109 protein-coding genes and 1 pseudogene (1 of these 110 only partly in view) are annotated in these 112224 nt (G+C 62.3%); 56 read left to right on the top strand and 54 right to left on the bottom strand.

Annotated features, from left to right (window positions below; all coding sequences use genetic code 11):
* Positions 1 to 79: 79 nt before the first annotated feature.
* A complete protein-coding gene (locus ACF8SD_RS00005; RefSeq protein ID WP_392483354.1) occupies positions 80 to 1300 on the bottom strand; it encodes a CaiB/BaiF CoA transferase family protein in 1221 nt (406 codons plus the stop codon).
* A 14-nt stretch (positions 1301 to 1314) separates the two neighbouring features.
* The gene (locus ACF8SD_RS00010) at positions 1315 to 2496 is read right to left on the bottom strand and encodes an acyl-CoA dehydrogenase (protein WP_054904519.1); all 1182 of its coding nucleotides are present in this window, start codon (positions 2494 to 2496) and stop codon (positions 1315 to 1317) included.
* A gap of 163 nt (positions 2497 to 2659) precedes the next feature.
* Between ACF8SD_RS00010 and ACF8SD_RS00015 the strand changes: the two genes are divergently transcribed.
* The 19 genes from ACF8SD_RS00015 to ACF8SD_RS00105 all read left to right on the top strand — a co-directional run bounded on the left by ACF8SD_RS00015 (position 2660) and on the right by ACF8SD_RS00105 (position 23010).
* Positions 2660 to 3574 (top strand): LysR family transcriptional regulator, encoded by a 915-nt coding sequence (locus ACF8SD_RS00015; protein ID WP_054904518.1) that lies wholly within the window; start codon positions 2660 to 2662, stop codon positions 3572 to 3574.
* Positions 3575 to 3982: 408 nt separating this feature from the next.
* Positions 3983 to 5104 carry a Re/Si-specific NAD(P)(+) transhydrogenase subunit alpha gene (locus ACF8SD_RS00020; protein ID WP_173887135.1) on the top strand — a complete coding sequence of 374 codons (1122 nt, stop codon included), beginning with the start codon at positions 3983 to 3985 and terminating at the stop codon, positions 5102 to 5104.
* An 11-nt stretch (positions 5105 to 5115) separates the two neighbouring features.
* Complete coding sequence (locus ACF8SD_RS00025) at positions 5116 to 5430, top strand: NAD(P) transhydrogenase subunit alpha (RefSeq protein WP_003256966.1); 315 nt, start codon at positions 5116 to 5118, stop codon at positions 5428 to 5430.
* A 2-nt stretch (positions 5431 to 5432) separates the two neighbouring features.
* Positions 5433 to 6884, top strand: a complete 1452-nt coding sequence (locus ACF8SD_RS00030; protein WP_173887134.1) for an NAD(P)(+) transhydrogenase (Re/Si-specific) subunit beta — start codon at positions 5433 to 5435, stop codon at positions 6882 to 6884.
* Between the two features lie 184 nt (positions 6885 to 7068).
* Complete coding sequence (locus ACF8SD_RS00035; protein ID WP_029885367.1) at positions 7069 to 8562, top strand: acetyl-CoA hydrolase/transferase family protein; 1494 nt, start codon at positions 7069 to 7071, stop codon at positions 8560 to 8562.
* A 330-nt stretch (positions 8563 to 8892) separates the two neighbouring features.
* On the top strand, positions 8893 to 9108 hold the full coding sequence (locus ACF8SD_RS00040; RefSeq protein ID WP_003256968.1) for a DUF1127 domain-containing protein: 216 nt from the start codon (positions 8893 to 8895) through the stop codon (positions 9106 to 9108).
* Between the two features lie 303 nt (positions 9109 to 9411).
* On the top strand, positions 9412 to 9729 hold the full coding sequence (locus ACF8SD_RS00045; RefSeq protein WP_054913238.1) for a DUF2388 domain-containing protein: 318 nt from the start codon (positions 9412 to 9414) through the stop codon (positions 9727 to 9729).
* 87 nt (positions 9730 to 9816) lie between these two features.
* Positions 9817 to 10110 carry a DUF2388 domain-containing protein gene (locus ACF8SD_RS00050; protein WP_173887132.1) on the top strand — a complete coding sequence of 98 codons (294 nt, stop codon included), beginning with the start codon at positions 9817 to 9819 and terminating at the stop codon, positions 10108 to 10110.
* Between the two features lie 37 nt (positions 10111 to 10147).
* The gene (locus tag ACF8SD_RS00055) at positions 10148 to 10468 is read left to right on the top strand and encodes a DUF2388 domain-containing protein (RefSeq protein ID WP_392483355.1); all 321 of its coding nucleotides are present in this window, start codon (positions 10148 to 10150) and stop codon (positions 10466 to 10468) included.
* Positions 10465 to 12420, top strand: a complete 1956-nt coding sequence (locus tag ACF8SD_RS00060; protein ID WP_392483356.1) for a DUF4105 domain-containing protein — start codon at positions 10465 to 10467, stop codon at positions 12418 to 12420. Before ACF8SD_RS00055 ends, ACF8SD_RS00060 begins: the two co-directional genes overlap by 4 nt.
* Before the next feature lie 354 nt (positions 12421 to 12774).
* The gene (locus ACF8SD_RS00065) at positions 12775 to 14082 is read left to right on the top strand and encodes a CitMHS family transporter (protein WP_392483357.1); all 1308 of its coding nucleotides are present in this window, start codon (positions 12775 to 12777) and stop codon (positions 14080 to 14082) included.
* Between the two features lie 69 nt (positions 14083 to 14151).
* Positions 14152 to 14922 (top strand): TerC family protein, encoded by a 771-nt coding sequence (locus tag ACF8SD_RS00070; RefSeq protein ID WP_029885361.1) that lies wholly within the window; start codon positions 14152 to 14154, stop codon positions 14920 to 14922.
* A gap of 244 nt (positions 14923 to 15166) precedes the next feature.
* The gene (locus ACF8SD_RS00075) at positions 15167 to 16825 is read left to right on the top strand and encodes a Na/Pi cotransporter family protein (RefSeq protein WP_392483358.1); all 1659 of its coding nucleotides are present in this window, start codon (positions 15167 to 15169) and stop codon (positions 16823 to 16825) included.
* A 30-nt stretch (positions 16826 to 16855) separates the two neighbouring features.
* A complete protein-coding gene (locus tag ACF8SD_RS00080; protein WP_173887126.1) occupies positions 16856 to 18262 on the top strand; it encodes a pitrilysin family protein in 1407 nt (468 codons plus the stop codon).
* Between the two features lie 154 nt (positions 18263 to 18416).
* Positions 18417 to 19439, top strand: a complete 1023-nt coding sequence (locus ACF8SD_RS00085; RefSeq protein ID WP_173887124.1) for a DUF5924 family protein — start codon at positions 18417 to 18419, stop codon at positions 19437 to 19439.
* Positions 19440 to 19532: 93 nt separating this feature from the next.
* Positions 19533 to 20666, top strand: coding sequence for an ABC transporter permease (locus ACF8SD_RS00090; RefSeq protein WP_173887123.1), 1134 nt, complete (start codon positions 19533 to 19535; stop codon positions 20664 to 20666).
* Positions 20663 to 21454, top strand: a complete 792-nt coding sequence (locus tag ACF8SD_RS00095; protein ID WP_392483359.1) for an ABC transporter ATP-binding protein — start codon at positions 20663 to 20665, stop codon at positions 21452 to 21454. Before ACF8SD_RS00090 ends, ACF8SD_RS00095 begins: the two co-directional genes overlap by 4 nt.
* Positions 21455 to 21457: 3 nt before the next feature.
* Positions 21458 to 22396, top strand: coding sequence for an MlaD family protein (locus ACF8SD_RS00100; protein ID WP_009683571.1), 939 nt, complete (start codon positions 21458 to 21460; stop codon positions 22394 to 22396).
* Positions 22393 to 23010, top strand: coding sequence for an ABC-type transport auxiliary lipoprotein family protein (locus ACF8SD_RS00105; RefSeq protein WP_392483360.1), 618 nt, complete (start codon positions 22393 to 22395; stop codon positions 23008 to 23010). The genes ACF8SD_RS00100 and ACF8SD_RS00105 overlap by 4 nt, the downstream gene beginning before the upstream one ends.
* A 252-nt stretch (positions 23011 to 23262) precedes the next feature.
* Here the strand turns inward: ACF8SD_RS00105 and ACF8SD_RS00110 are convergent, their stop codons facing one another.
* From ACF8SD_RS00110 to ACF8SD_RS00135, 6 genes and pseudogenes are all read right to left on the bottom strand, one after another.
* Positions 23263 to 24492 carry a nucleoside recognition domain-containing protein gene (locus ACF8SD_RS00110; protein ID WP_173887121.1) on the bottom strand — a complete coding sequence of 410 codons (1230 nt, stop codon included), beginning with the start codon at positions 24490 to 24492 and terminating at the stop codon, positions 23263 to 23265.
* 132 nt (positions 24493 to 24624) lie between these two features.
* The gene (gltP, locus tag ACF8SD_RS00115; protein WP_009683574.1) at positions 24625 to 25953 is read right to left on the bottom strand and encodes a glutamate/aspartate:proton symporter GltP; all 1329 of its coding nucleotides are present in this window, start codon (positions 25951 to 25953) and stop codon (positions 24625 to 24627) included.
* 746 nt (positions 25954 to 26699) lie between these two features.
* Positions 26700 to 27169 (bottom strand): annotated as a pseudogene (locus ACF8SD_RS00120) (inhibitor of vertebrate lysozyme family protein).
* A gap of 2 nt (positions 27170 to 27171) precedes the next feature.
* Positions 27172 to 27333 carry a DUF1328 domain-containing protein gene (locus tag ACF8SD_RS00125; RefSeq protein ID WP_003252966.1) on the bottom strand — a complete coding sequence of 54 codons (162 nt, stop codon included), beginning with the start codon at positions 27331 to 27333 and terminating at the stop codon, positions 27172 to 27174.
* Positions 27334 to 27374: 41 nt separating this feature from the next.
* Complete coding sequence (locus ACF8SD_RS00130; protein ID WP_029885352.1) at positions 27375 to 27665, bottom strand: hypothetical protein; 291 nt, start codon at positions 27663 to 27665, stop codon at positions 27375 to 27377.
* A 174-nt stretch (positions 27666 to 27839) separates the two neighbouring features.
* Positions 27840 to 28661, bottom strand: coding sequence for a BON domain-containing protein (locus ACF8SD_RS00135; RefSeq protein ID WP_173887119.1), 822 nt, complete (start codon positions 28659 to 28661; stop codon positions 27840 to 27842).
* 210 nt (positions 28662 to 28871) lie between these two features.
* On the opposite strand from ACF8SD_RS00135, the gene algB reads away from it, so the two are divergent.
* Positions 28872 to 30218 carry a sigma-54-dependent response regulator transcription factor AlgB gene (gene algB / locus ACF8SD_RS00140; protein ID WP_029885350.1) on the top strand — a complete coding sequence of 449 codons (1347 nt, stop codon included), beginning with the start codon at positions 28872 to 28874 and terminating at the stop codon, positions 30216 to 30218.
* Entirely contained in the window at positions 30215 to 31996 is a 1782-nt protein-coding gene (locus ACF8SD_RS00145; protein ID WP_173887118.1) for a KinB sensor domain-containing domain, read from the top strand. The genes algB and ACF8SD_RS00145 overlap by 4 nt, the downstream gene beginning before the upstream one ends.
* Positions 31997 to 32007: 11 nt before the next feature.
* On the opposite strand, the gene ACF8SD_RS00150 is transcribed toward ACF8SD_RS00145, so the two are convergent.
* The 7 genes from ACF8SD_RS00150 to ACF8SD_RS00180 form a co-directional block, all read right to left on the bottom strand.
* On the bottom strand, positions 32008 to 33615 hold the full coding sequence (locus tag ACF8SD_RS00150; RefSeq protein ID WP_173887117.1) for an EAL domain-containing protein: 1608 nt from the start codon (positions 33613 to 33615) through the stop codon (positions 32008 to 32010).
* Between the two features lie 135 nt (positions 33616 to 33750).
* On the bottom strand, positions 33751 to 34539 hold the full coding sequence (locus tag ACF8SD_RS00155) for an N-acetylmuramoyl-L-alanine amidase (protein ID WP_029886308.1): 789 nt from the start codon (positions 34537 to 34539) through the stop codon (positions 33751 to 33753).
* 80 nt (positions 34540 to 34619) lie between these two features.
* Positions 34620 to 36557, bottom strand: a complete 1938-nt coding sequence (locus tag ACF8SD_RS00160; RefSeq protein ID WP_392483362.1) for a diguanylate cyclase — start codon at positions 36555 to 36557, stop codon at positions 34620 to 34622.
* Between the two features lie 97 nt (positions 36558 to 36654).
* Positions 36655 to 37509: an endonuclease/exonuclease/phosphatase family protein gene (locus tag ACF8SD_RS00165; RefSeq protein WP_392483363.1), complete on the bottom strand. Its 855-nt coding sequence runs from the start codon at positions 37507 to 37509 to the stop codon at positions 36655 to 36657.
* Positions 37510 to 37521: 12 nt separating this feature from the next.
* The gene (gene dsbA, locus ACF8SD_RS00170; RefSeq protein WP_392483364.1) at positions 37522 to 38157 is read right to left on the bottom strand and encodes a thiol:disulfide interchange protein DsbA; all 636 of its coding nucleotides are present in this window, start codon (positions 38155 to 38157) and stop codon (positions 37522 to 37524) included.
* A 204-nt stretch (positions 38158 to 38361) separates the two neighbouring features.
* A complete protein-coding gene (locus ACF8SD_RS00175; RefSeq protein ID WP_009683585.1) occupies positions 38362 to 38979 on the bottom strand; it encodes a cytochrome c in 618 nt (205 codons plus the stop codon).
* Between the two features lie 31 nt (positions 38980 to 39010).
* The gene (locus ACF8SD_RS00180; RefSeq protein WP_029886304.1) at positions 39011 to 39313 is read right to left on the bottom strand and encodes a cytochrome c5 family protein; all 303 of its coding nucleotides are present in this window, start codon (positions 39311 to 39313) and stop codon (positions 39011 to 39013) included.
* A gap of 193 nt (positions 39314 to 39506) precedes the next feature.
* Here ACF8SD_RS00180 and yihA point away from each other — a divergent pair, with 193 nt between their 5' ends.
* The gene (yihA, locus tag ACF8SD_RS00185; RefSeq protein WP_009683587.1) at positions 39507 to 40139 is read left to right on the top strand and encodes a ribosome biogenesis GTP-binding protein YihA/YsxC; all 633 of its coding nucleotides are present in this window, start codon (positions 39507 to 39509) and stop codon (positions 40137 to 40139) included.
* A 335-nt stretch (positions 40140 to 40474) separates the two neighbouring features.
* Here the strand turns inward: yihA and polA are convergent, their stop codons facing one another.
* A complete protein-coding gene (gene polA / locus ACF8SD_RS00190; protein WP_392483366.1) occupies positions 40475 to 43222 on the bottom strand; it encodes a DNA polymerase I in 2748 nt (915 codons plus the stop codon).
* Between the two features lie 75 nt (positions 43223 to 43297).
* Here polA and ACF8SD_RS00195 point away from each other — a divergent pair, with 75 nt between their 5' ends.
* Complete coding sequence (locus ACF8SD_RS00195) at positions 43298 to 43585, top strand: DUF2782 domain-containing protein (RefSeq protein WP_009683589.1); 288 nt, start codon at positions 43298 to 43300, stop codon at positions 43583 to 43585.
* Positions 43586 to 43654: 69 nt separating this feature from the next.
* Positions 43655 to 44605 carry a homoserine kinase gene (locus tag ACF8SD_RS00200; RefSeq protein WP_173887112.1) on the top strand — a complete coding sequence of 317 codons (951 nt, stop codon included), beginning with the start codon at positions 43655 to 43657 and terminating at the stop codon, positions 44603 to 44605.
* Between the two features lie 66 nt (positions 44606 to 44671).
* On the opposite strand, the gene ACF8SD_RS00205 is transcribed toward ACF8SD_RS00200, so the two are convergent.
* Positions 44672 to 45628 (bottom strand): zinc ABC transporter substrate-binding protein, encoded by a 957-nt coding sequence (locus ACF8SD_RS00205; protein WP_173887111.1) that lies wholly within the window; start codon positions 45626 to 45628, stop codon positions 44672 to 44674.
* Positions 45629 to 45646: 18 nt separating this feature from the next.
* On the opposite strand from ACF8SD_RS00205, the gene zur reads away from it, so the two are divergent.
* From zur to ACF8SD_RS00225, 4 genes are all read left to right on the top strand, one after another.
* Positions 45647 to 46132 carry a zinc uptake transcriptional repressor Zur gene (gene zur, locus ACF8SD_RS00210; protein ID WP_173887110.1) on the top strand — a complete coding sequence of 162 codons (486 nt, stop codon included), beginning with the start codon at positions 45647 to 45649 and terminating at the stop codon, positions 46130 to 46132.
* Positions 46129 to 46902, top strand: coding sequence for a zinc ABC transporter ATP-binding protein ZnuC (gene znuC / locus ACF8SD_RS00215; protein WP_173887109.1), 774 nt, complete (start codon positions 46129 to 46131; stop codon positions 46900 to 46902). Before zur ends, znuC begins: the two co-directional genes overlap by 4 nt.
* Entirely contained in the window at positions 46895 to 47677 is a 783-nt protein-coding gene (gene znuB, locus ACF8SD_RS00220; RefSeq protein ID WP_009683594.1) for a zinc ABC transporter permease subunit ZnuB, read from the top strand. The genes znuC and znuB overlap by 8 nt, the downstream gene beginning before the upstream one ends.
* 126 nt (positions 47678 to 47803) lie before the next feature.
* Positions 47804 to 48511: a PA5502 family lipoprotein gene (locus ACF8SD_RS00225; RefSeq protein ID WP_392483368.1), complete on the top strand. Its 708-nt coding sequence runs from the start codon at positions 47804 to 47806 to the stop codon at positions 48509 to 48511.
* Between the two features lie 184 nt (positions 48512 to 48695).
* Here ACF8SD_RS00225 and katE read toward each other — a convergent pair whose 3' ends face one another.
* On the bottom strand, positions 48696 to 50831 hold the full coding sequence (katE, locus tag ACF8SD_RS00230; protein WP_392483370.1) for a catalase HPII: 2136 nt from the start codon (positions 50829 to 50831) through the stop codon (positions 48696 to 48698).
* A 222-nt stretch (positions 50832 to 51053) separates the two neighbouring features.
* Between katE and ACF8SD_RS00235 the strand changes: the two genes are divergently transcribed.
* The 3 genes from ACF8SD_RS00235 to ACF8SD_RS00245 all read left to right on the top strand — a co-directional run bounded on the left by ACF8SD_RS00235 (position 51054) and on the right by ACF8SD_RS00245 (position 53570).
* Positions 51054 to 52061, top strand: a complete 1008-nt coding sequence (locus ACF8SD_RS00235) for a methionine ABC transporter ATP-binding protein (RefSeq protein ID WP_392483372.1) — start codon at positions 51054 to 51056, stop codon at positions 52059 to 52061.
* Positions 52061 to 52732: a methionine ABC transporter permease gene (locus ACF8SD_RS00240; protein ID WP_009683598.1), complete on the top strand. Its 672-nt coding sequence runs from the start codon at positions 52061 to 52063 to the stop codon at positions 52730 to 52732. The genes ACF8SD_RS00235 and ACF8SD_RS00240 overlap by 1 nt, the downstream gene beginning before the upstream one ends.
* Before the next feature lie 64 nt (positions 52733 to 52796).
* The gene (locus ACF8SD_RS00245; protein ID WP_392483373.1) at positions 52797 to 53570 is read left to right on the top strand and encodes a MetQ/NlpA family ABC transporter substrate-binding protein; all 774 of its coding nucleotides are present in this window, start codon (positions 52797 to 52799) and stop codon (positions 53568 to 53570) included.
* A gap of 119 nt (positions 53571 to 53689) precedes the next feature.
* Here the strand turns inward: ACF8SD_RS00245 and ACF8SD_RS00250 are convergent, their stop codons facing one another.
* From ACF8SD_RS00250 to ACF8SD_RS00270, 5 genes are read right to left on the bottom strand one after another with little or no spacing between them, the layout of a single operon-like run.
* Positions 53690 to 54322, bottom strand: a complete 633-nt coding sequence (locus ACF8SD_RS00250) for an SCO family protein (protein WP_392483374.1) — start codon at positions 54320 to 54322, stop codon at positions 53690 to 53692.
* Positions 54319 to 55212 carry a heme o synthase gene (gene cyoE / locus ACF8SD_RS00255; RefSeq protein WP_009683601.1) on the bottom strand — a complete coding sequence of 298 codons (894 nt, stop codon included), beginning with the start codon at positions 55210 to 55212 and terminating at the stop codon, positions 54319 to 54321. Before cyoE ends, ACF8SD_RS00250 begins: the two co-directional genes overlap by 4 nt.
* On the bottom strand, positions 55197 to 56276 hold the full coding sequence (locus tag ACF8SD_RS00260; protein ID WP_009683602.1) for a heme A synthase: 1080 nt from the start codon (positions 56274 to 56276) through the stop codon (positions 55197 to 55199). The genes cyoE and ACF8SD_RS00260 overlap by 16 nt, the downstream gene beginning before the upstream one ends.
* A gap of 9 nt (positions 56277 to 56285) precedes the next feature.
* Complete coding sequence (locus ACF8SD_RS00265) at positions 56286 to 56867, bottom strand: hypothetical protein (protein WP_009683603.1); 582 nt, start codon at positions 56865 to 56867, stop codon at positions 56286 to 56288.
* On the bottom strand, positions 56836 to 57573 hold the full coding sequence (locus ACF8SD_RS00270) for an SURF1 family protein (protein WP_173887101.1): 738 nt from the start codon (positions 57571 to 57573) through the stop codon (positions 56836 to 56838). Before ACF8SD_RS00270 ends, ACF8SD_RS00265 begins: the two co-directional genes overlap by 32 nt.
* 51 nt (positions 57574 to 57624) lie before the next feature.
* Here ACF8SD_RS00270 and ACF8SD_RS00275 point away from each other — a divergent pair, with 51 nt between their 5' ends.
* Positions 57625 to 57828, top strand: coding sequence for a twin transmembrane helix small protein (locus tag ACF8SD_RS00275; RefSeq protein WP_003258925.1), 204 nt, complete (start codon positions 57625 to 57627; stop codon positions 57826 to 57828).
* A gap of 99 nt (positions 57829 to 57927) precedes the next feature.
* Here ACF8SD_RS00275 and ACF8SD_RS00280 read toward each other — a convergent pair whose 3' ends face one another.
* Genes ACF8SD_RS00280 through coxB form a run of 4 tightly spaced genes read right to left on the bottom strand, consistent with a single transcriptional unit; the run spans position 57928 to position 62169 of the window.
* On the bottom strand, positions 57928 to 58815 hold the full coding sequence (locus ACF8SD_RS00280) for a cytochrome c oxidase subunit 3 (RefSeq protein WP_392483376.1): 888 nt from the start codon (positions 58813 to 58815) through the stop codon (positions 57928 to 57930).
* 16 nt (positions 58816 to 58831) lie between these two features.
* Positions 58832 to 59398, bottom strand: coding sequence for a cytochrome c oxidase assembly protein (locus ACF8SD_RS00285; RefSeq protein ID WP_173887099.1), 567 nt, complete (start codon positions 59396 to 59398; stop codon positions 58832 to 58834).
* Positions 59399 to 59408: 10 nt separating this feature from the next.
* On the bottom strand, positions 59409 to 60998 hold the full coding sequence (ctaD, locus tag ACF8SD_RS00290) for a cytochrome c oxidase subunit I (RefSeq protein ID WP_054911456.1): 1590 nt from the start codon (positions 60996 to 60998) through the stop codon (positions 59409 to 59411).
* Positions 60999 to 61041: 43 nt separating this feature from the next.
* Positions 61042 to 62169, bottom strand: a complete 1128-nt coding sequence (coxB, locus tag ACF8SD_RS00295) for a cytochrome c oxidase subunit II (RefSeq protein ID WP_392483377.1) — start codon at positions 62167 to 62169, stop codon at positions 61042 to 61044.
* Between the two features lie 369 nt (positions 62170 to 62538).
* On the opposite strand from coxB, the gene ACF8SD_RS00300 reads away from it, so the two are divergent.
* Positions 62539 to 63180 (top strand): hypothetical protein, encoded by a 642-nt coding sequence (locus tag ACF8SD_RS00300; RefSeq protein WP_392483378.1) that lies wholly within the window; start codon positions 62539 to 62541, stop codon positions 63178 to 63180.
* Between the two features lie 70 nt (positions 63181 to 63250).
* On the opposite strand, the gene ACF8SD_RS00305 is transcribed toward ACF8SD_RS00300, so the two are convergent.
* From ACF8SD_RS00305 to prlC, 6 genes are all read right to left on the bottom strand, one after another.
* Positions 63251 to 64786, bottom strand: coding sequence for a SulP family inorganic anion transporter (locus ACF8SD_RS00305; RefSeq protein ID WP_392483379.1), 1536 nt, complete (start codon positions 64784 to 64786; stop codon positions 63251 to 63253).
* Positions 64787 to 64976: 190 nt separating this feature from the next.
* The gene (locus ACF8SD_RS00310) at positions 64977 to 65696 is read right to left on the bottom strand and encodes a carbonic anhydrase (protein ID WP_009683612.1); all 720 of its coding nucleotides are present in this window, start codon (positions 65694 to 65696) and stop codon (positions 64977 to 64979) included.
* Positions 65697 to 65989: 293 nt separating this feature from the next.
* Positions 65990 to 67039, bottom strand: coding sequence for a PA0069 family radical SAM protein (locus ACF8SD_RS00315; protein WP_173887095.1), 1050 nt, complete (start codon positions 67037 to 67039; stop codon positions 65990 to 65992).
* Between the two features lie 61 nt (positions 67040 to 67100).
* On the bottom strand, positions 67101 to 69113 hold the full coding sequence (locus ACF8SD_RS00320) for a M3 family metallopeptidase (protein WP_392483381.1): 2013 nt from the start codon (positions 69111 to 69113) through the stop codon (positions 67101 to 67103).
* 85 nt (positions 69114 to 69198) lie between these two features.
* Positions 69199 to 69480: a YheV family putative zinc ribbon protein gene (locus tag ACF8SD_RS00325; RefSeq protein ID WP_392483382.1), complete on the bottom strand. Its 282-nt coding sequence runs from the start codon at positions 69478 to 69480 to the stop codon at positions 69199 to 69201.
* The gene (gene prlC, locus ACF8SD_RS00330) at positions 69477 to 71528 is read right to left on the bottom strand and encodes an oligopeptidase A (protein ID WP_392483383.1); all 2052 of its coding nucleotides are present in this window, start codon (positions 71526 to 71528) and stop codon (positions 69477 to 69479) included. Before prlC ends, ACF8SD_RS00325 begins: the two co-directional genes overlap by 4 nt.
* A 102-nt stretch (positions 71529 to 71630) precedes the next feature.
* Between prlC and ACF8SD_RS00335 the strand changes: the two genes are divergently transcribed.
* Both ACF8SD_RS00335 and ACF8SD_RS00340 read left to right on the top strand, forming a co-directional pair.
* Positions 71631 to 72179 carry a gamma carbonic anhydrase family protein gene (locus ACF8SD_RS00335; RefSeq protein ID WP_029886284.1) on the top strand — a complete coding sequence of 183 codons (549 nt, stop codon included), beginning with the start codon at positions 71631 to 71633 and terminating at the stop codon, positions 72177 to 72179.
* 24 nt (positions 72180 to 72203) lie between these two features.
* Positions 72204 to 72854 carry an HAD family hydrolase gene (locus tag ACF8SD_RS00340; protein WP_173887093.1) on the top strand — a complete coding sequence of 217 codons (651 nt, stop codon included), beginning with the start codon at positions 72204 to 72206 and terminating at the stop codon, positions 72852 to 72854.
* A gap of 84 nt (positions 72855 to 72938) precedes the next feature.
* Here the strand turns inward: ACF8SD_RS00340 and ACF8SD_RS00345 are convergent, their stop codons facing one another.
* Positions 72939 to 74012, bottom strand: coding sequence for an aminopeptidase (locus ACF8SD_RS00345; RefSeq protein ID WP_173891630.1), 1074 nt, complete (start codon positions 74010 to 74012; stop codon positions 72939 to 72941).
* 84 nt (positions 74013 to 74096) lie between these two features.
* On the opposite strand from ACF8SD_RS00345, the gene ACF8SD_RS00350 reads away from it, so the two are divergent.
* On the top strand, positions 74097 to 74510 hold the full coding sequence (locus tag ACF8SD_RS00350) for a hypothetical protein (RefSeq protein WP_392483384.1): 414 nt from the start codon (positions 74097 to 74099) through the stop codon (positions 74508 to 74510).
* Between the two features lie 53 nt (positions 74511 to 74563).
* Complete coding sequence (locus tag ACF8SD_RS00355) at positions 74564 to 74977, top strand: hypothetical protein (RefSeq protein ID WP_054906239.1); 414 nt, start codon at positions 74564 to 74566, stop codon at positions 74975 to 74977.
* 158 nt (positions 74978 to 75135) lie between these two features.
* Here the strand turns inward: ACF8SD_RS00355 and ACF8SD_RS00360 are convergent, their stop codons facing one another.
* Positions 75136 to 75369 (bottom strand): DUF1161 domain-containing protein, encoded by a 234-nt coding sequence (locus ACF8SD_RS00360; RefSeq protein ID WP_009682184.1) that lies wholly within the window; start codon positions 75367 to 75369, stop codon positions 75136 to 75138.
* Positions 75370 to 75443: 74 nt separating this feature from the next.
* Entirely contained in the window at positions 75444 to 75869 is a 426-nt protein-coding gene (locus ACF8SD_RS00365) for an OsmC family protein (RefSeq protein ID WP_009682183.1), read from the bottom strand.
* A 151-nt stretch (positions 75870 to 76020) separates the two neighbouring features.
* Here ACF8SD_RS00365 and ACF8SD_RS00370 point away from each other — a divergent pair, with 151 nt between their 5' ends.
* Positions 76021 to 77025 (top strand): LLM class flavin-dependent oxidoreductase, encoded by a 1005-nt coding sequence (locus tag ACF8SD_RS00370; protein ID WP_144187319.1) that lies wholly within the window; start codon positions 76021 to 76023, stop codon positions 77023 to 77025.
* 37 nt (positions 77026 to 77062) lie between these two features.
* Here ACF8SD_RS00370 and ACF8SD_RS00375 read toward each other — a convergent pair whose 3' ends face one another.
* Both ACF8SD_RS00375 and ACF8SD_RS00380 read right to left on the bottom strand, forming a co-directional pair.
* The gene (locus ACF8SD_RS00375) at positions 77063 to 77284 is read right to left on the bottom strand and encodes a DUF1161 domain-containing protein (RefSeq protein WP_054906241.1); all 222 of its coding nucleotides are present in this window, start codon (positions 77282 to 77284) and stop codon (positions 77063 to 77065) included.
* A 101-nt stretch (positions 77285 to 77385) separates the two neighbouring features.
* Positions 77386 to 77601, bottom strand: a complete 216-nt coding sequence (locus tag ACF8SD_RS00380) for a dodecin (RefSeq protein ID WP_029887971.1) — start codon at positions 77599 to 77601, stop codon at positions 77386 to 77388.
* Between the two features lie 150 nt (positions 77602 to 77751).
* On the opposite strand from ACF8SD_RS00380, the gene ACF8SD_RS00385 reads away from it, so the two are divergent.
* The gene (locus ACF8SD_RS00385) at positions 77752 to 78075 is read left to right on the top strand and encodes a YqjD family protein (protein WP_009682179.1); all 324 of its coding nucleotides are present in this window, start codon (positions 77752 to 77754) and stop codon (positions 78073 to 78075) included.
* Here ACF8SD_RS00385 and ACF8SD_RS00390 read toward each other — a convergent pair.
* Positions 78072 to 78968, bottom strand: a complete 897-nt coding sequence (locus ACF8SD_RS00390; protein WP_392483385.1) for a LysR family transcriptional regulator — start codon at positions 78966 to 78968, stop codon at positions 78072 to 78074. The genes ACF8SD_RS00385 and ACF8SD_RS00390 overlap by 4 nt on opposite strands.
* A gap of 110 nt (positions 78969 to 79078) precedes the next feature.
* Between ACF8SD_RS00390 and trpB the strand changes: the two genes are divergently transcribed.
* Together trpB and trpA are read left to right on the top strand one after the other, a co-directional pair.
* Complete coding sequence (gene trpB, locus ACF8SD_RS00395) at positions 79079 to 80296, top strand: tryptophan synthase subunit beta (protein WP_173887089.1); 1218 nt, start codon at positions 79079 to 79081, stop codon at positions 80294 to 80296.
* Positions 80293 to 81102 carry a tryptophan synthase subunit alpha gene (gene trpA / locus ACF8SD_RS00400; protein WP_009682176.1) on the top strand — a complete coding sequence of 270 codons (810 nt, stop codon included), beginning with the start codon at positions 80293 to 80295 and terminating at the stop codon, positions 81100 to 81102. The genes trpB and trpA overlap by 4 nt, the downstream gene beginning before the upstream one ends.
* Before the next feature lie 120 nt (positions 81103 to 81222).
* Here trpA and ACF8SD_RS00405 read toward each other — a convergent pair whose 3' ends face one another.
* Positions 81223 to 81555 (bottom strand): DOPA 4,5-dioxygenase family protein, encoded by a 333-nt coding sequence (locus ACF8SD_RS00405; protein ID WP_009682330.1) that lies wholly within the window; start codon positions 81553 to 81555, stop codon positions 81223 to 81225.
* Positions 81556 to 81603: 48 nt separating this feature from the next.
* Positions 81604 to 82503 (bottom strand): choline sulfate utilization transcriptional regulator, encoded by a 900-nt coding sequence (locus tag ACF8SD_RS00410; protein WP_392483386.1) that lies wholly within the window; start codon positions 82501 to 82503, stop codon positions 81604 to 81606.
* A 108-nt stretch (positions 82504 to 82611) separates the two neighbouring features.
* On the opposite strand from ACF8SD_RS00410, the gene betC reads away from it, so the two are divergent.
* From betC to ACF8SD_RS00425, 3 genes are all read left to right on the top strand, one after another.
* A complete protein-coding gene (gene betC / locus ACF8SD_RS00415) occupies positions 82612 to 84129 on the top strand; it encodes a choline-sulfatase (RefSeq protein WP_392483387.1) in 1518 nt (505 codons plus the stop codon).
* A 12-nt stretch (positions 84130 to 84141) separates the two neighbouring features.
* Positions 84142 to 85071, top strand: a complete 930-nt coding sequence (choX, locus tag ACF8SD_RS00420) for a choline ABC transporter substrate-binding protein (protein WP_392483388.1) — start codon at positions 84142 to 84144, stop codon at positions 85069 to 85071.
* A gap of 144 nt (positions 85072 to 85215) precedes the next feature.
* Positions 85216 to 86781: a SulP family inorganic anion transporter gene (locus ACF8SD_RS00425; protein ID WP_392483390.1), complete on the top strand. Its 1566-nt coding sequence runs from the start codon at positions 85216 to 85218 to the stop codon at positions 86779 to 86781.
* Between the two features lie 99 nt (positions 86782 to 86880).
* Here ACF8SD_RS00425 and aroE read toward each other — a convergent pair whose 3' ends face one another.
* Positions 86881 to 87705: a shikimate dehydrogenase gene (aroE, locus tag ACF8SD_RS00430; protein WP_173887084.1), complete on the bottom strand. Its 825-nt coding sequence runs from the start codon at positions 87703 to 87705 to the stop codon at positions 86881 to 86883.
* 25 nt (positions 87706 to 87730) lie between these two features.
* Positions 87731 to 88642, bottom strand: coding sequence for an oxygen-dependent coproporphyrinogen oxidase (hemF, locus tag ACF8SD_RS00435; RefSeq protein ID WP_173887083.1), 912 nt, complete (start codon positions 88640 to 88642; stop codon positions 87731 to 87733).
* 134 nt (positions 88643 to 88776) lie between these two features.
* On the opposite strand from hemF, the gene ACF8SD_RS00440 reads away from it, so the two are divergent.
* Positions 88777 to 89754 (top strand): NADPH:quinone reductase, encoded by a 978-nt coding sequence (locus ACF8SD_RS00440; RefSeq protein ID WP_392483391.1) that lies wholly within the window; start codon positions 88777 to 88779, stop codon positions 89752 to 89754.
* Between the two features lie 127 nt (positions 89755 to 89881).
* On the opposite strand, the gene ACF8SD_RS00445 is transcribed toward ACF8SD_RS00440, so the two are convergent.
* The 4 genes from ACF8SD_RS00445 to dprA all read right to left on the bottom strand — a co-directional run bounded on the left by ACF8SD_RS00445 (position 89882) and on the right by dprA (position 93095).
* The gene (locus ACF8SD_RS00445) at positions 89882 to 90199 is read right to left on the bottom strand and encodes a hypothetical protein (RefSeq protein WP_054882072.1); all 318 of its coding nucleotides are present in this window, start codon (positions 90197 to 90199) and stop codon (positions 89882 to 89884) included.
* Positions 90200 to 90679: 480 nt separating this feature from the next.
* Positions 90680 to 91123 carry a hypothetical protein gene (locus ACF8SD_RS00450; protein WP_392483392.1) on the bottom strand — a complete coding sequence of 148 codons (444 nt, stop codon included), beginning with the start codon at positions 91121 to 91123 and terminating at the stop codon, positions 90680 to 90682.
* Between the two features lie 275 nt (positions 91124 to 91398).
* Positions 91399 to 91956 carry an L-threonylcarbamoyladenylate synthase gene (locus tag ACF8SD_RS00455; protein ID WP_015268440.1) on the bottom strand — a complete coding sequence of 186 codons (558 nt, stop codon included), beginning with the start codon at positions 91954 to 91956 and terminating at the stop codon, positions 91399 to 91401.
* 41 nt (positions 91957 to 91997) lie between these two features.
* The gene (gene dprA / locus ACF8SD_RS00460; protein WP_173887081.1) at positions 91998 to 93095 is read right to left on the bottom strand and encodes a DNA-processing protein DprA; all 1098 of its coding nucleotides are present in this window, start codon (positions 93093 to 93095) and stop codon (positions 91998 to 92000) included.
* 207 nt (positions 93096 to 93302) lie between these two features.
* Here dprA and def point away from each other — a divergent pair, with 207 nt between their 5' ends.
* From def to ACF8SD_RS00485, 5 genes are read left to right on the top strand one after another with little or no spacing between them, the layout of a single operon-like run.
* Positions 93303 to 93809, top strand: coding sequence for a peptide deformylase (gene def, locus ACF8SD_RS00465; protein ID WP_009682343.1), 507 nt, complete (start codon positions 93303 to 93305; stop codon positions 93807 to 93809).
* Positions 93810 to 93869: 60 nt separating this feature from the next.
* Positions 93870 to 94802, top strand: coding sequence for a methionyl-tRNA formyltransferase (gene fmt, locus ACF8SD_RS00470; RefSeq protein WP_392483393.1), 933 nt, complete (start codon positions 93870 to 93872; stop codon positions 94800 to 94802).
* On the top strand, positions 94799 to 96109 hold the full coding sequence (gene rsmB, locus ACF8SD_RS00475; protein WP_392483394.1) for a 16S rRNA (cytosine(967)-C(5))-methyltransferase RsmB: 1311 nt from the start codon (positions 94799 to 94801) through the stop codon (positions 96107 to 96109). Before fmt ends, rsmB begins: the two co-directional genes overlap by 4 nt.
* A gap of 24 nt (positions 96110 to 96133) precedes the next feature.
* Positions 96134 to 97507: a Trk system potassium transporter TrkA gene (gene trkA / locus ACF8SD_RS00480; protein ID WP_009682347.1), complete on the top strand. Its 1374-nt coding sequence runs from the start codon at positions 96134 to 96136 to the stop codon at positions 97505 to 97507.
* A gap of 12 nt (positions 97508 to 97519) precedes the next feature.
* Positions 97520 to 97828, top strand: coding sequence for a tetratricopeptide repeat protein (locus ACF8SD_RS00485; RefSeq protein WP_029888062.1), 309 nt, complete (start codon positions 97520 to 97522; stop codon positions 97826 to 97828).
* 168 nt (positions 97829 to 97996) lie between these two features.
* Here the strand turns inward: ACF8SD_RS00485 and ACF8SD_RS00490 are convergent, their stop codons facing one another.
* The gene (locus ACF8SD_RS00490; RefSeq protein WP_009684691.1) at positions 97997 to 98884 is read right to left on the bottom strand and encodes a lysophospholipid acyltransferase; all 888 of its coding nucleotides are present in this window, start codon (positions 98882 to 98884) and stop codon (positions 97997 to 97999) included.
* 41 nt (positions 98885 to 98925) lie between these two features.
* The gene (locus ACF8SD_RS00495) at positions 98926 to 99477 is read right to left on the bottom strand and encodes a DNA-3-methyladenine glycosylase I (RefSeq protein WP_009684690.1); all 552 of its coding nucleotides are present in this window, start codon (positions 99475 to 99477) and stop codon (positions 98926 to 98928) included.
* An 83-nt stretch (positions 99478 to 99560) separates the two neighbouring features.
* Between ACF8SD_RS00495 and glyQ the strand changes: the two genes are divergently transcribed.
* The 4 genes from glyQ to ACF8SD_RS00515 are packed head-to-tail and all read left to right on the top strand — an operon-like array spanning position 99561 to position 103919.
* Positions 99561 to 100508 carry a glycine--tRNA ligase subunit alpha gene (glyQ, locus tag ACF8SD_RS00500; RefSeq protein WP_003253126.1) on the top strand — a complete coding sequence of 316 codons (948 nt, stop codon included), beginning with the start codon at positions 99561 to 99563 and terminating at the stop codon, positions 100506 to 100508.
* Complete coding sequence (gene glyS / locus ACF8SD_RS00505) at positions 100505 to 102556, top strand: glycine--tRNA ligase subunit beta (RefSeq protein WP_392483395.1); 2052 nt, start codon at positions 100505 to 100507, stop codon at positions 102554 to 102556. Before glyQ ends, glyS begins: the two co-directional genes overlap by 4 nt.
* A gap of 3 nt (positions 102557 to 102559) precedes the next feature.
* A complete protein-coding gene (gmhB, locus tag ACF8SD_RS00510) occupies positions 102560 to 103087 on the top strand; it encodes a D-glycero-beta-D-manno-heptose 1,7-bisphosphate 7-phosphatase (RefSeq protein WP_392483396.1) in 528 nt (175 codons plus the stop codon).
* Positions 103088 to 103133: 46 nt separating this feature from the next.
* Positions 103134 to 103919: a 1-acyl-sn-glycerol-3-phosphate acyltransferase gene (locus ACF8SD_RS00515; protein WP_173887076.1), complete on the top strand. Its 786-nt coding sequence runs from the start codon at positions 103134 to 103136 to the stop codon at positions 103917 to 103919.
* Between the two features lie 322 nt (positions 103920 to 104241).
* Here ACF8SD_RS00515 and ACF8SD_RS00520 read toward each other — a convergent pair whose 3' ends face one another.
* Complete coding sequence (locus tag ACF8SD_RS00520; RefSeq protein ID WP_173887075.1) at positions 104242 to 105861, bottom strand: MFS transporter; 1620 nt, start codon at positions 105859 to 105861, stop codon at positions 104242 to 104244.
* 96 nt (positions 105862 to 105957) lie between these two features.
* Positions 105958 to 107604, bottom strand: coding sequence for a GMC family oxidoreductase (locus ACF8SD_RS00525; RefSeq protein WP_173887074.1), 1647 nt, complete (start codon positions 107602 to 107604; stop codon positions 105958 to 105960).
* 176 nt (positions 107605 to 107780) lie between these two features.
* Here ACF8SD_RS00525 and ACF8SD_RS00530 point away from each other — a divergent pair, with 176 nt between their 5' ends.
* A complete protein-coding gene (locus ACF8SD_RS00530) occupies positions 107781 to 108668 on the top strand; it encodes a LysR family transcriptional regulator (RefSeq protein WP_029886432.1) in 888 nt (295 codons plus the stop codon).
* Here the strand turns inward: ACF8SD_RS00530 and ACF8SD_RS00535 are convergent.
* Genes ACF8SD_RS00535 through ACF8SD_RS00545 form a run of 3 tightly spaced genes read right to left on the bottom strand, consistent with a single transcriptional unit; the run spans position 108657 to position 111667 of the window.
* Complete coding sequence (locus ACF8SD_RS00535; protein ID WP_392483397.1) at positions 108657 to 109475, bottom strand: sulfite exporter TauE/SafE family protein; 819 nt, start codon at positions 109473 to 109475, stop codon at positions 108657 to 108659. The two genes, ACF8SD_RS00530 and ACF8SD_RS00535, sit on opposite strands and share 12 nt — an antisense overlap.
* Complete coding sequence (locus tag ACF8SD_RS00540; protein WP_173887072.1) at positions 109472 to 110743, bottom strand: FAD/NAD(P)-binding oxidoreductase; 1272 nt, start codon at positions 110741 to 110743, stop codon at positions 109472 to 109474. The genes ACF8SD_RS00535 and ACF8SD_RS00540 overlap by 4 nt, the downstream gene beginning before the upstream one ends.
* A gap of 39 nt (positions 110744 to 110782) precedes the next feature.
* Positions 110783 to 111667, bottom strand: coding sequence for an MBL fold metallo-hydrolase (locus ACF8SD_RS00545; RefSeq protein ID WP_173887071.1), 885 nt, complete (start codon positions 111665 to 111667; stop codon positions 110783 to 110785).
* Positions 111668 to 111888: 221 nt separating this feature from the next.
* On the opposite strand from ACF8SD_RS00545, the gene ACF8SD_RS00550 reads away from it, so the two are divergent.
* Positions 111889 to 112224, top strand: the start of a protein-coding gene (locus ACF8SD_RS00550; protein WP_173887070.1) for a sigma-54-dependent Fis family transcriptional regulator. 957 nt of this gene lie beyond the right edge of the window; the window shows 336 of its 1293 coding nt (coding positions 1-336); the start codon lies at positions 111889 to 111891; the stop codon falls past the right edge of the window.

The following is a 112224-nucleotide window of genomic DNA, read 5'->3' on the forward strand; positions in this document are numbered from 1 at the left end:
AAATAAACTTTCAGGGCGCTTAAAAAGCAAAGCGGGGAGGCCTGGCGGCCTCCCCGCTATATAGCTGGACCAGCATTCCCTACAACACGCCAGCGCTGCGCAGCTGGCGCACTTCTTCCGCTCCTAGCCCTAACACCTCTTCAAGCACGACCTCGGTATGCTCACCCAACATAGGCGGCGCCAGCCGATACTCGACAGGTGTCGCCGACAAACGTATCGGGCTTGCCACCTGCGGCACACTGCCTGCCAACGCATGCGGGATACTGACCGCCAGCCCGCGTGCCACCACCTGGGGGTCACGGAACACCTGGGCAAGATCATTGATTGGCCCACACGGCACACCCGCTGCCTCCAACTGGCTCACCCATTCGGCCGTGGTCTTGAACACGGTGGCCTGGCGAATTAATGGAATCAGCTCAGCCCGGTTGGCAACACGCAGCTTGTTGGTGGCAAAGCGAGGATCAGTCGCCCATTGAGGCTGCCCGGCCACCTCGGCGAATTTGCGGAACTGGCTGTCGTTGCCCACGGTAAGAATGAAATCGCCATCCGCCGTAGGAAAATCCTGATAAGGCACGATGTTGGGGTGGGCATTGCCCAGGCGACGGGGCGCCGTGCCCGTGGTCAGGTAGTTCATTGCCTGGTTCGCCAGGCAAGCCACCTGCACATCCAGCAGCGCCATGTCGACATGCTGGCCGACCCCAGTCTGGTCGCGATGGGCGAGGGCGGCCAGCATAGCCACCGTTGAGTACAGCCCGGTCAGAATGTCGGTAAGGGCAACACCTACCTTGACTGGCCCAGCGCCTTCTTCACCCTCCGGGCGCCCCGTCAGGCTCATCAGCCCACCCAGACCCTGGATCATGAAGTCATAGCCAGCGCGCCGGGCGTAAGGCCCGGTCTGCCCGAAGCCGGTAATGGAGCAATAAATAAGCCGCGGATTGTCGGCCTTGAGGCTTTGGTAATCCAGCCCATAGGCCGCCAGCCCACCTACTTTGAAGTTCTCGATGACGATATCGCACTTCGCCGCCAGCTCACGCACCAGGCGCTGGCCCTCTGGCCGCGTGAAATCGATCGTCACCGACCGCTTGTTGCGGTTGGCCGACAGATAATAAGCCGCCTCGCTCGTGTTCTCGCCATTGGTACCTTTAAGGAAGGGCGGCCCCCAGGCGCGGGTATCGTCCCCGCTGCCCGGCCGCTCGACCTTGATCACGTCAGCCCCCAGGTCAGCGAGGATCTGGCCAGACCAAGGGCCGGCCAACACGCGCGACAGGTCCAGCACCCGCAGATGTGATAACGCACCCATGGACTGGCTCCTTATCAATAGAAAGCCTGAATACCGGTTTGCGCGCGCCCCAGGATCAGCGCATGTACGTCGTGCGTACCTTCATAGGTGTTGACCACCTCCAGGTTGACCAGGTGGCGGGCAACACCGAATTCGTCGGAAATCCCGTTACCACCGAGCATGTCGCGTGCCATGCGTGCGATATCCAGCGCCTTGCCGCAGGAGTTGCGCTTCATGATCGAGGTAATTTCCACCGCCGCGGTGCCCTCGTCCTTCATGCGCCCAAGGCGCAGGCAGCCTTGCAGCGCCAGCGTGATCTCGGTCTGCATGTCCGCCAGCTTTTTCTGGATCAGCTGGTTTGCAGCTAGTGGGCGACCGAACTGCTGACGGTCCAGCGTGTATTGGCGGGCGGTGTGCCAGCAGGCCTCTGCAGCACCCAGCGCCCCCCAGGAAATGCCGTAACGGGCCGAATTCAGGCAAGTGAACGGACCTTTGAGGCCACGTACATCGGGGAAGATGTTCTCTTCCGGCACAAACACGTTATCCATGACGATCTCGCCAGTGATCGACGCGCGCAAACCGACCTTGCCATGAATTGCAGGCGCACTCAGGCCCTGCCAGCCCTTTTCCAGGACGAAGCCACGGATATCACCAGCGTCATCCTTGGCCCAGACCACGAATACGTCAGCGATCGGGCTGTTGGTGATCCACATTTTGCTGCCGCTCAGGCGATAACCGCCCTCGACCTTCTTGGCCCGGGTAATCATCGAGCCCGGGTCAGAGCCATGGTTAGGCTCGGTCAAACCGAAGCAACCGATCCATTCCCCACTCGCCAGCTTGGGCAAGTACTTCTGTTTCTGGGCTTCGGTACCGAATTCGTTGATCGGCACCATCACCAGCGAAGACTGAACGCTCATCATCGAACGATAGCCGGAGTCGATACGCTCCACTTCGCGAGCAATCAGCCCATAGCACACATAGTTCAAGCCGCTGCCGCCGTATTGCTCGGGGATGGTCGCACCCAGCAGGCCCACTTCCCCCATTTCGCGAAAAATCGCCGGGTCGGTCTGCTCATGACGAAACGCCTCGAGTACACGCGGGGCCAGCTTGCCCTGGGCGAACTGATACGCGCTGTCACGCACCATGCGCTCTTCTTCAGTGAGCTGCTGATCCAGCAGCAGTGGATCGATCCAGTTGAAGCTTGCTTTACCAGCCATGAGCGGAATCCTCGAGAAGGGGGCGGAGTTTTTATGTGCCTTTGAGCCTAGGACTGATTGCCCGCTGATACAAACGAGGATTGCGCACCATATAGTGATATTTTGTCACTTCGAAAATCAGAACCCCGCCACATTTGCGGCCTGACGAGTGAGGTTGACGTACATGCGACGCAAGATCCCCAGCACCTCTGCATTGGTTTGCTTCGAGGCCGCTGCGCGTCACCAGAGCTTCACCAAGGCCGCCCAGGAGCTTTCCTTGACCCAGGGCGCCGTCTGCAGACAGATTGCCAGCCTGGAAACGTTCCTTAACGTAGAGTTGTTTCGCCGCTCGCGCCGTGGTGTGAAGCTGACCGAGGCGGGCCTGTCGTACAGCCGCCAGGTTGCCGCGCAACTGGACGCAGTGGAGCGCGACACCTTGTCAGTGATGCGACAGCAGGGCGCCAGCGTGATCGAACTGGCAGTAGTACCGACATTCGGTACCCAATGGCTGCTACCGCGCCTCAAAGACTTCCAGCAGCGCCACCCGGAGGTCACCGTGAACCTCACCAACCGCACCCGGCCATTTCTGTTCGCGGACACAACATTCGATGCCGCCATCTATTTTGGTGATGGCGACTGGTCTGGCACACAGTCGCAGCGGCTGATGGGGGAAAACCCGTTACCCGTATGCAGCCCGGCACTGCTGGGCGGGCAAGGCACGCTCGAAGCACGGCACATCGCTGAGCTGCCACTGTTGCAGCAGAGCACGCGGCCGTACGCGTGGCGGCAATGGTTTGCCAGCGTGGCCATGAATGTGGAACGTGACATGACCGGCCCACGCTATGAGCTATTTTCGATGCTTGCCCAAGCGGCCATGCACGAGATGGGCGTCGCGCTGATACCGCCGTTTCTGATCCAGCGCGAGTTGCAGGAGGGTAGGCTGGTAGTCGCTAACAGACACGTCCTGACTAGCGACAAGGCCTACTATCTGATGATTCCAGAACGCAAGGTGGAGTCCGCATCACTGCGCGCATTCCGTGACTGGCTGGTGAGCCAAGCGCAGGCATATGCCCAGGAACGGGATAACCTGACCCCGTAGTCAATTATTTTTAACACCTACAGATATATGTATTTGTCGCATATTCGTAAACTGTTACGTACGCACAAAAATACCCGCTAACCGTCCTGACTACGCGGCTTTGCGGGTTATTTTGCGACATCGAACAAGCCATCAGCGAACTGGCCAAAATTTTTTTGTTTTTTTCTTCTAATCTGGCAAAAGCCCGTAGTTGATGGGCTGCGATCTTATGCGTGCGACAAGCGGTCACAGGGTGACTTGTAGTTTTAACTTCGTTTCGCTCCAGAACCGGTTGAAGCCCTATGGGTTCGTCTGCAAAATGCTTCGCCCGCCCAGGATCCGGCGGGATGGCGCTCCACAGCCACCCAGCACACCATTCGCAGTGCGCTGGCTTTGACAAAAACAAAGGTCACCGCAGGAGAAATAGTCGTGCACATTGGTGTTCCTCTCGAGACGCAGACCGGTGAGACAAGGGTCGCTGCGACCCCCGAAACCATCAAGAAACTGATTGGCCAGGGCCATCAGGTCACCGTTCAACGGGGGGCAGGGCTCAACGCCGCCATTCCGGACAGTGCCTATGAGGCCGTGGGTGCTTCCCTGGGGACCGCAGCCGATGCATACGGCGCCAAACTGGTCCTGAAGGTGGTCGCGCCCAACGACCAGGAACTGGCCCTGATCAACAGCGGCAGCCTGCTGGTAGGTATGCTCAACCCCTTCAACAGCGAAATGATCGGCAAGATGGCCGAACGCGGGATCACCGCCTTCGCGCTGGAGGCCGCGCCCCGCACGTCAAGGGCGCAGAGCCTGGACGTGCTGTCGTCACAGGCGAACATCGCCGGTTACAAGGCCGTGCTGCTGGCTGCCCATCACTACCCACGCTTCATGCCCATGCTGATGACCGCCGCCGGTACGGTCAAAGCCGCCCGGGTACTGATCCTGGGTGCGGGCGTTGCCGGCCTGCAGGCCATCGCCACGGCCAAGCGCCTGGGCGCAGTGATCGAGGCGTCCGACGTACGCCCGGCGGTGAAGGAGCAGATCGAGTCGCTGGGTGCCAAGTTCATCGACGTCCCCTACGAGACCGACGAAGAACGCGCGTGCGCCGAAGGCGTCGGCGGCTATGCCCGGCCAATGCCAGCCAGCTGGATGCAACGCCAGGCCCAGGCCGTGCACGAGCGCGCCAAGCAGGCGGATATCGTCATCACCACCGCCTTGATCCCAGGCCGCAAGGCGCCAACCCTGCTCAGTGCCGAAACGGTGGCCCAGATGAAGCCTGGCTCGGTCGTCATCGACCTGGCCGCAGCCCAAGGCGGCAACTGCCCGCTGACCGTGGCGGACCAGGTCATTCAGGCGCATGGCGTGACCATCGTCGGCCCCACCAACCTGCCGGCCCAGGTCGGCGCCGATGCCTCGGCGCTGTATGCGCGCAACCTGCTGGACTTCATGAAGCTGCTGTTCGACAAGGACGGCGCACTGACCATCAACCTCGAAGACGACATCGTCGCGGCCTGCCTGATGTGCCGCGATGGCCAGGTCGTCCGCAAGAACGGCTAAGGAGCACGACAATGGAAGACATGCTGATTTCCCACGGCATCTACAACCTGATCATCTTCGTGCTGGCCATTTATGTGGGCTACCACGTGGTGTGGAATGTCACCCCGGCGCTGCACACCCCACTCATGGCGGTCACCAATGCCATCTCGGCGATCGTCATCGTCGGTGCCATGCTGGCCGCCGCACTGACCGTCACCCCGGCCGGCAAACTGATGGGCACCCTGGCGGTGGCCTTGGCCGCAGTCAATGTGTTCGGTGGCTTCTTGGTCACCCGCCGCATGCTGGAAATGTTCAAGAAGAAAACCAAGAACGAGGCGCAGAAGTAAGCATGAGCATGAATCTGGTAACGCTCCTCTACCTCGTCGCCTCGGTGTGCTTCATCCAGGCGCTCAAGGGCCTGTCGCACCCGACCACCTCGCGGCGCGGCAACCTGTTCGGCATGATCGGCATGGGCATCGCCATCCTCACTACGGTTGGCCTCATTTATAAGCTCGCGGCGCTCTCCATAGGTAACGGTGGGGCCACGGCCGGCATCGGTTACGTACTGGTCGGTCTGCTGGTGGGTGGTACCGCCGGTTCGATCATGGCCAAGCGGGTCGAGATGACCAAGATGCCCGAACTGGTCGCTTTTATGCACAGCATGATCGGCCTGGCTGCGGTTTTCATCGCTATCGCCGCAGTGCTCGAACCGCAGTCGATGGGCATTGTTGCAGCCATCAGCGACCCGATCCCTACCGGTAACCGCCTGGAACTGTTCCTCGGCGCAGCCATTGGTGCCATTACCTTCTCTGGCTCGGTGATCGCTTTCGGCAAGCTATCGGGCAAATACAAATTCCGCCTGTTCCAGGGCGCACCCGTACAGTTCGCCGGTCAGCACAAGCTCAATCTGATCCTGGGCCTGACCACCATCGCCTTGGGCCTGCTGTTTACGTTCACTGGCCACTACAGTGCCTTCACCCTCATGCTGGCCCTGGCCTTTGTCATGGGTGTGCTGATCATCATTCCGATTGGCGGCGCCGACATGCCGGTGGTTGTTTCAATGCTCAACAGCTACTCGGGTTGGGCGGCAGCGGGTATCGGCTTCTCGCTGAACAACTCGATGCTGATTATCGCTGGCTCGTTGGTGGGCTCTTCTGGCGCCATTCTGTCGTACATCATGTGCAAGGCGATGAACCGCTCGTTCTTCAACGTCATCCTCGGCGGCTTTGGTGGCGATACCGACGCTGGGGCGGCGCAAGGCTCGCAAGAGCAGCGCCCGGTCAAGTCCGGCTCGGCTGACGATGCCACCTTCCTGTTGAGCAACGCCGACAGCGTGATCATCGTTCCGGGCTATGGCCTGGCGGTGGCCCGTGCCCAGCATGCACTCAAGGAACTGACCGAAAAGCTGACCCACAACGGTGTGACCGTGAAGTACGCGATTCACCCAGTGGCGGGGCGTATGCCTGGGCATATGAACGTGCTCCTGGCCGAAGCCGAAGTCCCTTACGACCAGGTCTTTGAAATGGAAGACATCAACGCCGAGTTTGGCCAGGCCGACGTGGTACTGGTGCTTGGCGCGAACGACGTGGTCAACCCGGCGGCGAAAAACGACCCCAAGTCGCCCATTGCCGGCATGCCGATTCTCGAAGCGTTCAAAGCCAAGACCATCATCGTCAACAAGCGCTCGATGGCCAGCGGCTACGCCGGCCTGGATAACGAACTGTTCTACCTGGACAAAACCATGATGGTATTCGGTGACGCCAAGAAGGTTATCGAAGACATGGTCAAGGCTGTAGAATAAAACACCGCAGCAAACCCGCCGATATAAAGGAAGCCCCGGTAAGCATTTACCGGGGCTTTCTTTTTATTGATCCGGATCAACGGCTCTACCGAGAGGCTTCTCATACGACCATGGTCGTGGGACGGCAATGGGCGAAATCTCTAGACTGCGCTGCAGTAGTTTCAGTAGCCCGAGATAACAATCCATGTACCGTGACCGTATCCGCTTGTCCTCTCTGCACAGCAAGGTAATGAGTGCGGCTGATGCCGCTGGTCTGATCGAGGACGGCATGACTGTCGGCATGAGCGGCTTTACCCGCGCCGGTGAGGCCAAGGCCGTCCCGCATGCACTGGCCGAACGTGCCAAACAGTCGCCACTGAAGATCAGCCTGATGACCGGCGCCAGCCTGGGCAACGACCTGGACAAGCAACTGACCGAGGCCGGCGTGTTGGCACGCCGCATGCCTTTCCAGGTAGACAGCACTCTGCGCAAGGCCATCAACGACGGCAAGGTGATGTTCATCGACCAGCACCTGTCGGAAACCGTCGAACAACTGCGCAATCAGCAATTGAAGCTGCCGGACATCGCGGTCATCGAAGCCGTGGCCATCACTGAGCAGGGCCACATCGTACCTACTACATCGGTGGGTAACTCGGCCAGTTTCGCCATCTTCGCCAAGCAGGTGATTGTCGAGATCAACCTCTCGCACAACACCAACCTCGAAGGTTTGCACGATATCTATATCCCGACCTACCGCCCGACCCGCACGCCCATTCCGCTGGTCAAGGTCGACGATCGTATCGGCAGCACCGCCATCCCGATCGACCCGGCCAAGATCGTGGGTATCGTCATCAGCGACCAACCGGACTCCCCATCTACCGTGTTGCCGCCAGATGACGAAACCCAGGGTATCGCCAACCACCTGATCAACTTCCTGAAGAAGGAAGTGGAAGCTGGCCGCATGACCAACAAGCTCGGCCCACTGCAGGCCGGCATCGGCAGTATTGCCAACGCCGTGATGTGCGGCTTGATCGAGTCGCCCTTCGAAGACCTGACCATGTACTCCGAAGTGCTACAGGACTCGACCTTCGACTTGATCGACGCCGGCAAGCTGCGTTTTGCGTCGGGCAGTTCCATCACCCTGTCGACCCGCCGCAATGCCGATGTATTCGGTAACCTCGAGCGCTACAAGGACAAGCTCGTGCTGCGCCCGCAGGAAATCTCCAACCATCCTGAGGTCGTGCGGCGCTTGGGCATCATCGGTATCAACACCGCGCTGGAGTTCGACATCTACGGCAACGTCAATTCCACCCATGTGTGTGGCACCAGGATGATGAACGGCATCGGTGGCTCGGGTGACTTCGCCCGTAACGCCCACCTTGCTGTATTCGTTACCAAGTCGATTGCCAAAGGCGGTGCGATTTCCAGTGTGGTGCCGATGGTCAGCCATGTGGACCATACCGAACACGACGTGGACATCCTGGTTACCGAACAAGGTTTGGCCGACCTGCGTGGCCTGGCCCCGCGCGAGCGGGCACGCGTGATCATCGACAACTGTGTGCACCCAGACTACCGCGCGGCACTGAACGATTACTTCGAGCGCGCTTGCCAACGTGGCGGCCATACGCCACATATCCTGCGCGAAGCGCTGAGTTGGCACGAGAACCTGGAAGAAACCGGCCGCATGCAAGCGAGCTGATCCAGCGGCGGTCTGGAACAGCAGCCCCGCTTCTGCTGTTCCAGCCCATTCGCGTTTCACGTCCAGACACAAGAATATCCAGAACTGTACTACTGTACCTGTCCTAGGCTTCTTTCAAGCCTGCAGAACATCGCCACACACCAAAAATGCACCATAAAGATGCAGACCAGTACAGTTGCGCCTGTTTCGAGTGCAACAGTAGGGTTACACAGTTAACTGAGCCATCGTCTTTCGCATGAACTGTATCTACTGTTCTGGACAAGAGAGGAGGATCATTGGCATCAGTTAAATCACTACCTAAACCCGCCATAAGCGGAAGGATGAAGCATCATGGAACGTACCCTCAGTTCCGGTCTGGTTTTTGAAAGCAACGCCCAGCAATCCAACGCATCGCTGCCGCTGCGCGCACTGTCCACTCTGCTGCTGTGGCAGCGCCGCATGGCAAGCCGCCGTCAACTGGCTCGCCTGGACGCTCGCCTGCTGGCCGACGCTGGCATCAGCGAATCGCAGCGTTATGAAGAGCTGAGCAAGCCTTTCTGGCGCTAAGCACCGGCTTACCGGCTCCGGCCGGCACCGCGAATTCCTGAAACCCGTTGCAGGCAACTGCGACGGGTTTTTTGTTTGTGGCATACAGCGCCTAGCGCCGAGCGCTGGACAGGTACAATTTTTATATATCAAGAATTAACCGATACAGTTCCGCAGGCCGTTCTTCAGTTAACATCTGGAAACACCGGCGCGTGATACGCTTGGCTTGGCAGTCTGGTAGAAACCACTGTCATACGTACCGCGACCAGCAATGCGAGCGTCCGATAAGCAGAACCACCCGACCCGAGTTCAGGAGTCCACGAAATGTCCCGTAAATATCTGATTGGCGCCGCTCTTATGCTGAGCCTGGCTGGCACCGCAAACGCCACCAGTTTCGTCGTCACCACCGACGCTGTAGTAGGGGCGGTAGCTGCGTCCACCGACGCCACCTCGGATGTTTCTTCGTCGTTCCGTGACGATAAAATCGTCCAGGCCGCCCGTGACGACGCTGCCAGTTTCGTAGGCAGCCAAGGCGATATCCGCGGTGCCAAGCTGGAAAGCGCGTTCCTGCACATCCGCGCACAAATGCCGAGCCTGCAGGCCAGCGACGCCGAACTGGCCCAGGCCATCCTGGCAATCTAAGCGCCGACAAGCGCCCAGGCTGTGCCGGGTGCCCCCGTACAGCCGGGCCAGCCCTCGCCACCGTTCATTCCAGTTGTCGTAGAACCCATGCGTTATCTGTTGCCGCTGCTGTTTTCCCTTGCCGGCATGGCCAGCGCCCATGCCATGGACACCACCACCCAAGGCCTGGTGATCTCGGCCTACGCCACCAGCCAGGTCACCACTGCACCCTTTGACCGCAAATTGGTGCGTGAGGCGCGTGACGATGCCGCGGCATTCGTCGCCACCCATGGCCAGATCCGCGGTGCACGGCTGGAAGCTGCCCTGGAATCATTACGCCATAATTGCGTGCGGCAGGGCGTTGGCGATCTGGAACTGGCGCAAGCAATTCTCGTCCAATGACTACTTCTGACTCCCTGTAATTTTTCGGAGATGCTCCATGCGTAAACCGCTGATTGCCGCTACCCTCGGCATGCTCCTGCTGGCTGACCTGGCCCAGGCACAGACCCTGGTGGCCACCAGCAACATCATCGTGCGTGCCTTTGGCCGTTCGATCGACTTCACCTCGGACACCACCACCTCGATCCGCGACTCGAAAGTGGTACGCGAAGCCCACGACGACGCGGCCAGCTTCGTGGCCAGCAACGGAGACATCCGTGGCGCGCAGCTCGAAGCTGCCCTCACCACCCTGCGCGAGCGCGTTCCGGAAGCACGCGGCGCCAGCGACCACGTATTGGCCGAAGCAATCCTCGCACTGTGAAGCGCGTGCGTGCCTGGCTGCTCGGCTGCGCCCTGACGCTGCTCGGCACGCCCGCCTTGGCCAGCCTGCAGCTCGAGCTGCAGTCGTCCGGCCTCGACCCACAGCAAACCCAAGCCAGCCAGGCCCTGCTTGACGAGGCCATGGCCAAGCTGCCCCCGCGCTTCAAACAGCAACTCGACCGCCGCGTGCAGGTCAGCTGGAGCGACAACATGCCAGCCGACGCCTATGGGCAGGCCACACTGGTGTCCACCCTTCAGCTCAACCGTCGCCTGCTGCCCGGGCTCACCGATGGCAGTGCCGCCACTGAGCGCACCAACCGCCCTCATGGCACCGTGCGACAAGAGCTGCTGGCCACTGTGCTACACGAACTCAGCCATATCTACGACCGTGCGCGCCTATGGCCCAGCCGCGAAAAATCGCTGATTGCCCGCTGTAAACGCCAACAGGGCACCGTTGGCAAAATCGGCCTGCCTGAAGAATGCCGCGGCCAGGCTGAGCGCCGCTTCACCCTCAGCGATGACCCGCGCCTGCTTGACCTGGCCGGCTGGCCACAATACGTGGGCCGCCGGGGTGAGCGTGAGCAGCACAACGGCCAGTTCGTACGCAGTCCCGACAGCTATGAACTCAGCAGCCCCAAGGAATACCTCGCGGTGAACATGGAGTACTTCCTCCTGGACCCGAGCTACGGTTGCCGCCGCCCTGCGCTCAACCAGTACCTGCACGAGCATTTCGGCTGGGCACCGCCACAGCACACTTGTGCCAAGGGCTTGCCATTCATCAATGCTGGCAGCGACTTCGCCCGCCAGCCACTGGGCGAAATCGACCCCGAGCGGGTTTATGAAGTGGACTACCTGTTGGCCGAAGCCAACCAGAACCTGGTCAGCCGCTGGGGCCACAGCATGCTGCGCCTGGTCATCTGCAAACCCGGCCGCCCCCGCGGGCCAGACTGCCGCCTCGACCTGGACCAGAGCCTGGTGCTGTCGTACCGCGCGTTCGTCAACGATGTGCAGCTATCGAGCTGGGACGGCCTGGTCGGCGTCTACCCATCGCGTCTGTTCGTGCTGCCGCTGGGCCAAGTCATCGACGAATACACCAAGACAGAGCTGCGCAGCCTAGCCTCGGTGCCCTTGAAGCTGAACCGCGCAGAAGTTGAAAACCTGGTGCGCCAGGCTGCTGAAATGCACTGGAGCTACGACGGCAACTACTGGTTCCTGTCCAACAACTGTGCCGTAGAGTCATTGAAGTTGCTGCGCAGCGGCACCGCAAACCCGCAATTGAATGACCTGGACAGCATCATGCCCAACGGTTTGCTGGCCGTGCTCAAGGGCAGGGGGCTAGCCGACACGAGCGTGCTCGACAACCCCCGCGAGGCACTGCGCCTGGGCTACCGCTTCGACTCTTATCGCGAGCGGTACCAGGCCATGTTCGAGGTGCTGCGCAAGCAATTGCCGATCAAGCAGCAACTGGTGGAGGACTGGCTGGCGTTGAGCGCCGAACAACGTCGCCCCTGGTTCGCCCAGGCCGACCTGCGCACCAGCGCTGCGCTGTTGCTGCTGGAGCAGGCCAGCCTGCGCCGGCAATTGTTGCTGGCCCAGGACGAGGTCAAGCAGCGCTACCTGAATGCCGCAGCGCTGAAAGATGGCAGCGTCAACAAGGCCGATGCCACGCTCAAGCAAATGCTTGCCAACAGCGGCTTCCTCAGCCGCCCGGCAGAATTGCTCGACAGCAAAGGCTATGGACTGCCGCAGCCCGAAGAACGCGAACGCCTGGAGCGGGAGAGCAAGGAACGGCAGGCCCGGTTGCTGCGCCTGAGTACCAACCTGGACAAGCAGGTGAGGGCGCTGCTGGACCCTTCGCGGGCCAGGGAAATTTCTGCGGTAGAGGCCAATGTGAAGCAGATAGGCGAGCATTTGCGGGCACTGCACAAGGCTGCAGGTGGCCTGCAGTTGTAATGGCGCCTATCCCCGGCGAGCCGGCTTCCACCCTATGGAGCTGGCTTGCCCGCAGCAGTGGCAGCCACCCTCGGTCACATGCTGCATCATCTACCTCTCGTCGCCTTTGCATCAGCGAAAGCTGGCTGAAAGCTTGTGCTCATAGGATAGCCCCCACCACCGGCACAAGACCGGTCAGCCAGGGCACCCGGTAACAACCGCGCCCGGCCCAATCAACAACAACAATGGTGATCCTGATGCATTCCTGTGCCCGCCTTCGCGCATTCCCCCTCCGCATGCTCCCCGTGCAGCGCCAAACGCGCTGACCCGCCCGAATCGACGTTCCTTTCGTAGCGCCACGCCTGGAGTATTGCCATGCTGACCTTCCTCGGCTTTGCCATGGTCATCACCTTCATGTACCTGATCATGACCAAGCGCCTGTCGGCCTTGATCGCGCTGATCCTGGTACCGATCCTGTTCGCCCTGTTCGGCGGTTTTTCCGCCAAGATCGGCCCGATGATGCTCGAGGGCATCAGCAAGCTCGCGCCTACCGGCGTGATGCTGATGTTCGCAATCCTGTATTTCGCCCTGATGATCGACTCCGGCCTGTTCGACCCGGCCGTGCGCAAGATCCTCAAACTGGTCAAGGGCGACCCGCTGAAAGTTTCGGTGGGCACCGCCGTGCTGGCCCTGGTGGTTTCGCTCGACGGTGATGGCGCCACCACTTACATGATCTGCTGCGCCGCCATGCTGCCCATGTACAGCCGCCTGGGGATGAGCCCGAGAATCATGGCCGGCCTGACCATCCTCGCCGGCGGCGTGATGAACATGACCCCTTGGGGCGGCCCGACCGCACGTGCCGCCAGCGCCCTGCACGTGGACCCGTCGGATATTTTCGTGCCGATGATCCCGGCCATGTTGTTCGGCGTCCTGGCCATCCTGGCCATTGCCTACCTGTACGGCAAGCGTGAGCGTGCCCGCCTGGGTGAACTGCACCTGCCAACCGATGACATCGACCATAGCGATATCACCGTTTCGCAATTCCCTGAAGCCCGCCGCCCCAAGCTGCTGTACTTCAATGGCGCGCTGACTGCCGCCCTGATGGTCGCGCTGATCGCCGGTATCCTGCCGCTGCCGGTGCTGTTCATGATTGCCTTCAGTATTGCCATGATCGTCAACTACCCCTGCCTGCAACAGCAGAAAGACCGCATCGCCGCCCATGCCGGCAGCGTGCTTGCAGTCACCGGGCTGATCTTCGCCGCGGGCATCTTCACGGGCATTCTGTCGGGCACCGGCATGGTCGACGCCATGTCCAAGAGCCTGCTGGCAGTCATCCCTGAAGCGATGGGCCCCTACATGGCAGTGATCACCGCAATCGTGAGCATGCCGTTCACCTTCTTCATGTCCAACGACGCCTTCTACTACGGGGTTTTGCCGGTGTTGGCCGAGGCCGCCAGCCACTACGGCATCAGCCCGGTTGAAATGGCCCGCGCATCGATCGTCGGCCAGCCGGTACATCTGCTCAGCCCACTGGTACCCTCGACCTACCTGCTGGTAGCCCTGGCCGGTATCGAGTTTGGCGATCACCAGCGCTTCACGCTCAAGTGGGCAGTGCTGGTGTGCCTGTGCATAATGTTCGCCGCGCTGCTGATGGGCATTTTCCCGCTGTTCAGTAGTCTTTAATAAACGCGTATTACCCCACCGCGACGCGCCCTGCAGGGCGCGTCGCCTTTACCGCTCGAAGGAAACAACATGGAATGGCTGACCAGCCCGGAAATCTGGGTTGCCTTTTTTACCCTCACCGCGCTTGAGATCGTCCTCGGGATCGACAACATCATCATGATCTCGATCCTGGTCAGCCGCATGCCCAAGCACATGCAGCCGCGCACCCGGATCTTTGGCCTGGCCCTGGCCATGGTCACCCGCATCATGCTGCTGTTGTCGATCACCTGGGTCATGCGCCTTACCGCCGACCTGTTCGTGGTGCTTGGCCAGGGCATCTCCGGGCGTGACCTGATCCTGTTCTTCGGTGGCCTGTTCCTGCTGTGGAAAAGCTCGCAAGAGATCTACCACGGCCTGGAAGGTGAGGACGAGAACGATGAAGCGCCCAAAGGCGCAGGTGGCAAGTTCTTCTACACCATCATTCAGATTGCCATCATCGACATCGTGTTCTCGCTGGACTCGGTGATCACCGCGGTAGGCATGGTGTCCCACGTGCCAGTGATGATCGCTGCCATCGTCGTCGCCGTGCTGGTGATGATGTTGTGTGCAGGCGCCATCAGCAACTTCATCGACAAGCACCCATCGTTGAAGATGCTCGCACTGTCGTTCCTGATTGTGGTCGGTACCGTACTGATCGCCGAAGCGTTCGACGTGCACGTGCCCAAAGGCTACGTCTACTTCGCCATGGCCTTCTCGCTGGCGGTCGAGGCCATCAACATTCGTATGCGCACTGCCCTGGCCCGCAAGGACGGCAAAGAGCATGACCCAGTGAAACTGCGCAAGGACATCCCGGGTCAGTAAGAGCAGAACGTGCAGGACAGCGGGGGCCCTTCGGGGCCCTTTTTCATTTTTGAATCACTGCTACGCGGCGTCTGCAAGGCCGGCAATGATTCATTTGCGGTATGTTTCAAATTGATGACTACCGTGCGAAGCTGGCAAGCGCTGCGCAAAACAGCTAAAGCTTTGAGTGAGCAATGAAAACCTATTCGAACGCTCACGTTTCTTCCCTTGGCCCCATGGGCCTGTGCTTCAGGGGGCCTTCGCCATGCTGACCCTGCTCAACCTGCTCTCGGCCGTAACGCTACTGGTCTGGGGCACCCATATCGTGCGCACCGGCATCCTTCGGGTATTCGGCTCGAATCTGCGGCGCATCATTGGCCAGAACATGAACAAGCGCCCGCTGGCATTCATTGCCGGCATTCTGGTCACTGCCATGGTGCAAAGCAGTAACGCCACGGCCATGCTGGTCACCTCGTTCGTCGGCCAGGGCCTGATGGCCATGACCCCCGCCTTGGCAATCATGCTCGGCGCCGATGTCGGCACTGCGCTGATGGCCCGGGTACTCACGTTCGACCTATCCTGGCTGTCGCCGCTGTTGATCTTCCTCGGCGTCATCTTCTTCCTTTCGCGCAAACAGACGCGGGCTGGCCAATTGGGCAGGGTGGGTATCGGGCTGGGCCTGATCATCCTGGCGCTGGAGCTGATCGTACAGGCCGCCGCGCCCATCACCCATGCCCAGGGCGTGAAGGTGCTGTTCGCCTCGCTGACGGGCGACATCATGCTCGATGCCCTGGTCGGGGCGATGTTCGCCATGGTCTCTTATTCCAGCCTGGCGGCCGTTCTGCTCACGGCGACCCTGGCCGGTGCCGAGGTCATCAGCCTGCCGGTGGCCATTGGCCTGGTAGTCGGCGCCAACATCGGCAGTGGCCTGCTGGCGTTCATCAGCACCAGCATGCAGAACGCCGCCGGCCGCCGGGTGGCCTTGGGCAGCCTGCTGTACAAGCTGATCGGCCTGGTGTTGATCATTCCCGTACTGCACCCGCTGGTAGGCTGGATGGACTCGCTGAGCTTCAGCCCGCAAGAGCTGGTCATCGGCTTCCACCTGCTCTACAACACCTCCCGTTGCTTGCTGATGCTACCCACGGTCAACCCCATGGGTCGGTTGTGCAATGTGCTGCTGCCCGAGCGGGAACACAGCAACGGCCAGATCCGTGCGCGCCACCTCGACGCGTCCGCACTGGAGACCCCCAGCCTGGCCCTTGCCAATGCCGCACGGGAAACCCTGCGCCTGGGCGACATCGTCGACAGCCTGCTCGAAGCCATGCTGGGGGCCCTGCGGGGCACCCAGACGGCGCTGCCCCAGCAGGTACGCGCCCTGGGCGAAGATGCCGACGCCCTGTACAGCGCGATCAAGCTGTACCTGGCGCAGATGACACGCGAGGACCTCAGCGAGCAAGACAACCGTCGCTGGGCGGAAATCATCGAAGTGGCTATCAACCTCAAGCTGGCCTGCGACCTCATCGAGCGCATGCTGCGCAAGGTCCAGCAGCAGAAGACCAGCCAGCGCCGTGAGTTTTCCCAGGTCGGCCTGGAAGAACTGACCGGCCTGCAGGAACAATTGCTGGCCAACCTGCGCCTGGGCTTGTCGGTGTTCCTCAGCGCCGACCCGGAAAGCGCCCGCTTGCTACTGCGCGAAAAACGTCGGTTCCGGGCCCAGGAGCGGCGCCTGGCCCACGCCCACGTCAGCCGCCTGCAACGCAAAGTCATGCAAAGCCTGGAGACCAGTTCGCTACACTTGGAGCTGATCGCCGACATGAAGCGTTTGAACTCTTTGTTCTGTAGCAGTGCCTATGTGGTACTGGGCGGCTCGGACACCGGCGGGTTGATGCTCGACAGTGTGCCGGATGAAGCCAGCCAGCCTTGATTCTGCCTAGCTGAGGACCCTAGCTCGCCCATGCGTTGCCTGATGTTCGTTTGCCTCCTGATCTGCAGCCTGCCCACTTTCGCCCTCGACCGGTCGCGGGTGGAAGGCTACCTGTTGCCCAACGGCCTGCAGGTGATTCTGAAAAATGGCTACGAGCGTGACCATGTGGCGATACGCCTGGTGGTCGGGGTTGGGCTGGATGATTTCGATTGCGAGCAGAAAGAGCTGCCGCACCTGCTTGAACACCTGTTGTTCAGCGGCATCGATGAAACCGGCGAAGGCGGCCTGGAAGAGCGCCTGCAGGCGCTTGGCGGGGAATGGAACGCCTTTACCAGCAGTGCCGATACCACTTTCGTCATCGAAGCCCCGGCGCGCAACCAGCGCAAGGTACTCGACCTGTTGCTGGCGGTCATCCGCGATACCCACATCGATGCCAAGGCCCTGGCCACCGCCAAACGTATCATCGAACGCGAGGATGGCGGCCACTACGGTCACCTGCAGCGCTGGCTCGACCGCCAGGACATCGGCCACCCCGCCAGCGACCAACTGGCCACCGAGCTGGGCCTGAAGTGCCCAGAGCGCTCCAACGTCGACGACATGACCCTGGAACAGGTCCAGGCCCTGCGCGACCGCTGGTACGCCGCCAACAACATGACCCTGATCATGGTCGGTGGCCTGGACCGCCTGTTGCCGGCCTATCTGGAACGCTCGTTTGGCGAGCTGCCGGCCACCGAGCCGGAAGAGCGCCGCAACCTGGAGAGCATCACCCAGCAGGCCGAACAGCGTCGCGATCTGACCCGTGGCTGGCTCGGTGACGGCGTGAAACTGCACTGGCTCTTCATCGAGCCGGTACTGGACAACGACCACCAGGCCACCCTTGACCTGCTGGCACGCTACCTGGACTGGGCCATCTACGACCAGCTGCGCCTGCGCAATGGCTTGTCGTACGGGCCCTCGGTGCAGCGCGAAAGTTTTGGTGACACCGGCCTGCTGAGCGTCAATGCCGACCTGGAGCGCGATGACATCGACAAAGCCGTAGCGGTCATGCAGCGGTTGTTCAAGCACCTGCGCAAAGAGGGGCTGGACCCGGATACGTTCGCCCGCATCAAGGATGCCAGTGTCGCCAAGGAAAGCTGGAGCACCCAAGGCAACAGTGCCTTGGCCGATTACTACTGGGGAGCGCTGAACGACTACATCGACGGCCGCTTCACCAACCCGGTGCGCAAACTGCGCCAGGTCACCCTGGAGCAAGCCAACCAGGCGTTGCGGGAATTGCTCAAGGAAGACGGCTACGTACGCATTGAAAAGCCGCTGCTGGGTTATGACGAATTCTACGGGCTGGGTGCCCTGCTGGTAGGGCTGCTCCTGGCCGCGGGGCTGATGCGCTGGCGGCGGCATGGCCTGCAGCGGCCGAGCGGTGCTACACGCCGGCGGTGAATCGGCGGTATTCTTTTGCCAGTACCGGCCTCTTCGCGGGTAGCCCGCTCCCACAGGGCCCCCACTGTTGCAGAAGCTGTGGTAATCCTGTGGGAGCGGGTTTACCCGCGAAGCGGCCGGCACAGCCACCCGACTTTCTCCTGTTGTAGAGCCAATGCCCCAGATCCCCCGCATCGTCCAGCGCATCATCGAACTGCTAAAACGCTATCCCGGCATCATCGCGCTTGGGGGTTTTCTTTCCGGCATCGGCAGCTTCATCCTGGTCGACCGCCAGGCCGGCCTGGCCAGTTGGGTTGCCGTGCTGATGCTGGTCAGCTGGGTGTGGCTGATGCTGGAAAACACACTCACCGGCCTGTTCGCGCGCACGTTCAACCGCGAAATCCCGCAGCCACTGCTGCGCTACGCCACGCAGATGATCCACCAGGAAACACTGTTCTTCGTATTGCCCTTCTTCTTCATCACCACGACCTGGAACAGCGGCCAGCTGGTGTTCACCGGCTTGCTCGGCGCTGCCGGCCTGGTTTCGATCATCGACCCGCTGTACTACAAATGGCTCGCTCCGCGGCGCTGGCTGTTCCTGGCGCTGCATACCCTGACCCTGTTCGCTGCGTTGCTCACGGCACTGCCGATCATCGTCCACCTGACCACCGCACAAAGCTTCAAGCTGGCGCTGATCATTGCCATGGCGCTGTCGTTTCCCAGCCTGGCCAGCAGTTTTCCCATCAATAACTGGCGCCGGGCTGTGGCCTTGGTGCTGGTCACGTTGTCGGTGGGTGCTGGCGGCTGGTTGTTGCGCTCCTGGGTACCACCGGCAACCCTGTGGATGACCGAGGTGGCGGTGAGCACCGAAGTGCTGAACCGCCAGCCAGGCGAGTCGCTGCACGAAATTGCCGCCAGCAGCATTCGCAGCAGCGGCTTGTACGCCTACACCGCCATCAACGCACCACGCGGCCTGAATGAGCGGATCTACCACGTGTGGCAGAAGGACGGCCAGGAGGTGGACCGCATTGCCCTGGACATCCACGGTGGGCGCAAGGAAGGCTACCGGGCCTGGACCCACAAGCAGAACTTCCCACCCAACCCGGTGGGCAGGTGGCAGGTGCGGGTTCTGACCGAAGATGGCCAAGTGATTGGCGTACTGCGCTTCAAGGTGGTCGACGATGCGCCAGCCGGGTAATCAACACCTGCTGGCACACAGCACATAATCACCAAACAGCCCCGGCCTGCTGCGCTATGATCAGCCCCTGAGCCTTAGCGCCGAGTCAGTTGCATGGAGCCTATGACCACCCCCAGCCTCACTCTGGATACCAGCAGTCAACCGGCCTGCCTGCGCATTGCCGGTGACTGGACCTTGGCGCACTACGCCAGCCTGAAACGCGACAGCGAGCGGCTGCGTGCGCAATACACCCCCGACACCGTCGCCGACCTCAGCCAGCTGGGGCGCTTGGATACGGCCGGTGCGTCGCTGCTGGCTGAACTGCTCGGCACCGAGCGTCTGTCGCGCTGCACCCACGAGCTGCCGGAAGCCAACCGGGCGCTGCTGAAGAATGTCTACCAATCGGTCCAGGACTATTGCATCCCGGCCAAGGAGCCCGAACGCAACGTGCTGCTGTTGCTGCTGGAGCGTATAGGCTGCGCCGTCGGCACCCTGTGGCAAGACAGCATGCAACTGCTCGGCTTCATCGGCGTCATCCTCGAAACGCTGCTACGCCGTGCCCTTCAGCCACACCGCTGGCGCATCACCCCGGTCGTCGCACACATCGAACAGACGGGGCTGGATGCGGCGCCAATCGTGGCCTTGCTGACCTTTCTGGTGGGTGCCGTGGTGGCCTTCCTCGGCGCCACGGTGCTGGCCGACTTCGGCGCAACGGTGTTCACCGTCGACCTGGTGGCGTTCTCGTTCCTGCGCGAGTTCGCCGTGTTGCTCACCGCCATCCTCATGGCCGGCCGCACCGCCAGCGCATTCACCGCGCAGATCGGCTCGATGAAAGCCAATGAGGAAATAGACGCGATCCGCACCCTGGGTCTCAACCCCATGGAACTGCTGGTGGTACCCCGGGTGCTGGCCCTGCTGATTACCCTGCCGCTGCTCACGTTTGTCGCCATGCTTTGCGGTATCGTCGGCGGGGCCGTGGTGTGCGCCCTGTCGCTGGGCATTTCGCCGGCCATGTTCCTGTCATTGCTGCAAAGCGATATTGGCGTGCAGCACTTTCTGGTCGGCCTGGCCAAGGCGCCGTTCTTTGCCTTTCTGATTGCCGCCATTGGCTGCCTGGAAGGCTTCAAGGTCAGCGGCAGTGCCGAGTCGGTCGGGGCACACACGACTTCGGCCGTGGTGCAGTCGATCTTCGTGGTTATCGTGCTCGACGCGGTGGCCGCGCTGTTCTTCATGGAGATGGGCTGGTGAACCGACGTGAGTGCGTGATCGAGGCCCGCGGCATCTGTAACCGTTTTGGCCGGCAAGTGGTGCATGAAAACCTCGATCTGGACCTGTACCGCGGCGAAATCCTTGCCGTGGTGGGCGGGTCTGGCAGCGGCAAGTCCGTGCTGCTGCGCAGTATCATCGGCCTGCGCCGCCCCAACGAAGGTCAGATCAAGGTGTTCGGCCAAGACCTGGCCGGCCTGCGCGAAACGCAGCGCTCATTGGTCGAACGGCGTTTTGGCGTACTGTTCCAGAAGGGCGCGCTGTTCTCTTCCCTGACAGTGACAGAGAACGTTGCCTTGCCACTGATCGAGCATGCCGGGTTATCCCGCGCAGATGCCGAGCACCTGGCCGGGGTGAAACTGGCGTTGGCCGGGCTGCCCATCTCCGCGGCCGACAAGTACCCTGCCTCGTTGTCGGGGGGCATGATCAAGCGCGCAGCGCTGGCCCGGGCCCTGGCCCTGGACCCGGACATACTGTTCCTCGACGAGCCGACCGCAGGCCTGGACCCGATCGGCGCTGCGGCCTTCGACCAGTTGATCCTCACCCTGCGCGATGCGCTCGGCCTGTCGGTGTTCCTGATCACCCACGACCTTGACACCCTCTACACCATCACCGACCGCATCGCCGTACTGTCGCAGAAAAAGGTGCTGGTGGCCGGCCCATTGGCCGAGGTCGAACAGACCAACGACGCCTGGATCCAAGAATACTTTCACGGCCCACGCGGGCGCGCAGCCGAGCAGGCCGCCACCCGCACTGGCCAGGAGCGCTGAGCAATGGAAACCCGAGCCCATCACGTTCTTATCGGCCTGGTCACCGTCCTGGTGGTAGCCGGTGCCATGCTGTTCGGCCTGTGGCTGACCAAGTCCAGCGTCGACGATGCGTTCAAGGACTACGAAGTCGTGTTCAACGAGGCAGTTTCCGGCCTGTCTCGTGGCAGCCCGGTGCAGTACAACGGGATCAAGGTGGGTGACGTTTCCACCCTGCGCCTGGACCCTAAAGACCCGCGTCGGGTATTGGCACGGGTGCGCCTTAGCGGCGACACCCCAGTCAAAGAAGACACTCAGGCCAAGCTGACCCTGGCCGGGGTGACCGGCAACTCGTTCATCCAGCTCAGCGGCGGTACCCCACAGAGCCCCGAGCTGAAAGGCAAAGACGGCAAGCTGCCGGTGATCATCGCCTCGCCATCGCCCATCTCGCGCCTGCTCAATGACAGCAGCGACCTGGTGACCAACATCAACTTGCTGCTGCACAACGCCAACCAGATGTTCTCCGAGGGCAACATCGACCACCTCAGCAATACCTTGGCCAACCTCGACAAGACCACCGGCGCCTTCGCCGGGGAGCATGGCAGCATCAGCCAGGCTATCGAGCAACTGGTCCAGGTAGGCAAGCAGGCCAGCGCGACCCTGGCCGAAACCCAGGTGCTGATGCGCAATGCCAATGGCTTGCTGGGCACCGAGGGCAAGCAGGCCATCGGCAGCGCCGAGCAAGCCATGCAGTCGTTGGCGCAGAGCACTGCCACAATCAATAGCCTGCTGAAGGACAACAGCGAAGCCATCGGCGACGGCGCCCAGGGCCTGAACCAGCTGACCCCAGCCATTCGCGAATTGCGCGAAACCCTCAACGCACTCAAAGGCATTTCCCGGCAACTGGAAGCCGACCCCAGCGGCTACCTGCTCGGCCGCGACAACAACAAGGAGTTCCAGCCATGAAATCGTCGCTGCGCTTACTGGCCTTGGCGGTCACGATTGGGCTGGCCAGCGCCTGCTCGATCCTGCCCACGAGCGAGCCTGTGGACCTGTATCGCTTGCCCGTCAACCAGGTCAGCCGCAGCGCGCCGCCGCTGGACTGGTCATTGCGCCTGAATAAACCGCTGGCCAGCGAGGTATTGGCCGGGCCACGGATTGCGGTCATCCCGCAGGGCAATGTAGTCAGCAGCTACAAGGGCGCGCGCTGGAGCGATCCGGCCCCGGTGCTGCTGCGCAACCGTCTGCTCGACGGCTTTCAGCGCGACGGCCAGGTGCAGCGCCTGAGCGCGGACGACAGCAATTTGCAGGCTGACTACGAGCTGGCTGGCGAGTTGCAGGCGTTCCAGAGCGAATACCGCGCGGACGGCACCGTGGAGGTGGTGATCCGCTATGACGCACGGCTGGTGCAAGGCCGCACTCAGCGTATTCTCGCCAGCCAGCGCTTCGAGGTCCGCCAGCCGCTGGCAGACAAGCAAGTAGCCGGGGTAGTGGCCGGGTTTGGCCAAGCGTGCGATCTACTCACCGGGCAGGTGGTCGAGTGGGCGATTGCCCAGGCTGGCAGCAGCACAATCCGCTAGGGTTAACCCGCTGTTGCCTCCACGCCACAGGGCTGCCGACAGAGCCGCCAATATGTGGCCAGGCACCGTGTAGGAGCGGGTTTACCCGCGAATGCGGTGGCAGATGCGGCGGTAAATGGCCAGGAGACAGCTGCCAGCAGGCCCGGCCTCTTCGCGGGTGAACCCGCTCCTACAACGGGCGGGCCAAGGCGCCGATACGCGTTTACCGCCGGCGCTACTTGCAGCCTGGTGCGGTGTTGGCCCGCAGATCGTTCAGGCAAAGAACCAGTAGCACACGCAGATGGCTGCCACTACACCAGAGAACTCGGCCAGCAGCGCACACCCCACCGCATGCCTCGCCCGCTGGATGCCCACCGCGCCAAAATACACCGCCAGCACATAGAAAGTGGTCTCGGTACTGCCCTGAATGGTTGCCGCCACCAGTGCGGGGAAGCTGTCCACCCCTTGGTTCTGCATGGTCTCGATCAGCATTGCCCGCGCTGCGCTCCCAGAGAACGGCTTGACCAACGCTGTCGGCAGGCCTTCGACAAAACGCGTGTCCAGGCCCAGCCAGTTGACCGCATGGCGAATACCATCCAACGCCAATTCCAGCGCGCCCGAGGCCCTCAGCACGCCCACAGCCACCAGCATGGCCACCAAGTAGGGGAGCAGGCTCTTGGCGACGTCAAAGCCTTCTTTGGCGCCCTCGACAAAGGCTTCGTACACCTTCACCTGCCGCAAGGCACCGATCACCACGAACAGCATGATCACGCCGAACAGCGTCAAGTTGCCCAGGATCGACGACAAGCTGGCCAGTGCCGCCGCCGACAATGTGCCCAGGAAGGCCATGAAGCCACCCAGCAGCAGCGCACCGGGGATGAAGTAGGCAAGTACGACCGGGTCCCACAAACGCAGGCGTTGCATGACGGCCACCGACAACAGCCCTACCAGGGTCGAGACGCTGGTGGCCAGCAGGATCGGCAGGAACACCATGGTCGGGTCGGGCGCGCCTTGCTGGGCGCGGTACATGAAGATGGTCACAGGCAGCAGGGTCAACGAAGAGGCGTTGAGCACAAGGAACAGGATCTGCGCGTTGCTCGCCGTGGTGCTGCTGGGGTTCAGCTCCTGCAACGCGCGCATGGCTTTGAGGCCAATCGGTGTGGCGGCGTTGTCCAGCCCCAGGCCGTTGGCCGCGAAGTTCATGGTGATCAGGCCCAGTGCAGGGTGGCCGGGTGGTACTTCCGGCATCAAGCGCGCAAACAGCGGGCCCAGTACCTTGGCCAGCCACTCGACGATGCCGGCCTTTTCGGCAATTTTAAGAAAGCCCAGCCACAAAGTCAGGGTGCCAAACAGCAGCACCATCACCTCGACCGAGAGCTTGGCCATGGCAAAGATGCTCTCGACCATGGCCGCAAAAATGCCCGCGTTGCCGCCTATCAGCCATTGGGCCAGGGCGGAGACCGCCGCCACTAGGAAAAAGCCGAGCCAAAGGCCGTTGAGCATCCGTGTGTTCCCCCAGAAAAGTGCCCGAATGATAGCGTATCGGGGCGCAAGGCTGCAGACCGCGGCCGCGCAACATCACAGACAACAAAAAGCCCCGACGGGTCGGGGCTTTTTGTACAGCGGGGTATGAACTCAGCGCTTGGCCGCCTCGCCAACCACCGCAGTTTGCTGTTTGTCAGCCATGAGCGAGGCGTAGTACTGCTCGCCCTTGGCCGCATCGTACATGCCTTCCCAGCGCGAGATGACCAGTGCCGCCAGGGCGTTGCCGATCACGTTCAGCGCGGTGCGGGCCATATCCATGATGCGGTCGACGCCGGCGATGAAGGCCAGGCCTTCCAGCGGAATGCCCACGCTGCCGAGGGTGGCCAGCAGTACCACGAACGAAACGCCCGGCACACCAGCAATACCTTTGGACGTTACCATCAGGGTCAGCACCAGCAGCAGCTGCTGGCTCCACGACAGGTCGATACCGTACAGCTGGGCAATGAAGATCGCCGCAATGCTCTGGTACAGAGTCGAACCGTCGAGGTTGAAGGAGTAGCCGGTCGGTACCACGAACGAGCAGATCGACTTCGGTGCACCGTACTTCTCCATCTTCTCGATCACCCGTGGCAGCACGGTTTCCGAACTGGAAGTGGAGTAGGCCAGGATCAGCTCATCTTTCATGATGCGCATGATCTTGATCACCGAGAAGCCAAACAGGCGAGCCACCAGGCCCAGTACCATGAAGGCGAAGAAGGCAATGGCGAAGTACACCAGCAGCACCAACTTGGCCAGCGGCAGCAGCGAGCTGAAGCCGAAGTTGGCGACAGTCACGGCGATCAGGGCGAACACACCGATCGGCGCGTAGTTCATGATCATGTGGGTGACCTTGAACATGGTTTCCGATACGGCCTGGAAGGTACGTACCAGCGGGTCGCGCAGCTCTGCCTGCAGGCTCGACAGCCCCAGGCCGAACATGACCGAGAAGAAGATGATCGGCAGCATTTCGCCACGCATCAGCGCTGCGAAGATGTTCGACGGGATCAGGTTGAGCAGGGTCTCGATGAAGGCGTGCTCATGCTGCACTTCGGCCGCGGTCGCCTGATACTTGGAAATATCCACGGTACCCAGCGTGCTCATGTCGATACCGGCACCTGGGTGGAACAGGTTCGCCAGCACCAGGCCGACGACGATGGCGATCGTGGTCACCACCTCGAAGTAGATGATGGTCTTCAGGCCAATGCTGCCCAGTTTCTTCGCATCGCCAACCCCGGCGATACCCACGATCAGCGACGAAATCACGATCGGGACGACGATCATCTTGATCAGGCGAATGAAGATGTCACCGGCGGGCTGGAGGACGTTACTGATCCACCAGGCCTTTTCTGCACTGAAGTGGTTCAGCAGCGCGCCGATTGCAACACCCAGCACCAGACCGATGACGATCTGCCAGGCGAGGCTCAGTTTTGCCTTCTTCATGTCTTTACCCTTTGTTCTAGTGGTCATGACACCGGGTGGAAACAGGCGTGGCAGAGCCCTTGGCCAAGTCACACGCAGTAACGGTTTCCGTCCGGCGACGTTATGTAAGGACACCGCAGGCGAGCGACAGGGCGCCCTGGCCAGCGAAAAAGGCGGCAACTATTGCGATGGCAGGGGGGGAAATCTAATGCCGGAAACGCATACCCCATGCAGGCTATGCATACCGTTTTCGACCGACGAGGTAGGTTTGCAAGTCGTTGATTTATAACGTTCGGGATCCCGAACAAGACGAGACAGCCATATTCAGGCGGATCTGGCACTCTCAAAAGAAGTGACAAATATGTCGTGTTCGACAATCCGAATGGCCGAAATGCCACAGGTGGGGGAGTCGATGCGGAGGGAAAAAATTTGATGTACGGTCGAGACAAAATGTGTCTCGGGGAAGAAAACGCGCAAGGAAAGAGGCGTTTCCTACGTGGCTCCTCGGAAGTCAGGTCGGCTTGGGTATCCCAGCGATACCGCCGACCTGAAGCTTCCGATTCCGCCGTTCCTGACCCGGCCCAACGCTGGAGGCACTCCCTGTACCCCTAGGCCACTCCGATCATGCATCAACCAGAACAGCCCGGCCCCTTGGTCATGTGCAACCCCTCCTCGGGGCGGCGCATCATAGAAGGCTGAACGCTACAAAGGTTCAGCTTCTATTTCATGTCAGTGGGTGACCGTCCACCAGCACTGGCGACAAAGGCTCAGTACCAATTCGGGTCACGCTTGAGCTGCTCCTGCAGCATCGCCTTCATGCCGTCATCCGGCTTGCCCAGCCAACGGTACTGCGCATGCCGGGTTGGCGACTTGTCCTTGGGCAAGCCTTCAGGCACCTCCACGAGCATGCCGTAGGCATCATCCTTGTCCCAGCTGAACGCCACGATCAGGCGCTTGTAGGTGCACTTGTCCTGAGCCTCGCAAAGGGGCCCGACCAAGTACTTGTCGCCATCTTCCGTAACAGCAGACATTTGCTGTTCCGAGCTGCCTGTCAGGTTGACCACCCAATCGGGCAGTCGCTCCTCGCCTTCGATCGTGTCCTGCCAGGTTCCCGGTATTCCGGGTCCGAGCCCAGCAGCTGGTTGGCTCGGACCTGGCCATCATTGGCAGCCAGTGCCGCTGCACTGCTACCCATCAGCAGGGCAGCAGCCAGGGCAGTGTGTAGCATCCTGCTCATTGTCAACCTCGACCACGTCCGAAGAAGAAGGAGGCTACAAACAGGACCAGGAAGACAATGAACAGGATCTTCGCAATACCTGTAGCAGCGCCGGCGATACCACCGAAGCCCAGAACGGCAGCGACAATGGCGATGATGAGGAAAGTGATAGCCCAGCTCAGCATGGTGTTTCTCCTTTCTTTTTCAGAACTTCAAACGGTCCGCCTTAGAACACCCAGCGGTCTTGAGGGACGACGTGTTCCAGCGTGGCTGGCGACGCCGCTTTGCCTTGGGATGGCAACGGGTCCGCCGCCTTGACGAAACTGTTGGCCCGGGTGGACTGGATCTGGCTAAGCAGGGCTGTCTGCGCAGCCACTTGGTCGGCCAGACGCGCTGTTTGCCAGCTGTAGTAGAAGAGGCCAGCAGCCAAGGTCAAAACCAGTGCGATCCCCACCGACACCAGGTGGCGCAGTGACAGTGTGGCGACTTGCGAGTGGTTGACGGACTGGCGGTTCATGCCGGCTCCTCCTGCTGTAATTTTTGTTCAAACCTGAACAGGTAATTGCAGCCTGCATGCCAGCCCGGCAAATAAATAAAAACCTTTAAAAAACAACAACTTAAGCATTAGGTCTAGCGCGCTTCAGGACGTATCCTGCACGATGGCCACTCTGGGGTCGTGCGAATTGCACGATCAGCCTTCGACCTTGGTCGCGACCTTCAGCAGATCGGCATCCACCCCCCGCACGCCAGTGATCTGCCGGGCTATGTCCACGGCGATGGTTTTTTGTTCCGCACTCACCACTTCGCCGGACAACCGCACCATGCCCTCCTCACTGGCCACTTTCAGGTTCAGCCCATCAAGGTTGCGGCTGTAGCGGTAGCTGCTCTGGATCTTGTCGATGATCCAGGGGTCACTTGGCTGCGGCCCGCTTGGCGTCCCTACAGGGGTTTCCCGTGCTTTGGCCATGGCGGCGCTGTCGAGGCTGACAAGGTTATTGACCAGGTACACGCCATCGGTAGTGCGCGCTACCACGCCCGCCAGCTCCTTGGCCTCGGCACTGTCGACTTTGCCGCGCAAGGTCACCACGCCCTCGCTGCTTTGCACTTCTATGGCAGCCTTCTCGGTGGTACGGCTCCACAACAGCCGTGCACGGATCACGGCTGCCAGGGTGGCGTCCTCCAAGCGCTGGGCATAGGCGCGCAGCTCGAGCGGGCGCTCGACCAGTTCAGCGTTGACCCGCAGCTGGTTATCGACCTGTTCGACGCCGCGGGTGGCCAAGGCAACGTCTTCGGCCAGCCGGCGCTCCACCTCGTTTTCCACCTCGCCGGAAAGCCGCGCCTGTTTGCCGTCTACCTCGACCTTGATACGGAACGGGTTGAGCATGCGGTTCAGTGACAACGCCGTTTGCAACGCTCCTTCAAGCCGGGCGTCGTGCACGGGGTCCGCCAGAGCGGGGGTGAACACGGGGAGCAGAGCGGCTGCTAATACAGCGCTGCGTAGGGCAAAGGTCATGGCGTTACCTCCTTTTGTAGGCAAAAGCTGAAAATCATCGCAACCAATGTGCCACCCTATGCCTCTAAGCAAGGCACCGGGAAATGGGGCCTGAAGGCGTCCTTTAGCCATTGGCTAGCATGCAAAGGACAGAATCCCTCAGAATTGACCATGCAACTTGCCCGATTTTTCCCACACTAAATAAAGATCTACCCTTAAGGAGCGCAGGAAATGGAATCAGCCCAGGACAACCAAGGCCGCATTCTGCTGGTGGATGACGAGTCCGCGATCCTGCGCACTTTCCGCTATTGCCTGGAGGATGAGGGCTACAGCGTGGCCACCGCCAATAGCGCCGCCCAGGCAGAAAGCCTGCTGCAGCGCCAGGTGTTCGACCTGTGCTTCCTGGATTTGCGCCTGGGTGAGGACAACGGGCTTGATGTACTGGCGCAGATGCGCATTCAGGCGCCCTGGATGCGCGTGGTGATCGTTACCGCGCACTCGGCAATCGACACGGCAGTAGACGCCATCCAGGCGGGGGCCGCCGACTATCTGGTCAAGCCGTGCAGCCCCGACCAGCTGCGCCTGGCCACCGCCAAGCAACTTGAAGTGCGCCAACTCTCGGCTCGCCTCGAAGCGCTGGAAGGTGAGGTGCGTAAACCCAAGGACGGCCTCGACTCGCACAGCCCGGCGATGATGGCCGTGCTGGAAACCGCACGCCAAGTCGCTACCACTGACGCCAACATCCTCATCCTCGGCGAGTCCGGCACCGGCAAGGGCGAGCTGGCCCGCGCCATTCATGGCTGGAGCAAGCGTGCACGCAAAGCCTGTGTGACCATCAACTGCCCGTCGCTGAATGCGGAGCTGATGGAGAGCGAGCTGTTCGGCCATACCCGCGGCGCCTTCACCGGCGCCAGTGAAAGTACGCTTGGGCGGGTGAGCCAGGCTGATGGCGGCACGCTGTTCCTCGACGAGATCGGCGACTTCCCACTGACCTTGCAGCCCAAGCTGCTGCGTTTCATTCAGGACAAGGAGTACGAGCGCGTGGGTGACCCGGTTACTCGCCGGGCGGACGTGCGCATCCTGGCAGCCACCAACCTCAACCTCGAGGAGATGGTGCGCGAAAGCCGCTTCCGCGAAGACCTGCTCTACCGCCTGAACGTCATCACTCTGCACCTGCCGCCCCTGCGCGAGCGCAGCGAGGACATTCTGACCCTCGCCGACCGCTTCCTCGCCCGCTTCGTCAAGGAGTACTCGCGGCCGGCACGCGGTTTCAGTGAAGAAGCCCGCGCGGCGCTGCTCAACTACCGCTGGCCCGGCAACATTCGCGAACTGCGCAACGTAGTGGAAAGAGCCAGCATCATATGCCCGCAAGAACGGGTAGAAATCAGCCACCTGGGCATGGGGGAGCAGCCGGCTGGCAATGCCCCACGCGTTGGCGCAGCGCTTAGCCTCGACGAGTTGGAGCGTGCGCACATCGGTGCCGTACTGGCCGCCAGCGACACCCTGGACCAGGCCGCCAAGACCTTGGGCATCGACGCCTCCACCCTGTACCGCAAACGCAAGCAATACAACTTATGAAATGGCCCCCCATGAAGCTGCGCACGCGGCTTTTCCTCAGTATCTCGGCACTGGTCACCGTTGCGCTGCTCGGTCTGCTGCTGGGCCTGGTCAGTGTTCTGCAGATGGCCACGATGCAACAGCAACTGGTGCGCGACACCACCCACTCATTGGAGGTGGGGCTCAAGCTGCGGCAGAACCTTGGCGAGCAGTTGAACCTGATTCTGGATGACGACACCGCCCCGGAAAACCTGCGATCGCTCCAGGACAACTTCCAGTCCCTTCTGGCCAAGGGGCTGGAACAGGGCGGCGAGCGCACCGGTTTCAGCAAAGCCAACAGCAACTATCAAGCCTTCCTCCAGGCTTACCGCGACAGCCCGGCACCTGCCCGCAGCATGGGTGTGGACCAACCGCTGGGCGCCGCCTTCAATCAGGTCCGCACCGACCTGATCGACTCCCACAGGCAGGCCCTGGACCTGATTACCCGCAGCGAGGAACGCAGCCGTGACCGCGCCTTGCTGGTCAGCGGTGTGCTGGGTTTGATGGGCCTGGTGGTGCTGGTACTCGGCTTTATCAGTGCGCACAACATCGCCCGGCGCTTCGGCCAGCCGATCGAGGCGCTGGCAACGGCAGCCGACCAGTTGGGCAAGGGCAATTTCGATGTCACGCTGCCAGTCACCCAGGCGGCCGAACTCAGCCAGCTCACCCGCCGCTTCGGCTTGATGGCCGATGCCTTGCGCAAGCACCAGGCCACCAACGTCGACGAGCTGCTGGCCGGCCAGCAACGCTTGCAGGCGGTGCTGGACAGCATCGACGATGGCCTGTTGATCATCGACCGCCAAGGCCGGCTGGAACACCTCAACCCGGTAGCCCAGCGCCAACTGGGCTGGAATGACAGCCGGGTAGGCAGCAGCCTTGCCGAAGCGTTGCAACGGCCAGAACTGGAACAGCAGCTGCGCCAAGTGCTGCGGGGCGGCAGCCTGGACCGGCCACCAGACGACCTGAACATGGAGGTGGATGAAGAATCGCGCCTGCTCACCTACAGCCTGACCCCGGTCAGCCATCCGCAGGGGCCGATTCTTGGCGCAGTGATGGTGTTGCACGACGTAACCGAGCAGCGTGCCTTCGAGCGTGTGCGCAGTGAATTCGTGCTGCGCGCCTCCCATGAATTGCGCACGCCCGTGACCGGCATGCACATGGCGTTCGGCCTGTTGCGCGAGCGCGTCAAGTTCCCGCCAGAAGCGCGGGAGAATGACCTGCTGGAGACCATCGGCGAAGAAATGCAGCGCCTCACCCAGCTGATCAACGACCTGCTCAACTTCTCGCGTTATCAAAGCGGGCTACAGAAACTAGAGCTGGCCCCTTGTGCCATCGACGAGCTGCTGGAGCGCGCACAATTACGGGTTGCCGACCAGGCTGCGCACAAGCAGATCGAGTTGATCAGTGACCTGGAGCTGCCACTGCCGCGCATCCAGGGCGATGCCGCGCAGCTTGATCGGGTGCTGGACAACCTGCTGCACAACGCCATCCGCCATACGGACAAGGGCGGACGTATCCGCTTGCACGCCCGCCGCCATGCAGAGCGGGTGATCATCAGTGTCGAGGATGACGGCGAAGGCATCGCCTACGGCCAGCAAGGGCGCATTTTCGAGCCCTTCGTGCAGGTTGGCCGCAAAAAAGGTGGGGCGGGGCTGGGCCTGGCGCTGTGCAAGGAAATCGTGCAACTGCATGGCGGGCGCATGGGCGTATTTTCGCGGCCGGGGCAGGGCACGCAGTTCTATATGGCATTGCCTGTCTGACGCTCGCGCGACTACACCCTAGGGGGCCGTCGCGGCAATTGCCCGCGTGTGACCATCTGGGCAAACTGCCTGGCCGTTAACGGCCGGGCAAACAGCCAGCCCTGGCCGTAGTTGACCCCTTCACTGCTCAACAGCACCGCTTGGTCCTCACTCTCGATACCTTCGGCAATCACCCGCAGGTGGAGGTCGTGAGCCATGCGAATGATGTGTGGGGCAACGCCACTGCTGGCGGCATCATGGCCAAGGGCGTCTATGAACGCCTTGTCGATCTTCAGGCAGTCCACCGGCAACGTCTGCAGGTAAGCCAAGCTGCAATAACCAGTACCAAAATCGTCGATCAGCACCTGATGCCCCACGGCGCGCAGTGCCTGCAGATTTTCGCGGGCCACTACTACGTCGATCAAACCCCGCTCGGTCACCTCGAAGGCAATCTGGCTGGGCGCCACCCGGTGCAAGGCCAGCAGGCGCGCCGATACTCGGCCGATGCGCGGCTCCATCACATCGCAGGCCGCCAGGTTGATCGAGATATAAAGGCTGGGGTGCGAACGCAGCAACGGCCCAAGTTGTTCAAGCACACGTTGCAGGACGAAGTCCGTGATCTGGCGGATCTGCCCGGTGTTTTCCGCCAGCGGTATGAACAGGTCGGGGCTGGTCAAGGTACCGTCCGGGCGGCGCCAGCGCACCAGCGCCTCGGCGCCCACGCAGCGCCGGCTGCCAAGTTCGATGATCGGTTGGTAGAGCACCTGCAGCTCGCCGCGGCGCAGTGCACCCTGCAGCTCTGAGCTCATCGAGCGCCGCTGCAGGATCAGCTGCAACACCAGCCAGCCGATAAAGCAGGCGGCCAGCACGCTACCCGGGAACAACAGCCAGAGCATGCCGTTCATGCGCAAGGGCAAGCTGGCACGCGGAGCGATCAGCACCAGTTGGTAATCAGGCGACTTGGTCGGCATGCGGTAGATCAGGCGGTCACTGAGTTCGAGCAGCGACTTGTGGCTATTCGACCAGGCCGAGGGCGGCGGCCATACCGGTGGCGGGCCCAGGACCGGAATGGCGCGGGCACCGTTGTCGAGTACTACCACCAGGCTGCCACCCGGTGGCAGGTCGACCACATCGGTCAAGTGCCCACGTGAGGTCGAGACCAGGAACCTGCCCCGGCCAAGCATCAGCGCGGCGAGGTTCTCGTTCGGCTCCGTGGTGGTGTTGAGCCAGTAGCTGTACACCGGCCCCTTGATGTCCGGTGGCCGCAAGGGCACGAACGCGCGCTCGTCACCACGGTTTGAGCAGGCGACATTGCCGTCCACGTAGGCCGCTTCGTAAATGAAGCGCGAACTCAAGCCCACTTGCTGCAAGGCCGCCAACATGTCCGGGCTGCAACCGCGCAGCGGCTGTGCCTGCAACAGGTCGACACCCTCACGCAGTTGCCCGAATACTTGCTCAAGGCGCTCGAGAAAACGCTCGCCCTGGGCATTCATCTGCTCGCTTTCGCTCTGTTTCATCTGATGAAGGGCGATGCCGATGCTCGCAGAAAGCAATAGGGCGGCGCTGGCCAGTGCTGCCAGCGTGGCGAGCATCCAGGGACGGTAGAAAATTTGACGCAGCAAGCCAATGGCAGACGACATGGACGGCATCCAGTTGATAACTAAGGTATAGCAACTGAATCAATAATCACCTGCGCCGTTTGGCGCTTCGCTTGCCCCATGCCGGGCCCCGGCCAGCACGGGCAACGCCCTGCCACCGCGCGCGGCGTCTGGCAGTCAACGGGTCCGGTTGAGCACCTGCAGCATGGCCGCCGTCTGCGCATCCGGCATGCCGTCGAAACGTTGCGGGCGGAAGCGCATCTGGAAGGCAGCGATGACATGCCGGGTGGCTACATCGAGCACGCCTGTTTGCTCGATCTGATAACCAAACCGCGCCAGCTCCTGCTGATACCAGCCAACGCTGGGCGGGTTGACGTTGAAGTACGCTTGTTGCTGCGCTACGGCGTTGGCATCTGGCCAGACCCCCAGCCCAGCATCGGCCAGGCGTTTCCACGGGAACAAAGGGCCCGGATCAAGCTTGCGCAATGGGGCGATATCGCTGTGGCCAATGATATGCCGGGGCTCGATATTGTTACGTTTGACGATGTCCTTGAGCAACGCGATCAGGGCCTGGATCTGCGCCTCGCTATAGGGGTACCAGACCCGCCCGTTGGGTGTGTCGGCAAAGCCTGGGTTGACGATTTCGATGCCGATGGACGACGAATTCAGCCAGGTGCGCCCCTGCCACTGGCTGTCACCGGCATGCCAGGCGCGACGGCTCTCGTCCACCAACTGGTAAACCGTCGCCGGGCCATCACCAATCAGGTAATGGCTACTGACCTCACCATGGGTGAGCAACGCCAGCGAGCGTTCCAGCGAGGCATTGGTGTAATGCAAAACAACGAACTGGATACGGTTGTCCTGGTTCGCCGAAGGGTGGCTGCGGTCGATGCGCAGGCCCGTGGAGCAACCCGCGACGGTGAACAGCAGAAAGGTGATCAGGGTTTTTTTCAGCGTGGAAAGCACGTCGGTGGCCTCGGCGTATGAGCGCTACAGTATAACGTGCTCGCCAGCAGCAATGTATGCCGCGAGTCAGCGGCTGCCCATCAGTTTTGTTCCACGCGATTGCGCCCGAGTTCCTTGGCCCGGTACAACGCGGTGTCGGCGCGTTTGAGCACTTGGTCCGCGCGCTCGCCAGCGCGGAACGCCGCCAACCCGATGGAGGTGGTGATCACCACCCGTTCACCCTTGAAGTGGAACGGGCAGGCTTCGATGGTGGCCCGCAGCAGTTCAGCGACTTGCGCAGCCGCCGGCGGGGCCGTCTGCGGCAGCAACAGGACAAATTCTTCGCCACCGAACCGGGCTATGAAGTCACGGCCCCGCAAACCCTTGCGCAACTGGTCGGCAACGATCTTCAGCACTTTGTCCCCGGCCAGGTGCCCATAGCTGTCATTGATGCGCTTGAAATGGTCCAGGTCGAGGATCGCCATTGCCAGATGGCCGCCCTGGGCCTGCCATTCGAGCATTTCCCGTTCCACCCGCTCGCTCCAGGCCGCCCGGTTGGGCAAACCGGTGAGCGGGTCGAGCAAGGCCTTTTGCCGCTGCTCTTCCAGGTGTTCACGGTAACCGAGTGCCTCGTGCTCCATGCTTGCGACACGCTCCGACAACCCCAGCAAGCGGCTGGCCAGTTCCTGCTCGCGGCGATCGCGCTCGTGCTTGTGCTCGTCCATGGTCACCAACAAGCCTTCCAGGCGGTTCTCCAGGATGTGCTTGAGGCTGTCGACATCGGCGGCACCTTGCACGCTGCTCTGCAACCCGTCTACGTGCTCGCGCAACTGGGTGTCCAGCGCGCGGGCGGCACTGCTGTTGTCGGCATGGCCGGCGCTGGCTTCATGCAGATGGCTCTGGAACCCTTCCAGGCGCTCGTTGAGCTGCTGCAAGTAGGTTTCAAATTCATGCTGGCCACTGTCGGTGATCGCCAGCATCAGCACTGCAAGGTCATCCAGTACCGGGATCAGCTCATACCAGTTCAGGCCGCGGGCCACCCGCGCACGCATCTCCAGTGCCTGGGCCTTGTGCCGCTCGGGCAGGCTGAGGTCGTCGAGCAGGCCGAGCAAGGTTTGCTCGATGTGTGCAGCGACCTGACTGTACGGCGGCTCCACCGCGTCGGGGAGGGCATAAGGGCCGTCTTCACCGAACGTTGGTTCCGTTTCCGCTAACGGTGCAGGCTCCGGCAGCGGCTGGCTGGCCAAGTGTTCGGCGGCAGGCGCTTCATCTGGCTGCGGCACTGGCGATGCAGGTATTTCGGCCGTGTCGATCAGCGCCGGGCCAGCTGCTTCTGGCGCTGGCTCGGGCGCTGCGGGCAACTCGGCCGCCGGTGCGGCAGGTGCTGGCAACGGTTGCAACGCATCGATATCAACATGTGGGCAGGCGTCGGGGCTGGGTGGCGCCGCCTGCGGTAGGGCTTGGGCACCCGGCACAGCTTCAGGCCCAAGCGCCGGCTCCGCCTGGGCATCGTCATCGCGGCTGCCGAACAACCGCTGCAGAAAACCAGGGCGGGTTTCTTCACCCGGCTTGCCCAGTGCGGCCAGCGCACGCCCCTGCAAACCGCTCAGTTCACCCAGCAACGGCGGCAGGTCGCGTGACTGGGTAACGCCCCCATCAAGCTTCTTCGCCAGCTTTTTCAGCGGCCGGGCAATATCACCAGGCAGCGGCAGGTTCTGTAACTGGCCCACAAGGGCAGCCAGGGCATCGCCAACCTGGTTCATGCGGTTTTCGCGGCGCTGTTCCGAATCCAGCACCGCCTTCTCCAGGCGCGGAATCAGCCCGGCAAGGCCAGCATCCATGTTGTCGCTGCGAATGACCTCGCGCATCTCCTTCATGCACGCGTCGACCACCTTGTCACTGCCTTCGGCAGCCAGGGTACTGCGTACCAGGCCACGGCGCAGCAAGTCGAGACGGGCGTCCCAACGACGTTCGAGCTTTTCTTGCTGCTCGATGGCTTTGAGGTATTTTTCTTTCCAGCGCTCGGCTTCTTCGGTCATGCCTGGATCCGCGACGGGTGATACATCTGGGGCTGTCTGATTACACGCTGTCGGCGCGCACGCCCAACACTTGAGGGCGTGCGACGCCTTGGCTGATTCAGCTCAAGGCCGGCAGCGTATCCACAGTCAATGCATCAGGCAATCGGATCTCTACCGCCACCGGAAGGTGGTCGGAAATTGGCTGGGCCAACACCTCGACACGCTCCAGTGTAAGGCTGGAACTGAGCAGAATGTGGTCCAGGCAACGCTGGGGTCGCCAACTGGGGAAGGTAGCTTCGACCTGCGGAGCCACCAGGCCCAGGTCACGCAGGGGCGAGTGCTCGAGCAGATCGGTAGCATGGGTGTTCATGTCGCCCATCAACACCTGGTGGCGGTAGCCGCCAATCAGCTCGCGGATATAGCCCAACTGCAGGGCGCGGGTCTTGGCGCCGAGGGCCAGGTGCATCATCACCACGATCAGCGCATCCTCGCCTTCGCCGAACCGCATTAGAATTGCCCCACGCCCGGCGGGGCCCGGCAGCGGGTGGTCTTCGAGCAATTGCGGCTTCAGGCGGCTGAGCACGCCGTTGCTGTGCTGGGCAAAACGCCCAAGGTTGCGGTTGAGCTGTTGGTACCAGTAGGGGAAGGCACCCAGCTGGGCCAGATGCTCGACCTGGTTCACGAACCCGGAACGCAGGCTGCCACCATCGGCCTCCTGCAGGGCCACCAGGTCGAAGTCGCTCAACAGCTTGCCGATCTTCTGCAAGTTGCCGGCGCGCCCGTTATGCGGCAGCAGGTGCTGCCAGCTACGGGTCAGGTAATGCCGATAACGCTCGGTGCTGATGCCGACCTGAATGTTGAAGCTGAGCAGCCGCAGGCGACCATCGTCCGGGAGGCCGGGTGCCTGCAGGTGATGCTCGTTGACCTGCGGCTGGTGCAGGCCAATGCCACGCGTAGCTCTGAAGCGGGGCATGGGATACGCCGCTTACTTAGCGGCGCGCTCCTTGGCGATCAGTTGGTCGGCGACATCTAGCACGCCTTCGGGCCCACCTGCGGTACCCAGGTCGAAGCGGTACTTGCCGTCGACGACCATGCTCGGTACGCCAGTGATTTCGTACTTCTTCGCCAGTTCCTTGGCCTGGGCGATCTGGCCCTTGATGGCGAAAGAGTCGAAGGTGGCGAGGAACTTGTCCTTGTCCACGCCCTGGGTGGCGAGGAAATCGGCCATGTCGTTCTTTTCGGTCAGGCGCTTGTGCTGGTTCTGGATAGCGTCGAACACCGCCGCGTGCACCTTTTGCTCAACGCCCATGGCTTCGAGGGTCAGGAACATCTGGCCGTGGGCATCCCATGGGCCACCGAACATGGCCGGTACGCGCTTGAAGTGGACATCCTTGGGCAGTTTTTCGACCCAGGGGTTGAGCGTCGGCTCGAAATGGTAGCAGTGAGGGCAGCCGTACCAGAACAGCTCAACCACTTCGATCTTGCCAGGCACGGAAACCGGAACAGGGTTGCTCAGCTCGATATATTCCTTGCCGGCAGTGGCGGGCTCTGCAGCCTGCACCGCTGTCATACCGAATACGCTGGCGGCGACCAGCGCAGCGCTGAGAATCAGTTTACGCATGCTTTACTCCTGAGCAATCATGGGTCGCCACTACGCGACCTGCCTTGAGACAGGCCGGGAAGGGCTTGAGTTCTGTAGTGTACCGGCTACGCACCGAAAAAAGGGTAGCCCAGCCACCCTTTCATCATTGGCCTGCAACATTAACTGAAAGTTAATGCCAGGCCCCTGAAGGCATGTGCAGCACCTCCAGGACCGCGCCGCCAGTCAGTGCAGACCCTGGATATAGCTGGCCAATGCCTCGATATCGTGGTTGCTCAGCTTGCCGGCAATGGTGCGCATGGTCATGGCATCGCCGTCGTTGGTGCGGTTGCCTTCACGGAAGTCGGTCAACTGTTTGGTCACGTACTGGGCATGCTGGCCACTCAAGTGCGGGAAACCGGCCAGGGCAATACCCGCGCCATTGGGCGAGTGGCAGCCGGTGCAGGCGGGCATGCCTTTTTCCAGGTCACCGCCGTTGAACAGCGCGCGGCCGCGCTCGACCAGTTTGGGGTCGGCAGCCCCCACGCTGCCTTTCTGGCTGGCGAAGTAGGCGGCGATATCGGCCAGGTCCTGATCATTGAACGCAGCCAGCATGCCGGTCATTTCCAGCACGGTACGTTTGCCCGACTTGATGTCGTGCAGTTGTTTTTCCAGGTAGCGCTGGCCCTGGCCAGCCAGTTTCGGGAAGTTGGGTGCCAGGCTGTTGCCGTCGGGGTTGTGGCAGGCGCCACAGACGGCCGTCTTGGCCTGGCCGGCAGCGGCATCGCCTTTGATAGGTTGCGCAGCAGTGGCCGCACCTGCGACACCCAGGGTCAACAGCAGACTCACGACTAGTTTGTTCATCAGCTAATCCAACACGGCTAAGGGTGAAATGTTATGTATCGGGACTGCCACTCATCCAAAGGATGACCAAACGGTAGTCCTCGGCACTGCAGTCCATGCACAATCCACGCGGCGGCATAGCCTTGAAACCCTGGGTCACATGCCGGACGAGTACATCCATACCTTGCGCCAGCCTTGGCTCCCAGGCTGCCCGGTCACCCTGCCTGGGTGCCTGGGGCAATTGCCCGGTGTGGCAAGCCGCACACGTGCGGTTGTACAACACCTCGGCATCCTGTGTAGCCTGTGCGCTGAAATACGGCAGGAACATACCGACAGCTAGCAGCCATTTCGCCAGGCGAAACGACCTGACAGGGTTGGGGGACGCGCTGCGTTCTGATGCGCAAGCTATAGTTCGGCACCCCATGCCCGTTCCCCTTCGCTGGGAGAATGGGCACACAAAAACTGGGGCATTATATACTTCTGTCAGCCAAACGGAAACGACACCGCTTGCCGGCCTAGGCTTTGGCAACACCCACATCGGATATCCCATGCAAGTCAAGAACCCCATCCTCGGCCTCTGCCAGAAAGCCAAATTCGCCCTCAGCGCAGCCAAGGTCGAACAATGCCCGGACGATCAGGGCTACGAGGTGGCCTTTGCGGGCCGTTCCAACGCCGGCAAATCCAGCGCCCTCAACACCCTGACTCATGCCAGCCTGGCGCGCACCTCGAAAACCCCCGGGCGCACCCAGCTGTTGAATTTCTTCAGTCTGGACGATGAACGGCGTTTGGTCGACCTGCCAGGTTACGGTTATGCCAAGGTGCCGATTCCGCTCAAGCAGCACTGGCAGAAGCACCTGGAAGCTTATCTGGGCAGCCGTGAGTGCCTGCGCGGCATCATCCTGATGATGGACGTGCGCCACCCCATGACCGATTTCGACAAGATGATGCTCGACTGGGCCAAGGCCAGCGGCATGCCGATGCACATCCTGCTGACCAAGGCCGACAAGCTGACCCACGGCGCGGGCAAGAACACCTTGTTGAAGGTGCAATCGGAAATTCGCAAGGGCTGGGGCGACGGCGTCACCATCCAGCTGTTCTCGGCGCCCAAGCGCCTGGGCGTGGAAGAGGCCTATCGGGTGCTGGCGGGCTGGATGGAGCTGGAAGACAAGCCAGTAGCCTGAGGCCTGCAGCGCGGGGCATGGCCTGGGCTTCGCCCAGGCTCAGGCCGAATTGCGGGCAAAAAAAACCCCGGACTTCGTATGGGGAGGGGGAAGTTCGGGGTCCAAGTCCGGACCGCTAGGGCGGGGTCCAGATATCTGCCAACACTTAACACAACATAGGAGCATCGAAAGGCTTCACCAGCCATTCAGTTACTCTGAGTTCCGCTTCACTGGTTTAGTTCCGAAGCCCTGAAAACTATTTGCGATAGTTTCATGAAAGCTCAGCACCGCGCGCGCCAGCGCTGCCAGGATCCGCATCACCACATCGCGAATCCTATACAGCTTTTCCCGCTCAATCAGTGAGCTTCGTCCCAGTTCGCGCCAATTCCTGCTTCGACCAGCAGCGGCACATCCAGCTGCGCCGCCTTGCTCATGTGCTGGCGAATTTCATCTTTGACCTGTTCAACCAGGTCCTCGCGCACCTCAAGCACCAGTTCGTCGTGAACCTGCAGGATCACCCGCGCGTCCAGGCCGCTCTCGCTCAGCCAGTTATCCACGTTGACCATGGCGCGCTTGATGATGTCGGCGGCGGTACCCTGCATGGGGGCGTTGATGGCGGTACGCTCCGCCCCTTTGCGCAGGGCCGGGTTCTTGGCGTTGATGTCTGGCAGGTAGAGGCGGCGGCCAAACAGGGTTTCGACAAACCCTTGCTCGGCGGCCTGGGTGCGGGTGCGCTCCATGTAGGCCAGCACGCCGGGGTAGCGGGCGAAATAACGGTCGATATAGTCCTGGGACTGCTTGCGGTCGACGCCGATCTGCTTGGCCAGGCCAAATGCGCTCATGCCGTAGATCAGGCCGAAGTTGATGGCCTTGGCTTTGCGACGCTGATCAACGGTGACGTTTTCCAGGGCTACACCAAAGACCTCCGCCGCCGTGGCACGGTGCACGTCCAGGTCGTTGCGGAAGGCGTGCAGCAGGCCTTCGTCCTTGGCCAGGTGGGCCATGATGCGCAACTCGATCTGCGAGTAGTCGGCGGCCAGCAGCTTGTAGCCTGGGCTTGCGATGAACGCCTGGCGGATTCGGCGGCCCTCGGCGGTACGGATCGGGATGTTCTGCAGGTTCGGGTCGCTGGACGACAGCCGGCCGGTCGCCGCCACCGCTTGCTGGTAAGAGGTGTGAATACGCCCGGTACGCGGGTTGATCTGTCCCGGCAGCTTGTCGGTATAAGTGCTCTTGAGCTTGCTCAGGCTGCGGTACTGCATCAGTACCTCAGGCAGTGGGTAACCCAGCTCAGCCAGCTCGTCGAGCACCGCTTCGGCCGTAGACGGCTGGCCTTTGGCGGTCTTGCTCAGCACCGGCATGCCCAGCTTGTCGTACAGGATCGCCCCCAGTTGCTTGGGCGAGCCCAGGTTGAACTCCTCGCCCGCCAGCTCGTAGGCGCGCCGCTCCAGTTCGGCCATTTTCTCACCCAGCTCACCGCTCTGGACGTGCAGCAGGGCTGCATCGACCAGTGCGCCCTGGCGTTCGATCTTGGCCAGTACCGGCACCAGCGGCATCTCGATGTCCATCAGCACCGGCTGCAGGCTAGGGGTCTGGGCCAGGCGGGCCTGCAACGCATGGTGCAGGCGCAGGGTGATGTCGGCGTCTTCGGCAGCGTAGGGGCCCGCCTTGTCCAGGTCGATCTGGTTGAACGTCAGCTGCTTGGCGCCCTTGCCGGCGATATCCTCGAAGGCGATGGTAGTGTGGTCCAGGTACTTTTGCGCCAGGCTGTCCATGTCATGCCGGGTGGCAGTGGAGTTCAGCACGTAGGATTCGAGCATGGTGTCATAGGCAACACCGCGCATCGCGATGGCTGGCGAGCCGTTGGCGAGGATGTTGATATCGTATTTGGCGTTCTGCCCGACCTTGGCCTTGGCCGGGTCTTCCAGCAGGGGTTTCAAGGCCAGCAGCACGGCGTCGCGGTCCAGCTGGGCCGGCGCGCCCTCGTAGTCGTGGGCCAGCGGAACGTAGGCCGCTTCATGGGGCGCCACCGCGAACGACAGGCCGACCAATTGGGCTTTCTGAGCGTCCAGGCCAGTGGTTTCGGTGTCGAACGCGAACAGCGGCGCCTGGCGCAGCTTCTCCAGCCAGGCATCGAAGCGTGCCTGGTCGAGGATGGTTTCGTACTTCGGCTCGACCTTGGCCACCGGCTCCGCGACCGGCGCAACGTCATCCCCCACCCTGGCAGCCTCCCGCTGCACGTCGGCAACCCAGCTCTTGAACTCCATCTCGGTGTACAGCGCCAGCAGCGCATCGCGGTCAGGCTCGCCGCACACCAGCGCCTCGACCTCGACGTCCAGCGGCACGTCGACCTTGATGGTAGCCAGCTCGTACGACAGGAACGCCGCCTCGCGGTGCTCTTCCAGCTTGGCCGGCAGGGTCTTGGCACCGCGAATGGCCAGTGCCGGCACCTTGTCGAGGTTGGCGTACAGGTCGCTGAGGCCACCACCGATACCGGTCAGCAGGCCCACGGCGGTTTTCTCGCCCACACCGGGCACACCGGGGATGTTGTCGACCTTGTCACCCATCAGCGCCAGGAAGTCGATGATGTGCTCCGGGCCGACGCCAAACTTCTCATGCACGCCCGCCACATCCAGCACGCTACCAGTCATGGTATTGACCAAGGTAATGTGGCCATCCACCAGCTGCGCCATGTCCTTGTCACCGGTCGAGATGATGACCGGGCGGCCCAACGCGGCGCTGCTGCGCGCCAAGGTGCCGATCACGTCGTCGGCCTCGACCCCTTCGACGCACAGCAGCGGGTAGCCAAGGGCCTTGACGCTGGCGTGCAGCGGCTCGATCTGCACCCGCAGGTCGTCGGGCATGCTCGGGCGGTTGGCCTTGTATTCGGCGAACATGGCGTCACGGAACGTGCCGCCCTTGGCGTCGAAAACCACGGCAAAGAGGCTGTCGGGGTATTGCTTGCGCAGGCTCTTGAGCATGTTCAACACACCCTTCACCGCACCGGTCGGCATGCCCTTGGACGTGGTCAGCGGCGGCAGCGCGTGAAAGGCGCGGTACAGGTAGGAGGAACCGTCCACCAGGACGAGGGGCGCTTGGCTCATGAGCAGAATCAACCTTTTCGACGGGTCCGGCGCTAGAATAGCCAGAATCATTGACGACAAAGGGACTAGGTTATCATGCGTACACTCAATCGCCTGTTACTGCTCGGCCTGTTGGCAACCACGCCAGTCGTCACCCTGGCGGCGGAAGACGCCCCCTCGGCCGATCCCGAGGTGACCATTCGCACGGAAGGCGACAAGACCATCCAGGAATACCGGCAGAACGGCTTCCTGTATGCGATCAAGATCACACCGAAAAACGGCAAGCCTTATTTCCTGGTACGCGCCGATGGCACCGATGCCAACTTCATTCGATCCGACCAGCCGGACATGCTGATTCCGTCCTGGAAGATCTTCGAGTGGTAATCTGACGCGCACCGTTCACATCAACCCGGCACTTCCCGGCGGAAGTGCCCGTATGGGCAATTTTTCATCATGTCAGTCTTCACCCCCGTGACCCGGCCTGAGCTGGAAACCTTTCTGGCACCGTACGCGCTGGGCCGCCTGCTCGACTTCCAGGGCATAGCCGCCGGCACCGAGAACAGCAATTTCTTCGTCAGCCTCGAACAGGGGGAGTTCGTGCTGACGTTGATCGAACGCGGGCCCAGCGAGGACATGCCGTTCTTCATCGAGCTGCTCGACACCCTGCACGCAGCCGACATGCCGGTGCCCTATGCCATTCGTGACCGCGACGGCAACGGCCTGCGCGAGCTGTGTGGCAAGCCAGCATTGCTGCAGCCAAGACTCTCAGGCAAGCACATCAAGGCGCCCAACGCGCAACACTGCGCCCAGGTGGGTGAACTGCTGGCGCATATTCACCTGGCCACCCGCGGCCGCATCATCGAGCGCCGCACCGACCGTGGCCTGGACTGGATGCTGGCTTCAGGCGCCGAGCTGCTGCCACGCCTGACTGCCGAGCAAGCCGCGCTGCTGCAACCGGCCCTGAACGAAATCAGCGCACACAAGGCGCAGATCCTGGCGCTGCCGCGGGCCAACCTGCATGCCGACCTGTTCCGCGACAACGTGATGTTCGAAGGCACCCACCTGACTGGCGTGATCGACTTCTACAACGCCTGCTCCGGGCCGATGCTGTATGACATCGCCATCACCGTGAACGATTGGTGCCTGGATGAGCAGGGTGCAATCGACATGCCGCGTGCCCAGGCGCTGCTGGCGGCCTATGCCGCACTGCGGCCGTTCACCGCTGCCGAGGCCGAGCTGTGGCCTGAGATGTTGCGGGTAGGCTGCGTGCGCTTCTGGCTGTCGCGGCTGATTGCGGCAGAATCATTTGCTGGGATGGATGTGATGATCCATGACCCGAGCGAATTCGAAGTGCGTTTGGCACAGCGCCAGCAGGTGGCTTTGCACCTGCCATTTGCCCTCTAGCCCTTCTTCTGCCTCTTCGCGGGTACCTGTGGGAGCGGGCGTGCCCGCGAAGAGGCCGGAACAGGCTTACAACTGCTCCAGGCACCCAGCCAAGTCGCCACCCAGCTTCTCCAGCAAGCGCTCATAACCCTTGCCATCCACCGGGTCAGTACCACCCAGTGCATCCAGCTCGGCCAACCGCACCGGTAGGCCGGCAGTCAGGGTCTCGGCTAGGCGCGGGCGCAGTGGCGGCTCGCTGAACACGCAGGTCTTGCCCACTTCCTGCAGGCGCTTGCGCATGGCAGCGACATGCTGAGCGCCCGGCTGCACCTCGGACGCCACGCTGAAAACGCCGGTATGCTCCAGACCATACTCCGCCTCGAAGTAGTCGAACGCCTCATGGAACACGAAGTACGGCTTGTCAGCGATGCCCGCCACCCGCGCTTTGATTCGCTCATCCAGCGCATCCATACGGTCTGAAAAGACCTTCAGGTTGCTCTGGTAGCGCGCCGCATTGGCGGGATCGGCCTGGGCCAGGTCCGCAGCCATTTTCCCCGCGATTACCCGCGCGTTGACCGACGATAGCCACAGGTGCGCGTCCAGGCTACCTGGGCGGTGGTCATGGTCATGCTCATCGTGGTCCGCTTCCTCATGGGAATGGCTGTCTTCGCCAAAGTGGCGCAGCTTCATGCCTGGCAGCGACTGCACGGCCACGGTTGCCTTGCTGCGACTGCCCAATACGCGTGGCAGGAAGCTCTCCATGTCCGGGCCGATCCAGTACAGCAGGTCGGCATCGCCCACCCGCCGTACGTCGGATGGGCGCAGGGCGTAGTGGTGCGGCGAAGCACCTGGCGGCAGCAATACCTCAGGGCTGCCAACACCCTCCTGCACGGCAGCGGCAATCTGTTGCAGCGGCTTGATGCTGGTCAGCACACGGACATCGGCCTGGGCCGAACAGGCGATGAATGCGACAAAAAGGACTAGAAATCGGGACACGGTGAATACTCGAGTCGTGAGAAACGGGTAACATAATAACGTCTCCATACAGAATCGTCGCTGCCCATGTCCATCACGCCGCTGGCCAACCGTCCCCATGATCACTCCCATTGCGTGCATAGCGCACTGGCTGAAGCTGATGCCTTGTGCACCCGCCAGGGCCTGCGCCTGACCGCGCTACGCCGCCGGGTGCTGGAGCTGGTATGGCAAAGCCATAAGCCGCTGGGTGCCTACGACATCCTTGCCGTGCTCAGCGAGCAGGACGGCCGCCGCGCTGCACCGCCCACGGTGTACCGCGCACTGGACTTCCTGCTGGAAAACGGCCTGGTGCACCGCATTGCCTCGCTCAACGCGTTCATCGGCTGCAGCCACCCTGAGCACGTGCACCAGGGCCAGTTCCTGATTTGCCGTGCATGCCACGTCGCCATCGAGCTGGAGCAACACAGCATCAGCGAGGCCATCATCGACAGCGCCAAGGGCGTGGGCTTCACGGTCGAGACCCAAACCGTGGAAGTGGTCGGCCTGTGCGGCAGTTGCCGGAGCGCGGCATGAGCGATGCTCTGATCCGCCTGGAACAGGTGGGCGTCAGCTATGGCGGCGAGGCGGTGCTCGACAGCATCGACCTGTCGGTGGCGCCCCGCCAGATCGTCACCCTGATAGGCCCCAATGGCGCGGGCAAGACCACCTTGGTGCGCGCCGTGCTCGGGCTGCTCAAGCCGCACCGCGGCACGGTGTGGCGCAAGCCCAAGCTGCGTATCGGCTACATGCCGCAAAAAATCCAGGTCGATGCCACCCTGCCGCTTTCCGTGCTGCGCTTCCTGCGCCTGGTGCCGGGGGTAGACCGGGCAGCAGCCGTATCGGCCCTGCAGGAAGTGGGCGCCGAACAGGTCATCGACAGCCCGATCCAGACCATCTCCGGTGGCGAGATGCAGCGCGTCCTGCTGGCGCGTGCCTTGTTGCGCGCGCCGCAGTTGCTGGTACTCGACGAACCGGTGCAAGGGGTGGATGTGGTCGGCCAGACCGAGCTGTACAACCTCATCACCCGGCTGCGCGACCGCCATGGTTGCGGCGTGTTGATGGTGTCGCACGACCTGCACCTGGTCATGAGCGCCACCGACCAGGTGGTGTGCCTCAACCGCCATGTCTGCTGCTCGGGTCACCCGGAACAAGTCAGCAACGACCCAGCCTTTGTCGAACTGTTCGGGCAGAACGCACCTAGCCTGGCTGTTTATCACCACCATCACGACCACAGCCACGACCTGCATGGCTCGGTGGTCGCCCCCGGCCCCCACGTTCACGGAGAGCATTGCAAGCATGGCTGATTTTCTTCTTTACGCCTTGCTTGCAGGCCTGTCCCTGGCCGTTGTCGCGGGCCCGCTCGGCTCTTTCGTGGTATGGCGGCGCATGGCGTATTTCGGCGACACCCTGTCCCATGCCGCATTACTGGGCGTGGCCATGGGTTTCGCACTGGATGTAAGCCCGGCCCTGGCGGTCACCGTTGGCTGCCTGTTGCTGGCGGTGCTGCTGGTGACCCTGCAGCAACGCCAGCCGCTGGCCTCCGACACCCTGCTCGGCATACTAGCCCCAAGTACCTTGTCACTGGGCCTGGTGGTGCTCAGCTTCATGCACGATGTGCGTATCGACCTGATGGCCTACCTGTTCGGCGACCTGCTGGCCATCAGTACCACCGACCTGGCCTGGATCCTCGGCGGCAGTGCGCTGGTGCTGCTGTTACTGGGCGTTCTCTGGCGGCCGCTGTTGGCGGTTACCGTGCATGAGGAACTGGCCATGGTCGAAGGCCTACCCGTAGCCGGCCTGCGCCTGGCGCTGATGCTGCTGATTGCAGTGGTGATCGCCGTGGCCATGAAGATCGTCGGCGTGCTGCTGATCACCTCGCTGTTGATCATCCCCGCGGCTGCGGCGCAGCGCCACGCCCGCTCGCCCGAGCAGATGGCGCTGGGTGCCAGCCTGCTGGGCATCACCGCGGTCTGCGGTGGCCTGGCCATGTCCTGGTTCAAGGACACCCCCGCCGGGCCGTCGATCGTGGTCTGCGCAGCGGTGCTATTCTTGCTGAGCCTGGCCCTGCCAAAGCGCTGATTACAGGGCGTGCTCACGCACGCCTTGCAACCTTTTCCCGGGTAAAGGGTCTGTAAGACCTGTTTTCGAGCGTGCGCACCTGGGTGTAGACTTGCTCGCTTTTTGCGCAAATAGAGAATCGCAGGAATGAAGCCGTTCGCCTCCCGTTATCTGCTTGTTGCCGCGTTTTCCCTGTTCCTGGCTGCCTGTTCCAGTGCGCCGGTGGAACAGGCCACCGCACCTGCCCAAGCCGATGCCTGGCAGCAGTTGCAACAAAACATCGCCAGCAACGAGCTGGCCACCGCCGAAGACCAGCTGGCTGCCCTGCAGGCCCAGGCGCCCGACGACGCACGCCTGGAGCAATACCAGCGCCAACTGGCCGAAGCCTACCTGCAACGTAGCCAGATCGTGCTGCAAAAGGGTGACGTGAATGCCGCTGCAACGGCCTTGGCCCGTGCCCGTGCGCTGATGCCGCAAGCCCCTGCGGTGACCGGGGGCGATGCCGTGAGCCAGGCGCGCAAGGCCGAGCTGGCCAAAGCCGAAGCGGCGCTGAAGGCCGCCGAGGCCAAGCCCAAGGCACTGATCATTGACCCGACCGCACCCAGCACCGTGGTGGCCTTGAAAACCACCGACAGCCGCGCCATGCGCCGCCAACTGGATGACATTGCGGCAGACGTGGTGAGCTATGACTGTGAAGTGGTGTTCCAGGTGCCGCGCACCAACGACGCGCCCTGGCTGAAAACCTTGCTGGAGAAGCGCGTGCGCAAGCTCGACAGCGGGTTTGAGCTGAAGCAGAAGCATGAAATTCAGCGCTCGCTGCCGGCGCAGGTGGTTCTGGTGCCGCATCAGCGCTGAGAACGCTGGGCGCTTCGCCTAATGCCTGTCAGTTAAGGGTTACTGGGGCTGCTTTGCAGCCCTTCGCGGGCACGCCCGCTCCCACATGTTCGGCGCTGAACTCAAGCAATGCGCGATCCCCTGTAGGAGCGGGCGTGCCCGCGAAGGGCCGCAAAGCGGCCCCAAATTACTTAACTGACTGGCATTAGGCCGGCACAGCCTCCGCAGCAGCCTCCCGCTCCCAAACCCGATGCCCCTCTACCGCCTTGACGAAGGCATCCATCACTTTCTGGTCATCCCCCACCAGCAGGCCCTTGTCCTCCTTGAGCCCCAGGCCGCTGACCAGGTCTTGGGTCAGCACCATCGCCTTGAGGTGCTTGTAGCCTTCCAGCAGGAAGTGCTTGGCCAGGCCGCTGGCGGCCATTGCATCGGTGGAGGCCTTGCCCGCCGGCACCACAACCCCGTCGAACATGATCGATGGCATCCCCTCCATCGACGCATCCACCGGCAACTGCTTGCCATCCGAAGCCTGCACCGGCGCCGAAGTCGGCCCCAACAGCATCGGCCGCGCGCTGTGCGCCTCCAGCGCCTTGACCAGCCGGTCCACGCTCGCTGCATCCACGCCATTGGCCACCAGCACGGCAATCTTGCGCCCCTTGATTCCCACCGAACCAGGGTGGTTCATTTGGCTCAAAGCAGGCGATTGTGCCAGCTGACTGCCCTTCACCTGTACGGTGCCCGCTTTAGGTGCAGGCAGGCCCAGGTTGGCTGCCACCGCCGCCGCCAGCTTCAAGTCGATATTGGCGAGAATCTCATTCACTTCCCGCACACGTATGTGCTCACGCTCAACTTTGCCAAGTTCAAAGCTGTAGGCCTTGATGATGTGATGCTGCTCGGTAGGGCTCATGCTGTGGAAGAACAGCCGCGCCTGCGAGAAGTGATCACCAAACGACTCGCTGCGCTGGCGGATCTTGTGCGCATCGATTCGCTCCTGATAACTCTCGAAGCCGCCATCCTGGGCCGCAGGCGGGGTTTCCTTGGGCCAGCCGCCGTCGATCGAGTTTGGCTCGTAGGAGGCCCGGCCCTTGTGCACGACATGCTGGTGCAGCGCATCGCGCTGGTTATTGTGGTTCGGGGCTACTGGTCGGTTGATTGGGATCTGGTGGAAGTTCGGTCCACCCAACCGGCTGATCTGTGTGTCGGTGTACGAGAACAACCGGCCCTGCAGCAGCGGGTCGTTGGTAAAGTCGATACCCGGCACGATATGCCCTGGGCAGAACGCTACCTGTTCGACTTCGGCAAAGAAGTTGTCCGGGTTGCGGTTGAGCACCATCTTGCCCAGCTGCGTGACCGGTACCAGCTCCTCGGGGATGATCTTGGTCGGGTCGAGCAGGTCGAAGTCGAATTTGTGCTCATCGGCTTCCGCTACAATTTGCACCCCGAGTTCCCATTCCGGGTAATCGCCAGTTTCGATCGCCTCCCAAAGGTCGCGGCGTTGGAAGTCGGTATCCTTGCCAGCCAGTTTCTGCGCCTCGTCCCACAATAAAGAATGCACACCCTGGCGTGGCTTCCAGTGGAACTTGACGAAGCTGGCAACGCCCTGAGCGTTGATCAGGCGGAAGGTGTGCACGCCAAAACCTTCCATCATCCGCAAGCTACGCGGAATGGCGCGGTCGGACATGGCCCACATCACCATGTGGGCCGATTCCGGAACCAGAGAGACGAAATCCCAGAACGTGTCGTGGGCTGAGCCCCCTGTAGGTATTTCGTTATGAGGCTCAGGTTTGACCGCATGCACGAAATCCGGAAACTTTATTGCATCCTGGATGAAGAAAACCGGCATGTTATTGCCGACCAGGTCGAAGTTACCTTCATCGGTATAAAACTTGACCGCGAACCCGCGCACATCGCGCACGGTGTCACCGGAGCCACGGGGGCCTTGGACAGTGGAAAAACGCACGAATACCGGGGTGAGTTTTTCCGGGTCGCTCAAGAAGCCTGCCTTGGTCAGCTCGGCATGGTTGCCATAGCTCTGAAAGTAGCCATGGGCGCCCGTACCGCGGGCATGCACGATACGCTCAGGGATACGCTCGTGGTCAAAGTGCGTGATCTTCTCGCGCATGATGAAGTCTTCAAGCAGCGAGGGGCCACGATCACCCGCCTTCAAGGTGTTCTGGTTATCGGCGATGCGCACGCCCTGATTGGTGCGCAGGGCCTGGCCGGTGGCATCGCTGCGCACATCCTCCAGGCTTTGCAGCTTGGCGTTGGTGTTGGCACGATCAGGCGTGTCGGTACCGGCGAGCTGGCTCTCTTTCGGCGAATCCGGCTTCTTGCTGGGCATCGGGGCTCTCCTCATCAGTCATCAGGCTGCCCTTAGGGCATGTTCAAGTAGTGACCGGAGGGGGCTTGGTTGCGTTCAATCCACTTTACCGGTTGTCGCGATATGCCCGAAGGATTGGTGCCTGACGAAATAAATGCTAAGAACAGCCGGGGGAAAAGGCTAAAATGCGCCACCCCAGCCAACCGCTGACCCAAATTCCATGCGCCCCACAAGGTTCGCTACGTGATCGAGTTCCAACAGGTACACAAGACCTACCGCGTTGCAGGTAGGGAAATCCCCGCATTGAATCCGACCAGCCTGACCATCGAAGATGGCCAGGTGTTCGGCCTTATCGGCCACTCCGGCGCCGGCAAGAGCACCATGCTGCGTTTGATCAACCGCCTCGAAGAGCCTTCCGGCGGCAAGATCATCGTCGATGGCGAAGACGTTACCGCGTTCAACGCCAGCCAGCTGCGGGGCTTTCGCCAGCAGGTCGGGATGATTTTCCAGCACTTCAACCTGCTGGCCTCCAAAACCGTCGCCGACAACGTGGCACTGCCACTGACTCTGGCCGGCGAGCTGTCGCGCGGCGAAATCGACAAGCGCGTCACCGAACTGCTGGCCCGCGTCGGGCTCTCGGACCACGCCAAAAAGTACCCGGCGCAGTTGTCGGGTGGCCAGAAGCAGCGCGTCGGTATCGCCCGCGCCCTGTCTACCAACCCCAAAATCCTGCTGTGCGACGAGGCCACCAGCGCCCTCGACCCGCAGACCACGGCTTCGGTCCTGCAGCTGCTGGCTGAAATCAACCGTGAGCTGAAGCTGACCATCGTGCTGATCACTCACGAAATGGACGTGATCCGCCGGGTCTGCGACCGCGTGGCGGTGATGGACGCAGGGCAGATCGTCGAGCAGGGCTCGGTGGCCGAGGTATTCCTGCACCCGCAGCACGCCACCACCAAGCGCTTCGTCCAGGAAGACGAGCAGGTCGACGAAGGCGAGCAACGCGACGATTTCGCCCACGTCCCGGGCCGCATCGTGCGCCTGACCTTCCAGGGCGATGCCACCTACGCACCGTTGCTGGGCACCGTGGCCCGTGAAACCGGTGTGGACTACAGCATCCTTGCCGGGCGTATCGACCGCATCAAGGATATCCCCTATGGCCAGCTCACCCTCGCCCTGATCGGCGGTGACATGGAAGCGGCGTTCGCCCACTTCAAGGCAGCTGACGTACATATGGAGGTACTGCGTTGATGGACGCCCTGAATTTCTTTGCCAACGTCGACTGGGCCGAAATCTGGCTGGCCACCGTCGATACCATGATCATGCTGTTCGGCTCGCTGTTCTTCACCGTGCTGCTCGGCTTGCCCTTGGGCGTGCTGCTGTTCCTCTGCGGCCCGAAGCAGATGTTCGAACAGAAGGGCGTGTATGCGCTGCTGTCGCTGGTGGTGAACATTCTGCGCTCGCTGCCGTTCATCATCCTGCTGATCGTGATGATCCCGATCACGGTGCTGATCACCGGCACCTCGCTGGGTGTCGCCGGCGCCATTCCGCCGTTGGTAGTGGGTGCTACGCCGTTCTTCGCACGGCTAGTGGAAACTGCCCTGCGGGAAGTGGACCGCGGCATCATCGAGGCGACGCAGTCGATGGGCGCCACCACCCGCCAGATCATCACCAGCGCGCTGCTGCCTGAGGCCCGTCCGGGTATCTTCGCCGCCATCACCGTCACCGCCATCACCCTGGTTTCGTACACCGCCATGGCCGGTGTGGTCGGTGCCGGCGGCCTCGGCGACCTGGCGATCCGCTTCGGTTACCAGCGCTTCCAGACCGACGTGATGGTGGTCACCGTGGTACTGCTGCTGGTACTGGTGCAAGTGCTGCAAAGCGTGGGCGACAAACTGGTCGTACATTTTTCCCGTAAGTAACCCCAATGGGGTCGGCCAGGCCGACCCGTTCGGGGGCCGTCGCGGCCCTCACAAGGAGTGATCAATGAAGAAGCTGCTTGCTGTTGTCGCCGCTGTCGCGGCCTTCTCGGCCAATGCTGCCGAAACCCTGACCGTCGCCGCTACCCCGGTGCCACATGCCGAAATCCTCAACTTCGTCAAACCAGCGCTGGCCAAAGCGGGCTTGGAACTGAAGGTCAAAGAGTTCACCGACTACATTCAGCCGAACGTGCAGGTGGCGGAAAAGCGCCTGGACGCCAACTTCTTCCAGCACCAGCCGTACCTGGATGAATTCAACAAGGCCAAGGGCACCGACCTGGTGAGCGTGGAAGGCGTGCACATCGAGCCACTGGGCGTTTACTCGACCAAGATCAAGAAACTGGACGAACTGCCTTCCGGGGCTACCGTGGTCATCCCGAATGATGCCACCAACGGCGGCCGCGCCCTGTTGCTGCTGGACAAGGCCGGCGTGATCAAGCTCAAGGACAACAAGAACATCCTGTCGACCGTGAAGGACGTTGCCGATAACCCGAAGAACATCAAGTTCCGTGAACTGGAAGCCGCCACCATCCCGCGTGTGCTGACCCAGGTGGACGCGGCCCTGATCAACACCAACTACGCGCTGGAAGCCAAGCTGAACCCCAAAAAAGATGCCCTGGCCATTGAAGGCAGCGATTCGCCCTATGTGAACATCCTCGTTGCCCGCCCGGACAACAAGGACTCAGACGCGATGAAAAAGCTGGCAACGGCGCTGCACTCGTCTGAAGTGAAGCAGTTCATTACCGAGAAGTACCAGGGCGCTGTGGTTCCGGCGTTTTAAGCCTCGCAATCGCACTGGATTCTTCGCGGGCACGCCCGCTCCCACAGTGACATCGCTAGCCTCAGGCCTTGTGATGTCCCAGTGGGAGCGGGTGTGCCCGCGAAGCTTTCAACGCCCCATCAATCCCGTTTGACCAACTCAGGCAACTGCGCCACCAGCTTCTGGTTGTTGAACGGCGCCCGAATGAACCCACGCTGACGCCCGTCCGGCCCGACGACCGCCAGGTTGCCGCTGTGGTCCACGGTGTAGCCAGGCTTGCTGGTATCTGCCGGAATGAATGGAATGCTCAGGGCATTGGCCAGCTTCTGGGTATCTTCGATCGGCCCCGCCACCCCAATGAAGTCCTTGTCGAAATAACCCAGGTACTGCTTCAGCTGGTTCGGCGTGTCGCGGTTCGGGTCGACGCTCACCAACACCACTTGCAAACGGTCGACGGCGTCCTTGGGCAGCTCGCTCTTCACCTGGCGCAATTGGGCCAGGGTGGTCGGGCAGATGTCCGGGCAGTAGGTGTAGCCAAAGAACAGCAGCGACCACTTGCCTTTCAGTTCATTCAGGTTCACCGGCTGGCCATCCTGGTTGGTCATGGTTACATCTGCCACGGCGCGGCTTTGCGGCAACAGGATGATACCGGCATCGATCAGCTCGGCAGGGTTGGGCTGGTCGCGACCATTGAGCACTTTGTTGACGGTGAGGCCCATGATCAGCGCGACCAGGGCAACGAGGACAAAGACGGTTTTCTGGGTTCGGGTCATAGGTTCAGCAACAGGTAGTGGTCGAGAAGCAACGCGATGAACAGCGCGAACAGGTACACGATAGAGTACTTGAAGGTGCCGATCGCTGCGTGCGGCCGGCTGCCACGGTACAACACCCAGGCCCATCGCAGGAAGCGCAGGCCCAGGGCCAGGGCACAGGCCAGGTACAGCGGGCCGCTCATGTGGATGGCGTAGGGCAACAGGCTCACCGCCAGCAATATCAGGGTGTACAGCAGGATGTGCAGCTTGGTGTAGCGCTCACCGTGGGTCACCGGCAGCATCGGAATGTCGGCCTTGGCGTATTCCTCCTTGCGGTGGATGGCCAGGGCCCAGAAGTGCGGTGGGGTCCAGGCGAAGATGATCAGCACCAGCAGCAACGGCTCGGCACTGACCTGGCCGCTGACCGCGACCCAGCCCAGAAGGGGTGGGGCAGCGCCGGCCAGGCCGCCAATCACGATATTCTGCGGCGTGGCACGCTTGAGAAAACCGGTGTAGAGCACCGCATAGCCAAGCAGCGAGGCCAGGGTCAGCCAGGCAGTGAGGGCATTGGTGAAAATCAGCAACAGGGCCATGCCCAGCAGCGCCAGCGCCAGGGCAAACAGCAACGCCGGCAAGGGCTCGACACGGCCTTGGGCCAGCGGCCGCTTGCGGGTACGCGCCATCAGCGCATCGATGCGCCGGTCGACCACATGGTTGACCACTGCCGCGCCACCCGCGCACAGGCCGATACCCAGGTTGCCGAACACCAACACACTCCAGCCCACCCCCGCACGGGTGGCAAGAAACATGCCCGCCAATGAGGTGATCAACATCAGCACGACCACCTTGGGCTTGGTCAACTCCAGGTAATCGCGCCAACTGGCCCGCTGGGTGCTCAGAAGCGTCGCCACGACTCGTTCCTCATGTGATGGGAAATGCCAACGCCGGTCACTGGCCGCAAGCGCCAGCCTTGGCCGACACCCACGCGTACCTTGTCGACCACCCGAATGCGGTAGTTCACCAGCACCATGCACAGCAACAGCAAAGCCCCACCGGCGTTGTGCGCCACCGCTATGGCCAGCGGCAGGTGCAGCAGCACATTGCTGATGCCCAGGCCCACCTGCACGGCCAGCGCCAGCAACACCAGCCGGGCCAGGCCGCCCAAACCACAGCGCTGCAGCTTCCAGCTGAGCATCAGCAGCACGCAGGTGACCACCAGCGCGCCCAGCCGGTGGCTGACATGGATGGCCGTGCGCGCATCACTGTCCAGCTGCCCCCCCAGGTAGTTGGGGCCAACATGCTGGGTCAGGTGGAAACCATTGCTGAAGTCCGCCGCCGGCCACCACTGGCCATGGCAGGTGGGCAGGTCGATACAGGCAACCGCTGCGTAGTTGGCACTGACCCAGCCACCCAAGGCGATCTGCCCGATCACCACCAGCAAGGCCAGCGCAGCGACCCGCCGCAGGCTGAGCGGTAATTTGGGCAACGGCGCAAAGGCCCGCGAAAGCCGCAGGGTTAACAGGAACAGCAGGCTCAGCGTGGTGAAGCCCCCCAGCAAGTGGGCGGTGACGACCTGCGGCCAAAGCTTCAGGGTGACCGTCCACATGCCGAACGCCGCCTGGGCCAGCACCACACCCAGCAACAGCACAGGCAGGCGATAGGGTTGCCCGTCGCTGTGGTGCCGGCGCACTGCCTGCAAGGCGAGCAAGGCGATGACCACGGCCAGGCTGCCCGCGAAGTAACGATGAACCATTTCGGCCCAACCCTTGGCTGCCTCGACCGGGTGTTCGGGAAAGTGCAGTTCGGCATGGGCCAGCTGCGCTTCGCTTTTCGGCACGCTGATGAAACCGTAGCAACCGGGCCAGTCGGGGCAACCGAGGCCGGCGTGGGTCAGGCGGGTATAGGCACCGAGCAGGACGACCAGCAGTGCCAGCAGGGTGGCGCACACAGCAAGGCGGAATCCGGGTCTGGCCATGGCAGGCTCCTAGCCGATATTAGACAGCTTGAGCAGATGGCGCAGGTCATCCAGCACATGCTTGCCGTTGACCTTGGCGCCGTAGCGCAGCACCAGGTTGCCGTGCGGATCGACGATCCACAGCTGCGGTGCAACCTCGCCAACCTGCTTGAGGTAGCGCGGCGCATCCAGCGGGTAGCGTTGCAATTGCGGGTACTCGCGCCCGAGCAGGGCCTGGTAGTCGGCGCTCAGCGGCTGGGCGGCGGCCAGCGCATGGCTGGCCCGGCTGGCATCACGGCCCAGGCCGACCTGGATCTGCCGGGCCAGGTACACCAGCCGCTGGCATTCCTCGGCACAGGCCTGCGGCGCGCTGACCAGCAACTGCCAGCGCCCGTCTTCGCCGGCCACGCCCAGGTCGGCACGGCTCTCACCGTTGCCGATCATGGCGCCGTGGTAACTGCGGCCCTCCGGCACCCAGAAGTTGAGTTTGTACATGCTGGTGGCCAGGACCATCGGGCCAAGCACCACCAGAAGAATCAGCAACAGCTGCAGACGCCCGCGGGCTTTGGGTTTGCTACGTTCAGGCACGTCCAGTGGAGTGGCGGTGGCCATGGCTTTTCTCCTTGTTTTGGCGCCAGCCGAAATAGAGGTAGAGCAGCACCAGGGTGATCGCCAGGGCAAACCACTGCACGGCGTAACCCATGTGTTTTTCCGGGCCCATGGCCACGATGGGCCAGCCCAGGCGGTAGCTTGCCGGGCCAGGTTCCAGGCGCAGTTCGTGGGCGAACCCCTCACGCCCGAGCTGCGCCCACAGTTGCGCCGCGTCGATGGCGGTCAACAGGTGCGGCCACTGGCCGCCGACGGGGTCCGGGTGCAGCTGGAACGTGTTGCCGGGTGCCACATACACCGAGGCGTCGAGGGCCAAGGCCTGGGCGGGGGTATCGAATTGCACCGGTACGCGGCGGTCCGGCCAGGCAAGCCAGCCGCGATTGACCAGCAGCCACAGGCCGCTGGCCTGGTCGTGGAAGGGTTGCAGCAATTCGACACCGGCCTGACCGTCGCGCACGCGGTTGTCCAGCAGCACGCTGTGCTCGCCGTCGAAGCGGCCGTACAGGTGCACGCGGCGCAAGGCGTTGTCTTCGTTGCCATTCAGCTGGCTGGTCGCCAGCGGCGCTTCGATACGTCGCTCGGCGTAGCTGGCCAGCAATGCGCGCTTTTCCTCGGCCCGGCCGAGTTGCCAGCAGCCAAGCGCGATCAGCCCCGGTAGCAGTGCAAGTACCACCAAGGTGGGTACCCAGCCTGGGCGAAACGGCCTCACGGGCGCCTCGCTATACTTATCCACATCACCGCATCCCCCGGGAGTAGCGCCATGCTCAAGGCCGCGATTGTCCTGATGCTGTTGGCCACGATCGCCAGTCTGTTCAGTGGCCTGGTGTTTCTGGTCAAAGATGATGAAAACTCGACCCGCCTGCTGAAAGCGCTGACGGTGCGGGTGACCCTGGCGGCGCTGACCATAGGGCTGGTCGCCTGGGGTTTCATCAGTGGTCAGCTCGTATCTCACGCCCCTTTCTGACGTTTTCACCTGACCCTGTGGGAGCGGGCATGCCCGCGAATGCGGTGTTGAAAGCACCGACGCATTCGCGGGCGCGCCCGCTCCCACAGGGTTCTCCAGTCACAGCACATACACGAAGATGAACAACCCCACCCACACCACATCCACGAAGTGCCAGTACCAGCTGGCCGCTTCGAAGCCGAAGTGTTTCTGCGGGTTGAAGTGGCCACGCAGAATACGCACGAACATCACAATCAGGATGATCGTGCCCAAGGTCACGTGCGCGCCGTGGAAACCCGTGAGCATGAAGAACGTAGCGCCATAGATGCCCGAGCCCAGCGTCAGCCCCAGCTTGGTATAGGCCTCGTGGTACTCGAAGGCCTGCAGCGCGATGAAGCTGATGCCCAACACGATGGTCAGCGCCATCCAGCCTTTCAGCGCCCCGCGGTGGTCGCGGCGCAACGCATGGTGGGCCAGGGTGATGGTCACGCTGGAGCTGACCAGCAACAGGGTATTGATCAGCGGCAGGTGCCACGGGTCGATCACTTCCTTGGGCGGCGGAAACAGCTTCGGGTCCGGCGTGTGCAACAGCGGCCAGGTGAACTCGAAGCCGGGCCAGAGCATATGGGCAACACCCTTGGCCCCTTCGCCACCCAGCCACGGCCCTGCCAGCACGCGCACGTAGAACAGCGCGCCGAAGAAGGCCAGGAAAAACATCACTTCCGAGAAGATGAACCAGCTCATGCCCCAGCGCAAAGAGCGGTCCAGCTGCGCGCTGTATAGCCCGGCACGGCTTTCCTTGACCACCGCACCGAACCAGCCGAACAACATGTAGGCCAGAAACAGAGCACCCACGAAGAAAATCAACGGCCCGTGCGATTCCGCGTGCCCGGCCTTCATGTCGTTGAACCAGGTACCCAGGCCGAACACGCTGATGAACATGCCGAGGGTAGCGATGATCGGCCACTTGCTCTGCGCCGGAACATAGTAATGCTCATGACTTGCCATTGCTGTTCTCCTTCCCTTAACGGGCGCCCTGGACGGCCTGGGCCGCAACTTGAGCGACCGGCGGGTGGCGAGCGGTGATGTCGAACAAGGTGTAGGCCAGCGTCAGGTGCTTCACGTTGGCCGGCAGGTCGCGGTCGACGATGAAGCGTACCGGCATTTCAATGCGTTGGCCGGGTTGCAGCACCTGCTGCGTAAAGCAGAAACACTCGGTCTTGTGGAAGTACGCCGCGGCTTCGGCGGGGGTGATGCTGGGTATCGCCTGGGCACTCATCGGCCGGTCGGTCGGGTTATGGGCAATGAAGATCATCTGGTTGACCGCACCGGGGTGAACCTCCAGCTGATCGGCGCTGGAGTAGAAGTCCCAGACCATGTCGCTGGCGTTGGTCGACATGAACTGCACCCGGACCGACCGCGAGGTGTCACTGACCTGGCTGCCCTCGTACTGCCCGCCGGTCTTGCCATTGATGCCGAAGGCCTTGCACATCACGTCGTAGATCGGCACCAGGGCGAAGCCGAAGGCGAACATCACCACCGTCAGCATCAGCAGGCGCGCTACCAGGCGCTTCACCGAGAGGCCTGTCATGGCGGCGCTCCTACTTCACTTCCGGCGGTGTCTGGAAGGTGTGGTAGGGCGCAGGCGAGGGGATGGACCACTCCAGGCCTTCGGCGCCGTCCCAGGGTTTGGCCGGCGCAGGCGCGCCGCCACGGATGCACTTGATGACGATGAACAGGAAGAAGATCTGCGTGGCACCAAACATGAACGCGCCGATCGAAGACACCATGTTGAAATCTGCGAACTGCAGGTTGTAATCAGGTATGCGCCGCGGCATACCGGCCAGCCCTACGAAATGCATGGGGAAGAAGGCCAGGTTCATGCCGACGAACGACAGCCAGAAATGTAGCCTGCCGAGGGTTTCGTCATACATGTGGCCGGTCCATTTTGGCAGCCAGTAGTAGGCCGAGGCGAAGATGCCAAAGATGGCCCCGGGCACCAGCACATAGTGGAAGTGCGCCACCACGAAGTAGGTGTCGTGGTACTGGAAGTCGGCCGGTGCGATCGCCAGCATCAGCCCACTGAAGCCGCCGATGGTAAACAGGATGACGAAGGCGATGGCGAACAGCATCGGGGTTTCGAAGGTCAACGAGCCTTCCCACATGGTGCTGACCCAGTTGAACACTTTCACGCCGGTGGGCACCGCAATCAGCATGGTGGCGTACATGAAGAACAGCTCGCCGACCACCGGAATACCGACCACGAACATGTGGTGCGCCCAAACGATGAACGACAGGAAGGCGATGGCCCCGGTGGCGTACACCATCGAGGTGTAGCCAAACAGGGGCTTGCGCGAGAATGCCGGGATGATCGAGCTGACCGCGCCAAAGGCGGGCAGGATCATGATGTACACCTCGGGGTGGCCGAAGAACCAGAACACATGCTGGAACAGCACCGGGTCACCACCGCCAGCCGCACTGAAGAAACTGGTGCCGAAGTGGATATCCATCAACATCATGGTCACCACCCCTGCCAGCACCGGCATCACTGCAATCAGCAGGAACGCAGTGATCAACCAGGTCCAGACGAACAGTGGCATTTTCATCAAGGTCATGCCGGGGGCACGCAGGTTCAGGATGGTCGCGATCACGTTGATCGCCCCCATGATCGAGCTGACACCCATCAGGTGGATGGCGAAGATGAAGAAGGTGACGCTGGCCGGGGCATAGGTCGTCGACAGCGGGGCGTAGAAGGTCCAGCCGAAATTCGGCCCGCCACCGGGGCTGAACAAGGTTGAAACCAGCAGCAGGAACGCCGCCGGCAACAACCAGAAGCTGAAGTTGTTCATGCGTGGCAGGGCCATGTCCGGCGCGCCGATCATCAGCGGGATCATCCAGTTGGCCAAGCCGACGAAGGCCGGCATCACGGCGCCGAAGACCATGATCAACCCGTGCATGGTGGTCATCTGGTTGAAAAACGCCGGTTCGACGATCTGCAACCCCGGCTGGAACAGCTCGGCGCGGATCACCATGGCGAACGAGCCACCCAACAGGAACATGAGGAAGGCGAACCACAGGTACAGGGTGCCGATATCCTTATGGTTGGTGGTCAGCACCCAGCGCATCAGGCCCTTGGCCGGGCCGTGCGCATGGTCATGGCCGTGGGCGTGGTCGTCGATCACTGCACTCATGTCCTGTCTCCTGCAATCCACTGATTGCCGCGAGTAACCCGGTTCACTTGGCTTCTGCCTGCTTGAGCGCCAGCACGTCCTTCGGCGTGACCATGTCGCCCTTGTTGTTGCCCCAGGCGTTGCGTTCGTAGGTCACCACGGCAGCGATATCGACCTCCGACAGTTGCTTGCCGAAGGCGGCCATGGCGGTACCGGGTTTGCCGTGGAAAACGATGCTCAGGTGGTCTTCCTTCGGCCCGGTAGCGATCTTCGAGCCTTTGAGCGCCGGGAACATCGGCGGCAGGCCCTGGCCTTCGGCCTGGTGACAGGCCACGCAGGTGGTGTGGTAGACCTTGTCGCCGCGCGCCACCAGCTCGTCCAGGGTCCATTCCTTGCTGGTCAGCTCCTTGAGCTTGGCCGCCTCTGCCTTGCGCTCGCCAAGCCAGGTGTCGTAGTCGGCCTGGGACTTGACCTCGACCACCACGGGCATGAAACCGTGGTCCTTGCCGCACAACTCGGTACACTGGCCGCGGTAGATGCCTGGCTTCTCGATGCGCGTCCAAGCTTCGTTGACGAAGCCGGGAATGGCGTCGCGCTTGACCGCGAAGGCGGGCACCCACCATGAGTGAATCACATCGGCCGCCGTCACCAGGAAGCGCACCTTGGCACCCACCGGCAACACCAGCGGTTGGTCGACCTCCAGCAGGTAGTGCTCGTCTTTCGGCGCCTGGTTGTGAATCTGCTCGGCGGGGGTGGCCAGGTTGCTGAAGAACTCCACGTCCTGGCCCAGGTATTTGTAATGCCACTTCCACTGGTAGCCGGTGACCTGGATGTCGAGATCCGACTCGCTGGCGTCATAGATGTCGATCAAGGTCTTGGTGGCCGGTATGGCCATGGCCACAAGGATCAGGAACGGGACGACGGTCCAGAGGATTTCCACCCAGGTATGCTCGTGGAAATGCGCGGCTTGCTGGCCGGTGGAGCGGCGGTGGATGACCATGGACCAGAACATCGCGCCGAACACCACGATGCCGATGACCACGCAGATCCAGAAGATAGTCATGTGCAGATCGAAGACGGCGTTGGAGACTTCCGTCGCCCCTGGGTGCATGTTCACGGTCCAGGCAGCGTTGGCCTGACCCAGAACCGACCACAACAGCAGGCCCATCCAGACAGGTGGATGTCGCATCATTGCGGGTTCCCCTTCTCGTTCTTGTTTTCCCGGAGGCGTGGCCTGCGGCAAGAGGGAACGGCGGTCAAGACTGCCTGGCTTCAACGACCGAGCCCCTGCTAAAAGCAGTCGGGCCTCATCAACGAATCACGTTCAACGGGAGTATAGACAGCGACCAAAGCCGCGCAACGAAGGCAATGAAATGAACTTCACGAAACCGCTATAGCCCCTGAAAACCGCAGGCTTGAGCGCGTATGGCCAAGTAGTGGCCATGCTATATTCCAGGCAAAGCAAAAGTTAAACTCATCTATAACAAATTCGTCTTAGGTATGCCGTATACCGAGCTAATTTAGTGTCTTCCGTTTGAAACGTAATGTCCCTGGAGTTGTCATGAACATCGCTGCTGTACGCGAGCAGGTAAGCCAAGCCCATCAACATGAAAGCCAGACTGGCCAATTGAAACAGCGTCTCGAGCTGCAACTGCCCCACCTGCACCCCTCGATCCAACTGCCTGAGCAGGACGCACAGGGTACTTTGGCGCGCTTCGTCAGCGCCTACATCGAACAGGTTCCGGAACTGCTGGAGGCGGCCCATGAAGTCGCCCTTGAGGCCGGCATCGAGTCGCAGATCAAGCCTGTATTGAAAATCGCCGAGGCTTACTTCCTGCAGCCACCCGAGGTCATGAACGGGCATGTGGGGCTGGACTGCCTGCTAGATGAGGCGTACCTGGCGCACCGCCTGGTGGAGGAGGTGAATGACTTGTACATCCGTCACTTCCAGCAGCCGCTGATCCCGGTCGACACCACCGTCGCCAACCTGATTGCCCACCAGTTGATCGGCGAAGCATTTGCCAACCAGCTGGATGAAGTGGTGCACCACTCGGTGGATGAGATGCTCAATGACGCAAGCTTTGCGGCTGAGTCGGTGGAAGCCTACCGCGAGACGCTGACTAGCCCGGCAACCGGTGAGGCGTGGAAGCGCTGGCCGTGCCTGTCGCGTCAGCTGGGTGTCGAGCTGGGCCAGCCGACCTGATACTCCTGTGCCGGCCTCTTCGCGGGTTCACCTGCGAAAAGGCCAGTTCAGGCACTACAGAACTTCAACCTCAGGCCCCCACACCCGCCGTAGTCCGTAACCGCCCCTCGATTCGCCGCTTCAACCGCCGCTGCTCGATCAGCAACCGCGAGCCATTGGCAGCATTGCTGCGCCCCCAGTCCTCCAGCAATTCAAGGCACGAGTGGTCGATATAGCTCAGGTTACCCAGTGGCACATGCAACGTGGTGCCCGCCGGCACGCCATCGAGCACCTGGGTCAATGCTGGTACCTTGAGGAAGGTCGCGGCGCCACTTAGCCGCAATTCCATGTGCCCAGGCTTTGCCAGGTCGACCAGGTTGATCTTCAACCGTGCAGCCTTGAATGCCAGCTTCAGCAAGGTCAGGGCAAAGCCGAGCAGCACCCCGGTCAAGAGGTCGGTAAAGATGATCGCCAGCGCCGTCGCCGCATAGGTGAACATCGGCATGCGGCCATAACGGCCCAACCCACGGAATGCCTTCAAGTCGACCAACTTGATCCCCGTGAACACCAGCACACCTGCCAGGCTGGCTACTGGTATCTGCTGCAGCACACTGCTCAACGCCACCACGAAAGCCAGCAGCCACAAGCCATGGAAAATGGCCGAAGCGCGCGTTTGTGCACCTGCCTGCACGTTGGCCGAGCTACGTACGATCACCCCGGTCATCGGCAGTGCACCCAGCACCCCGCAAAGCATGTTGCCAATGCCCTGTGCAGACAGTTCACGGTCGAAGTCCGACCGCTGGCCACTGTGCATGCGGTCGACCGCAGCTGCTGACAGCAAGGTTTCGGCACTGGCAATGAATGCCAGGGCAAAGGCGGCGACGAGCAGGGCAGGGTCGGCCAGTTGCATCAAGTCACCGGGGCGGAGCCAGTCGATGGCTTCGGACAAGTCAGCCGGTACTTCCACGCGGTTCACGGGCAAGGCCAACCACATGCTGATCATGGTCATGCTCGCCACACCCAGCAGGGCGCCTGGCACAAAGCGCAGGCGCTGCGGCCGCAAACGTTCCCAGCCCCACATGATGGCGATGGTGCCCAGGCCCAGCGCACCGGCTATCCAGCCAGCGCCGGCGCTTTCGTGCGGCATGGCCGCAGCGAGGGTCGCCGGGAACTGCACAAGGTTCTGCATACCCGATGGCTGCGGTACGGTGTCGAACATCACATGCACCTGCGACAGCACGATCAACACGCCAATGCCTGCGAGCATGCCGTAGACCACCGCCGGTGCGGTGACGCGGAACCAGCAGCCCAGGCGCAGGCGCCCGGCCAGCAATTGCAGCAAACCGGCCAATAACAGGATCGGCCCGAGCATGGCCATGCCGTGCTGGCGTACCAACTCGAAGACCAACACCGCAAGGCCCGCCGCCGGACCACTGACTTGCAACGGCGAACCGGCGAGGAAGCCGACCACGACCCCGCCGATAATGCCGGTAATCAGGCCTTTGGCCGGCGGCATGCCCGAGGCGATGGCAATGCCCATGCACAAGGGCAGGGCCACCAGAAAGACCACGACCGAAGCCAGCAACTCACGCGGCAGGGCCGCTTTCAGCTGTGTAATGTTCACCATGTTTCTCCTTTCTCTAGTCGCACGGCCATTCCCCTGGCCATGGGCACGTTGGGTCCCCGACAAACGCGCAGGCGCGGGCCGCCAGCGGGCTCGCCGGCAGGGCAGTCAGGGTATTCAGGGCAGCCGAAGGCCGCGCCACACCCTTACAGGGTGCAGCCGGCTATCAAGGTTCTAACGGCGGACGGGTCGCTTAGTAGCGGCCTCTCGGAGTGGCGCATGGCACCGGTTGGCCTGCGGCCAGGGGCATGAAGCTGTCGCTGGCGGCGTCGTAGGCTTCGATCCTGCTGGTCTCGATGTCGTAGATCCAGCCATGGATGTACAGCTGACCCGCTGCAAGCCCCGAAGCCACCGAAGGGTGGGTGCGCAAGTGGTGCAGCTGGGCGATGACGTTCTCTTTGGTCAGCACTTGCATGCTTTCATGCTCGCTGCCGCACGAGCAGTTGTTCTCGACCACGGTGCGGGCCACTTCGGCGTGGCGCAGCCAGGCGCCAACCGTTGGCATCTTGGTCAGCGATTGCGGGTTGAGTACCGCACGCATCGCGCCACAGTCGGAGTGGCCGCAGATGATGATGTGGTGCACTTTAAGTGCCATCACCGCGTACTCGATAGCGCTGGAAACGCCACCGTTCATCTGGCCATAAGGCGGTACTACGTTACCTACGTTACGGGTCACGAACAGGTCGCCTGGCGAACTTTGCGTGATCAGTTCGGGCACGATGCGCGAGTCTGCGCAGGTAATGAACATGGCGCGCGGTGTTTGCGCAGTGGCGAGCTTCTTGAACAGCTCTTGCTGTTCAGGGAAGACGTCATGGTGAAAGCGCAGGAAACCGTCGACGATGTGCTTCAGGGCAGCATCGGCGCTTTCAGCGGGGACCTGCGGTACGACCTTGGATGGGTCCTTGACGGGCATGATTCATCCTCTTGACGGTGTGTAGGTAAATCCATTTTACCGGTTAAAGATTCTGGCTATGCAGGGTTTTAGATGACACGCACAGCCCATAGATCACAGTCGGTGTGGATTGGTTGCCTACGCTAACCGGGAAAACTTAACTGAAACTTAATTCGAGGGCTCTAGAACGGGCGTTCCAGATATAAAAGGCGGGATCTGAATAATAGCAAAAAAACATCAACTGCCAATATGCATTAGCGTAATTATTGGCTGCCATTAGTCAGGCTTTCTGTAGGGGGTGTTTACCCTGGCTATCAGAACAGTGCCATCTGCTCGCCCGGCCGGCTAAAGGCCGAGCAATCCAGCACCTGCGACTCGCGCCCTTCGAACGCCAGGCGTTTCATCGCCTTGGCGAAGCGCTGCGCCAGCAACTCGGCAAATACCCCCTCACCCCGCATGCGCGTGCCAAAGCGGCTGTCGTACAGCTCGCCATCGCGGCTCTGGCGGATCAGGCTCAGCACATGCGCAGCGCGCTGTGGGTAATGGTCGTGCAACCACTGCTCGAACAGCGGCGCCACCTCCAGCGGCAGGCGCAGCAGCATGTACGCCGCGCTCTGCGCCCCGGCCGCCTTGGCCGCTTCCAACAGGCGCTCCAGTTCGCTGTCGTTGATCATCGGTATCATCGGCGAGCACAACACGCCGACCGGCACGCCTGCTTCGCGCAGCACACGAATGGCCCGCAACCTCGCCCCTGGCGCTGCCGCCCGGGGCTCGAGCACCCGCTTGAGGTCATCGTCCAGCGTAGTCAGGCTGATCATCACCCGCACCAGGCGCTGGCGAGCCATGTCGGCGAGCAGGTCGAGGTCGCGCAGCACCAGGGCCCCTTTGGTGACGATGGTCACCGGGTGGCGAAAGCGCAGCAGTACCTCAAGCAGGCGCCGAGTCAGCAGTTGCTCGCGCTCGATCGGCTGGTACGGGTCAGTGTTGGAGCCCAGGTTGATCGGTGCACACACATACCCAGGTTTGCTCAACTGCTGCACCAGTACCTCGGCGGCGTTGGTCTTGGCGATCAGCTTGGTTTCGAAGTCCAGGCCTGGGGACAGATCCCAGTAGGCATGGGACGGGCGGGCATAGCAGTAGATACAGCCATGCTCGCAACCGCGGTAGGGGTTGATCGAGCGGTCGAAGGGCAGGTCAGGGGAAGTATTGCGTGCGATGATGGTCTTGGCGGTTTCGGCCCTGACTTCGGTGCCCTGGGTAACGGGCACCTCCTGATACCAGCCATCGTCTTCGAGCACCGACTGGCGTGATGCGAAACGATTGTGTGGGTTATGGCTGGTACCACGACCGCGAACAGGATACATGCTGTTTGCCCCTACTGGTTATGCATACAGTATATTACCAGCACCGCCTCCAGCATTGTTATCAGGGAGACAAGTGGCGCCTTGCATACGGCTCCAGCGACATGGGCCTGCCGGCGAATGCGTTGAACGACGCCGTCATCCGGCGCATCCCGCCCTTGGCCAGGATTTCGTCGCGCAGGCGGCGGCCCAGCGCCCGATGATCGGCGTCGGCCCCCTCGAATGCGCTGAACGCGTCAATGGCATGGACCTGCGCCCACTTGTAGCAGTAATAACCCGCTTCGTAACCCGTGACCATGTAATCAAACCCTTCGGCAAACCTGTCCTGGGCGAAGGCTTGCGGCAAGCCGACCTGCAGGGTTGCCGCAACTGCCAGCTGGCGAAGGTCGTGGCGGGCGCGATCGTCGCAATGCGCGACGAGATCGAACCAGCACAGCCGCAGTTGCTCGGCTTCCGCCACCGCCTGGAAACGACGTTTGCCGGCGAGCCACTGCTGCATCTGTGGCAATGACACTGGCGGCGCACTCGTTTCCGGCTGCGGCAACGCCAATAGTGTCGGGGCGGACCAGCACCACTGTTCGAGCAAGGTGCCGACGAATTCGCAGGCATCGGCGCCCAAGGCGGAAGTGGCGGTGCGATTGAGGCGCCGGTGCTGGTTGGTGACCAGCAACTGATGCAGGGCATGGCCCGCCTCGTGAAACAGCTTGCAGAGGTCTGCGTGAGTCAAGTTGGGCGTGACATGCCCAGGCTGCAGCTCGAAACAGCAGGACAGCAGAGCGGCGGGCAACGTCACCACACCGTTGGCATCCACATGGCGCTGGCGCATGGGATAACTGTATGGCCAGGGCAGCTTGCCTGGGCGCTGATAGGCATCCAGGTAGATATGCCCCAGGCTGGTATGCCCGTCCATTACCTCCAGCACCTGCACGTCGGGGTGCCAACCTTCCACGTCGCACGCCACGATACGCACGCCAAGCACCTGTTCATGCAGTTGCCACAGCCCCTGCAGGACGCTGTCCAGGGGGAAACGCTCGCGCAGGCGGGCATCGATCGCCTCATTGCCTTGCAGCCGCAGCTTCCGGCCAAGGTATGCGACGTCCCACGGGGCAAGCGCCTCGATACCCAATTCGCTACCCAGCACCTGCATCGCGTTCAGCTCCTCCTGCAAGCGCGCGCTGTTCTGCTGGATCAATGCGTTGATGAAGTGCTCGACCTGCGAGGTGTCACGCGAATCCTTGGCTTCGAGGCTCAACTGCGCCGCGTTGGCCAGGCCCAACAGGCGCGCACGCTCATGGCGCAGGCGCAACAGCGCCTGCAGCACCGGGCCATTGTCCAGGGCGTGGTTGCCACCCAGGTCGCAAGCCAGCTGCCGTGAGGCCTGATAAACCTCTTTACGCAACTCACGCGCGTCGGCCCACTCGAGGACCACTTGCACCGTGCGCTCGTCAAGGTCGAGCAGCCAACCCGCCTGGCCCTGCGCCGCAGCCTTGGCTGCCAGCCGATCACGCTCAGGGCCTGGCAGGCCGGCCAGGCGCGCCTCGCCCGGCAACAGGCAAGTCCAGGCCTCACGTGCCTGGATCAGGTTACTCATGAATTGCTGCTCAAGCCCGACGATCGCCTGCTCGGTGGTGTGCAGTTGCTTGCGCGCGCTAGCGCCCAAACCATGGCCTGCGTGGCGGAACGCCCTGAGGATCAGTTTGAGCACAGCCTGACGCTCGTCATCCAGCTGCGCGGGATCGAGGCGCTGGTAAGCTTCATACAGCCTTAAGTGCTCGTGCTTGTATCGTACCCAGTCGAGCAGCAACTGGTTACAGGCATCGACTTCCACAGCCCATGCCTGGCTTTCGTACACCAACGGCACGAGCATGTGCAGCAGGTCTTCCAGCCGCTGATCAAGCTGCTCGACGGCCAGCACCAAGCTATCCCAACCTGGCGCCGGGCCGCTGTGTTCGATGATCTGTTCGAGCGCCGCGACATTGGCGTCGCGAATGGACAAGAAAGCGGGTTGCAGTTGCTCGGGCCGTAGCGACGGGTAGTCGAGCAAGCCATGGGCAATTCGAGCAAGGCCGTGATTCACGAAGCACCTCAGGGGCAAGTCAGGGGCCGACACTGTAGCCAGCCCCCTGTTGCCCCGCAGAAGCTCTATGTAACGCCCTGTACCCTTACTCTGTGGATTTCTTCAACTTCGGATTAGGGAAGAACTGCACCGTCTGTACCTTGGCCGCAGGGGTTTTCGGTTCGAGGTGATTGACCCGTGTCCCCAGCTCCTTGGGCACCGACAAGCCCTGTTCGTTGAGCGTATCGGTAAAGCCGCAGGCGACGCACTCACGGTGCGGTACGTCGTCTTCGCTCCACATCATCAGTTTGTCGGGCTGGCTGCATGCCGGGCATACAGCCCCGGCAATAAAGCGCTTCTTGGTCTTGTTCACGGCTACCTCACTCATGCCGCAGCGGCCTCGGCCAAGCCACTGTGGCGCAGCAATGCATCAATGGAAGGCTCACGGCCACGGAAGTCGACGAACAGTTCCATAGGCTCGCGCGAGCCGCCACGGGCCAGGATCGCTTCGCGGAAAGCACGGCCGGTTTCGGCATTCAGCACGCCTTCTTCCTCGAAGCGCGAGAAAGCGTCGGCCGACAGCACTTCAGCCCATTTGTAGCTGTAGTAACCCGCTGCGTAACCGCCGGCAAAGATGTGCGCAAAGCTGTTGGGGAAACGGTTGTACGCCGGCGGGCGCATGACCGAAACCTCATCGCGTACGCCTTCGAGCACCTGCAGCACGCTGCGGCCGTCGCCATGGCTGGCATGCAGTTCGAAGTCGAACAGCGAGAACTCCAGTTGGCGCACCATCATCATGCCCGACTGGAAGTTCTTCGCCGCCAGCATCTTGTCCAGCAGGTCCTGTGGCAGGGCCGCACCGGTTTCATAATGCCCCGAAATCAGCGCCAGGCCTTCCGGTTCCCAGCACCAGTTTTCCATGAACTGGCTAGGCAGCTCGACCGCATCCCAGGCCACGCCATTGATGCCGGAAACCCCGGCATGCTCGATGCGCGTCAGCATGTGGTGCAGGCCGTGGCCAAATTCGTGGAACAGCGTGGTGACCTCATCATGGGTCAGCAGCGCCGGCTTGCCAGGCGCAGCCGGGGTGAAGTTGCACACCAGGTTGGCCACCGGGCTTTGCAACTGGCCGCTGGCGGTGCGGCGCCGGTCACGGGCGCCGTCCATCCAGGCACCCCCCCGCTTGTTGGCGCGGGCATACAGGTCGAAGAAGAAGCGCCCGACGTGCTGGCCGTTTTCCTTGATTTCGAACAGGCGGACATCCGGGTGCCAGCTGTCGAAGCCCTTCAGCTCGGCGATTTCGATGCCATACAGGCGCTGCACGATGCTGAACAGGCCGCTGAGCACCTTGTCGATCGGGAAGTAGGCGCGCAGGGCCTCTTGCGACACGCTGTAGCGCTGTTCGCGCAGCTTCTCGCCATAGTACCCGGCGTCCCAGCTGGCCAGCTCTGGGCAGCCTTGCTCGGCGGCATAGGCCTTGAGCTGCTGCAGGTCCTGGGCGGCGAACGGCTTGGAGCGTTGGGCCAGATCGCGCAGGAAGCTCAGTACCTGGTCGCTGGACTCGGCCATCTTGGTCGCCAGGCTCAGCTCGGCGTAGTTCTTGTAGCCCAGCAGCTCGGCCAGTTCCTGACGCAGGTCGAGGATTTGCGCCATCACCGGCCCGTTGTCGTTCTGGCCAGCGTTCGGGCCTTGGTCCGAGGCGCGAGTGCAGTAGGCCGCATACACCTCTTCGCGCAGAGCGCGGTCGCTGGCGTAGGTCATCACCGCGTAGTAGCTGGGGAATTCCAGGGTGATCAGCCAGCCGTCGAGGCCTTTAGCCTGCGCTGCGGCGGCCATTTGCGCCTTGGCCGAATCGGTCAGGCCGGCCAGTGCGGCCTCGTCGGTCACATGCTTGGCCCAGGCTTGGGTGGCGTCCAGCAACTGGTTGGAGAAGCGGCTGCCCAGCTCACTGAGCTTGCTTTGCACATCGGCATAGCGCTGCTGCTTGTCCGCTGGCAGGTCTATACCCGACAGACGGAAGTCACGCAGGGCATGTTCGAGTATGGTTTTTTGCGCCACATCGAACCCGGCGGCCTCCGGGCTGCTGATCAGCGCCTGGTAGGCTTCGAACAACGCACGGTTCTGGCCCAGTTCGGTAGAGTAGGCGCTAAGCGCTGGCAGGCACGACTCGTAAGCCTCGCGCAATTCAGCGCTGTTGCACACCGCGTTGAGGTGGCTGACCGGGCTCCAGGCAGCGCCCAGGCGGTCGTTCAGTTCGTCCATGGCCAGCACCAGGCCTGCCCAGGTGGGGTTGCTGCCTTGCTTTTCGAGGATCTCGGCAATGGCTTTACGGTTGTCGGCCAGGATCGCTTCGATCGCCGGCAACACGTGTTCGGCACGGATTTGCGAGAAGGGCGGCAGATCGTAGGACTGCAGAAGCGGGTTGTTCGCACTCACGGTTCGGATACCTTGGCAGAAGAAACACTGCCCCATCTTAATTACAATCGACGCCGACCGCAGCAGGCAGCCTGCCTATCGACACAGATGAGAGACGCTATCATGGCCATTCGCAGCTTCCAGCAACACACTCCGAAAGTGGGGCCCAGGGCATTCGTCGACCGTTCGGCGGTGGTGCTGGGCGACGTTGAAATCGGCGAAGACAGCTCGGTCTGGCCACTGACCGTGGTGCGCGGCGACATGCACCGCATACGGATTGGTGCGCGCACCAGCGTGCAGGACGGCAGCGTGCTGCATATCACCCACGCCGGCCCGTTCAACCCGGACGGCTTCGCGCTGATCATCGGCGACGAAGTGACCATCGGTCACAAGGTGATGCTGCATGGCTGCACGTTGGGTAACCGCATTCTGGTCGGCATGGGCAGCACGGTCATGGACGGTGCAATCGTCGAGGATGAAGTCATCATTGGCGCCGGCAGCCTGGTGCCGCCAGGCAAGCGCCTGGTCAGCGGCTACCTGTACATGGGCAGCCCGGTGAAACAGGCGCGACTGCTCAATGACCAGGAGCGGGCGTTTTTTGCCTACAGCGCCAGCAACTATGTGAAGCTCAAGGACCAGCACCTGGCCGAAGGCTTCGATCAACCTGAATGAGCGCATTTGCGTGGAACCTTGTACATGCACCAGCAAAACATCCTGTTCGACCTCGACGGCACCCTGACCGACCCACGCCTGGGCATCACCCGCTCTATCCAATATGCCTTGGCAAAGCTGGGCATCGATGAGCCAGACCTGGCCCGCCTCGAGCACTTCATCGGCCCACCTTTGTTGCAGGCGTTCATGCAGTTCTATGGTTTCGACGAAGCCAAGGCGTGGGAGGCGGTCAACTTCTACCGCGAGCGCTTCCGCGTGACCGGGCTGTACGAAAACCTGGTGTTCGCCGGCGTACCGGAGCTGCTCCAAGCCCTGAACAGCCAGGGCCGCACGCTGTATATCGCCACCTCCAAACCGTGGGAGTTTGCCCGCGAAATTGCCCGGCACTTCGCCTTCGACCACCACTTCAAGGTGATCTACGGCAGCGAACTGGACGGCACGCGCACCAACAAGGTTGAGCTGATTCGCCATTTGCTGGACGAAGAAGGGCTGGACCCGGCGCAGACGCTGATGATCGGTGACCGCAAGCATGACCTGATCGGCGCGCGCAGCAATGGTTTGCAGGCCGTGGCGGTGGGCTATGGGTTTGGTAGCCGGGAGGAGTTGATGGCCGAAGCACCGGCTTTCCACTTCGCCACGCTGGCCGAGATGCATCAGGCATTTATCAAGGCCTAAGGGCCTTCAGGGCTGCTTTGCAGCCCTTGCGGTCGCTGTGGGAGTTGGCTTGCCGACGATGGGCCGCAAGGCGGCCCCAAAGTCTCACCGGCCAGCCATCAACTTCTGCAGCGCCGCCTTCCTTTCAGCGATGGGCAACCTCCCCAACTGCTCAACCCGTTCATAGAACCGCCCCCAATCCCCGCCAACCTCGCGAAACAGCGCCGCGAACGCCGGCACCCATTGGTCATACAGCCCGAACGGCAACAGCTTGGCATTGTTCATGGGCCCGTACACCCAGGCGTCAAAGCGCTTGTCGCCGCCCCACTGGCTGTCCCGCACCTGCTGGTAGTCACGCCTGAGCCGCGCGAACTCCGCCCGCTTGGCCTGGCGCTTGTGCGCATCATCCAGCGGCCCGGCGTAAATCGCCTGCAACCGCTCGCGGCTGGCCAGCACCAGCTGGATAAACTGCTCACGCTGCTGCCCCTGATCGCCACCCACCGCAGCCAGGCCGCGCGCTGCGCGCCATTGCCGGGTGCCTTCCTGTTCGACGAACGAGGCAAAGGACTCATTGAACTCGGTGTCGTCCTGCACATAAAAGCGCTGGTGCGCCAGCTCGTGAAAGATCAAGGTGGCCAGGCGTTCGTCACCCCAGCCCACCATCGACGAAAGAATAGGGTCGTCGAACCAGCCTAAGGTGGAATAGGCCTCCACCCCGCCCACGTACACATCCAGCCCTTCCTCGCGCATCAACGCTGCCGAGCCACGCGCCGCACCTTGCCGGTAATAGCCGCGGTACGCCACGCAACCCGCTATCGGAAAACAGTGGGTCACCGGTTGCAGTGAGAGCTCAGGCGTGGCGAAAACATTCCAAACCACATAGGGGCGCCCAAGGTCGGCGTATACGCGGTAGCTGCGGTTATCCGGCAACTTCAGCTGCTGGCTGGCAAACGCGCGCGCCTGTTCCGCCCGCTGCAGCCGCGCCCGTAACAGGGGAGAGGTAGCAGGGTCGGCGACCACTTGTTCCACCGGTTGCCGCGCGCGCAGCAGTTGCCACTGGCCTTGTGCAAGCTGGCCGTAATAGGCCGCACTGCTGCAACCACTCAGCAGAAGCACCGCCAGCAGCGGAACCAAACGGGTGAAAACGCGGTCGAGTGGCCCAGGGCCTGAGCGCTGCAAAAGAAAAAGTCGAAGCATCGGGACTGTCTGACTCGCTCAAGGCCGATTCGCTCCAAGACTATCTCGCCACGGGGGAGTTTCGCCATGCGTGCATTGTGGATCGCCGGTTCACTGTTGCTGTTATCTGCCTGTTCAACGCTGCCAGACCCAGACCCGAACCAGGCCTGGATCGACCTCACGCCCTACGACAACACCTCGTTGCACGCGGTGCAGGTCGATGAGCGCGATTGGGCCGACAACCGGTACTTCGAAGTGCAACCTGGCAGCCATGAGTTGACGGTGCGCTACCAGTTTCCGGTTACCCCCAGCAACATCGGCCCGGTCGACCAACCCCTGTGGCGAGATTGCCAGGTAAAGCTGGCGTTCAAAGACTTCAACGCCGGGCAACGCTATCAGCTGCAGGCCGGGAGCATCGGCTTCCGCCCGTGGGTGAAGTTGTATGACCAGCAACAAAAACTGCTGGGCCAGGGCCTGCCAGCGGGCTGCCAGCACACCTGAACCACGCAAACGGCGCTATGCTTAACGTGCCAATCGCAAGTGGGAGTTTTGCCATGCGCCAGCCCATGATGCTGATCGCCCTTAGTGCACTGGGGGCTTGCGCCAGCCCCTTGCCGCCGGTCGACCCCAAGCAAGCCTGGGTCGACTTGTACACCATGACGCCCGGCCGGGTGATCATGGCCGACCGCCTTGACGGGAAGCGCCTGGAAGACGGCCGATACTTTCAGGTAACCCCCGGCAAGCATGAGCTGGTCGTGCGCTTCGATTACGAGATCTACTCTGGCGGGATGCTGACCGATCCCCGGGACCGTACCTGTTACCTGACTGTGCGCTTCGATGACTTCAAGGCCGGGGAACGTTATCGCCTGGAAGCACGGGCGCCGGTAATGGAGCCGCAGGTGTTGCTGTATGACGCCAGCCGCACGGTGCTGGTGAATGAGCCTAGCGATGTGTTCTGTATTCCGTAGGCGGGGGTGCGGCGGATAGGGGGTGCTGCCGGTGGGGGAGCTGCTGCGAGTCAGGGCTGCTGCGCAGCCCATCGCGACGCAAGGCCGCTCCTACAGGGTCCTGTGGAAGCGGGCTTTTGTCGCAAATGGGCCGCGAAGCGGCCACCCATGCTCGAGCGCTAGCGATCATTCTTCTGGTAAATGATCTTCTTGGTCCCGCCATCGCACGTCCCGACCACCATATTCGGGTCCTGGACCTCGCTGTTGGGCACGATCTCCAGGGTGTACGACGCCACCCCTTGAGCCTGGATCTTGGCCTCGATCTCGGCTTTCAGTTCCTCGCACGGCTTGACCGCCGCCAGCGCAGACGTGGCGACCAGCGAAGCGAACACGGCGATTGCTACGCGAATCATGGAACGGCTCCTGAAAAGGCAGTATTGCTGCCGACATTGATTAGACTACAGCAAACTGCCATCGTTGCGCCGCTTCAGCCCACCAACGCCGCATCCAGGCTGATCTTGGCGTTGAGCACCTTCGACACCGGGCAGCCTGCTTTGGCCTTGTTGGCTATTTCCATGAACTGCGCCTCGCTGGCGCCTGGCACCTTGGCTCGCAACACCAGGTGTACAGCGGTAATGGCAAAACCATCAGGCTGCTTGTCGAGGGTGACTTCCGCCGCCGTGTCGATCCGGTCTGGGGTGAGCCCGGCTTCGCCGAGCATCATCGACAGTGCCATCGAGAAGCAGCCCGCATGCGCCGCACCGATCAGTTCCTCTGGGTTGGTACCCGGCGTGTCCTCGAAACGGGTGTTGAAGCCATAAGGGTTCTGCTTGAGGGCGCCGCTTTCGGTTGAAAGCAGGCCTTTGCCGTCCTTCAAACCACCTTGCCAGATCGCCGATGCTGTCTTCTTCATGATGCCTCCTTGTCACTCGGTTAGGTGCCTATGGGTTCAGAGGTCAGGTACGTCCGGCAAGTTCAGAGCAATTGCGCCCCCCATTGAATCCAACGAATACGCCCATACAGAGTCATAAAGGCCTCTGGCCAATCATTCTTGCGGAGGCCCCATGACGCAGCTACGTGACCTGAAGATTTCCACCCTCGACCTTGTGCCCGTTCGCGCCGACGCCGGCCCGGCGCAGTCGCTGCGCAACTCGCTGGACTTGGCGCAGCACGTCGAACGCTTTGGCTACAACCGCTTCTGGGTGGCCGAACACCACAACATGGACGGCATCGCCAGCTCGGCGACCTCGGTGCTGATCGGCTACCTCGCCGGGGGCACTTCGAGCATTCGCGTAGGCTCCGGCGGGGTCATGCTGCCCAACCATGCGCCGTTGGTGATCGCCGAGCAGTTCGGCACCCTCGCCAGCCTGTACCCGGGGCGCATCGACCTCGGCCTTGGCCGTGCGCCAGGCTCCGACCAGATGACTGCATACGCCTTGCGCCGAGACCGCGCCGGTGGCCCGGACGATTTCCCGGACGACGTCGAAGAGCTGTCACGCTACCTTGGCCCCCGAACCGATGATCAAAAAGTGATCGCTGTGCCTGGGCATGACACCGATGTGCCCATGTGGCTGCTGGGCTCCAGCCTGTTCAGCGCACAACTGGCCGGTATGCGCGGCATGCCTTATGCGTTCGCTTCGCACTTCGCGCCGCGTTACATGCACGAGGCAATCCGCGTGTATCGCAACCACTTCAAACCTTCCACCACGCTGGACAAACCCTATGTGATGCTGGGCATTCCCATGGTGGTTGCCGAGACCGATGAGCAGGCCGAATACCTGGCCACTTCGGTGTACCAGCGCATTCTGGCGCTGATTCGCGGGCAGAGCCTGATGCAGAAACCCCCGGTACCCAGCATGGACGGCTTATGGCTGCCCCATGAACGCGATGCGGTAGGCAGCTTCCTGGGTTTGGCGATGATCGGCAGCCCGCAGAAAGTGCGCGCCAAAGTGGAGGTATTGTTGGAGCAAACCGGGGCGGATGAGCTGATGTTTACCTGTGACCTGTACGAGCATGCAGACCGTATCCGCGCTTATGAGCTGCTGGCGCAGGCTTTGAAGAGCGAGTGAACCCCTTCGCGAGTGCCCCCGCGAAGGGGCCACCGCGTTAGCCGCGGCGGTAGACGATTTCCTTGGTGCCGCCTTCGCAGCTGCCGATCACCTTGCCCGCCGGGTCGCCCTTTTCGACGATCTCCAGCTTGTAGCCAACAACCCCCTTGGCATCGAGCTTGGCGGCAATTTCCGCTTTCAGCTCCTCGCAGGGTTTGCCGGCCGCCATTGCGCCACCGGCCAGCGTCATCAGGCCCAGCGCCAGTATCAGTTTGTTCATCACTCGCATTCCTTGTGCAGATGAAACCAGAAAGGGGCGCCCACCAGGGCGCCCTGTTCCTAATACCCCATCAGTCCAGCGTGTTCCAGCCTGGCTGTGTTTCAGCTATTGGCGATACGGAAGCCCACCTTCAACGTCACCTGGAAGTGCGCGACCTTGTTGTCGCGAATGTGGCCACGGGTCTCGGCCACCTCGAACCACTCCATGTGCTTGATGCTCTGGCCGGCTTCGGCCAGGGCATTGTTGATCGCTTCTTCGATGCTGGTAGGCGAAGACCCCACCAGTTCGACCTTTTTGTAGGTGTGATGATCGGTCATGAGCGCTCTCCTTGGGTAATAGTGATATTCAGCCTGGCAGTGCGAGCCTGGTTTACCTGCGAGCTGTCATCAGGGGCGAAAGTTCGATCGCACTTTCGTGCAGCCCAAGGGTCGCACTTCATAGAGTCCATACTGCAAAGGAGAGTCAACATGCCCCGCAATTCGCTGCGTAAAACATCCCTGGAAAGCATGGAAGCAGAGATCGAAAGCCTGCTGAAAAGCCTGGAAAGCCTGAAGCACGATGCCTCCGAAGAAACCCAGAAATCAGTCAAGGCCATGCGCAGCAACGCCGAGAGTGCCCTGCGCCATTCGCGCAGCCTGCTGAGCGATGCCTATGAGGAAGTCAAGGAGCGTACCCGCCAGACCGGCATCGCCACCCGCGACTATGCCCAGGAGCACCCGTATACCACTGCCGGTGTAGCCATAGGCGCCCTGGGCCTGCTGGCAGCTTACTTGCTGTGCAAGCGCAACTAAGCGCTCTGCCCTAGCAGTTCTGCCCGCAACCATTGCGCCAGTTGCTCGGCGCGCCCGTCAGCGGCGCGCCGAGGTACCCACAGCGCCAGCGCCGCCGGGGTCGGTGAAAAGCCCCACGGCGCACTCAGGCGACCCGCCCGCAGGTCATCGGCGACCAGTGGTTGCGGCGCGATCGCCACGCCCAATCCCGCCACCGCAGCTTCCAACAGGTAATACAAGTGCTCGAAAGCCTGCCCGTAGTGCATGGCGGTCGGCTCGAGGCCCTGCTGCGCCGCCCAGGTCGGCCAAGCCTGTGGGCGCGAGGTGGTGTGCAATACGGCTTCTTCGAGCAAAGCTTTGGCTGGCGCCCCCTGCAAGCGCTGGTAACCGGCGAAGTGCGGGCTCAGCACCGGGCCGATACGCTCCTCGGCCAACACATGCACCTGCATGTCTGCCGGCCACGGGGGCTCGGCATACACCAGTAGCGCATCCAGCCCTGGCCGCCTTGGATCAAGGTCACCCTCACCGGCTGAAAGGTGCAGGCGCAGCTCTGGCAAGTCTGCCTGCAAACGCCCCAACCGCGGGATGAACCAGCGCGCCAGCAGGCTGCCTGAGCAACCCAGTACGAACGGGGCCTCGCGGGTGTCGCGGCTCAGTTCGGCACATGCGCTGCGCAAGCGGTCGAACGCCTCGCCACTGGCATCGCGCAGGCGCAGCCCGGCATCTGTGAGTTTGATGCCACGCCCGTCCTTGACGAACAACGCCACCCCCAGATGCTCCTCAAGCACCTTGATCTGCCGGCTCACGGCGCCATGGGTAACGTGCAACGCCTCGGCCGCCTGGCTGACGCTGTTAAGCCGGGCAGTGGCCTCGAAAGCACGCAGGGCATTGAGGGGAGGGAGGTCGTGGGCCATGTTACCTGTGAGTTTTTCTGACAAATTTGCGCAATCTTATCGGTTTTCAGCCGGGCCTGTCGTGGTTAGAGTAAAGCCCATCACTCATTGCTTACGCCCTGGAGCGCCCCATGACCCAGTCCCAATACCGCCCCGGCCCCGACGCCAATGGCCTGTTCGGCTCGTTCGGCGGCCGCTATGTGGCCGAAACCCTCATGCCACTGGTGCTGGACCTGGCCCGGGAATACGAAGCGGCCAAGGCCGACCCGCAATTCCTCGAAGAGCTAGCCTATTTCCAGCGCGACTACATCGGCCGCCCCAACCCGCTGTACTTCGCCGAGCGCCTGACCGAACACTGCGGCGGCGCCAAGATCTTCTTCAAGCGTGAAGAGCTCAACCACACCGGTGCGCACAAGGTGAACAACTGCATCGGCCAGGTGCTGCTGGCCAAGCGCATGGGCAAGAAACGCCTGATCGCCGAAACCGGCGCCGGCATGCACGGCGTGGCGACCGCCACCGTCGCTGCGCGCTTCGGCCTGCCTTGCGTGATCTACATGGGCGCCACCGATATCGAACGCCAACAGGCCAACGTGTTCCGCATGAAGCTGCTGGGCGCCGAGATCGTTCCGGTTACCGCGGGCACCGGCACCCTCAAGGACGCCATGAACGAAGCGCTGCGCGACTGGGTGACCAACGTCGACGACACGTTCTACCTGATCGGCACCGTGGCGGGCCCGCACCCATACCCGGCAATGGTCCGCGACTTCCAGTCGATCATCGGCAAGGAAACCCGTGCCCAGTTGCAGGAAAAGGAAGGCCGCCTGCCGGACAGCCTGATCGCCTGCGTGGGGGGTGGCTCCAACGCCATGGGCTTGTTCCATGAGTTCCTCGAAGAGCCAAGCGTACAGATCATCGGCGTTGAAGCCGGCGGCCACGGTGTGCACACCGACAAGCATGCTGCCAGCCTGAACGGCGGTGTGCCCGGTGTACTGCACGGCAACCGCACCTATCTGTTGCAGGACGATGATGGCCAGATTACCGACGCTCACTCGATTTCCGCCGGCCTCGACTACCCGGGCATCGGCCCCGAACATGCCTACCTGCATGAGGTGAAGCGCGTTGAATACGTCAGCATCACCGATGACGAAGCGCTGGATGCGTTCCACGCCACGTGCCGCCTGGAAGGCATCATCCCGGCCCTGGAAAGCGCCCACGCCCTGGCCGAGGCAATCAAGCGCGCCCCGCAGCTGCCCAAGGACCACCTGATGGTGATCTGCCTGTCGGGCCGCGGCGACAAAGACATGCAAACCGTCATGAGCCACATGGCCGCCCAGGAGAAACAGGCATGAGCCGTCTAGAACAACGCTTCGCCGAGTTGAAAGCCGAAGGCCGCTCGGCACTGGTCACCTTCGTTACCGCAGGCGACCCGGGTTATGACGCCTCGCTGCAGATCCTCAAGGGCCTGCCCGCTGCGGGCGCCGATGTAATCGAACTGGGCATGCCATTCACCGACCCGATGGCCGATGGCGTAGCCATCCAGCTCGCTACCCTGCGCGCTTTGGAAGCGGGCCAGAACCTGGCCAAGACCCTGCAGATGGTTCGTGAATTCCGTGTGGACAACCACACCACGCCGATCGTGCTGATGGGCTACTACAACCCGATCCACCGTTTTGGCGTGGAAGCGTTCGTGAATGAAGCCAAGCAGGCTGGCGTCGATGGCTTGATCATTGTCGACCTGCCGCCAGAGCACGATGCAGAACTGGCGACCCCGGCCCAGGCTGCAGGTATCGACTTCATTCGCCTGACCACCCCGACCACCGACGACGCGCGCCTGCCGCGTGTGCTGGCGCGCAGCTCCGGGTTCGTCTACTACGTGTCCGTGGCCGGTGTGACCGGGGCCGGCTCGGCGACCACCGAGCACGTGACCGAAGCCATTGCCCGCCTGCGTCGGCATACCGACCTGCCGATCAGCGTTGGCTTCGGCATTCGCACCCCAGAGCAGGCGGCGAACATCGCCCGGCTGGCCGATGGCGTGGTAGTGGGCTCGGCGCTGGTCGACAAGATTGCCCAGGCCAACACGGCCGAACAGGCGGTGAGCGATGTGTTGAGCCTGTGCTCGGCACTGGCGGAAGGGGTGCGCGGCGCTCGTCGCTGACCGGCGTCGCCTTCATCGCCGGCAAGCCAGCTCCCACAAGGATTTCACAGGGCCTGAGGGTGGCGCTGTACCTGTGGGAGCTGGCTTGCCGGCGATGAGCGCAACACAAGCATTCAAGGTTCAGCCCCCAAAAACCGACAGGTTCAACGGCCTCACTGCCCCCATCCAGATCGCATGGTCCCGATGGTCCGCCAGTTCATCACCGGTCAGCGGGTGCATGAACACCACCAAACCCTGGCGATGCAGTGCCAACCAAGGCAACACCACCCCCACCACTTCCGGTCCGAAAGCCAGCTGGCAGCTCCAGTCCGGGTGCGGGCCCACCGGCTTCTGGTGCATGCGCCCCATGCTCACGGGAAACAGCCGCGCCGCTTCCTCACACAACGCCCGGGCCTGCTCCAGGGTCGCTGCGTCATAGTAAATGTGGGCGTGGTAACCCTTGATCCTCTGCACAATACCTCCTGGGCCCAAAGCCCGCGTGACTCTGCGCCGAACTCACCTTTAATAGCTTCGTTCGTGCTCCAACCACCCCACGAACCGCTCGATCAACGCGCCCCGGCGTTTGCGCGGCGGCAACACCGCATAATAACCGCGTTCCGAGCGCAAGCTGCCCTCCAGTGGCCGGCAGAGCAAACCCTGCTCGACCAGCCCATCCACCAGGTGCCCCCAGCCAATCGCCACCCCTTGCCCGGCAATCGCGGCCTGTATCAGCAGTGTGTAGTTATCGAACCGCAGTTGCCCGGCTGGCGGTGGGCTGGCCACGCCAAACCCGCGAAAAACACCCGCCCAGTCAAACCAGCGACTGGCCTGCTCACCTTTGAGGTGCAACAACGGCAAGCGCTGCAAAGCCACGGCGGACATGGGTTTGCCCTGAATCAGGCGGGGGCTGCACACCGGGAAAACCTCTTCATCGAACAACCAGCGGCTTTCGCCCTGATGAAAGCGCCCATCACCAAACAGCACGGCCACATCGATGTCCGGGCGCAACATGCCCTGGCTGCGCTCACCGGTCACCAGGCTGACATCCACGTGTGGATAAGCCTCGTGAAAGCGCTGCAGGCGCGGCATCAGCCAGAACGCCGCGAACGCGAAGTCGGTGGCCACCTGCAGCACTTCACGCTGGCCGCGCCCACTGACCTGGGCAATACCTTCGTCCATGGCCTGCAACCCTTGGTGCACATGCTCGAACAACAGCTGGCCGGCCTCGGTGAGTTCGATCCCGCGGTACACCCGATCGAACAGGCGTGTGCCCAACTGCGCCTCCAGCCGTTTTACCTGCTGGCTTACCGCAGGCTGGGTGGTGCCCAGCGCCAGGGCCGCCGCAGTGAAGCCACGCAAACGGGCCGCGGCCTCGAACACCCGCAACGTATCCAACGACAGTTCGGCAAAGCGCTCAAACATAAGCTTGGCTAATCCCAGTCATTGCCCGCCATGGGCTTTACCCATGTTATTCACAGTCGCATCTTGATAGGCAAGCGGTTCGCATAACCTTCAACGATGGAAGCCAGCATGACACGCCCGAATATCCTGTTCATCATGGCCGACCAAATGGCCGCACCCCTGCTGCCCATTTATGGGCCTTCACCCATTCAGATGCCGCACCTCAGCCGCCTGGCCGAGCAGGCCGTGGTGTTCGATTCAGCCTACTGCAACAGCCCGCTGTGTGCGCCGTCGCGCTTCACCCTGGTCAGCGGCCAGCTCCCAAGCCGCATCGGTGCCTACGACAATGCTGCCGATTTCCCCGCCGACGTGCCGACCTACGCCCACTACCTGCGCCGCCTGGGCTACCGCACGGCGCTGTCGGGCAAGATGCATTTCTGCGGCCCGGACCAGCTGCATGGTTACGAGGAACGCCTGACCAGCGACATCTACCCGGCCGATTATGGCTGGGCAGTGAACTGGGATGAGCCGGATGTGCGCCCAAGCTGGTACCACAACATGTCCTCGGTACTGCAGGCAGGCCCCTGCGTGCGTACCAACCAGCTGGATTTCGACGAGGAGGTGGTGTTCAAGGCGCGCCAGTACCTCTACGACCACGTGCGCGAGAACGACGGCCGGCCGTTTTGCCTGACCGTGTCGATGACCCACCCACACGATCCGTACACCATTCCCAAGCACTACTGGGACCGCTATGAGGGTGTGGATATCCCCATGCCTGGTACCGAATTCAGCCAGGCAGAACTGGACCCGCATTCGCAGCGCCTGCTCAAGGTCTATGACCTGTGGAACAAACCGCTGCCCGTGGACAAGATCCGCGATGCACGCCGGGCCTATTTCGGCGCCTGCAGCTACATCGACGACAACATCGGCAAGCTGTTGCAGACCTTGCAAGAGTGCGACCTGGCCGACGACACCCTGATCGTGTTCTCCGGCGACCACGGCGACATGCTCGGCGAGCGTGGCCTTTGGTACAAGATGCACTGGTTCGAAATGTCGGCGCGGGTGCCACTGCTGGTTCATGCACCGCAGCGCTTTGCCGCCAGCCGTGTCAGCGCCTCGGTATCGACCTGCGACCTGTTACCGACCCTGGTCGAATTGGCGGGCGGGGCTGTGGATAACACCCTGCATCTGGATGGCCGCTCACTGCTTGGCCACCTGCAAGGGCAGGGCGGCCACGACGAAGTGATCGGTGAATACATGGCCGAAGGCACTGTCGGGCCGCTGATGATGATCCGCCGCGGGCCTTACAAATTCGTGTACGGCGAAGACGACCCTTGCCTACTCTATGATCTTGACCGCGACCCGCACGAGCGGGAGAACCTCGCCAGCAGCCCGGACCACCAGGCGCTGCTGCAGGCGTTCGTCGAGGAAGCCCGACAGCGTTGGGACATGCCCAGCTTGCGCCAGCAGGTACTGGCCAGCCAGCGCCGTCGCCGCCTGGTGGCCCAAGCGCTGGCTATCGGCAAGCTGCACAGCTGGGACCATCAACCACTGGTAGATGCCAGCCAACAGTACATGCGTAACCACATTGATCTCGACGACCTCGAGCGCAAGGCACGTTACCCACAGCCCGCCCCCCTGGATTGAGAAGAGGCCGCCATGCACACGTTTTCCGCCGCCGTACTCACCCTGGCCTTGGGCCTGGGTACCACCCCGGCCCACGCCGCCGACGACGATGCACAATGCAGCACGGTAAAAATGGCCGACCCTGGCTGGAGCGACATAGCCACGACCAACGCCGTGGCCCGGCTGCTACTGGAAAGTCTGGGCTACCAGGTGAAGATCGACAGCCTGGCCGTGCCGATCATCTACGGCGGCCTGAAGGACGGCCGTGTGGATGCCTTCCTTGGCAATTGGATGCCGGCGCACCAGGGCTTTCATGACAAATTCGTCGCCAATGGGGATGTGCAGCAGTTGTCGCGCAACCTGGAAGGCACCGAGTTCACCTTGGCCGTGCCAGACTATGTCTGGAATGCCGGGGTCAAGGATTTCGCCGACCTGCACAAGCACGCCGACCAGTTCGACAAGAAACTGTACGGCATCGGTTCCGGCGCACCGGCCAACCTGTCGCTCAAACAAATCATCGACAACAATGAGTTCGACCTTGGCCAGTGGAAACTGGTCGAATCCAGCGAGCAGGCGATGCTGACGCAGGTCGACCGCGCTGTGAAGAAGCAGCAATTCATCACCTTCCTCGGCTGGACGCCACATCCGATGAATGTGAAGCTGAAGATGCACTACCTCACGGGCGGGGAAAAATGGTTCGGTAGCAAAGGCCAGGTGTACACCCTGACGCGCAAGGGTTATCCACAAGCCTGCCCGAATGCGGCAAAGCTGCTGGGCAACCTGAAGTTCACACTGGACATGGAAAACAGCATCATGGCCCAGGTTGTGGACAAGAAGATCAGCTTCGACGACGCGGCCAGGGCTTGGGTCAAGACGCACCCCGAGTTACTGGAAGGGTGGTTGGCCGGGGTCACCACCAAAACCGATGGCGATGCCTTGGAGGCCGTCAAAGCCAAACTATGAACTCACCAGCAATACACCTAACCTGTGGGAGCGGGCATGCTCGCGAACACCGGCAAAGCCGGTGCCATCTAGAGCGGTGGCTTCTTCGCAGGCATGCCCGCTCCCACAGGTCAGGTGCATTAAATCAAGGATTGTGGATAACCCATGCATCGTATCATCCACCTGCTGCCCTTCCTCGCCTGGCTCCCGCGCCAAACGGTCCGCAGCCTGCGCCAGGACCTGCTGGTGGGCCTGGGCGGTGCCATCCTCGCGCTGCCGCAGTCCATCGCCTATGCCCTGATCGCCGGCCTGCCTGCCGAATACGGCCTGTACGCCGCCATCGTGCCGGTAGTGATCGCCTGCCTGTGGGGTTCGTCCTGGCACCTGATCTGCGGCCCGACCGCGGCCATCTCCATCGTGCTCTACGCCAGCATCAGCCCATTGGCCGTGGCTGGGAGTTCGGACTACATCACGCTGGTGCTGCTGCTCACCTTCCTCGGCGGGGTCTTTCAACTGCTGCTGGGGCTGCTGCGCTTCGGTGCGCTGGTCAATTTCGTCTCGCATTCCGTAGTGCTCGGGTTCACCCTTGGCGCCGCGATCGTCATTGCCCTGGGGCAATTGCCCAACCTGCTGGGCATGGACCTGCCCAGCCAGGCCACGGCGCTGAAAACCGTACAGGACCTGGCCAGCCATGCCGGCGAAATCAATGTGCCATCCTTGCTATTGGGCCTGGCCACCGTGGTTATCGGTGTGGCGCTCAAACTCTGGCGCCCGCGCTGGCCCAGCCTGTTGATAAGCCTGGTCGCGGTGAGCCTGCTGGCCTGGCTGCTGCCGGGCTGGTTTGGCCATGTGCCGAGGGTGGCGGCATTCACCGGCCAGCTTCCGCCGTTGAGCCCGCTGCCCTTGCTGGACGTGGAGCTGATTCTGCGCCTGCTGCCCAGTGCCGTGGCGGTAGGCATGCTGGGGCTGGTCACCAGTCTGTCGATTGCCCGATCATTGTCGGCACGCTCGGAACAGCTGATCGACCCTGATCAGGAAATTCGCGCCCAGGGCGTGTCGAACATCGTTGGCGCGTTTTTCTCAGGTTACCTGTCTGCTGGCTCCTTCACCCGTTCGGGCCTGAGCTACGAGGCAGGTGCCCGCTCCCCCATGGCCGGGGTGTTTTCGGCGCTATGGGTGGCGCTGTTCGCCATCACCGGTGCTGGCTTGATCGCACAGTTGCCGATCCCCGCCATGGCCGGCAGCATTCTGTTGATCTGCTGGGGGCTGGTGGACCGCCAAGCCATCCGCGCGCTGTTCCGGGTCAGCCGTTCGGAGTTCCTGGTAATGGCGCTGACGGCGGCGGCAACCTTGCTGCTGGAGTTGCAGACGGCGATCTATGCCGGGGTGCTGGCGTCGCTGTTCTTCTACCTCAAGCGCACATCACGGCCACGGGTGCAGCAAAGCCGCGAAGGCGAAGCGGATGTGCTGCGGGTAGGTGGCTCGATCTTCTTTGGCGCGGCGCACTACCTGCAAGTACGTTTGCAGCTGTGCCAAGGCCCGCATGTGGTGATCGATGCGCGGCAGGTGAATTTTATCGACTACTCGGGTGTGGACATGTTGCACCGCGAGGCACGGCGCTTGCGGCGCCTGGGCGGGAGCCTGACCTTGCACCGGGCCAGGCCGCAGGTGATCGAGGAATTGCAGAAGCTGGAAGGGGCGCAGTTGTGCCCGATCCGGTTTGAGGAATGAGGTTGGATTGAGATTTGGGGCTGCTTTGCAGCCCATCGCGACGCAAGGCCGCTCCCACAAGGGAAGGGTGTACGCCGACCCAACGCGGCGCCGGCAATTTCAGCCCCGAGCCAATTGCCGGCGCAACTCAGCCAACACCGGAGCGGTATCCGGCCGTACCCCACGCCAGATAAAGAACGCCTCCGCCGCCTGCTCAGCCAGCATCCCCAAACCATCCAGCACCTTGGCCGCGCCCAGCTTTTGCGCCCACTGGCAAAACGGCGTAGGTTCCTTGCCATACATCATGTCGTAGCAAACCGTGTGCCCTGCCTCGACCAAACTGTCGGCAATCGGCGGCAATTCCCCGGCCAAACTGGCTGAAGTGGCGTTGATGATCACATCCACCGGCTCCTGCAACCAGGCAAACCCGCTGGCCACCACCGGCCCCAGTTCATCGAACTCACGCGCCAGCTGCTCGGCCTTTTCCACGGTTCGGTTGGCGATCACCAGCGATTGCGGCTTGTGCGCCAGGATCGGCTCCAGCACGCCACGCACTGCACCACCGGCACCGAGAATCAAAATGCGCTTGCCCGTCAGCTCGACTCCGGCATTCACCGTCAGGTCACGCACCAGGCCGGCGCCATCGGTGTTGTCACCTTGCAAAGTGCCGTCAGCCAGCTTGCTCAGTGTGTTCACCGCGCCAGCGCGCTGGGCACGCGGGGTCAGGCTGTCGCACAGGCGGTAGGCCTCTTCCTTGAACGGCACGGTGACATTGCCGCCGCTGCCTTGCTTGAAGAAGCCGCGTGCGCAGTCGCTGAACTCATCCAGCGGCGCCAGCAGGGTGGCGTATTCCAGGTTTTCGCCGGTCTGCTCGGCGAACAGGCGGTGGATCAGCGGCGACTTGCTGTGGCCGATGGGGTTACCAAAAACGACGTACTGGTCCATGGCGGCTCCTTGGTTATCCACAGGCTTACTGGCCAAGCCAGTCGCGGTCTTGCAGGAAGTAGTCGGTCAGGCGCGCTTCTTCGCTGCCCGGTGCCGGCTTCCAGTCATAGCCCCAGCGCACCTGTGGCGGCAGCGACATGAGAATGGACTCGGTGCGCCCGCCCGACTGCAGGCCGAACAGGGTGCCGCGGTCGTAGACCAGGTTGAACTCCACGTAGCGGCCGCGGCGGTATTCCTGGAACTCACGCTGCTGCGGGGTATAGGGGGTGTGCTTGCGGCGCTGGACGATCGGCAGGTAGGCGTCGACATAGGCATCGCCAATGGCACGGATGAAGGCGAAGCAGGTGTCGAAGTCCCACTCGTTCAGGTCGTCGAAGAACAGCCCGCCAATGCCACGTGGCTCGCCACGGTGCTTGAGGTGGAAGTAGCGGTCGCACCAGGCCTTGTAGCGCGGGTACACATCGGCACCGAAGGGTGCACATGCCTGCTCGGCCACGCGGTGCCAGTGAATGCAGTCTTCCTCGACGCCGTAGTATGGGGTCAGGTCGAAACCGCCACCGAACCACCACACCGCCTCTTCGCCTTCCTTCTCGGCAATGAAGAACCGCACATTGGCGTGCGAGGTGGGCACATGCGGGTTGTACGGGTGAATCACCAGCGACACGCCCAAGGCCTCGAAGCCCCGGCCCGCCAGCTCCGGGCGATGGGCGCTGGCCGACGGCGGCAGGCCGGCGCCGAACACGTGGGAGAAGTTGACCCCGCCTTTCTCGATCAGCTTGCCCTCGCCGATCACCCGCGTACGCCCCCCGCCACCGGCTTCGCGCACCCAGGCATCCTCGACGAAGCGGGCACCGCCGTCTTCGTTTTCGAGGGCAGAGCAGATGCGGTCTTGCAGGTCGAGCAGGTAGGCTTTCACGGCCTCGGTGCGGCTAGTCATCGGGTCACCAGGAACGGGCAGGGAAGAATTCGCCGCGTAGCATAACACCGCCAGCGCGCGTGCCGCAGTTGACGGCGATCAAGCAAAGGCGTCCGATAGAAGGCCTTTCCCGATCCCGACTACAGGAGTACGAGATGGCCAAGCGTATCCAGTTCAGCCAGCATGGCGGCCCGGAAGTGCTGCAGTTTGTGGAATTCAAACCCGCCCCGCCGGGGCCCCAGCAGGTGCGCGTGCGCAACCATGCGATCGGCCTGAACTACATCGACACCTATTTCCGCAGCGGGCTGTATGCACCGCCATCACTGCCTTCGGGGCTGGGCACCGAAGCGGCCGGTGTGGTCGAGGCCGTGGGCGAAGGCGTGACCCGGCTGAAGGTGGGTGACCGCGTGGCCCATGCCGGCGGCCCGCTGGGCGCATACAGCGAGGTTCACACGCTGCCGGAGGCCAACCTGGTCAAGCTGCCCGACACCATCAGCTTCGAGCAGGCAGCGGCGGTGATGCTCAAGGGTTTGACCGTGCAGTACCTGCTGAAGCAAACCTACCAGGTGAAGGCCGGTGACGTGGTCCTGTTCCATGCGGCCGCCGGTGGCGTGGGTTCGCTGGCGTGCCAATGGGCGAAAGCGTTGGGTGCCAAGCTGATTGGCACTGTGAGTTCTGCCGAGAAGGCCGAGCGGGCCAAAGCGCTGGGCGCATGGGCGACCATCGACTACAGCCATGAAGACGTGGCCAAGCGGGTGCTGGAGCTGACCGACGGCAAGAAATGCCCGGTGGTTTACGACGGCGTTGGCGCCGATACCTGGCTGACCTCGCTGGACTGCCTGCAACCGCGCGGGCTGATGGTGAGCTTCGGTAATGCCTCGGGTGCGGTCAGTGGGGTGAACCTGGGGATTCTGGCGCAGAAGGGCTCGCTGTATGTGACCCGGCCGACCTTGGCGACCTATGCCAACAATGCCGAAAACACCCAAGCCATGGCCGATGACCTGTTTGCGATGATTGGCAGTGGCAAGCTGGTTGTGGATATCCAGCAGCGGTACCCGCTGAGCGAGGCGGCCAAAGCGCAGGCAGAGCTGTCGGCGCGGCGGACTGTAGGGTCGACAGTACTCATTCCCTGAGCCACACACGTTCCCTGTGGGAGCGGGCATGCCCGCGAAGAAGCCACCGCGGTGGATGGCACCGGCTTTGCCGGTGTTCGCGGGCGCGCCCGCTCCCACAGGTGCTGCGTCGGCTCTGAAAGCTGCGCTATGGCTGTGAGGGTCGGTTCGTCGGTGGCGGGGTCGACTCGATCCCATCGAGGATTGCCTCGACCACCCCCTCTGCCATTTCAATCGCATGCAGGTTCGACCAGAACATGCCGCGGCCCTCTTCGCGCATGTAGTCCAGAGCTTTGTAGCCGGTTTCGTAGGCGCTACGCAGGTACAGGGCTACGTGGACCAGAGCGTCCTCGGCGGAAATGTTCGGGTTGACGGTGAAGAGTGGGTCATGGCCGGCGTCGCAGCGGCCGAACGGGCGGGTGGAGGTGCAGGGTAGGGGTGGATCTGGGACTATTTTCTTCATCATTAGATCTCTGCTCATGGCCCCACCCAGGCGTTACCACACGAATGGGTGGCAGCTATCCGCAGGGTGGTAAACCGGGTGAGAGATCCAAAACCCAGCAGGCACGAAGCCTCCTGCGAACAGCCGCCATGGACTGCCAAGATCACTCTAAAGCCGGGTTACCACACCCGATCGCCAAGTTATTCGGCGACGGTTGAAGCCTAAGGGCAGAGGTTCCCACTGAGAAGGTGATGGCAGAGGACGCGGGTCGTAGGATATTTCCCAAGCCGCGAGCTGGACAGCCATTTTGGCAACAATCAGAAAACCCTGACTGCAATGGCGCACCAGCATCAAGCGCTGCGCCGCGGGGAGGGTGAGGGGCGCCGCTTGACCATGAATGCTCGGAGGCGTAGCCTTTGCTCCTGAGGTTGTGCTGGTGCGCCGGTTGAGTTTCAAGTTATCCGGGCGAGTACATCCTTACCATTCAGGCCGCTCAAGCGGCCTTTATTTTTTGGGCTTGTTTCTATCCCCTTTAGGGATAATCGAATACAGCTCTGCCTTGGGCTTGCGAGCCGTCAGTTCAAAAATCGCCTCATCAAAAACTTCATTGCCATAGCCATCGTCACGACCAATCGTGCTGCGAAGAGCGGTCATGCGCGTGGCGTTTTTCCAGATTGATGTCGCCGCCAGTGCTGCCTCGATTTGCAAAACCATGTCATCAATGGTGTAGCCATCTCGAATCACCCGGCTTCTGTAGGCATGGCTACCGATGAATACGATGCCCGTATCCTCAAGCAGCGGTAGTTCCTGCGCTTCTTTCTGCCTGTTTATCGCTTCAAATTGATCTGCGGTAAACCTGCCTATTTCCACCGATCTAACCCGGTTGCTGGACGCAAGCTGCTGCAGATTCGCCCTTATCAGATATTCGGCATTTTTGAATAGCGGCATTGCTTCGGATGCTCCCGCCGAATTGCGACGTGAGCAGGCTAGAGGCAGGGGTTCCAGCATGGAAGGTGATGACTTAGGACAGAGACAGTAGGAAGCTTCCCAATTGGCAAGATCGGGCAAATCAGAAATAGGTCTGACGATTAGTGTGGCCGCTTTGCGGCCCTTTCGCGACACAAGGCCGCTCCTACAGGCATAGCGCCAGGGCTGAAAGCTGCGCTGTACTTGTAGGAGCGGCCTTGTGTCGCGAAACGAGGGCGAAGCCCTCGCCAGCGGTATCAACCCGGCCGAACAACCTCACCGGTAGCCAGGTTGCGAATCACACTCGGATTCTTCCGCCCACCCAGCGCCCCACCCAGCACCAGGTCCAGCTGGCCATGGAAGTACTGCTCCACCCGCAACCGGGTCTTCGCCGCCGGCCGCCCGCCGGGGTTGCACGAGGTGGAAATCAACGGCCCCACCAGCGCGCACAGTTCGCGCACCACCGGGTGGTCACTGACCCGCAGCGCTACGGTGTCATGCTGCCCGGTCACCCACTCGGGCAACAGGTCCTGGTGCGGCACCAGCCAGGTATTGGGCCCCGGCCAGGTACTGCCCATACGGTCGATCCAGTCCTCGGGGAAATCTTCGAACAAAAAGTCGAACTGGCGGATATTGTCGGCGACCAGGATCAGGCCTTTATCCACAGGCCGCGACTTCAGCGCCAGCAGGCGGTACACCGCGTCCTCGTTCCAGGGGTCGCAGCCCAGGCCCCAGACCGCTTCCGTTGGGTAGGCGATTACTGCGCCCGCCCGGATCTCACGTGCGGCTTGTTGCACACGAAAACTGCTTACCATTGCTGTTACTCCGCCTATGAACTTGCCTGTGCGCAGTGTACTTAGCCCGCGCGGGCAAACCAACGCCCGGCTTCATTGCTGACCCGCCCCTCCAGTTCCAGCTCGGTCAATTGCGCAAGCACTTCGGCCAGCGGCAACTCGCTGCAATGGGCCAGGCTTTCGCTGGTCTGTGGCGCCGCGTGCAGCAAGGCCAGCAGTGGGTGGTCGAACTTGTCCACAACCGCAGGTGGCAGGTTCTGCCAGCCCTGCAGGCTTTCCATGATCTGCTCCACGGTTTCCACCAGCAGCGCGCCGTCGCGAATCAGCTGGTGGCAGCCCTTGGCCCCAGGGTGGTGGATGGAGCCCGGAATGGCATACACCTCGCGGCCTTGTTCTGCCGCCAGCCGCGCCGTGATCAGCGAACCACTGGCCAGGCTGGCCTCGACCACCAGCACGCCCAGCGACAAGCCACTGATGATGCGGTTACGCCGGGGGAAGTTGCTGGGCTGCGGCCCGGCATCCAGCGGGTACTCGGAAACCAGCGCGCCGCCGCTGTCGATAATCGCCTGCGCAAGCGCGGTGTGCCGCTGTGGATAAAGTTTTTGCAGCCCTGTGCCGAGCACCGCGATCGTACCCCCGCCGGCCTGTATTGCGGCCCGATGAGCGGCGCCGTCGATGCCCACCGCCAGCCCGCTGGTAATTGTGAAGCCGGCCTGTGCCAGGTAACGGGAAAACGCCGCGGCGGTATCCAGGGCTGGCGGTGAAGCGCGCCTGCTTCCCACAATTGCCAGCTGCGGGCGTTCGAGCAGGGCAGGGTCGCCGGCGACAAACAGCAACGGCGGGGCATCATCGATTTCCCCCAGCAGCGGTGGGTAACCAGGCCCGTCAAACATCAGTAAATGCTGGCCCGGCTGCTCTAGCCAGGCCATCGCCGCCAGCGCTCCGTCGCGCACTTCGGCACTGCGCCGCGCGTCGATTGCTGCCTGGGAAATGCCCAACTCGCGCCAGGCGCCGGCGGGTGCGCACAGGGCAGAAGATGCGCTGCCAAACGCCTCGAGCAACGTGCAGAAACGCCGCAGGCCGGTGTCCGGCAAGCGGTGCAGACGCAGCCGCGCCTCCAGTTCAGCCGGCGCAACAGGCGACGAATGGTGATTCGACATGGGGATCATCCTTGATCTGAAAAGGGCCATCGGCGTGGCACAACCTGTGGATAACTGTGTTGATAACGCTTTGACAACCTGTCTATCGAATAGCCGACAAGCAGGCCCTGAAAACCCTAGACGAGCTTTCACAGGTGCTGAAATCCACGTTTGCCTTTATTATGTGTGCTCAGTTTTCAACCAAACGCACAGTGACTGCCTGACCTTATGGCCATCTTGAACATTCTCGAATTCCCCGACCCGCGCCTGCGCACCATCGCCAAGCCGGTGACGGTGTTCGACGACGCCCTGCGTCAGCTGATCGACGACATGTTTGAAACCATGTACGAAGCCCCCGGCATCGGCCTGGCCGCGACCCAGGTCAACGTGCACCAGCAGGTCGTGGTGATGGACCTCAGCGAAGACCGCAGTGAACCGCGGGTCTTCATCAACCCTACGGTCGAAGAGCTGACCGACGACATGGGCCAGTACCAGGAAGGTTGCCTGTCGGTGCCGGGCTTCTACGAGAACGTCGACCGCCCGCTGCGGGTACGTGTAAAAGCCCAGGACCGCGACGGCAAGCCGTTCGAGCTGGAGTGCGAAGGCTTGCTGGCGGTCTGCGTGCAGCACGAATTCGATCACCTCAACGGCAAGCTGTTCGTCGACTATCTGTCGCAGCTCAAACGCGACCGGATCAAGAAGAAACTGGAAAAGCAGCACCGCCAGCAAGCCTGATCCCCACCTTCCAGAAGGCTTGCTCCGGCAAGCCTTTTTCTTTTTTGAAGCGAGAACTCCATGCGCATCGTCTTTGCAGGCACCCCAGAGTTTGCTGCCGAACACCTCAAGGCCCTGCTCGACAGCCCTTACGAGATCGTGGCCGTCTACACCCAGCCTGACCGCCCTGCCGGCCGTGGCCAGAAGCTGATGCCCAGTGCGGTCAAGGCGCTGGCCGTGGCCCATGGCATCCCGGTACTGCAGCCGCAAACCCTGCGCAACGCCGAGGCGCAAGCTGAACTTGCCGCACTGCAGCCAGACTTGATGGTCGTGGTTGCCTACGGCCTGATTCTGCCGCAGGCGGTGCTGGATATCCCCCGCCTGGGCTGCATAAACAGCCACGCCTCCTTGCTGCCGCGCTGGCGCGGTGCAGCGCCGATCCAGCGTGCCGTGGAAGCCGGCGATACCGAAAGCGGTGTCACCGTGATGCGCATGGAAGCCGGCCTGGATACCGGCCCGATGCTGCTCAAGGTAACCACCCCGATCAGCACCGAGGACACCGGCGGCAGCCTGCATGACCGCCTTGCGCAAATGGGCCCGCCTGCCGTCGTGCAAGCCATTGCCGGCCTGGCCGACGGGTCGCTGCAAGGCGAGGTGCAAAACGATGCCCTGGCCACTTATGCACACAAGCTGAACAAGGACGAAGCGCGCCTGGACTGGTGCCGCCCGGCCGTCGAACTGGAGCGCCTGATCCGTGCCTTCAACCCTTGGCCGGTGTGCCACAGCACCCTCGATGGCGAGAGCGTGAAGGTGCTGGCAGCCAACGTGGCGGCAGGCAAAGGTGAGCCGGGCGAGATCCTGTCCGCCAGTAAAGATGGCCTGGTGGTTGCCTGTGGTGACCAGGCACTGAGCCTGACCCGCCTGCAACTGCCCGGTGGCAAGGCGCTGAGCTTCAGCGACCTGTTCAACAGCCGCCGCGAGAAGTTCGCCGCCGGCAAGGTACTTGGCCAATGAACCCACGCATCGCCGCCGCCCGTGCCCTTGCCGCAGTACTCAGCGGCAAGGCTTCATTGAACAGCTCGCTGCCGGCACAACTGGACAAGGTCGATGAGCGCGACCGCGGCCTGACCCAGGACCTGGCGTTCGGCACTGCACGCTGGCAGCCCCGGCTCGACCTGCTGGCCGCCCAACTGCTGCAGAAGCCGTTCAAAGCGGCAGACGCCGATGTGCAGGCGCTGCTGCTGGTCGGCCTGTACCAGCTGTTCTACACCCGTATTCCGGCCCACGCCGCAATTGGCGAGACCGTGGGCTGCGCCGACAAGCTGAAGAAGCCCTGGGCCAAGGGCCTGCTCAATGCCGTGCTGCGCCGCGCCCAGCGCGAAGGCGAAGCGCTGCTGGCCGGCATGGAGCGCGACCCCGTGGTACGCACCGCCCACCCGCGCTGGCTGCAAAAGGCGCTGAAGGCTTTCTGGCCAGAGCAGTGGGAGGCCATTTGCGCCGCCAACAATGCGCACCCGCCGATGATCTTGCGGGTCAACCGCCGTCATCACAGCCGTGATGCCTACCTGGGCTTGCTGGCCGACGCGGGCGTTGCCGCCAGCCCCTGCCACTACAGCCGCGATGGCATCGTTCTGGCCGAAGCCTGCGACGTACGCGGCCTGCCAGGCTTCGCCGAGGGCTGGGTGAGTGTGCAGGACGAAGCCGCGCAGCTGTCCGCTGACTTGCTGGAGCTGGCCGCCGGCCAACGCGTGCTCGACGCCTGTTGCGCGCCTGGCGGCAAAACCTGCCACCTGCTGGAAGCCGAACCGGGCCTGGCTCACCTGACAGCCATCGACCTTGAGGCCAAGCGCCTGACCCGCGTGCGCGAGAACCTCGACCGCCTGCAGCTCGATGCCGAGCTGATCGCCTGCGACGCCCGCGACACTGCCAGCTGGTGGGACGGCAAGCCGTTCCAGCGCATCCTGCTGGACGCCCCCTGCTCGGCCACTGGCGTGATCCGTCGCCACCCGGACATCAAGCTGACCCGCCAGGCCGACGACATTCCGGCCCTGGCCGCGCTGCAAGGTGAATTGCTCGATGCCCTGTGGCCGACACTGGAAGTGGGCGGCATGCTGCTGTATGCCACGTGCTCCAGCTTGCCGACCGAGAACACGCAAGTGATCGAGGCCTTCCTCGCCCGCACTCCCGGCGCGCGGGAGCTGGACTTGGCCACCGAGGCCGGCCTGCGCCAACCGCACGGCCGCCAGTTGCTGGCCCAGGAAGGCGGCCACGACGGGTTCTACTATGCCAAGCTGATCAAGATCGCCGCCTCGCGCGGGTAAGCACAAAAGGGTAGGGAGTAGCGGATGAAAATCATCATCCTCGGCGCAGGGCAAGTGGGCGGTACGCTGGCAGAGCACTTGGCCAGTGAGGCCAACGACATTACCGTGGTCGACACCGACGGCGACCGCCTGCGCGACCTGGGCGACCGCCTGGACATCCGCACCGTGCAAGGCCGCGGCTCGCTGCCGACGGTGCTGCGCCAGGCCGGTGCCGACGACGCCGACATGTTGGTGGCGGTAACCAACAGCGACGAAACCAATATGGTTGCCTGCCAGGTGGCCTATTCGCTGTTCCACACCCCGACCAAGATTGCCCGGGTACGCGAGTCGGCCTACCTGACGCGTGAAGAGCTGTTCGACAATGACCACATCCCGGTCGACGTGCTGATCAGCCCCGAGCAGGTGGTGACCAACTACATCAGGCGCCTGATCGAGCACCCAGGGTCGCTGCAGGTGATCGACTTCGCCGAAGGCAAGGCGCAGCTGGTGGCCGTGAAGGCGTACTACGGCGGGCCGCTGGTGGGCCAGCAGTTGCGCCAGATCCGCGCGCACATGCCTAACGTGGATACCCGTGTGGCCGCCATTTTCCGCCGCGACCGGCCAATCACCCCGCGTGGCGACACGGTGATCGAAGCCGATGACGAGGTGTTCTTCATTGCCGCGAAAAAAGACATCCGGGCAGTGATGGGCGAGTTGCGTCGCATCGACCAGACCAACAAGCGCATCGTCATTGCCGGTGGTGGCCAAATTGGCGAGCGCCTGGCCGAAGCCATCGAAAGCCGCTATCAGGTGAAGATCATCGAGATGAGCCCGGCCCGCTGCCGGCACCTGTCCGATACGCTAGACAGCACCGTGGTGTTGCAGGGCAGCGCCTCGGACAGGGACCTGATGCTGGAAGAAAACATCGCCGACGCCGATATCTTCCTGGCCCTGACCAACGACGACGAAGCCAACATCATGTCGTCGCTGCTGGCCAAGCGCCTGGGTGCAGGCAAGGTGATGACCATCATCAACAACCCAGCCTACGTCGACCTGGTGCAGGGGGGTGAGATCGACATTGCCATCAGCCCCCAGCTGGCGACCATCGGCACCCTGTTGGCCCACGTGCGCCGGGGCGACATTGTCAGCGTGCACTCGCTGCGCCGTGGCGCGGCCGAAGCGATCGAGGCGGTGGCCCATGGCGATGCCAAGTCGAGCAAGGTCGTTGGCAAGGCGATAGCGGACATCAACCTGCCACCGGGTACCACGATCGGCGCGATCATCCGTGCCGAAGAGGTCATGATTGCCCACGACAACACGCTGATCGAATCGGGTGACCATGTGATCCTGTTCGTTGTGGATAAAAAGCATATTCGCGATGTGGAGAAGCTGTTCCACGTCGGCTTGAGTTTCTTCTAGGAGCAAAAAGGCATGCGCGAGTCGCTGGAGAAGATGCTGGCCAAGGGTGTGGATAACCCGTTGCTGCGTTTCGGGCTGGGCAAGGCCTGGCTGGATGAAGGTAACGGGGCAGAAGCTGCGGTGCACCTGGCGCGCTGTGTAGAGCAGGACCCGAAGTACTCGGCAGCCTGGAAGCTGCTGGGCAAGGCCTGTCAGTTGCAGGGTGACCTACCGGCGGCGCGCAAGGCCTGGGAGGATGGGATCGTGGCGGCACAGGCCCACGGGGACAAGCAAGCCGAGAAAGAGATGACCGTTTTTCTCAAGAAGCTGAACAAGGCTTGAGATAGCCGGGGCTGCTTTGCAGCCCATCGCAGGCAAGCCAGCTCCCACAGGGACCGCAGCAGGGCTGACAGGTGTTTGCCGCAAGATGTGCAGCGCCTGTGAGCCCTGATGCGATCCCTGTGGGAGCTGGCGTGCCAGCGAATGGGGCGCAGAGCGCCCCCAGAGATCTCAATACCAGCGCGGCTCGCCAGCCGGGCGCTTCTTGAAGCGCTTCATGCTCCACATGTACTGGCTCGGGTACTCGCGCACATAACGCTCGACCACCTTGCTCATCGCCGCCGCCGACTCATTCACGTCGGTGCTGTACATCGCTTGCGGCGCGGCTTCGAGAAACACCTTGAAACCCGAGCCATCCGGCAGGCGCAAGGCGTGCAGGAACACCCCCACTGCCTTGCCGCCCGCCAGCATGTTCGGCACGAACTTGCTGGTCAGTGCCTGGGTACCGAGAAATGGCACGAACACGCCCGCCGATTCGGCCGGCTCCGGGTCAGCGGGGATGCCCACCTGGCCGCCCCGGCGCACCTCCTTGATCACGCTGAGAATGCCTTCCTTGGTCGAAGGCGCAACGCGGTTGCCCATCTGTACGCGCTGCTCACGCAGCAGGTCATCCACAGCCTTGAGCTTGGGCGGGCGGTAGAAGATGATCGGCTTGCACTGGTTGCAATAGAAGTGGTTGAGCACCTCCCAGTTACCCAGGTGGCTGGTGATACCGACAACACCCTTGCCAGACGCCAGGGCTTGCTCCAGCACTTCCAGACCGTGCACTTCCTTGACCAGTTCCAGCGAGCGCTGTGGCGGCCAGATCCAGGCACAGGCGCTTTCGACAAACGACTTGCCAATGTCCCGCAAGGCTTGGCCGACCAGTTGCTCACGGGCAACCGGGTCCATCTCTGGGAAACACTTGGCCAGGTTGATGCGCACCACGTTGCGTGAACCGTTGGGGATCTTCCACATCAGCCAGCCGATACCGGCGCCCACGCGCTGTACAGCGCCCCAGGGCAGCTTGGCAAACAGGCGCAGCACCCCGACCATCAGGGCGCCCTTGAACTTTTCCACAGGCGAATTCCTTATTTCAGCAAGGCGCGCATTGTAACCCTTCAACGAACCAGGGCGGCGTAACGATCGCAATCGATGGTGTGGTCCATGACCATGCCGGTGGCTTGCATGAAGGCATAGCAGATGGTCGGGCCGACAAAGGTGAAGCCGGCTTTCTGCAGGGCCTTGCTCATGGCCTTGGCTTCGTCGGTGACCGCCGGCACGTCAGCGCGGCCCTGGAAGTGATTGATCTTCGGCGCACCGCCCACGAACGACCACAGCCATTCGGCGGGGTTATCCACAGCCAGCCAGGCCTGCGCATTGCGCCGCGCAGCCTTGAGTTTGAGGCGGTTGCGGATGATCCCGGGGTCCTGCATCAGCGCTTCGATGCGTTCGTCGCTGAGGGTGGCCAGTTTGACCGGGTCGAACCCGTGCATCACCTCGCGGTAACGCTCGCGTTTGCGCAAAACGGTGATCCATGAAAGCCCGGCCTGGAACCCTTCGAGCAAAAGCATCTCGAACAGCAACGCCGGATCGCGCTGCGGCGTTCCCCATTCCTGGTCATGGTAGGCCTGGTACAACGGATCGTCGGTACACCAAAAGCAGCGTGGCATAAGGCTCCAATGAGTAGAGGGCGAGGCGAATCAGGTTATACTCCCGCTCTTTACATCCGCATCCCCAGATACAGGTGAATTTCGTGAGCCAGCCTACGCCAGCCGTGCGTACCTTCCAAGACCTGATCCTCGCCCTGCAAAACTACTGGGCAGCTCAAGGTTGTGTGGTGCTTCAGCCCTACGATATGGAAGTAGGCGCCGGCACTTTCCACACCGCAACGTTCCTGCGCGCCGTGGGTCCAGAAACCTGGAACGCCGCCTACGTGCAGCCTAGCCGTCGCCCCGCCGACGGGCGGTATGGCGAAAACCCCAACCGCCTGCAGCACTACTACCAGTTCCAAGTGGTGCTCAAGCCGAACCCGGCCAACTTCCAGGAGCTGTACCTGGGCTCGCTGAAAGCCATTGGCCTGGACCCGCTGGTGCACGACATTCGCTTTGTCGAAGACAACTGGGAATCGCCGACCCTCGGCGCCTGGGGCCTGGGCTGGGAAATCTGGCTGAACGGCATGGAAGTCACCCAGTTCACCTACTTCCAGCAGGTAGGTGGCATCGAGTGCTACCCGGTCACCGGTGAAATCACCTACGGCCTCGAACGCCTGGCCATGTACATCCAGGGCGTCGATTCGGTCTATGACCTGGTATGGGCCGACGGCCCGTTCGGCAAGGTCACCTACGGTGACGTGTTCCACCAGAACGAGGTGGAGCAGTCGACCTACAACTTCGAACATGCCAACGTCGACAAGCTGTTCGAACTGTTCGACTTCTACGAAAGCGAAGCCAACCGCCTGATCAAGCTGGAGCTGCCGCTGCCGACCTATGAAATGGTGTTGAAGGCCTCGCATACCTTCAACCTGCTGGACGCCCGCCGCGCCATCTCGGTGACCGAGCGCCAGCGCTACATCCTGCGTGTGCGTACCCTGGCCCGGGACGTGGCGCAAAGCTATCTGCAAGCCCGCGCACGCCTGGGCTTCCCGATGGCCACCCCCGAACTGCGTGACGAAGTGTTGGCTAAGCTGGAGGCTGCACAATGAGTGCTCAAGATTTCCTGGTAGAACTGGGCACCGAAGAGCTGCCTCCCAAGGCCCTCGCCAGCCTCGGCGACGCCTTCCTGGCCGGCATCGAAAAGGGCCTGCAGGCCGCTGGCCTGAACTACACCGGCAAGCAGGTCTATGCTGCGCCGCGTCGCCTGGCCGTGCTGATTCGCAAGCTGGACGTGCAGCAGCCTGACCGCAGCATCAACATCGACGGGCCACCCCTGCAGGCTGCTTTCAAAGACGGCGAGCCGACCCAGGCTGCCCTGGGCTTTGCCAAGAAGTGCGGTGTAGAGCTGGCCGAAATCGACCAGAGCGGCCCCAAGCTGCGCTTCTCCCAGCACATCCCAGGCAAAGCGACCGTCGGCTTGCTGCCGACCATCGTCGAGGACTCGCTGAACGATCTGCCCATTCCCAAGCGCATGCGCTGGGCCGCCAGCCGTGAAGAGTTCGTGCGCCCGGCCCAATGGCTGGTCATGCTGCTGGGCGACCAGGTGATCGACTGCACCATCCTGTCGCAGAAGGCCGGCCGTGAATCCCGTGGCCACCGCTTCCACCACCCGGAAAACGTGCTCATCACTGCCCCGGCCAACTACGTCGAAGACCTGCGCAAAGCCTACGTGCTGGCCGACTTCGCCGAGCGCCGCGAGCTGATCAGCAAGCGTACCGCAGAGCTGGCCATGCAGCAGGAAGGCACGGCCATCGTGCCACCGGCGCTGCTGGACGAAGTGACCGCGCTGGTCGAGTGGCCGGTGCCGCTGGTGTGCTCGTTCGAGGAGCGTTTCCTCGAAGTGCCGCAGGAAGCCCTGATCACCACCATGCAGGACAACCAGAAGTACTTCTGCCTGCTGGACAGCGAAGGCAAGCTGCTGCCGCGCTTCATCACCGTGGCCAACGTTGAAAGCCGCGACCCGAAGCAGATCGTGCAAGGCAACGAGAAAGTCGTGCGCCCACGCCTGACCGACGCTGAATTCTTCTTCAAGCAGGACAAGAAGCAGCCGCTGGAAACCTTCAACGAGCGCCTCAAGAACGTGGTCTTCCAGGCTCAGCTGGGCACTGTGTACGACAAGGCCGAGCGCGTTTCCAAACTGGCTGCCTTCATCGCCCCGCTGATCGGCGGCGACGCCCAGCGCGCCGGCCGGGCTGGCCTGCTGTCGAAATGCGACCTGGCCACTGAAATGGTCGGCGAATTCCCCGAGATGCAGGGTGTGGCCGGTTACTACTACGCGCTCAACGACGGTGAGCCGCAAGACGTTGCCCTGGCGCTGAACGAGCAGTACATGCCACGCGGTGCTGGTGCCGAGCTGCCGCAAACCCTCACCGGTGCCGCCGTGGCCATCGCCGACAAGCTCGACACCCTGGTGGGCATCTTCGGCATCGGCATGCTGCCAACCGGCAGCAAAGACCCGTACGCCCTGCGCCGTGCAGCGCTGGGTGTGCTGCGTATCCTGATCGAGAAGCAGCTGGACCTGAACCTGACCGGTGCCGTGGAATTCGCGGTCAAGCAGTTCGGTGCCAAGGTCAAGGCTGCCGGCCTGGCCGAGCAGGTGCTGGAGTTCATCTTCGACCGCCTGCGTGCGCGCTACGAAGACGAAGGCATCGACGTGGCCACCTACCTGTCGGTACGTGCCCTGCAGCCAGGCTCGGCGCTGGACTTCGACCAGCGTGTACAGGCGGTGCAAGCGTTCCGCAAGCTGCCCGAAGCCGAGGCCCTGGCCGCGGTCAACAAGCGTGTGTCGAACCTGCTGAGCAAGGCCGAAGGCGCCATCGCCGAGCAGGTCGAGCCGAAGTACTTCGACAATGCCAACGAGTTCTCGCTGTACTCGGCCATCCAGCAGGCCGACCAGGCCGTGCAACCGATGGCTGCTGCACGGCAGTACAGCGAATCGCTGGCCCGCCTGGCAGCCCTGCGCGACCCGGTTGATGCCTTCTTCGAGGCGGTCATGGTCAACGCCGAAGACGCCAAGGTACGTGCCAACCGCTACGCCCTGCTCAGCCGCCTGCGCGGCCTGTTCCTGGGTGTGGCCGACATCTCGTTGCTGGGGTAAGCCTTGAAACTGCTGATTCTCGACCGTGACGGGGTGATCAACTACGACTCCGACGCCTACATCAAGACGCTGGAAGAGTGGATCCCGATCCCAGGCTCGGTCGCAGCGATCGCGCAGTTGAGCAAGGCGGGCTGGACAGTGGCCGTGGCCACCAACCAGTCCGGCATCGCCCGTGGCTATTACCCGCTGGCAACCCTCGAGGCCATGCATGCACGCCTGCGCGCGCTGGTGGCCGAGCAGGGGGGCGAGGTTGGCCACATCGTGTATTGCCCGCACGGCCCGGATGAAGGCTGCGATTGCCGCAAGCCCAAGCCCGGCATGCTGCGGGCGATAGCCGAGCATTACCAGGTCGGCCTTGAAGGCGTCTGGTTCGTTGGCGACAGCAAAGGCGACCTGGAGGCCGCCCTGGCCGTCGGTGCACAACCTGTGTTGGTGAAAACCGGCAAGGGTGAGCGGACCCTGGCAAAAGGTGTTCCGCAAACTACACTGATTTTCGACGATCTGGCAGCTATCGCCAGAGAACTAATTTAAACAGTGCGCCTGCGGGCGCATTTTTCTCAGGCGGGCATGCCCCGCAATGGTACAAGCCACTATGTCGATCCTGCAGGCGATCAGAATCTTTCTTTTTTACCTGCTGCTGGGCACCAGTTCGTTGCTGTGGTGCTCGCTGAGCTTCTTCGTCGCGCCGTTTCTGTCGTTCCCCAAGCGCTACAAGTTCATCAATGTGTACTGGTGCCGCTGCGCCTTGTTCCTCGTGCGGACGATTCTGGGCATCGACTACAAGATCACCGGTGCCGAGAACGTGCCGGCCGAGCCTTGCGTGATCCTGTCGAACCACCAAAGCACCTGGGAAACATTCTTCCTTTCGCAGTACTTCTCGCCGCTTAGCCAGGTGCTCAAACGCGAACTGCTGTACGTGCCGTTCTTCGGCTGGGCCATGGCCATGCTGCGGCCGATCGCGATCAACCGCGATAACCCGAAGGAGGCACTGCGCCAAGTTGCGAGCAAGGGCGATGAGCTGCTCAAGCAGAAGATCTGGGTGCTGATCTTCCCGGAGGGCACCCGTGTGCCGTTCGGCACGGTCGGCAAGTTCTCGCGCGGGGGTACCGCGCTGGCAGTGAATGCCGGGCTGCCGGTACTGCCGATTGCCCACAACGCCGGCAAGTTCTGGCCGAAAACCGGTTGGGGCAAGCGCTCGGGCACCATCGAGGTGGTGATTGGCGAGCCGATGTACGCCAACGGCACCGGGCCACGGGCCATTGCCGAGCTCAACGACCGCGCTCAGGCGTGGAACGAAGCAACCCAGCGGGCCATGGGCTCGCTGCCGCCAGCAGCAGAACAACCACAGGAGCAGATGGCGTGATTTCTGTGGATAACTTGTGAGCACTTTTTCGTTGAAATGCTTGAAGTAAGCGCTAACTTGTTGAATTGGTTGTTTATTTTTGCTTATGACATTTTTCTGAAAAGCGTGCATAAGTTTTTTCGGGGCATAAGAAAACCGGCTTTTACAGCCGGTTTTTTTATGGGCTCCATTTCAAGTACGCATCGCTTTGGGTAGGAGCGGCCTTGTGTCGCGATGGGCCGTAAAGCGGCCCCGGCAATGTGTGCATCAAGACAGAAATCCTGGGGCCGCTGCGCGGCCCATCGCGACACAAGGCCGCTCCTACAAGGATCCGCGCCAGCTTTCAGATCTTGTCGATATCCACATCCTTGGTTTCTTTCAGGCAGAAAATCCCCACCACAAGGCTGATGCCGGTCACCAGGATCGGGTACCAAAGCCCGTAGAAGATGTCCCCGGTGTACACCACCAGTGCAAACGACACGGTGGGCAGGAAGCCACCGAACCAGCCGTTGCCAATGTGGTAGGGCAGCGACATCGAGGTGTAGCGAATGCGGGTCGGGAACAGCTCGACCATCACTGCGGCCAATGGGCCGTAGGTCATGGTCGCGATCAGGATCATCGCCACGATCAGCACCACGACCATCACCTGGTTGACCTGTGCGGGGTCAGCCTTGGCCGGATAGCCTGCCTGCTCCACCGCCGCACGCATCGCGGCTTCGTCGAAGCCGTTGATGGTCTTGTCGCCCACATTCACCACTACCTCGCTGCCGGCTACGCTGACCGAGCTGTAAGGCAGGCCCTGTTTGACCAGGAAGGTCTTGACCTTGTCGCACGGGCTGTCGAAACGGGCCTTGCCGACCGGGTCGAACTGGAACGTGCAGCCTTGCGGATCAGCAGTGACCACGATCGGCGCCTGGCGGCTGGCGGCGTCAATTTGTGGGTTGGCATAGTGGCTCAAAGCCTTGAACAGCGGGAAGTACAGCACCGTGGCCAGCAGCAAGCCCAGCATCAGGATCGGTTTGCGCCCGATACGGTCCGACAGCCAGCCAAAAAACACGAAGAACGGCGCACCGATCACCACGCTGATGATCAGCAGGGTATTGGCCTGGGCCGGGTCTACCTTCAGCATCTGGGTCATGAAGAACAGCACGTAGAACTGCGCGGTGTAGAACGTCACCGCTTGCCCGGCATTGATACTGAACAGTGCGGTCAGTACAACTTTGAGGTTCGGCCACGAGGTGAACGACTCCCGGATCGGCGACTTGCTGACCTTGCCCTGGGCCTTCATTTTCACGAAGGCTGGCGACTCATGCATGCTCATGCGGATCCAGGTGGAAATACCCAGCAGCACGATCGACAGCAGGAACGGCAGGCGCCAGCCCCAGGTTTCGAACTGATCGCCACTGACATAGCGGCTGCCCAGTACCACCAGCAACGACAACAACAGGCCCAGGGTAGCGGTGGACTGGATGAAGCCGGTGTGGAAACCGCGCTTGCCAGGGGGTGCATGTTCGGCCACATAGGTGGCCGCACCACCGTATTCACCGCCCAGCGCCAGGCCCTGCAGCATGCGCAGCATCACCAGAATGATCGGTGCGGCGATGCCGATGCTGGCATACGTAGGCAGCAAGCCCACGGCGAAAGTGGACAGCCCCATCAGCACGATGGTGACCAGGAAGGTGTATTTGCGCCCGATCATGTCACCCAGGCGGCCGAACACCAATGCACCGAACGGCCGCACAAGGAAGCCGGCAGCGAAGGCCATGAGGGCGAAGATGAAAGCGGTGGTGTCGTTAACACCCGCAAAGAACTGCTTGCTGATGACCGCTGCCAACGCGCCATAGAGAAAAAAGTCATACCACTCGAACACCGTCCCGAGGGATGACGCGAAAATGATCTTGCGTTCTTCACGACGGTTGGAACCGCTGGCCGCCGCAGCCTGCTCTTGAATGTAATCCGACATCGTTGCTGTCCTCGGCCCGCAGGCCACAGTGATTATTCTTGTTGTTCCACTGTCGGCAGCCTTCGACCGCAGCTGCCGCTACTGCACGCACCCGGGTCAGGGCGTCGGTAACGCGTCTTCGTTCAGGTAGGTCTGGGTAGCAGCTCCTTTGAGAATCAGTTGTGCCGCCTTTTCGGCGATCATCAGGGTGGGGGAACAGGTATTGCCAGAGGTGATCTGCGGCATGATCGAGGCATCGGCCACGCGCAGGCCGGGGATGCCATGCACGCGCAGCTGGTTATCCACAACGTCCATCGCGCCATTGCCCATGCGGCAGGTGCCCACCGGGTGGAAAATGGTAGTACCAATCTTGCCGGCTGCCTCGATCAGGTCCTGTTCGCTTTGCAGGGCCGCGCCAGGCAGATATTCCTCGGGCTCGAATACGGCCAGGGCAGGGGCCTGCACGATGCGCCGGGTAAGGCGGATGGCATCGGCGGCCACCTGCAAGTCCTGGGGGTCGCTCAGGTAGTTGGGGTCGATCAGCGGCGTGCTGTGCATGTCGGTGCTGCGAATATCGATACGCCCACGGCTGGCCGGGCGCAGGTTGCAGACCGAGGCGGTAAAGGCCGGGAAGCGGTGCAACGGCTCGCCGAAGCGCTCCAGCGACAGCGGCTGCACGTGGTACTGCAGGTTGGCGCTGGCCTGGTCCGGGCTGGAGCGTACGAACGCGCCCAACTGGCTCGGGGCCATGGCCAGCGGGCCGCTGCGGTCGTAGAGGTAGCGCAGGCCCATGCCCATCTTGCCCCACAGGCTGTTGGCCATCTGATTCAAGGTGCGGGTATTGCGGATCTGGTAGATCAGCCGCAGTTGCAGGTGGTCTTGCAGGTTGCCACCCACCCCTGGCATGTCGTGGCGCACGCCAATACCCAGGCTTTCCAGCAATTGCCGTGGGCCGATGCCGGAGCGTTGCAGAATGCCCGGGGAACCGACCGCGCCAGCACACAGCACAATCTCGCGGCGAGCCGCAAACTCGTGCCAGGCGCCTTGCCAGAATGCCTTCACCGCCCGTGCCCGAGTATTGTTGAGCAGCACCTGGTCAACCTGCACACCCGTAAGCACGGTGAGGTTGGCGCGGTGCTGAACCGGCCGCAGAAACGCCTTGGAGGCATTCCAGCGCACGCCACTGCGTTGGTTGACCTGGAAATAACCACACCCCTGGTTATCGCCCGTATTGAAATCATCCACCTTGGCGATGCCGCTTTGCTCGGCGGCGTCGCGGAAGGCATCCAGTATCGGCCAGCTGTAGCGCTGGCGTTCGACCCGCCACTCGCCACCGCCGCCATGGTGCTCGCTGGCGCCAGCAAAGTGGTTTTCACTGGCCTTGAACAGCGGCAGCACGTCCTTCCAAGCCCAGCCGGGGTTGCCCTGTTCGGCCCAGTGGTCATAGTCGGCAGCCTGGCCGCGCATATAGATCATGCCATTGATGGAAGAGCAGCCACCCAGCACCTTGCCACGTGGGTAGCCCAACGCGCGCCCACCCAGGCCGGGTTGGGCTTGGGTCTTGAAACACCAGTCGGTGCGCGGGTTGCCAATGCAGTAGAGGTAACCGACGGGAATGTGAATCCAGGGATAGTTGTCCCGCCCGCCCGCTTCCAGCAGCAGCACCCGGCAACCAGGGTCGGCGGACAAGCGGTTGGCCAGTAGGCACCCGGCGGGGCCGGCGCCTACCACCACGTAATCGAAGACAGAATCGGCTGATGGCATGTGCAACCTCGGGCCTGATAATTATTCTTGTCCCGATCCATCTTAGTGCGTAATTTCGTGGGTGAAACACGCGATTTCGCGCAGCGGTTGTGCGTTTTAGCACAGCGGCAAGTCTGCACTGGCCCTTTCGCGGGTTCACCCGTGAAAGGGCGAGACGAACAGCCACAAGGATCAGCATGTTCGACTGGAACGATCTGCGGTTTTTCCTTGAGTTGCAGCGCAGCGGCCGCCTGCTTACCGCCGCCAAGCGCCTCAATACCACCCACAGCACCGTGGCCCGGCACATCGAGCGCATCGAGGAAAGCCTGGGCACGGCGTTGTTCGTGCAACACGCCCAAGGCTATGAGCTGACCCCTTCGGGCCAGGCCCTGCTCAAGCACGCCGAAGCCATGGAGAACGTCGCCCTGCTGGCCCAGGAAGAAATCACCCAGGCCATCACCCCGCTGGGCAAGATCCGCCTGGGGGTCACCGAAGGCATTGGCATCATGTTCTTCACCCCGCGCATGAACGCGCTGTTCGAGCGCTACCCCGGGCTGGAAGTGGAGCTGGTGGCAGTGCCGAGGTTCGTCAGCATCCTCAACCGCGAAGCCGAAATCAGTATCCACCTGGAGCGGCCCAACGCCGACCTGCTGATCACCCGTAAACTCACCGACTACCGCCTGGCCCTGTATGCCAGCCAGGGCTACCTCGACCGCGCACCACCCCTGCGCAACCGTGAGGATCTGGCCCGCCACAGCTGGATCGGCTACGTCGACGACCTGCTGTTCAGCCAGGAGCTGCTGTTTCTCAACAGCTTCTGCCGGGCGCCCAATGTGGTCTTCCGCAGCACCAGTGTGATTGCCCAGCAGGTGGCCGCACGTGCTGGGCTGGGCATTGCAGTGCTGCCCAACTACATGGCCCGGCACGACCCGACCCTGGTCCGCGTACTGCCTGGCGAAACCATCCAGCGCAGTTACTGGATCTGTACCCGCCGCGAGCTGCACAAGTCGGTGCGCCTGCGGGTCGTATGGGATTACCTGCTGGCGCTGTGCGCAGAACAACAGGGCGAGCTGTTAGCTCAGTAACGCCTTGCTGGCCAGCAGCAGGGCAGCGGCGCAACCTGCCACGGCAAACATCTGCTGCAGGCGTGGGCCGGCCAACCTGGCCGCCAGGGGGCGCGCCAGCAGCAAACCAAGCACGGCGCCGACAGCGAACGGGCCACCCACTTGCCAATGCAGAACACCTGCAAGGCTGGCACTGATCACACTGCCGGTAGACACCAAGGCAATCACCGCCAGCGACGTGGAGACGATCGTGGCCATGCGCAGGTTGGTATAGCGGTTGAGCGCCGGAATGATCACGAACCCGCCCCCCACACCGAGCAGGCCAGACAGCAAGCCGGACAGCACCCCGGTGAATGCCAGGGCGCGAGCGCAGGGCAGAGTCCAGCGCAAGCGGCCCTGCAGCGGGTTCAGCACACAAGGCTCGATAAAGCGATGCGCATCGTTGGCTTCGCCACGCAGCTCCCTGGCGGCCTTGCGCCAGATACGCAAGCAGGCGTAGGTGAGCACCCCGGCAAACACCAGTTGCAACGGCGTATTGGGCAAACGGTGCGCCAGCATCAACCCCAGTGGCGCTGCCGCCACCCCGATCAAGGCGATGAACAGTGCCGCCCGATAGCGCACCAGGCCGCGACGCAAACCCAGGACCGCGCCCACGGCTGCCGCCAGGCCTACCGCCAACAAGCCGACCGGTGCCGCTTCGACCATCGAAAGGCCAAGGCCGAACACCAACAGGGGCACGGCAAGAATGCCTCCACCGGCGCCCGTCAATGCCAGCACGGCGCCGATGATGGCCCCCAGGGCTGCGCCAAGCAAATGCGCTTCGATCACTGCCCGGCCTCTGCTACCAACGGTTGTGGCCGCGCCAGCCATTCCCGACCCTTGAGCATGGCTTGCCAGTACAGCGGCGGCAGGGCCTGCGCCTTGAGCAGCCAAGCCAGGCGGGTCGGCTTGCGACCGTCCAGCAACCAGTTGGGGAAGCTGGGCGCCAGCTTGCCGCCATAGGTGAACTCGGCCAGCACGATCTTGCCGCGCTCGACCGTGAGCGGGCATGAGCCGTAACCGTCGTACTGGGCCAGTGTCTGCAACCGCCCCAGCGCTACCAGCACATTATTGGCCACTACCGGAGCCTGCTTGCGGGCCGCTGCAGCTGTCTTGGCGTTGCTGGTGTTGGCCACATCGCCCAAGGCGTGAACAGTGCTGTACTTGCGATGGCGCAGGGTGTGCGGGTCTACATCGACCCAGCCGGCACTGTCGGCCAATGGGCTTTCACGGATGAAGTCCGGCGCGACTTGCGGCGGAACCACATGCAGCAGGTCGAAGGCCTCGACGCGGGTTTCGCTGCTGCCATCGGGCAGGCTACGCACAAAGGTGGCACGTTTTTTAGGGCCGTCCACGGCGACCAGCCGATGGCTGAAATTCAGGTCCACGGCATATTTTTCGATGTACTGCATCAAGGCAGGCACGTAGTCGGCCACACCGAACAAGACTGCGCCGGCATTGAAGAAGCTGGCTTTGATCGCGCCCAGGTGACCGTGGCGTAGCCAATGGTCGCACGACAGGTACAGCGCCTTCTGTGGCGCGCCGGCGCATTTGATCGGCATGGGCGGCTGGCTGAACAGGGCACGGCCGTGCTTGAGCTTCTGCACCAGCTCCCAGGTATAGGGCGCTAGGTCGTAGCGGTAATTGGAGGTGACCCCGTTACGGCCCAAGGTCTCGCTGAGCCCATCAATGGCCGCCCAATCGAGCTTCAGGCCAGGGCAAACCACCAGTTGTTCATAGCCGATGGCCCGGCCATCCTCGAGCATGACCAACTGGCGCACCGGGTCGAAACCCTGGACGCGCGCCTTTACCCAGCGCACCCCGCGCGGAATCGTCGAAGCCATGGTGCGGGCAGTGCTCGCCGCGTTGAAAACACCAGCGCCGACCATGGTCCAGCCAGGTTGGTAGTAGTGCACCTCGGCTGGGTCGATCAAGGCCACATCCAAGGACGCGTCACGGCTGATAAGGCTGGATGCAGTGGCGATACCGGCGGCACCGGCACCGACGATGACCACTGTGTGGTGGTCGGTATGGGTAGTGGACGACAAGGCAGGCATGGCAATAAATCCTGGAAATCTGGTTATAGGGCAGGGCGCTTACAGCTTGTTCAGCGGGATCTTCAAATACCTGACGCCGTTGGCTTCCGGCTCCGGAAAGTGGCCACTGCGCATGTTCACCTGCACCGACGGCAGGATCAGCACCGGCATGTCGAGGGTTTTGTCGCGGGCCTCACGCATGGCGACGAAACTGTCCTCGTCGATACCCTGGTGGATGTGGATATTGCTGGCGCGCTGCTCGGCAACGGTGGTGACGTACTGCATTTCGCGACCACCTGGCAGGTAGTCGTGGCACATGAACAGGCGGGTCTGGTCGGGGAACGCCAGCAAGCGCCGGATCGAGCGGTACAGCGTACGGGCGTCGGCGCCGGGGAAATCGCAACGGGCAGTACCGTAGTCAGGCATGAACAAGGTGTCGCCGACGAACACCGCGGTCTCACCCGCATCCTCGATCATGAAGCTCATACATGCAGGCGTGTGCCCAGGGGTGTGCAATGCCCGCGCATGCAGGTTGCCGATGCGGAAACCTTCCTCGTCTTCGAACAGCACATCGAACTGGCTGCCATCACGGGCAAAGCCAGGCTCGGCGTTGAACAAGCTGCCAAAAACCTTCTGCACCTGGGTGATGTGCGCACCAATGGCGGTATGGCCGCCAAGCCTCTCCTTCAGGTAGGCCGCTGCCGATAGGTGGTCGGCATGCACATGTGTTTCAAGTATCCAGCGCACGCTGGCGTGCAATTCAGCCACGCGCTCGACCAGCCGATCTGCTGAGGCAGTACAGGTGCGCCCGGCCTTGGGGTCGTAATCCAGTACGCTGTCGATCAACGCGCACTGCCGGGTTTCACGGTCCATGACCAGGTAGCTGATGGTCGAGGTCGCCTCATCGTAAAAGGCGTCCACGTGAAGGTTGTTGCCGATGATCATCACGTTCTCCAGTTATCCGCCGCGTCTATTCAAGGCGTAGGCAGTATCAGGAGGTTTATCAAGATGCATGCCAGGCTCTTTATCGTGCCGGGCCCAACGAAACCGGAGCAGTACTGACAACACCTGGCTGAATTGGCAGCACCTTTGGCAGTCGACTGTCAGCCAATGGCAGTGTTTGGCAGTCCTTGTTACCCTGCATCGATCATCCGAACGGTGCTGTCATGCCTGAAACCCATCCGTTTATCCTGGCGCTGGTTTCCTACCTTGAGCACGATGCCCTGCCGACCATCGTGCTGGACACCGACTACAACATCCTGGCGGCCAATGCTGCGTATCGCCGCCAGTTCGGCCAGCACGAACAAGCACCCCTAGGGGAAAAGTGCCACAGGGTGTCGCACCACTATGCCGTGCCATGCGACCAGGCTGGCGAACATTGCCCCATGCGCAAAGCCTGGGACAGCAAGGTCGCGGAGCGCGTGTTGCACATTCACCACACGCCACGCGGGCCCGAGCACGTGGATGTAGAGCTGCGGCCAATCCTGGACGAACAGGGTACG

The organism is Pseudomonas sp. CJQ_9 (assembly GCF_043106615.1).
Classification (GTDB): Bacteria; Pseudomonadota; Gammaproteobacteria; order Pseudomonadales; family Pseudomonadaceae; genus Aquipseudomonas; species Aquipseudomonas juntendi.

Coding starts and splice junctions, on each gene's coding strand:
- ACF8SD_RS00075 (WP_392483358.1), top strand. CDS start 15,167: ATGCTGACCCTGCTCAACCTGCTCTCGGCCGTAACGCTACTGGTCTGG.
- ACF8SD_RS00105 (WP_392483360.1), top strand. CDS start 22,393: ATGAAATCGTCGCTGCGCTTACTGGCCTTGGCGGTCACGATTGGGCTG.
- glyS (WP_392483395.1), top strand. CDS start 100,505: ATGAGTGCTCAAGATTTCCTGGTAGAACTGGGCACCGAAGAGCTGCCT.
- ACF8SD_RS00080 (WP_173887126.1), top strand. CDS start 16,856: ATGCGTTGCCTGATGTTCGTTTGCCTCCTGATCTGCAGCCTGCCCACT.
- ACF8SD_RS00005 (WP_392483354.1), bottom strand. CDS start 1,300: ATGGGTGCGTTATCACATCTGCGGGTGCTGGACCTGTCGCGCGTGTTG.
- ACF8SD_RS00450 (WP_392483392.1), bottom strand. CDS start 91,123: ATGCCGCTATTCAAAAATGCCGAATATCTGATAAGGGCGAATCTGCAG.
- znuB (WP_009683594.1), top strand. CDS start 46,895: ATGGCTGATTTTCTTCTTTACGCCTTGCTTGCAGGCCTGTCCCTGGCC.
- ACF8SD_RS00530 (WP_029886432.1), top strand. CDS start 107,781: ATGTTCGACTGGAACGATCTGCGGTTTTTCCTTGAGTTGCAGCGCAGC.
- ACF8SD_RS00340 (WP_173887093.1), top strand. CDS start 72,204: ATGCACCAGCAAAACATCCTGTTCGACCTCGACGGCACCCTGACCGAC.
- ACF8SD_RS00410 (WP_392483386.1), bottom strand. CDS start 82,503: ATGTTTGAGCGCTTTGCCGAACTGTCGTTGGATACGTTGCGGGTGTTC.
- ACF8SD_RS00520 (WP_173887075.1), bottom strand. CDS start 105,861: ATGTCGGATTACATTCAAGAGCAGGCTGCGGCGGCCAGCGGTTCCAAC.
- katE (WP_392483370.1), bottom strand. CDS start 50,831: ATGCCCAGCAAGAAGCCGGATTCGCCGAAAGAGAGCCAGCTCGCCGGT.
- ACF8SD_RS00310 (WP_009683612.1), bottom strand. CDS start 65,696: ATGCCCGTCAAGGACCCATCCAAGGTCGTACCGCAGGTCCCCGCTGAA.
- choX (WP_392483388.1), top strand. CDS start 84,142: ATGCACACGTTTTCCGCCGCCGTACTCACCCTGGCCTTGGGCCTGGGT.
- ACF8SD_RS00025 (WP_003256966.1), top strand. CDS start 5,116: ATGGAAGACATGCTGATTTCCCACGGCATCTACAACCTGATCATCTTC.
- trpA (WP_009682176.1), top strand. CDS start 80,293: ATGAGCCGTCTAGAACAACGCTTCGCCGAGTTGAAAGCCGAAGGCCGC.
- ACF8SD_RS00205 (WP_173887111.1), bottom strand. CDS start 45,628: ATGGAGACGTTATTATGTTACCCGTTTCTCACGACTCGAGTATTCACC.
- ACF8SD_RS00390 (WP_392483385.1), bottom strand. CDS start 78,968: ATGGCCCACGACCTCCCTCCCCTCAATGCCCTGCGTGCTTTCGAGGCC.
- ACF8SD_RS00200 (WP_173887112.1), top strand. CDS start 43,655: ATGTCAGTCTTCACCCCCGTGACCCGGCCTGAGCTGGAAACCTTTCTG.
- ACF8SD_RS00540 (WP_173887072.1), bottom strand. CDS start 110,743: ATGCCTGCCTTGTCGTCCACTACCCATACCGACCACCACACAGTGGTC.
- ACF8SD_RS00050 (WP_173887132.1), top strand. CDS start 9,817: ATGCGTTATCTGTTGCCGCTGCTGTTTTCCCTTGCCGGCATGGCCAGC.
- def (WP_009682343.1), top strand. CDS start 93,303: ATGGCCATCTTGAACATTCTCGAATTCCCCGACCCGCGCCTGCGCACC.
- ACF8SD_RS00355 (WP_054906239.1), top strand. CDS start 74,564: ATGCGCCAGCCCATGATGCTGATCGCCCTTAGTGCACTGGGGGCTTGC.
- ACF8SD_RS00515 (WP_173887076.1), top strand. CDS start 103,134: ATGGTACAAGCCACTATGTCGATCCTGCAGGCGATCAGAATCTTTCTT.
- ACF8SD_RS00100 (WP_009683571.1), top strand. CDS start 21,458: ATGGAAACCCGAGCCCATCACGTTCTTATCGGCCTGGTCACCGTCCTG.
- ACF8SD_RS00545 (WP_173887071.1), bottom strand. CDS start 111,667: ATGATCATCGGCAACAACCTTCACGTGGACGCCTTTTACGATGAGGCG.
- betC (WP_392483387.1), top strand. CDS start 82,612: ATGACACGCCCGAATATCCTGTTCATCATGGCCGACCAAATGGCCGCA.
- ACF8SD_RS00240 (WP_009683598.1), top strand. CDS start 52,061: ATGGACGCCCTGAATTTCTTTGCCAACGTCGACTGGGCCGAAATCTGG.
- ACF8SD_RS00245 (WP_392483373.1), top strand. CDS start 52,797: ATGAAGAAGCTGCTTGCTGTTGTCGCCGCTGTCGCGGCCTTCTCGGCC.
- ACF8SD_RS00260 (WP_009683602.1), bottom strand. CDS start 56,276: ATGGCCAGACCCGGATTCCGCCTTGCTGTGTGCGCCACCCTGCTGGCA.
- dprA (WP_173887081.1), bottom strand. CDS start 93,095: ATGTCGAATCACCATTCGTCGCCTGTTGCGCCGGCTGAACTGGAGGCG.
- zur (WP_173887110.1), top strand. CDS start 45,647: ATGTCCATCACGCCGCTGGCCAACCGTCCCCATGATCACTCCCATTGC.
- ACF8SD_RS00085 (WP_173887124.1), top strand. CDS start 18,417: ATGCCCCAGATCCCCCGCATCGTCCAGCGCATCATCGAACTGCTAAAA.
- ACF8SD_RS00035 (WP_029885367.1), top strand. CDS start 7,069: ATGTACCGTGACCGTATCCGCTTGTCCTCTCTGCACAGCAAGGTAATG.
- ACF8SD_RS00165 (WP_392483363.1), bottom strand. CDS start 37,509: ATGCCCCGCTTCAGAGCTACGCGTGGCATTGGCCTGCACCAGCCGCAG.
- ACF8SD_RS00175 (WP_009683585.1), bottom strand. CDS start 38,979: ATGAACAAACTAGTCGTGAGTCTGCTGTTGACCCTGGGTGTCGCAGGT.
- fmt (WP_392483393.1), top strand. CDS start 93,870: ATGCGCATCGTCTTTGCAGGCACCCCAGAGTTTGCTGCCGAACACCTC.
- ACF8SD_RS00280 (WP_392483376.1), bottom strand. CDS start 58,815: ATGGCAAGTCATGAGCATTACTATGTTCCGGCGCAGAGCAAGTGGCCG.
- znuC (WP_173887109.1), top strand. CDS start 46,129: ATGAGCGATGCTCTGATCCGCCTGGAACAGGTGGGCGTCAGCTATGGC.
- ACF8SD_RS00090 (WP_173887123.1), top strand. CDS start 19,533: ATGGAGCCTATGACCACCCCCAGCCTCACTCTGGATACCAGCAGTCAA.
- ACF8SD_RS00110 (WP_173887121.1), bottom strand. CDS start 24,492: ATGCTCAACGGCCTTTGGCTCGGCTTTTTCCTAGTGGCGGCGGTCTCC.
- ACF8SD_RS00315 (WP_173887095.1), bottom strand. CDS start 67,039: ATGTATCCTGTTCGCGGTCGTGGTACCAGCCATAACCCACACAATCGT.
- ACF8SD_RS00305 (WP_392483379.1), bottom strand. CDS start 64,786: ATGGTGAACATTACACAGCTGAAAGCGGCCCTGCCGCGTGAGTTGCTG.
- algB (WP_029885350.1), top strand. CDS start 28,872: ATGGAATCAGCCCAGGACAACCAAGGCCGCATTCTGCTGGTGGATGAC.
- ACF8SD_RS00150 (WP_173887117.1), bottom strand. CDS start 33,615: ATGTCGTCTGCCATTGGCTTGCTGCGTCAAATTTTCTACCGTCCCTGG.
- ACF8SD_RS00350 (WP_392483384.1), top strand. CDS start 74,097: ATGCGTGCATTGTGGATCGCCGGTTCACTGTTGCTGTTATCTGCCTGT.
- ctaD (WP_054911456.1), bottom strand. CDS start 60,998: ATGAGTGCAGTGATCGACGACCACGCCCACGGCCATGACCATGCGCAC.
- ACF8SD_RS00335 (WP_029886284.1), top strand. CDS start 71,631: ATGGCCATTCGCAGCTTCCAGCAACACACTCCGAAAGTGGGGCCCAGG.
- ACF8SD_RS00440 (WP_392483391.1), top strand. CDS start 88,777: ATGGCCAAGCGTATCCAGTTCAGCCAGCATGGCGGCCCGGAAGTGCTG.
- ACF8SD_RS00195 (WP_009683589.1), top strand. CDS start 43,298: ATGCGTACACTCAATCGCCTGTTACTGCTCGGCCTGTTGGCAACCACG.
- coxB (WP_392483377.1), bottom strand. CDS start 62,169: ATGATGCGACATCCACCTGTCTGGATGGGCCTGCTGTTGTGGTCGGTT.
- ACF8SD_RS00225 (WP_392483368.1), top strand. CDS start 47,804: ATGAAGCCGTTCGCCTCCCGTTATCTGCTTGTTGCCGCGTTTTCCCTG.
- ACF8SD_RS00370 (WP_144187319.1), top strand. CDS start 76,021: ATGACGCAGCTACGTGACCTGAAGATTTCCACCCTCGACCTTGTGCCC.
- ACF8SD_RS00130 (WP_029885352.1), bottom strand. CDS start 27,665: ATGAACCGCCAGTCCGTCAACCACTCGCAAGTCGCCACACTGTCACTG.
- ACF8SD_RS00360 (WP_009682184.1), bottom strand. CDS start 75,369: ATGATTCGCGTAGCAATCGCCGTGTTCGCTTCGCTGGTCGCCACGTCT.
- ACF8SD_RS00030 (WP_173887134.1), top strand. CDS start 5,433: ATGAGCATGAATCTGGTAACGCTCCTCTACCTCGTCGCCTCGGTGTGC.
- ACF8SD_RS00300 (WP_392483378.1), top strand. CDS start 62,539: ATGAACATCGCTGCTGTACGCGAGCAGGTAAGCCAAGCCCATCAACAT.
- ACF8SD_RS00525 (WP_173887074.1), bottom strand. CDS start 107,604: ATGCCATCAGCCGATTCTGTCTTCGATTACGTGGTGGTAGGCGCCGGC.
- ACF8SD_RS00380 (WP_029887971.1), bottom strand. CDS start 77,601: ATGACCGATCATCACACCTACAAAAAGGTCGAACTGGTGGGGTCTTCG.
- ACF8SD_RS00160 (WP_392483362.1), bottom strand. CDS start 36,557: ATGACCGAAGAAGCCGAGCGCTGGAAAGAAAAATACCTCAAAGCCATC.
- rsmB (WP_392483394.1), top strand. CDS start 94,799: ATGAACCCACGCATCGCCGCCGCCCGTGCCCTTGCCGCAGTACTCAGC.
- gltP (WP_009683574.1), bottom strand. CDS start 25,953: ATGAAGAAGGCAAAACTGAGCCTCGCCTGGCAGATCGTCATCGGTCTG.
- ACF8SD_RS00010 (WP_054904519.1), bottom strand. CDS start 2,496: ATGGCTGGTAAAGCAAGCTTCAACTGGATCGATCCACTGCTGCTGGAT.
- ACF8SD_RS00375 (WP_054906241.1), bottom strand. CDS start 77,284: ATGAACAAACTGATACTGGCGCTGGGCCTGATGACGCTGGCCGGTGGC.
- hemF (WP_173887083.1), bottom strand. CDS start 88,642: ATGACTAGCCGCACCGAGGCCGTGAAAGCCTACCTGCTCGACCTGCAA.
- ACF8SD_RS00365 (WP_009682183.1), bottom strand. CDS start 75,869: ATGAAGAAGACAGCATCGGCGATCTGGCAAGGTGGTTTGAAGGACGGC.
- ACF8SD_RS00070 (WP_029885361.1), top strand. CDS start 14,152: ATGGAATGGCTGACCAGCCCGGAAATCTGGGTTGCCTTTTTTACCCTC.
- ACF8SD_RS00385 (WP_009682179.1), top strand. CDS start 77,752: ATGCCCCGCAATTCGCTGCGTAAAACATCCCTGGAAAGCATGGAAGCA.
- ACF8SD_RS00325 (WP_392483382.1), bottom strand. CDS start 69,480: ATGAGTGAGGTAGCCGTGAACAAGACCAAGAAGCGCTTTATTGCCGGG.
- ACF8SD_RS00250 (WP_392483374.1), bottom strand. CDS start 54,322: ATGACCCGAACCCAGAAAACCGTCTTTGTCCTCGTTGCCCTGGTCGCG.
- ACF8SD_RS00055 (WP_392483355.1), top strand. CDS start 10,148: ATGCGTAAACCGCTGATTGCCGCTACCCTCGGCATGCTCCTGCTGGCT.
- ACF8SD_RS00455 (WP_015268440.1), bottom strand. CDS start 91,956: ATGGTAAGCAGTTTTCGTGTGCAACAAGCCGCACGTGAGATCCGGGCG.
- ACF8SD_RS00495 (WP_009684690.1), bottom strand. CDS start 99,477: ATGCCACGCTGCTTTTGGTGTACCGACGATCCGTTGTACCAGGCCTAC.
- yihA (WP_009683587.1), top strand. CDS start 39,507: ATGCAAGTCAAGAACCCCATCCTCGGCCTCTGCCAGAAAGCCAAATTC.
- ACF8SD_RS00285 (WP_173887099.1), bottom strand. CDS start 59,398: ATGACAGGCCTCTCGGTGAAGCGCCTGGTAGCGCGCCTGCTGATGCTG.
- trpB (WP_173887089.1), top strand. CDS start 79,079: ATGACCCAGTCCCAATACCGCCCCGGCCCCGACGCCAATGGCCTGTTC.
- trkA (WP_009682347.1), top strand. CDS start 96,134: ATGAAAATCATCATCCTCGGCGCAGGGCAAGTGGGCGGTACGCTGGCA.
- ACF8SD_RS00135 (WP_173887119.1), bottom strand. CDS start 28,661: ATGACCTTTGCCCTACGCAGCGCTGTATTAGCAGCCGCTCTGCTCCCC.
- ACF8SD_RS00425 (WP_392483390.1), top strand. CDS start 85,216: ATGCATCGTATCATCCACCTGCTGCCCTTCCTCGCCTGGCTCCCGCGC.
- ACF8SD_RS00145 (WP_173887118.1), top strand. CDS start 30,215: ATGAAATGGCCCCCCATGAAGCTGCGCACGCGGCTTTTCCTCAGTATC.
- aroE (WP_173887084.1), bottom strand. CDS start 87,705: ATGGACCAGTACGTCGTTTTTGGTAACCCCATCGGCCACAGCAAGTCG.
- ACF8SD_RS00015 (WP_054904518.1), top strand. CDS start 2,660: ATGCGACGCAAGATCCCCAGCACCTCTGCATTGGTTTGCTTCGAGGCC.
- ACF8SD_RS00445 (WP_054882072.1), bottom strand. CDS start 90,199: ATGATGAAGAAAATAGTCCCAGATCCACCCCTACCCTGCACCTCCACC.
- ACF8SD_RS00275 (WP_003258925.1), top strand. CDS start 57,625: ATGCTCAAGGCCGCGATTGTCCTGATGCTGTTGGCCACGATCGCCAGT.
- dsbA (WP_392483364.1), bottom strand. CDS start 38,157: ATGCGTAAACTGATTCTCAGCGCTGCGCTGGTCGCCGCCAGCGTATTC.
- ACF8SD_RS00265 (WP_009683603.1), bottom strand. CDS start 56,867: ATGGCCACCGCCACTCCACTGGACGTGCCTGAACGTAGCAAACCCAAA.
- ACF8SD_RS00125 (WP_003252966.1), bottom strand. CDS start 27,333: ATGCTGAGCTGGGCTATCACTTTCCTCATCATCGCCATTGTCGCTGCC.
- ACF8SD_RS00065 (WP_392483357.1), top strand. CDS start 12,775: ATGCTGACCTTCCTCGGCTTTGCCATGGTCATCACCTTCATGTACCTG.
- ACF8SD_RS00485 (WP_029888062.1), top strand. CDS start 97,520: ATGCGCGAGTCGCTGGAGAAGATGCTGGCCAAGGGTGTGGATAACCCG.
- ACF8SD_RS00040 (WP_003256968.1), top strand. CDS start 8,893: ATGGAACGTACCCTCAGTTCCGGTCTGGTTTTTGAAAGCAACGCCCAG.
- polA (WP_392483366.1), bottom strand. CDS start 43,222: ATGAGCCAAGCGCCCCTCGTCCTGGTGGACGGTTCCTCCTACCTGTAC.
- ACF8SD_RS00045 (WP_054913238.1), top strand. CDS start 9,412: ATGTCCCGTAAATATCTGATTGGCGCCGCTCTTATGCTGAGCCTGGCT.